General features: G+C 33.3%; 95 protein-coding genes, 2 tRNA genes, 3 rRNA genes, 1 other RNA gene, 1 pseudogene and 1 riboswitch (2 of these 103 running past the window's edge). Of the genes and pseudogenes, 53 read left to right on the forward strand and 49 right to left on the reverse strand.

Annotation, left to right across the window (positions count from 1 at the left end):
- The 3 genes from EB819_RS09485 to EB819_RS09495 all read right to left on the reverse strand — a co-directional run.
- On the reverse strand, positions 1–45 hold the 5' portion of the coding sequence (locus EB819_RS09485) for an SDR family oxidoreductase (RefSeq protein WP_069800641.1). It extends 837 nt beyond the left edge of the window; the window shows 45 of its 882 coding nt (coding positions 1–45); its start codon is at positions 43–45; the stop codon falls past the left edge of the window.
- A 137-nt stretch (positions 46–182) separates the two neighbouring features.
- Positions 183–3,110, reverse strand: coding sequence for a M16 family metallopeptidase (locus EB819_RS09490; protein WP_069800639.1), 2,928 nt, complete (start codon positions 3,108–3,110; stop codon positions 183–185).
- A gap of 82 nt (positions 3,111–3,192) precedes the next feature.
- Positions 3,193–4,527, reverse strand: coding sequence for a dihydroorotase (locus EB819_RS09495; protein WP_069800637.1), 1,335 nt, complete (start codon positions 4,525–4,527; stop codon positions 3,193–3,195).
- Positions 4,528–4,698: 171 nt separating this feature from the next.
- On the opposite strand from EB819_RS09495, the gene EB819_RS09500 reads away from it, so the two are divergent.
- The 9 genes from EB819_RS09500 (at position 4,699) to ribA (ending at position 12,007) form a co-directional block, all read left to right on the forward strand.
- Complete coding sequence (locus EB819_RS09500; RefSeq protein WP_069800636.1) at positions 4,699–6,150, forward strand: lipopolysaccharide biosynthesis protein; 1,452 nt, start codon at positions 4,699–4,701, stop codon at positions 6,148–6,150.
- Positions 6,147–6,587, forward strand: a complete 441-nt coding sequence (dut, locus tag EB819_RS09505; RefSeq protein WP_069800633.1) for a dUTP diphosphatase — start codon at positions 6,147–6,149, stop codon at positions 6,585–6,587. Before EB819_RS09500 ends, dut begins: the two co-directional genes overlap by 4 nt.
- Positions 6,588–6,625: 38 nt before the next feature.
- Complete coding sequence (locus tag EB819_RS09510; protein ID WP_069800631.1) at positions 6,626–7,651, forward strand: sugar phosphate nucleotidyltransferase; 1,026 nt, start codon at positions 6,626–6,628, stop codon at positions 7,649–7,651.
- Between the two features lie 104 nt (positions 7,652–7,755).
- Entirely contained in the window at positions 7,756–8,550 is a 795-nt protein-coding gene (locus tag EB819_RS09515; protein WP_069800629.1) for a lipoprotein insertase outer membrane protein LolB1, read from the forward strand.
- A complete protein-coding gene (locus EB819_RS09520) occupies positions 8,547–10,088 on the forward strand; it encodes a murein hydrolase activator EnvC family protein (protein WP_069800627.1) in 1,542 nt (513 codons plus the stop codon). Before EB819_RS09515 ends, EB819_RS09520 begins: the two co-directional genes overlap by 4 nt.
- A 31-nt stretch (positions 10,089–10,119) precedes the next feature.
- Complete coding sequence (locus EB819_RS09525; RefSeq protein ID WP_069800625.1) at positions 10,120–10,314, forward strand: twin-arginine translocase TatA/TatE family subunit; 195 nt, start codon at positions 10,120–10,122, stop codon at positions 10,312–10,314.
- 1 nt (position 10,315) lies between these two features.
- The gene (locus EB819_RS09530; protein WP_069800623.1) at positions 10,316–10,927 is read left to right on the forward strand and encodes a DUF4254 domain-containing protein; all 612 of its coding nucleotides are present in this window, start codon (positions 10,316–10,318) and stop codon (positions 10,925–10,927) included.
- A gap of 2 nt (positions 10,928–10,929) precedes the next feature.
- Entirely contained in the window at positions 10,930–11,382 is a 453-nt protein-coding gene (locus tag EB819_RS09535) for a hypothetical protein (RefSeq protein WP_069800621.1), read from the forward strand.
- 25 nt (positions 11,383–11,407) lie between these two features.
- Positions 11,408–12,007 (forward strand): GTP cyclohydrolase II, encoded by a 600-nt coding sequence (ribA, locus tag EB819_RS09540; protein WP_069800620.1) that lies wholly within the window; start codon positions 11,408–11,410, stop codon positions 12,005–12,007.
- 49 nt (positions 12,008–12,056) lie between these two features.
- Here the strand turns inward: ribA and deoD are convergent, their stop codons facing one another.
- Together deoD and EB819_RS09550 are read right to left on the reverse strand one after the other, a co-directional pair.
- Complete coding sequence (gene deoD / locus EB819_RS09545; protein ID WP_069800618.1) at positions 12,057–12,764, reverse strand: purine-nucleoside phosphorylase; 708 nt, start codon at positions 12,762–12,764, stop codon at positions 12,057–12,059.
- Positions 12,765–12,917: 153 nt separating this feature from the next.
- A complete protein-coding gene (locus EB819_RS09550; RefSeq protein ID WP_074650845.1) occupies positions 12,918–13,433 on the reverse strand; it encodes a hypothetical protein in 516 nt (171 codons plus the stop codon).
- A gap of 194 nt (positions 13,434–13,627) precedes the next feature.
- Between EB819_RS09550 and EB819_RS09555 the strand changes: the two genes are divergently transcribed.
- The 4 genes from EB819_RS09555 to EB819_RS09570 all read left to right on the forward strand — a co-directional run bounded on the left by EB819_RS09555 (position 13,628) and on the right by EB819_RS09570 (position 18,868).
- A complete protein-coding gene (locus EB819_RS09555; RefSeq protein WP_069800615.1) occupies positions 13,628–14,398 on the forward strand; it encodes a CE1 family esterase in 771 nt (256 codons plus the stop codon).
- A 127-nt stretch (positions 14,399–14,525) separates the two neighbouring features.
- Complete coding sequence (locus EB819_RS09560) at positions 14,526–16,211, forward strand: glycoside hydrolase family 3 protein (protein WP_069800613.1); 1,686 nt, start codon at positions 14,526–14,528, stop codon at positions 16,209–16,211.
- A gap of 191 nt (positions 16,212–16,402) precedes the next feature.
- Positions 16,403–17,542: an N-acetyl-alpha-D-glucosaminyl L-malate synthase BshA gene (gene bshA / locus EB819_RS09565; RefSeq protein ID WP_069800611.1), complete on the forward strand. Its 1,140-nt coding sequence runs from the start codon at positions 16,403–16,405 to the stop codon at positions 17,540–17,542.
- A 66-nt stretch (positions 17,543–17,608) separates the two neighbouring features.
- Entirely contained in the window at positions 17,609–18,868 is a 1,260-nt protein-coding gene (locus EB819_RS09570; RefSeq protein ID WP_069800609.1) for a DUF2851 family protein, read from the forward strand.
- A gap of 46 nt (positions 18,869–18,914) precedes the next feature.
- Here EB819_RS09570 and EB819_RS09575 read toward each other — a convergent pair whose 3' ends face one another.
- Positions 18,915–21,527 carry an MGH1-like glycoside hydrolase domain-containing protein gene (locus EB819_RS09575; protein WP_069800806.1) on the reverse strand — a complete coding sequence of 871 codons (2,613 nt, stop codon included), beginning with the start codon at positions 21,525–21,527 and terminating at the stop codon, positions 18,915–18,917.
- Positions 21,528–21,676: 149 nt separating this feature from the next.
- Positions 21,677–21,787, forward strand: a riboswitch (SAM riboswitch).
- Positions 21,788–21,847: 60 nt separating this feature from the next.
- On the opposite strand from EB819_RS09575, the gene EB819_RS09580 reads away from it, so the two are divergent.
- The 3 genes from EB819_RS09580 to metF all read left to right on the forward strand — a co-directional run bounded on the left by EB819_RS09580 (position 21,848) and on the right by metF (position 26,904).
- Complete coding sequence (locus EB819_RS09580; RefSeq protein ID WP_069800607.1) at positions 21,848–22,858, forward strand: homocysteine S-methyltransferase family protein; 1,011 nt, start codon at positions 21,848–21,850, stop codon at positions 22,856–22,858.
- A gap of 71 nt (positions 22,859–22,929) precedes the next feature.
- A complete protein-coding gene (gene metH, locus EB819_RS09585; RefSeq protein WP_069800605.1) occupies positions 22,930–25,584 on the forward strand; it encodes a methionine synthase in 2,655 nt (884 codons plus the stop codon).
- Between the two features lie 357 nt (positions 25,585–25,941).
- On the forward strand, positions 25,942–26,904 hold the full coding sequence (metF, locus tag EB819_RS09590) for a methylenetetrahydrofolate reductase [NAD(P)H] (RefSeq protein WP_069800602.1): 963 nt from the start codon (positions 25,942–25,944) through the stop codon (positions 26,902–26,904).
- On the opposite strand, the gene EB819_RS09595 is transcribed toward metF, so the two are convergent.
- The 3 genes from EB819_RS09595 to ssrA form a co-directional block, all read right to left on the reverse strand.
- The gene (locus tag EB819_RS09595) at positions 26,901–28,055 is read right to left on the reverse strand and encodes a hypothetical protein (RefSeq protein ID WP_069800600.1); all 1,155 of its coding nucleotides are present in this window, start codon (positions 28,053–28,055) and stop codon (positions 26,901–26,903) included. The genes metF and EB819_RS09595 overlap by 4 nt on opposite strands.
- Positions 28,056–28,113: 58 nt before the next feature.
- Positions 28,114–29,484, reverse strand: coding sequence for an alpha-amylase family glycosyl hydrolase (locus tag EB819_RS09600; protein WP_083250204.1), 1,371 nt, complete (start codon positions 29,482–29,484; stop codon positions 28,114–28,116).
- A 67-nt stretch (positions 29,485–29,551) separates the two neighbouring features.
- Positions 29,552–29,951: a transfer-messenger RNA gene (ssrA, locus tag EB819_RS09605) on the reverse strand.
- Between the two features lie 291 nt (positions 29,952–30,242).
- Between ssrA and EB819_RS09610 the strand changes: the two genes are divergently transcribed.
- Positions 30,243–30,971, forward strand: coding sequence for a hypothetical protein (locus tag EB819_RS09610; RefSeq protein WP_069800598.1), 729 nt, complete (start codon positions 30,243–30,245; stop codon positions 30,969–30,971).
- Positions 30,972–31,044: 73 nt separating this feature from the next.
- Complete coding sequence (locus tag EB819_RS09615) at positions 31,045–31,776, forward strand: SIMPL domain-containing protein (protein WP_069800596.1); 732 nt, start codon at positions 31,045–31,047, stop codon at positions 31,774–31,776.
- Between the two features lie 61 nt (positions 31,777–31,837).
- Here the strand turns inward: EB819_RS09615 and EB819_RS09620 are convergent, their stop codons facing one another.
- The 4 genes from EB819_RS09620 to EB819_RS09635 form a co-directional block, all read right to left on the reverse strand.
- On the reverse strand, positions 31,838–32,344 hold the full coding sequence (locus EB819_RS09620) for a GNAT family N-acetyltransferase (protein ID WP_069800594.1): 507 nt from the start codon (positions 32,342–32,344) through the stop codon (positions 31,838–31,840).
- A 52-nt stretch (positions 32,345–32,396) separates the two neighbouring features.
- A complete protein-coding gene (locus EB819_RS09625) occupies positions 32,397–32,633 on the reverse strand; it encodes a PspC family transcriptional regulator (RefSeq protein WP_069800592.1) in 237 nt (78 codons plus the stop codon).
- Positions 32,633–32,959, reverse strand: a complete 327-nt coding sequence (locus tag EB819_RS09630) for a nucleotide pyrophosphohydrolase (protein ID WP_069800590.1) — start codon at positions 32,957–32,959, stop codon at positions 32,633–32,635. Before EB819_RS09630 ends, EB819_RS09625 begins: the two co-directional genes overlap by 1 nt.
- A gap of 74 nt (positions 32,960–33,033) precedes the next feature.
- Positions 33,034–34,434 carry a hypothetical protein gene (locus EB819_RS09635; protein WP_069800588.1) on the reverse strand — a complete coding sequence of 467 codons (1,401 nt, stop codon included), beginning with the start codon at positions 34,432–34,434 and terminating at the stop codon, positions 33,034–33,036.
- Positions 34,435–34,643: 209 nt separating this feature from the next.
- On the opposite strand from EB819_RS09635, the gene EB819_RS09640 reads away from it, so the two are divergent.
- The 7 genes from EB819_RS09640 (at position 34,644) to EB819_RS09670 (ending at position 39,472) form a co-directional block, all read left to right on the forward strand.
- Positions 34,644–34,895, forward strand: a complete 252-nt coding sequence (locus EB819_RS09640; protein WP_069800586.1) for a type B 50S ribosomal protein L31 — start codon at positions 34,644–34,646, stop codon at positions 34,893–34,895.
- 197 nt (positions 34,896–35,092) lie between these two features.
- Positions 35,093–36,253, forward strand: coding sequence for a GlmU family protein (locus EB819_RS09645; protein ID WP_069800802.1), 1,161 nt, complete (start codon positions 35,093–35,095; stop codon positions 36,251–36,253).
- A gap of 67 nt (positions 36,254–36,320) precedes the next feature.
- Entirely contained in the window at positions 36,321–36,965 is a 645-nt protein-coding gene (locus EB819_RS09650) for a hypothetical protein (protein ID WP_069800584.1), read from the forward strand.
- Between the two features lie 178 nt (positions 36,966–37,143).
- Positions 37,144–37,653 carry a GFO_1088 family ECF-type sigma factor gene (locus EB819_RS09655; protein WP_069800582.1) on the forward strand — a complete coding sequence of 170 codons (510 nt, stop codon included), beginning with the start codon at positions 37,144–37,146 and terminating at the stop codon, positions 37,651–37,653.
- A gap of 11 nt (positions 37,654–37,664) precedes the next feature.
- Entirely contained in the window at positions 37,665–38,303 is a 639-nt protein-coding gene (locus EB819_RS09660) for a hypothetical protein (RefSeq protein WP_069800580.1), read from the forward strand.
- Between the two features lie 12 nt (positions 38,304–38,315).
- Entirely contained in the window at positions 38,316–38,882 is a 567-nt protein-coding gene (locus EB819_RS09665) for a DUF4252 domain-containing protein (protein WP_069800578.1), read from the forward strand.
- A gap of 77 nt (positions 38,883–38,959) precedes the next feature.
- Positions 38,960–39,472, forward strand: coding sequence for a DUF4252 domain-containing protein (locus EB819_RS09670; RefSeq protein WP_069800576.1), 513 nt, complete (start codon positions 38,960–38,962; stop codon positions 39,470–39,472).
- Between the two features lie 32 nt (positions 39,473–39,504).
- Here EB819_RS09670 and EB819_RS09675 read toward each other — a convergent pair whose 3' ends face one another.
- Positions 39,505–40,077: a histidine phosphatase family protein gene (locus tag EB819_RS09675; RefSeq protein ID WP_069800574.1), complete on the reverse strand. Its 573-nt coding sequence runs from the start codon at positions 40,075–40,077 to the stop codon at positions 39,505–39,507.
- Positions 40,078–40,238: 161 nt separating this feature from the next.
- On the opposite strand from EB819_RS09675, the gene recA reads away from it, so the two are divergent.
- The gene (gene recA, locus EB819_RS09680; RefSeq protein WP_069800572.1) at positions 40,239–41,240 is read left to right on the forward strand and encodes a recombinase RecA; all 1,002 of its coding nucleotides are present in this window, start codon (positions 40,239–40,241) and stop codon (positions 41,238–41,240) included.
- A gap of 131 nt (positions 41,241–41,371) precedes the next feature.
- Here recA and EB819_RS09685 read toward each other — a convergent pair whose 3' ends face one another.
- The 7 genes from EB819_RS09685 to EB819_RS09715 form a co-directional block, all read right to left on the reverse strand.
- Positions 41,372–41,686 (reverse strand): MGMT family protein, encoded by a 315-nt coding sequence (locus tag EB819_RS09685; protein WP_069800569.1) that lies wholly within the window; start codon positions 41,684–41,686, stop codon positions 41,372–41,374.
- Between the two features lie 594 nt (positions 41,687–42,280).
- Positions 42,281–43,258, reverse strand: a complete 978-nt coding sequence (locus EB819_RS09690; protein ID WP_069800568.1) for a deoxyhypusine synthase family protein — start codon at positions 43,256–43,258, stop codon at positions 42,281–42,283.
- 577 nt (positions 43,259–43,835) lie between these two features.
- Positions 43,836–44,228: an alternative ribosome rescue aminoacyl-tRNA hydrolase ArfB gene (arfB, locus tag EB819_RS09695; protein WP_069800566.1), complete on the reverse strand. Its 393-nt coding sequence runs from the start codon at positions 44,226–44,228 to the stop codon at positions 43,836–43,838.
- A 275-nt stretch (positions 44,229–44,503) separates the two neighbouring features.
- Complete coding sequence (locus EB819_RS09700; RefSeq protein WP_069800564.1) at positions 44,504–45,550, reverse strand: AMP-binding protein; 1,047 nt, start codon at positions 45,548–45,550, stop codon at positions 44,504–44,506.
- Between the two features lie 220 nt (positions 45,551–45,770).
- Positions 45,771–47,528 carry an arginine--tRNA ligase gene (gene argS, locus EB819_RS09705; RefSeq protein WP_069800562.1) on the reverse strand — a complete coding sequence of 586 codons (1,758 nt, stop codon included), beginning with the start codon at positions 47,526–47,528 and terminating at the stop codon, positions 45,771–45,773.
- Positions 47,529–47,612: 84 nt separating this feature from the next.
- Positions 47,613–49,160 carry a SusD/RagB family nutrient-binding outer membrane lipoprotein gene (locus EB819_RS09710; RefSeq protein ID WP_158005966.1) on the reverse strand — a complete coding sequence of 516 codons (1,548 nt, stop codon included), beginning with the start codon at positions 49,158–49,160 and terminating at the stop codon, positions 47,613–47,615.
- Between the two features lie 41 nt (positions 49,161–49,201).
- Positions 49,202–52,246, reverse strand: coding sequence for a SusC/RagA family TonB-linked outer membrane protein (locus EB819_RS09715; RefSeq protein WP_069800559.1), 3,045 nt, complete (start codon positions 52,244–52,246; stop codon positions 49,202–49,204).
- A gap of 134 nt (positions 52,247–52,380) precedes the next feature.
- On the opposite strand from EB819_RS09715, the gene EB819_RS09720 reads away from it, so the two are divergent.
- Positions 52,381–52,965: a ribonuclease HII gene (locus EB819_RS09720; protein ID WP_069800557.1), complete on the forward strand. Its 585-nt coding sequence runs from the start codon at positions 52,381–52,383 to the stop codon at positions 52,963–52,965.
- Positions 52,966–53,021: 56 nt separating this feature from the next.
- On the opposite strand, the gene yidC is transcribed toward EB819_RS09720, so the two are convergent.
- Positions 53,022–54,827: a membrane protein insertase YidC gene (yidC, locus tag EB819_RS09725; RefSeq protein ID WP_069800555.1), complete on the reverse strand. Its 1,806-nt coding sequence runs from the start codon at positions 54,825–54,827 to the stop codon at positions 53,022–53,024.
- A gap of 147 nt (positions 54,828–54,974) precedes the next feature.
- Entirely contained in the window at positions 54,975–56,582 is a 1,608-nt protein-coding gene (locus EB819_RS09730) for a CTP synthase (protein WP_069800552.1), read from the reverse strand.
- Between the two features lie 106 nt (positions 56,583–56,688).
- On the opposite strand from EB819_RS09730, the gene radA reads away from it, so the two are divergent.
- From radA to EB819_RS09745, 3 genes are read left to right on the forward strand one after another with little or no spacing between them, the layout of a single operon-like run.
- The gene (radA, locus tag EB819_RS09735) at positions 56,689–58,038 is read left to right on the forward strand and encodes a DNA repair protein RadA (protein WP_069800550.1); all 1,350 of its coding nucleotides are present in this window, start codon (positions 56,689–56,691) and stop codon (positions 58,036–58,038) included.
- 12 nt (positions 58,039–58,050) lie between these two features.
- Positions 58,051–58,365, forward strand: a complete 315-nt coding sequence (locus tag EB819_RS09740; protein ID WP_069800548.1) for a hypothetical protein — start codon at positions 58,051–58,053, stop codon at positions 58,363–58,365.
- A gap of 27 nt (positions 58,366–58,392) precedes the next feature.
- Positions 58,393–59,013, forward strand: a complete 621-nt coding sequence (locus EB819_RS09745) for an acyl carrier protein phosphodiesterase (RefSeq protein ID WP_069800546.1) — start codon at positions 58,393–58,395, stop codon at positions 59,011–59,013.
- Here the strand turns inward: EB819_RS09745 and EB819_RS09750 are convergent.
- Positions 58,970–59,470 (reverse strand): DUF6702 family protein, encoded by a 501-nt coding sequence (locus tag EB819_RS09750; protein ID WP_069800544.1) that lies wholly within the window; start codon positions 59,468–59,470, stop codon positions 58,970–58,972. The genes EB819_RS09745 and EB819_RS09750 overlap by 44 nt on opposite strands.
- Positions 59,471–59,534: 64 nt before the next feature.
- On the opposite strand from EB819_RS09750, the gene EB819_RS09755 reads away from it, so the two are divergent.
- The 12 genes from EB819_RS09755 to uvrC all read left to right on the forward strand — a co-directional run bounded on the left by EB819_RS09755 (position 59,535) and on the right by uvrC (position 74,178).
- Positions 59,535–60,110: a HupE/UreJ family protein gene (locus EB819_RS09755; RefSeq protein WP_069800543.1), complete on the forward strand. Its 576-nt coding sequence runs from the start codon at positions 59,535–59,537 to the stop codon at positions 60,108–60,110.
- A 112-nt stretch (positions 60,111–60,222) separates the two neighbouring features.
- A complete protein-coding gene (locus EB819_RS09760; RefSeq protein ID WP_069800541.1) occupies positions 60,223–62,607 on the forward strand; it encodes a M1 family metallopeptidase in 2,385 nt (794 codons plus the stop codon).
- 186 nt (positions 62,608–62,793) lie between these two features.
- Positions 62,794–63,072: a co-chaperone GroES gene (locus EB819_RS09765; RefSeq protein ID WP_069800539.1), complete on the forward strand. Its 279-nt coding sequence runs from the start codon at positions 62,794–62,796 to the stop codon at positions 63,070–63,072.
- 73 nt (positions 63,073–63,145) lie between these two features.
- Complete coding sequence (gene groL, locus EB819_RS09770) at positions 63,146–64,774, forward strand: chaperonin GroEL (protein WP_069800537.1); 1,629 nt, start codon at positions 63,146–63,148, stop codon at positions 64,772–64,774.
- A 151-nt stretch (positions 64,775–64,925) separates the two neighbouring features.
- Entirely contained in the window at positions 64,926–65,459 is a 534-nt protein-coding gene (locus EB819_RS09775) for a hypothetical protein (protein WP_069800535.1), read from the forward strand.
- Positions 65,460–66,296: an LpoB-related protein gene (locus EB819_RS09780; protein WP_069800533.1), complete on the forward strand. Its 837-nt coding sequence runs from the start codon at positions 65,460–65,462 to the stop codon at positions 66,294–66,296. It abuts the gene before it with no gap.
- A gap of 1 nt (position 66,297) precedes the next feature.
- Positions 66,298–66,696, forward strand: a complete 399-nt coding sequence (locus tag EB819_RS09785; RefSeq protein ID WP_124878748.1) for a hypothetical protein — start codon at positions 66,298–66,300, stop codon at positions 66,694–66,696.
- Positions 66,697–66,811: 115 nt separating this feature from the next.
- A complete protein-coding gene (locus EB819_RS09790; RefSeq protein WP_245993134.1) occupies positions 66,812–67,591 on the forward strand; it encodes a DUF6175 family protein in 780 nt (259 codons plus the stop codon).
- A 5-nt stretch (positions 67,592–67,596) separates the two neighbouring features.
- On the forward strand, positions 67,597–68,535 hold the full coding sequence (locus EB819_RS09795) for a hypothetical protein (RefSeq protein WP_069800527.1): 939 nt from the start codon (positions 67,597–67,599) through the stop codon (positions 68,533–68,535).
- A gap of 81 nt (positions 68,536–68,616) precedes the next feature.
- Positions 68,617–71,757 (forward strand): UvrD-helicase domain-containing protein, encoded by a 3,141-nt coding sequence (locus tag EB819_RS09800; RefSeq protein ID WP_069800800.1) that lies wholly within the window; start codon positions 68,617–68,619, stop codon positions 71,755–71,757.
- 20 nt (positions 71,758–71,777) lie between these two features.
- Positions 71,778–72,296, forward strand: a complete 519-nt coding sequence (locus EB819_RS09805) for a TonB-dependent receptor plug domain-containing protein (RefSeq protein WP_069800525.1) — start codon at positions 71,778–71,780, stop codon at positions 72,294–72,296.
- Positions 72,297–72,387: 91 nt separating this feature from the next.
- On the forward strand, positions 72,388–74,178 hold the full coding sequence (gene uvrC / locus EB819_RS09810; protein ID WP_069800523.1) for an excinuclease ABC subunit UvrC: 1,791 nt from the start codon (positions 72,388–72,390) through the stop codon (positions 74,176–74,178).
- Positions 74,179–74,180: 2 nt separating this feature from the next.
- On the opposite strand, the gene EB819_RS09815 is transcribed toward uvrC, so the two are convergent.
- The 4 genes from EB819_RS09815 to EB819_RS09830 all read right to left on the reverse strand — a co-directional run bounded on the left by EB819_RS09815 (position 74,181) and on the right by EB819_RS09830 (position 77,905).
- On the reverse strand, positions 74,181–74,867 hold the full coding sequence (locus EB819_RS09815; protein ID WP_074650842.1) for a hypothetical protein: 687 nt from the start codon (positions 74,865–74,867) through the stop codon (positions 74,181–74,183).
- Positions 74,868–74,892: 25 nt separating this feature from the next.
- Complete coding sequence (locus tag EB819_RS09820) at positions 74,893–75,672, reverse strand: hypothetical protein (protein ID WP_069800520.1); 780 nt, start codon at positions 75,670–75,672, stop codon at positions 74,893–74,895.
- Between the two features lie 238 nt (positions 75,673–75,910).
- Positions 75,911–76,990, reverse strand: coding sequence for a putative type IX sorting system protein PorV2 (locus tag EB819_RS09825; RefSeq protein WP_185097646.1), 1,080 nt, complete (start codon positions 76,988–76,990; stop codon positions 75,911–75,913).
- A 15-nt stretch (positions 76,991–77,005) separates the two neighbouring features.
- On the reverse strand, positions 77,006–77,905 hold the full coding sequence (locus EB819_RS09830) for a DMT family transporter (protein ID WP_069800517.1): 900 nt from the start codon (positions 77,903–77,905) through the stop codon (positions 77,006–77,008).
- A gap of 439 nt (positions 77,906–78,344) precedes the next feature.
- Here EB819_RS09830 and EB819_RS09835 point away from each other — a divergent pair, with 439 nt between their 5' ends.
- Entirely contained in the window at positions 78,345–79,973 is a 1,629-nt protein-coding gene (locus EB819_RS09835) for an acyl-CoA carboxylase subunit beta (protein ID WP_069800515.1), read from the forward strand.
- 259 nt (positions 79,974–80,232) lie between these two features.
- Here the strand turns inward: EB819_RS09835 and rrf are convergent.
- The 18 genes from rrf to EB819_RS09925 form a co-directional block, all read right to left on the reverse strand.
- Positions 80,233–80,340, reverse strand: a 5S ribosomal RNA gene (gene rrf, locus EB819_RS09840).
- Between the two features lie 140 nt (positions 80,341–80,480).
- Positions 80,481–83,261, reverse strand: a 23S ribosomal RNA gene (locus EB819_RS09845).
- A 170-nt stretch (positions 83,262–83,431) separates the two neighbouring features.
- A tRNA-Ala gene (locus EB819_RS09850) sits at positions 83,432–83,505 on the reverse strand.
- 13 nt (positions 83,506–83,518) lie between these two features.
- Positions 83,519–83,592, reverse strand: a tRNA-Ile gene (locus tag EB819_RS09855).
- 120 nt (positions 83,593–83,712) lie between these two features.
- Positions 83,713–85,229 (reverse strand): 16S ribosomal RNA (locus EB819_RS09860).
- Together the 16S, 23S and 5S rRNA genes with 2 tRNA genes alongside form the textbook arrangement of a ribosomal RNA operon.
- A gap of 625 nt (positions 85,230–85,854) precedes the next feature.
- Positions 85,855–86,526, reverse strand: a complete 672-nt coding sequence (locus tag EB819_RS09865; protein WP_069800194.1) for a hypothetical protein — start codon at positions 86,524–86,526, stop codon at positions 85,855–85,857.
- Between the two features lies 1 nt (position 86,527).
- Positions 86,528–87,388: a dTDP-4-dehydrorhamnose reductase gene (gene rfbD, locus EB819_RS09870; protein ID WP_069800196.1), complete on the reverse strand. Its 861-nt coding sequence runs from the start codon at positions 87,386–87,388 to the stop codon at positions 86,528–86,530.
- Positions 87,388–87,942 carry a dTDP-4-dehydrorhamnose 3,5-epimerase gene (gene rfbC / locus EB819_RS09875; protein ID WP_069800198.1) on the reverse strand — a complete coding sequence of 185 codons (555 nt, stop codon included), beginning with the start codon at positions 87,940–87,942 and terminating at the stop codon, positions 87,388–87,390. Before rfbC ends, rfbD begins: the two co-directional genes overlap by 1 nt.
- A gap of 1 nt (position 87,943) precedes the next feature.
- A complete protein-coding gene (locus EB819_RS09880; protein ID WP_124878798.1) occupies positions 87,944–88,423 on the reverse strand; it encodes an acyl-CoA thioesterase in 480 nt (159 codons plus the stop codon).
- Between the two features lie 111 nt (positions 88,424–88,534).
- Positions 88,535–89,035 (reverse strand): OmpH/Skp family outer membrane protein, encoded by a 501-nt coding sequence (locus EB819_RS09885; protein WP_069800202.1) that lies wholly within the window; start codon positions 89,033–89,035, stop codon positions 88,535–88,537.
- A 34-nt stretch (positions 89,036–89,069) separates the two neighbouring features.
- The gene (locus EB819_RS09890; protein ID WP_069800204.1) at positions 89,070–89,639 is read right to left on the reverse strand and encodes an OmpH/Skp family outer membrane protein; all 570 of its coding nucleotides are present in this window, start codon (positions 89,637–89,639) and stop codon (positions 89,070–89,072) included.
- Between the two features lie 18 nt (positions 89,640–89,657).
- Positions 89,658–92,177 (reverse strand): BamA/OMP85 family outer membrane protein, encoded by a 2,520-nt coding sequence (locus EB819_RS09895; RefSeq protein WP_069800206.1) that lies wholly within the window; start codon positions 92,175–92,177, stop codon positions 89,658–89,660.
- Positions 92,178–92,200: 23 nt separating this feature from the next.
- On the reverse strand, positions 92,201–92,947 hold the full coding sequence (locus tag EB819_RS09900; RefSeq protein WP_069800492.1) for an undecaprenyl pyrophosphate synthase: 747 nt from the start codon (positions 92,945–92,947) through the stop codon (positions 92,201–92,203).
- A 10-nt stretch (positions 92,948–92,957) separates the two neighbouring features.
- Positions 92,958–93,629 carry a type IX secretion system protein PorG gene (porG, locus tag EB819_RS09905; RefSeq protein WP_069800208.1) on the reverse strand — a complete coding sequence of 224 codons (672 nt, stop codon included), beginning with the start codon at positions 93,627–93,629 and terminating at the stop codon, positions 92,958–92,960.
- A 202-nt stretch (positions 93,630–93,831) separates the two neighbouring features.
- Positions 93,832–96,327: an exopolysaccharide transport family protein gene (locus tag EB819_RS09910; protein ID WP_069800209.1), complete on the reverse strand. Its 2,496-nt coding sequence runs from the start codon at positions 96,325–96,327 to the stop codon at positions 93,832–93,834.
- 3 nt (positions 96,328–96,330) lie between these two features.
- Entirely contained in the window at positions 96,331–97,167 is an 837-nt protein-coding gene (locus tag EB819_RS09915) for a polysaccharide biosynthesis/export family protein (protein ID WP_317126159.1), read from the reverse strand.
- A 28-nt stretch (positions 97,168–97,195) separates the two neighbouring features.
- The gene (locus tag EB819_RS09920) at positions 97,196–98,251 is read right to left on the reverse strand and encodes a glycosyltransferase family 4 protein (protein WP_394337959.1); all 1,056 of its coding nucleotides are present in this window, start codon (positions 98,249–98,251) and stop codon (positions 97,196–97,198) included.
- Positions 98,252–98,330: 79 nt separating this feature from the next.
- Entirely contained in the window at positions 98,331–99,371 is a 1,041-nt protein-coding gene (locus tag EB819_RS09925) for an EpsG family protein (RefSeq protein ID WP_158005964.1), read from the reverse strand.
- Positions 99,372–99,585: 214 nt separating this feature from the next.
- Between EB819_RS09925 and EB819_RS09930 the strand changes: the two genes are divergently transcribed.
- Entirely contained in the window at positions 99,586–100,584 is a 999-nt protein-coding gene (locus EB819_RS09930; protein ID WP_124878750.1) for a hypothetical protein, read from the forward strand.
- 81 nt (positions 100,585–100,665) lie between these two features.
- On the opposite strand, the gene EB819_RS09935 is transcribed toward EB819_RS09930, so the two are convergent.
- From EB819_RS09935 to topA, 3 genes are all read right to left on the reverse strand, one after another.
- Positions 100,666–101,652: a glycosyltransferase family 2 protein gene (locus EB819_RS09935; RefSeq protein ID WP_069800224.1), complete on the reverse strand. Its 987-nt coding sequence runs from the start codon at positions 101,650–101,652 to the stop codon at positions 100,666–100,668.
- A gap of 89 nt (positions 101,653–101,741) precedes the next feature.
- Positions 101,742–102,815: an arginase family protein gene (locus EB819_RS09940; RefSeq protein WP_069800226.1), complete on the reverse strand. Its 1,074-nt coding sequence runs from the start codon at positions 102,813–102,815 to the stop codon at positions 101,742–101,744.
- Positions 102,816–103,027: 212 nt separating this feature from the next.
- Complete coding sequence (gene topA / locus EB819_RS09945; protein ID WP_069800228.1) at positions 103,028–105,568, reverse strand: type I DNA topoisomerase; 2,541 nt, start codon at positions 105,566–105,568, stop codon at positions 103,028–103,030.
- Positions 105,569–105,963: 395 nt separating this feature from the next.
- Here topA and EB819_RS09950 point away from each other — a divergent pair, with 395 nt between their 5' ends.
- The 9 genes and pseudogenes from EB819_RS09950 to EB819_RS09990 form a co-directional block, all read left to right on the forward strand.
- Entirely contained in the window at positions 105,964–108,699 is a 2,736-nt protein-coding gene (locus EB819_RS09950) for a TonB-dependent receptor plug domain-containing protein (RefSeq protein WP_069800230.1), read from the forward strand.
- A 71-nt stretch (positions 108,700–108,770) separates the two neighbouring features.
- Positions 108,771–109,169: a DUF4395 domain-containing protein gene (locus EB819_RS09955; RefSeq protein WP_069800232.1), complete on the forward strand. Its 399-nt coding sequence runs from the start codon at positions 108,771–108,773 to the stop codon at positions 109,167–109,169.
- Positions 109,170–109,243: 74 nt separating this feature from the next.
- Positions 109,244–109,729: a DUF2062 domain-containing protein gene (locus EB819_RS09960; protein WP_069800234.1), complete on the forward strand. Its 486-nt coding sequence runs from the start codon at positions 109,244–109,246 to the stop codon at positions 109,727–109,729.
- Positions 109,730–109,829: 100 nt separating this feature from the next.
- On the forward strand, positions 109,830–113,237 hold the full coding sequence (gene ileS, locus EB819_RS09965) for an isoleucine--tRNA ligase (protein WP_069800236.1): 3,408 nt from the start codon (positions 109,830–109,832) through the stop codon (positions 113,235–113,237).
- Positions 113,238–113,242: 5 nt separating this feature from the next.
- Entirely contained in the window at positions 113,243–113,623 is a 381-nt protein-coding gene (locus tag EB819_RS09970; RefSeq protein WP_069800237.1) for a TraR/DksA family transcriptional regulator, read from the forward strand.
- A 96-nt stretch (positions 113,624–113,719) separates the two neighbouring features.
- The gene (locus EB819_RS09975) at positions 113,720–113,962 is read left to right on the forward strand and encodes a DUF6576 domain-containing protein (RefSeq protein WP_069800239.1); all 243 of its coding nucleotides are present in this window, start codon (positions 113,720–113,722) and stop codon (positions 113,960–113,962) included.
- 53 nt (positions 113,963–114,015) lie between these two features.
- Complete coding sequence (locus EB819_RS09980; RefSeq protein WP_069800241.1) at positions 114,016–114,216, forward strand: DUF2683 family protein; 201 nt, start codon at positions 114,016–114,018, stop codon at positions 114,214–114,216.
- Positions 114,216–114,839: a lipoprotein signal peptidase gene (locus EB819_RS09985; RefSeq protein ID WP_069800243.1), complete on the forward strand. Its 624-nt coding sequence runs from the start codon at positions 114,216–114,218 to the stop codon at positions 114,837–114,839. The genes EB819_RS09980 and EB819_RS09985 overlap by 1 nt, the downstream gene beginning before the upstream one ends.
- 3 nt (positions 114,840–114,842) lie before the next feature.
- A pseudogene (locus tag EB819_RS09990) lies at positions 114,843–115,343 on the forward strand (SanA/YdcF family protein) (it continues 142 nt past the right edge of the window).

Genomic DNA, 115,343 nt, shown 5'->3' on the forward strand with positions numbered 1-115,343 from the left:
TTTTAATGCATTCTCTTGAAGCATAGGTTGTGTATACATATTCATGACAAGTCTTGTTTAAAATTAATGCTTAAAAGTAAGCATTTATAAAATTCCGTGAAAAAAATCTGTTATGTAAAGAAGATAATTCACAAAAAAAGACCGCAAAATTGCGGTCTTTTCTGTAAATATTTTGAAAATTTCTAGTATCCGAAAATTTCTTCTAAAGAAAGTTTTTTCACTTCTCCTAGTTTTTTCATATCGTCCATAGAAACTCTTTTTTCTGAAGCTACAATAGCATACGTGTAAGGTTTTCCTGAGAAATAATTCTGGTGGAATTTCTTAACATCTGCCATCGTAATTTTATCTACTGTTTCGTACATTTTCTTTCTAATGTCATCATTTAAACCTAAATTTTTAGCGTTTAAATAGTTGTAAATGATACCATCTTGAGTAATTCTCTCTGTCTGAATATCTTTTTTCACTTGATTTTTAGCCAATTCTAAATTTTTAGGCAATTCTGGCATTTTGGTTAGCAATTCGTTCATGGCAACCGTAGCATCATTAAATTTATCTGCTTGAGAACCTACATAACCTAATAAATAGTAATCTTGGTCTTTTTTCTGTGGTTGCACATAATATCCGTAAGTACTGTAAGCCAAAGCTTTACTTTCTCTAATCGTTTGGAATACTAAACTTCCCATACCTCCACCGAAATAGTTATTGAACACATTAACCATCGTCGTTTTTTCTGGGTTGTAAGTTTCTGTATTTCTAATCCATCTGGTTTCTGCCTGAACCATATCATAATCTGCAAAAAGCACTTGATTTTTAGCAGGAACTTCTTGTTTGAAAGTTTTTGCTGGAGCTGCTACTGCAAAATTTGCAGGAACTTGGTGCAATGTTTTCAACTGAGAAACAACGTTATAAACAGGAGTTGGTCCGTAATAAATTACCGTTTGCTCATAATTATTTAGGTTTTTAATTCTGTCTACTAATTCTTGAGTAGTTACAGCATTCAGTTCTTCATTGGTCAAAACATTGTTGAATTTATTTTCTGAACCATAAAGCGCATAACTTGTTAAACCTTGTAAAATAGCACCTTTATTTGCTTTAGCATCTTTTCTAGCTTTATTTAGTCTTGCTTTAAGTGCAGCTAAAGCTTTGTCATCTGCTTTTACATTATTTACCACTTCTTCATACAATTTCACTGCATTTTCGAAGTTTTCTTGTAAACCTTCAATACTTACAGTAGTGTATTCTTCTCCTGTAGAAACATTAAAACCACATGCAATTTTATAGAATGCTTTAGAAATTTCTTCGGCAGTCATTTTATCAGTTCCTAAAAACTGAATGTATTGAGAAGCTAAACCTTGTTTTTTATCATTCAAAGAACCGATTTTGTAACGGTAGCTTAATCTGAAAATATCATTGTCTTTGTTCGGAACGTAAAGTACTTCTGCTTTTCCTAATTTAGATTTCTGAATATCTTTTTTGTAATCTAAGAAAACTGGTTTCGCAGCAGTTGCAGGCATTTCATTTATTGTTTTCACAAATGCCGATTGCTTATCTGGATTGGTTTCTACTGGTGTAATTGATGGTTTTTCAATTTTTACAGTCGCTGGAGATTCTCCTTTTCTTTTCAAAACAGCTACATAATTGTCACCAAAATATTTATTGGCAAAAGCTACGATGTCTTCTTTTTTAATTTTAGACAAATCATTTACATACGCAACTTGGTCTCTCCAATCTAGTTCTGAAGTGAAAGCATCCATCAAAACACTAGCTCTATCACCATATTTTTCGGTTTCGTAGATTTTGTTTTTCTTGATGTTATTGATGATAGAAGTGATAAGTTGGTCATCAAAATTTCCTTTTTTAAGGTTTTCGATTTCATTTAATACTAAAGCTTTTACATCTTCTAAACTTTGACCAGAGGTTGGCGCTGCCGAAAGATATAAAATTCCGTAATCAATCAATGAATAAGTGAAAGCTGAAGCTCTCAATAATTTTTGTTTTTTAACTAAGTTCAAGTCTAATAAACCTGCTCTTCCGTTGGTTAAAATTTGACCAACTAAATCTGCCAATAAAGCATCTTTATCTTTATTTCCTGGCAATCTGTAACCGATGGTTAAATTTTCTGCATCTGGACCTACAATTTCTTTTACAATTGGTGCTTTAATCGCATCTTCTGGTTGGAAAGTGTATTTATCAAATGGTTTTGGTTGCATGTAAGAAAACGCTTTGTCCACTTTTGCAATTACCTCATCTGGATTAAAGTCACCAGAAAGGATAATTCCCATATTATTAGGAACGTAATATTTATTAAAATACTTTCTGATTTCTATTAACGAAGGATTTTTAAGATGTTCTACTGTACCAATGGTGGTTTGTAAACCGTAGTTATGCTTTTGGAAAAGATTAGAGAATAAAGTTTCAGAAACTTTTCTTCCGTCATTATCTAGCGTTCTATTTTTTTCTTCGTAAACCGCTTCTAATTCAGTGTGGAAAATTCTCAAAACTGGATTTCTGAATCTTTCTGACTGTACTGCTAAATATTTATCTAAAGAAGCACTAGGAACGTCATCTGTATAAACCGTTTGTTCAAAACTTGTAAAAGCATTGGTTCCTTGAGCGCCCATTGCAGACATCATTTTGTCGTACTCGTTTGCAATAGCATATTTTGCAGCAACTCCAGAAACTGAGTCTATTTTTTTATAGATGGCTTTTCTTTGAACTTCGTCTTTAGTAGAGTTATACTGTTCGTATAATGCGTCAATTTTTTCTAATTCTACTTTTTCTTTAGACCAATCTAGTGAACCGTATTTATCAGTTCCTTTGAATAACATGTGCTCTAAATAATGCGCCAAACCAGTATTGGTTGCAGGGTCTGTTTTACTTCCTGCTTTGATGGCAACATACGCTTGGATTCTAGGATCCTTATTCGTAGGACTTAAAATAACTGTTAAACCATTCTTCAAAGTGTAAAAGCGCGCTTTCGCAGGGTCATTGGTTACATATTTATACGTGTAACCGCCACTCGAAGCTTCTTTCCACTGAAACTGGTTTTGGGCAAAAGCAACTACAGAAACTAATACTGCAGCAAATGCCAACGTAAGCTTTCTAATCATATTGAATTAATTTTTTTTCTATTAGACGCAAAAAATGTAAAAATGTTTCTTAAACATTCATATTTTTTGAAAAGGGGGGATTTTATCTTTCAAAAAGCAATCTTTCTCCGTGTTTTTCAGGAGAAACTTTACCATTTTCAAAAGCAAGAAAACCATTGACGAAAGTATGTGTAATTTCTGAATGAAAAGTCTCGTTTTCTAGTGGACTCCAACCACATTTTGATTGTATATTTTCTTTAGAAACTGTAATTTCTGCATTAGGATTAATGATTACCAAATCTGCTTTGTAACCTTCTTTTACATAACCCCTTTTTTCAATTTCGAATAAAATAGCAGGATTGTGACACATTTTTTCAACTACTTTTTCTAAAGAAATCTTGCCTTTTTTGAAATATTCAAACATTACTGGCAAAGAATATTGAACCAAAGGCGCACCAGAAGGACAGTTCAAATATTTGTTAGATTTTTCTTCCAAAGTATGCGGAGCGTGATCAGTTGCAATCACATCTATTCTATCATCTAAAAGTGCTTCCCAAAGTCCGTTTTTATCCGTTTCTGTTTTTACAGCAGGATTCCATTTGATAAGAGAACCTTTGGTTTCATAATCTTCGTTGGTGAAATGAAGGTGATGCACACAAACTTCAGCGGTGATTTTTTTGTCTTTTAACGGAATATCATTTCGGAAAAGCTCCATTTCTTTTGCGGTAGAAAGATGATAAATATGCAATCTCGCTCCAGTTTTTTTGGCGAGTTCTATTGCTTTTGAACTTGATAGATAACACGCTTCTTCGCTTCTGATTAAGTGATGAAATTTCACGGGAATATCTTCTCCGTATTGTTCTTTATAGATTTCTGTATTTTTTCTGATGGTTGTTTCGTCTTCACAATGCACACAAATCGGCATTTTTACTTGAGAGAAGATTTCTTCCAAAATTTCGGGATTATCTACCAACATATTCCCTGTAGAAGAACCTAAAAAAAGTTTGATGGCCGCTACATTTCTTGGATTGGTTTTCAGAACTTCTTCTAAATTATCATTGGTTCCACCCATTGAAAAGGAATAATTGGCGTAAGATTTCTCCGAAGCAATTTTGTATTTTTCTTCTAAAAGTTCTTGCGTTACCGCATTCGGAACGGTGTTCGGTTGTTCTATAAAACTGGTTACTCCGCCTGCAATTGCGGCTTTTGATTCGCTTTCTATATCGCCTTTGTGCGTTAATCCCGGTTCACGAAAATGCACTTGATCATCAATTACTCCAGGAATTAGGAATTTTCCTTCAGCGTTAATGATTGTATCTGCATTTTCTTCGGAAATAGTTGATGAAATTTTCGCAATCAAATCATTTTCAATCAATACATCAGATTTAAAAATCTTTCCTTCATTTACAATTTGTGCGTTTTTGATTAAGGTTTTCATTTTACTTTTAGATTTTTACAAATTTAATTTAACTTTTGAGGAAAGCCAAAGAAATTTAGGTTTTTGTGAAAGTGTAAAAGTTCAATTCTAAGGTTTATGAAAAATTCGTAAATCTAAAATCCTAAATCCCAAATCTTATAGTTATTTTTGCATTCTAAAAACGCTAAAAAATTGTATAAAAAACTATTCGGACAAACCGCCATTTATGGTTTAAGTTCAGTATTAGTAAGGATTTTTCCTTTTCTTATCGCTCCTATCGTTACACGAGCATTTGGGCCAGCTGCATCTTCACCATTTGTAGATTGGTACTCTATTGCTGGAGTTATTACGGTTTTTTTAACACACGGAATGGAAACTTCATTCTTTCGTTTTGCGCAAGAAGATGATATTGACAAAAAAACCTTAATCTCTACTACTGCGCTTAGTATTCTTTCTGTAGGATTTATTTATTTGATTTTAGGTTATGTTTTCAGGCAAGAATTAGCGAATGTTTTCGAAACGCCAGACCAAGTGAATTTTTTGGTCATTTTCTTATTTATTTTATCTTTTGATGCGTTTTCTACTATTCCTTCAGCAGTTTTAAGATTAGAAGGAAGACCTATTCAATATATGCTTTCTAAAGTAATCGGTTCATTGGTTTACTTTTTTTTAGTGGTATTTTTCATCAAATGGTTGCCTAAATTTCCAGAGGGAATTCTTGGGTTAAAATACAATCCAGAAATTGGGGTAGGTTACGTTTTTATTGCCAATTTGGTACAAAGTATTGTGACTTTAGCGATTGTAGGCAAAGAATTTGTGAATTTCAGCATCAAAAAATTTGATTTTCAACTTTGGAAAAGAATTATGAATTATTCTTGGCCAGTAATGATTGCAGGTTTGGCTGGAATTGTAAATCAAACGCTTGACAGACAATTCCTTAAATATTTACTTCCTGATAAAGAAGCACGCCATCAGATTGGAGTTTATGGCGCTGTTTACAAAATCGCCACTTTTATTACGGTTTTCAGACAAGCTTATCAATTAGGAATTGAACCATATTTTTTCAGCAGTTTCAAAGATAAAAACAATCACAAAACCTATGCAGTTTTAATGGACGTTTTTGTAATTTGTAATTGTTTAATTTACATTGGATTGATGGTAAATCTTCAATGGATTTCAGAAAAATATTTGAGAAATCCGCTTTATTATGAAGGAATAGAAATCATTCCGATGGTGATGTTAGGTGCTTTATTTTTAGGCATTTACCTTAACCTTTCTATTTGGTACAAACTTTCAGACCAAACCAGAGTCGGTTTATATATTTCTATCATCGGAGCAGCAATTACAGTGCTCATTAATTTTCTTTTTATTCCAGAATATGGATATTGGGCAAGTGCAACTGCTGCATTAGTAACGTTTACGAGTATGATGGTAATTTCTTACATTTGGGGAAGAATAAAATATCCTATTCCTTATAACACGGGAAAAGTAATCCTATATCTCGTCATTTCGGTTTCCCTTTCTATGATTTCGTTTTACTATTTTAGAACCAATTATTTTGTAGGAAACTTATTTTTAGCATTATTCATCGGTTTTGTAGCCTTTAAGGAACAAGCCATTTTCAAAAGAATTTTAAAAAGATGACCATAAAAGTAATCAACAAATCAAAACACGCTTTACCAAAATACCAAACTGCACTTTCTGCGGGGATGGATTTATATGCTAATATTTCTGAACCCATCACGCTGAAATCTTTAGAGAGAAGATTAATCAGCACAGGCTTATTAATTTCACTTCCAGAAGGTTACGAAGCTCAAGTAAGACCTAGAAGTGGTCTTGCTCTAAAAAACGGAATTACCGTTCTCAATACTCCAGGAACAATAGACGCTGATTATCGTGGAGAGATTGGAGTAATTTTAGTAAATTTATCGGCCGAAGATTTCACCATCAATGATGGCGATAGAATCGCTCAAATGGTTATTGCTAAATACGAAACCGCAACTTGGGAAGAAGTAAACACTTTAGAAGAAACAGAACGCGGAGAAGGTGGTTTTGGCAGTTCTGGAGTCGCTAAAAAATAACAATTAAAAACACAAATAAATTTAAACCAAATTAAACTATGAAAATAATAGTTCCAATGGCAGGACGTGGTTCTAGATTAAGACCACACACACTTACCGTTCCAAAACCATTAATTCCTATTGCAGGAAAACCAATTGTACAAAGATTAGTAGAAGATATCGCAAAAGTAGCTGGCGAAAATATAGATGAAATAGCATTTATCATAGGAGATTTCGGGCCAGAAGTAGAACAATCTTTGATAGAAATTGCAGAAAAACTAGGAGCAAAAGGAAGCGTTTATACGCAAGACGAACCTCTAGGAACAGCTCACGCTATAAAATGTGCAGAACAATCAATGCAAGGAGACGTAGTCGTAGCATTTGCAGACACACTTTTCCGTGCCGATTTTAAATTAGACACCAATTCTGATGGGGTAATTTGGGTGAAAAAAGTAGCTGATCCATCTGCTTTTGGTGTTGTAAAATTAGACGATTATGGCTTCATCACTGACTTTGTAGAAAAACCACAAACTTTCGTTTCTGATTTAGCGATTATTGGAATTTATTATTTCAAGTCTGCAGAAAAATTGATGGAAGAAATTAACTATATCATGAGTAATGATATAAAAGTAGGTAGTGAATATCAATTGACTACCGCTCTGGAAAATCTTCGTCAAAAAGGAGCTAAATTCTCTCTAGGAAAAGTAGATGATTGGATGGATTGCGGCAATAAAAATGCAACCGTAGAAACCAATGGTAAAATCCTTCAATACGAAAAAGAAGAATTTGCAAATTTCCCAGCATCAGCAGAAATAGAAAACAGCCTTATCATTCCGCCATGTTTTATCGGGGAAAATGTAAAAATTAAAAATTCTAAAATTGGGCCTTATGTTTCTTTAGGAAATGGAACTTGCATAGAAAACTCTAATATAGAAAATTCTTTGATTCAAGAGAAAACAGTCATCAATCATGGTAATTTAAGCAACTCTATGATTGGTAGTAACGCACAGTACTTTGGCGTTTCTAGAGAAATTTCATTAGGAGATTATTCGGTGCTAGATTTTTTATCAAAAGGAAATGATTAATCTGCTATAAATCAAATAAATAACCAAACCACACAAAACATATTGTGTGGTTTGGCGTTAAAATTGTAATGTTCTTCCACAAGTAACATTTACAATCATAGAATATGAAAAATTATATACTTATCCTTATTTCATCATTAGCTTTATTATCTTGTAAAGCTAGAAAAACCGTAGAACAAACTCCAGCTCCTGTAGAAAATGTAAGTTCTAATAAAGCTTTTTTCGAAAAAATTACTAAAAAAGATGCTTTTGAGAGTTTAAAAATCACTAGCAAAGTCAATGCGGAGACAGACAGATTTATCCCAACTATTGATGGAACATTTTATATAGAAAATAACCAAAAAATTTGGGCAAATTTTTCATTCCTTTTTATGTCTCAAGCAAGAGCCAATATTACACCTGCCGGAATCAAAGCCTACGAAAAGATAAATAAGACGTATATTGATTCTAATTTTGACTACATCAATAATCTTTTGAAAGTTAATTTCATAGATTACAGTGCTTTACAAAATTTACTTCTCGGTAAAACCTTCATTCCTGTTAATGAAAAAGATTATACTTTTTTGCAAAATGAAAACGGTTATTTGCTAAATTCTGCTAAAAACCAAATTATCACGGTAAATGGCAAAACCAGCGAATACAAAACTTCACTAGAATATTCTCATGAATTGGCTTTAAAAAAGGTATTTTTACAAGACATAAAGAACAACAATAGCCTAGAAGTGAGCTATAATGATTATGAAATTTTCGGTTCACAAAAACTCCCAAAAAGTGTTAAAATAATTATAAAAGCACAGAAAACAGACCAAATTTTAATAGAAAATACGAAATTTGAATTTTTGAAGATGGAAACTCCTTTTTCCATTCCTACTAATTATACAAAGACAGAAATTAAATGATGCATAAGAAACTGAGTTTATTATTAGGATTACTAGCCTTTAGCATTTTCTTTTCTCAACAAGGAAGAAAAGAACAACTGCAAAAACAAAATTCAGAGCTCAAAAAACAAATTGCTGCCATTAATGCTACTCTTGCAAAAGCCAGAGGAGAAGCAAAATTATCTCTTGCTTACCTTAATGATGTCAATAAAAAAATTGCGCTCCGAGAAAAAGTTTATAATAACACTCAGAAAGAGAAAAGATTCATAGAAGATGACATCTATCTCCGTCAGTTAGAAATCAATAAATTTAACCGTGAACTGAAAGTTCTTCGCAAAGAATATGCTGATATTCTAGTAAAAGCTTACAAGAACAAAGGCGTTCAGAACAAAGTTACTTTCATTCTTTCTTCTAGAGATTTAGGTGAAGCATTGAGAAGAGTTCAATACATCAAGCAATACGGAGAATATCAAGATAAAAAAGCTGCCGAGATTAATCAAAAAGCTACTCAAATCAAAAAATCAATCGGTTTAAAGCAAAAATCTGTAAAAGAAAAGGAAAACCTTCTTAATAAACAAAAACAAGAACTCGCTGTAATTCAAGTAGAAAGAAAACAAAAAGAAGTACTTTTAGAAGAATTTAAGAAAAACGAGACAAAACTGGTTGCAGAACTTAGAACCAAGCAAGCAGAAAATAAAAAGGTAGAAAATGCCATCAGAAATCTCATCAATGAAGAGATAAAAGCGGCCAAAGCTAAAGCTGAAGCAGATAAAAAAGCAGAAGCAGAAAGAATAAGACTAGCAAAAATTGCAGCTGAAAAAGAAAAAGCAAAAATAGACGCTGAGAATAAAGCGAAAGCTGATGCTCTTGCTCTTGTGAAGAAAAAAGCGGAAGAAGAGGAAAGAAAAGCTACAAAACTTGCCCGTGAAAAAGCGGAAGCAGAAAGAGTTGCCAAAGAAAAAAATGATGCCGAAAAAATAGCAAAAGCAGAAAAAGAGAAAAAAGAGTCTGAAGAAAAAGCAAATGCTGCTAAAGCAAAAGCTGATGAAGCGAGAAATGCATCAAAAGCATTAGCAGATAAAACAGATAAAGAAAAAGCAGCTGTAGAAGAGAAAAAAATGAAAGACTTCGGAGTGGGAGCAATTACCGCAGGAAGTAACTTCGCAGCGAATAAAGGAAAAATGTCTTTCCCTGTTCCTTCTGGTCAGGTTACCGAACGATTTGGCAGACAACCGCACCCAGTTTTCAAAGGAATTACTATTGAAAATAACGGAATAAAAGTGGTAGTTCCAAACGGAACGAGAGCAAGATGTGTATTCCCAGGTGTTGTGAGCAACATTTTGGTAAGTGGTGGCGCAAAAACTGTATTGGTTAAACATGGAGACTACTTCAGTATCTATGGAAACTTGGATAATGTAAACGTTGCCAAGAACCAACAAGTCTCTGCAGGAACGACAATTGGAAGCATCGGAACTGATTTTGACGGGAATTTCGCCCTTGATTTTCAAATTTGGAATGGAGCCAATCCAGTTAATCCATTAGATTGGGTTTCGTATTAAAAAATCCTTACCTTTGTAAAAATTTTCAAAAATGATTTCACCAATTATTATACTATCACTTTCTTGGCAGCATATCCTAATTGTTGCTATCGTACTTTTATTACTTTTCGGAGGTAAAAAAATTCCTGAATTAATGAGAGGAGTTGGTAGCGGAATTAAAGAATTTAAAGACGCTGTAAAAGAAGACGAAAAAAAACCAGAAGATAAATCTCAAAATCCTTCTTAACATGTCTTTTACCGAACACGCATGGAATATCTTCAACAAATCTGTTGAAGATTATCATTTACATGATAATGTAGACTTCCCAATCAATAATCCATTCGAAAATGGCAGTTTGGAACACCTTTTGTATACTAAGAATTGGATAGATACCGTACAATGGCATTTAGAAGATATCATTAGAGACGAAAATATTGATCCGGTAGAAGCACTACAATTGAAAAGAACAATTGATGCTTCTAACCAGAAAAGAACTGATTTGGTGGAATACATTGACAGTTATTTTTTCCAAAAATATCAAAATATCACGCCTAAATCAGACGCTAAAATCAATACAGAAACGGTAGCTTGGGCAATTGATAGATTTTCGATTCTTGTTTTGAAAGTTTATCACATGAACCAAGAAGCTACTAGAGAATCTGCCACAGAAGAACATAGAGCAAAATGTACAGAAAAACTCAATGTACTTCTAGAACAGAAAAAAGATTTAAGCCAAGCGATTGATCAATTACTTTTAGATATAGAAAACGGTGATGTTAAGATGAAGGTATACAAACAAATGAAAATGTATAATGACGAAAGTCTTAACCCTATCCTTTATCAAAAATCTAATTCATAAAAATGAGAAATACAATAAATTTACTTTTCGCCTTGCTTCTATTGACTTCGTGCTCGGTAGAAAAAGTAAATTTATCTCCTTTGTCTAATAGCTTTTCGAGTTATTCTACCCAAACTAGTTTTTCTGAACAGACATATAAATCTATGGAAAGAGTAAGTTATCTCTCAGAAATAACCAATACACTTACAGAATTTCCAGTTTTTAAAAATCAAAAACTCAATGCAGAAATTTATAAAATGAAACTGCATATTTCTGATTACATTTATTCTATCAAACAGAATAACAAGACGGAACAAACTAAGGCTTATAAAAATTACACCAATTCTTATAAAACGATTCAGACGCTGAAAACGAGTCTTCCAAAAGACGATTTAGAATTACTGAATAGATATTTGGCTAAAATCAAAACAAACATTAGTCTTATAGATTCTTTCGATAGTACAGAATCTAAGTAAATCTTATCTTTACATAAAAAATTAGATGATAACATTACAGGCAGAATCATTAGTTCCTACCGATTTTGGAAACTTTAGAGTAATGGCTTTTTCGGATAGTGAAAAAGACTGGATGCCTCATATCGCTTTGGTTGCAGAAAACACAGATTTTTCTAAACCTATTAATGTTCGTTTTCACTCAGAATGTATTACTGGAGAAGTTTTCCATTCTAAAAAATGTGAATGCGGACAGCAGTTAGATGCAGCCATGAAATTTATTCAAGAAAACGGAGGTATCATCGTTTATCTTCGTCAAGAAGGTAGAAATATTGGTATTATCAATAAGCTTAAAGCTTACGCATTACAAGAAAAAGGATTAGATACCGTTCAAGCGAATCTTCAATTAGGTCTTCCTGCAGATGATAGAGATTTTAATGTAGCGATTGAAATTTTAAAATTATTAGACGTAAAAGAAATCAATCTTTTAACGAATAATCCTGATAAAATAAAATTTGTAGAAAACAGTGAAATTCATCTCAACAAAAGAATTCCACTTCAGATGGAAGCCAATGAAAACAGCAAAGAATATCTGAAAACTAAAAAAGAATATTTCGGGCATCTTCTAGATGACGAAACAGAAAAATAAAAAACGCTTCGAGAATTTCGAAGCGTTTTTTAGTATCTATTTGAACTTTTTAAAGTTTAATTCCACTTTCTAGAGCTAGAGTCATCATGGTTCTAAGAGCAGTTTCTCTTTGATCTGCAGAAATTTCTTCACCTGTTGGAATAATATCTGAAACCGTCAAAATCGATGCTGCATTTTTCCCTAAATGTTTTGCATTAGCAAAAAGTGCGAAAGCTTCCATTTCTACTGCTGGACAATTATATTTCTCTGCAATGGCAGGAATTTCTGGTGTTTTTCTATAAAAAACATCACTGGTGTGAATATTAGCTGCTTTAGTTTCAAGAGCTAATTCTTTAGCCGTTTCATTAATTACATCAAAGGCTTTTCCTTGGTGATACATGATTTCTTCATCCATTTCCCAAGCAAATTTAGCATAAGTAGATTCACTTGCTGCTCCATCTACATTGATCAGGTCAAAAACATTAAGATCTGTAGTATAACCACCACAAGTCCCAATTCTGATAATGGTATCTACATCATATTCTGTAAATAATTCGTAAGAATAAATCCCAATACTTGGCACTCCCATTCCACTTGCACCAACAGAAATTTCTTTTCCTTTATACAAACCTGTAAAATAAAATATATTTCTGGTCTTGCTTACCAATTTTACATCTTCTAGAAAATTATCTGCGATGTATTTAGCTCTTAAAGGATCTCCTGGCTGTAATACCGTTTTTGCAATTTCGCCTTTTTTGGCACTGATGTGAACACTCATAATTTTAATTTTAAAAGGACAACAAAGGTAAGAACTTTTTATGGGAAAAAAATCTGATTTTTATTAACCAACAAAAAATCCCAGCAATTCATTTTGCTAGGATTTCTTTTTTGTAAAAAATTAATATATGGATGGTTTTGAATGATTTAGTGATTATTTTGGTTCTTTTAAGTTAAAATATTTCACTACTGCATTATAATCCTCGTAATTTACTTGTGAGGCATTTCTATTCGCTCTAGAAGCTGGAACCAGTACAATTCTAAACGTTTGATTGTTGAGATAAGTAGCTCTTTCTGTACTCGTCATGGTAGATTGGTCAAAATTAGCTTCTGTTCTTACTTGAACCCTTTTTGTATCAAAAATAAAATTGTAATCTAATTCTCTGTTATCGCTCAAGTAAAAAGTTTTAGGCAAAAGTTGCCAAATTGCACTTGCTGAGCTGTTAGAATTTATATTTCTATACACCAAAACTACATCAGAAGAAGGAATGTCAATCGCTTGATCTAAGGCATAATTATTAGTAGAACTAAAAGTTCCCGTTACATCCTTCATCATAGGATACGTATCATTATCTTGAATATCTCTATCTACTACTTCGTTCATTTCGCAGTTCATCATCAATAATCCTGCGAAAATCGCAAGAACCATTAAAGTAAAATATTTTTTCATATCAGTAATTATTTGTTGGTTGATGGTTTTTAGATTCCAAGTTGCGTGCCAAAATAAATTTTTAACTTTATTGTTTAATTTTCATCAAAGAATCAAAGCTTTTAAAATGAAACACCCTTGTTATTTTTTTGATAAACAAGAGCTTGAGTAAGGGTGTTCCATCTGACCAATAAAAAACAAATAATAATAAACATATGAAAAACACAATCTTCGCTTTCTTATTGATTTTCAGCCTAAAACTATTCGCCCAAACTGAAAAATTTTATCAAATTAATGGCGTAGAAAGAAAAGCACTTTTTTTTGAGCCCAAAATAAATTCAGAAAAAATTCCAGTGGTTTTTGTTTTTCACGGTCATGGTGGAAATGCGAAACACGCCAGTAGAAATCTTAATTTTCATCAAAATTTCCCCGAAGCGTTAGTCATTTATATGCAAGGAATTCCCGGAGTTACCAATTCTATTGTAGACAAAGAAGGAAAATATAACGGTTGGCAAATGAATCCAGACGAATTACAAAACCGAGATGTAAAGTTTTTTGATGAAGTTTTTTCTCAAATTTCTAAAAATTACAACCTTGATTTCGATAGAATTTACGCAGTTGGTCATTCTAATGGTTCTAGATTTGTAAATGTTTTATGGAAAATGCGACCAGAAAAATTTGCTGCTTTTGTTACTGTTGCTGGTCCCGGTGGAATTTGGCTAAAATATGCACCACAAAAATCCGTTTGGATCAGTTTTGGAAAAAACGATAAAATTGTACCTTATAAAATTCAAAAATTTTCTTCAAAACAATATTTAAAAGCATTTAAAGCTGACGAAAATTCTGCTCAAACAAATGGCGAAATTACTTATTATAAAACTTCTGAAAACAAAGAAATTATCATAGAAGACCGAAATGCAGGACACGAATTTCCACAAAATTCTATTCCCAAAATGGTAGAATTTTTGAAAAGAAATCACAGATGATTGGTTCAAAAAAAGGCTTAATTCTAAGCTAATTTTTAACTTTTAATGATTTAAAATTTTAGAAATACATTATTTCTATAGCAATCACAAAAATATGTTTGTATTTTTGTTGAATAACATTGCTTTTATGAAATTCATCAAAAATATATTCACTTATTTATTCATATTAATTTTCGCTAATCTTTCGGCTCAATATTTCCCCAAAAATGCTCCAAAAAATTTAGAGCAAAAAGCCAAAAAATATGCTGATTCTCTGTATCAACAATTGTCTTTAGACGAAAAAATAGGTCAATTATACATTGTAGCTTTGTACAATAATCGTGGAGAAGAAGAAATTCAAAAAATTAGAAATCTCGTAGAAAAAGAAAAAATCGGTGGATTGATTCTCATGCAAGACAACGCCGAAAAACACATCCAATTGCTGAATGAATTTCAAGGGAAATCTAAAGTAAAAATGATGATTGGCATTGATGGAGAATGGGGATTGTTCCAAAGATTTCCTGCCGCACATAAATTTCCTTGGGCTATGACTTTGGGCGCCATTCAAGACAATTCTTTGATTTACGAAATGACTTCTAAAATTGCTGAAGATTGTAAAAGAATGGGCATTTATTGGGATTTCGCGCCAGTTGTAGATGTGAATACCAACCCTGCAAACCCTATTATTGGCAACAGAAGTTTTGGGTCAGACATTAATAATGTGATTGCCAAAGGTTTGGCTTATGCACAAGGTTTGCAAGACAATGGCGTTCTCGCTTCTATGAAACATTTCCCTGGTCATGGCGATACAGATACCGATTCTCATTTAGATTTACCGGTAGTTTCACACAATTTAGAAAGATTAAATGCTGTAGAATTAGCTCCTTTCAAAGCTTTGCTTGATAAAAAAATTGGTGGAGTTATGGTTGCACATTTATATGTTCCTGCTCTAGAAAAACAATCGGGAATTCCCGCTTCGGTTTCTTATGAAGTCATTACCAATTTGCTCAAAAAATCTTATCAATACAATGGTTTAATTATTACTGATGCTTTGAATATGAATGCTGTAGCGAAAAAATTCCCTGCAGGTGAATTAGATTTGAGAGCTTTCAAAGCGGGAAATGACATTATGCTTTTTTCACAAGACGTTCCGAACGGAAAAGCATTGATAAAATCTGCTTTAGAAAAAGGTGAAATCTCCGAAAAACGCCTCGCTGAAAGTGTAAAGAAAATTTTGAGAACCAAATATTTATTAGGACTTCAAAATTTAAAATCCATAAATTCTGAAAATATTAATGAAGATTTAAACAACGCTTCTCACGCAGAACTTTCAGAAAAATTATATTCCAACGCAATAACTTTATTGAAAGACGAAAAAAATCTTTTGCCTTTAAGTTGTAGCAAAACCTATTATTATCTTCCTTTGGAAGAAGCGCCGTTTCAGACTTTTGTAGAAAATTTAAATTTAGGAACTACCGCAAAAGTGATTTCAAAAAATGAAATTGCTCAAATTCCAGAAAATTCTACGGTGATTGTTGGTTTTCACAAAGACAATTCTACGGCTTACAAATCGTATAAAATTTCACAGGAAAGCAAAGATATTTTAGCTGAATTAAGCAAAAAACAAAATATAATTTTAGATGTTTTTGGTTCGCCTTATGCATTGAAAGATGTTGATATTTCTAAAATTTCTACGGTTTTGGTAAGTTATGAAAACAATGATTTATCGATGAAAGCATCTGCAAAAGCACTTTTAGGAAAAACAAAAATTTCTGGAAAGTTACCAGTGATTGTCAATGAAAATTTGAAAGCAGGAAGCGGAATTGAGAAATAAAAAAAATTTAACCACAAAAGCATCAAAAGAAATGATTGAAAACAAGTATTACAAAAGTAAAAAAAGAAAAACCGATCCTTTTTTTACTTTTGATTAACTCAAAAATTTATATAGCTTTTGTTCCTTTTGTGGTTAAAAAAATATAATAAATTTAAAACATAAACGGAAAACTTCGTTTCACAAAAAATAAAATGAAAATAGGAATCCTTTGTTATCCAACATATGGTGGTAGCGGAATCGTAGCCACAGAACTCGGAATGTCTCTTGCCAAAAAAGGTTATGAAGTGCACTTTATTTCATCTGAATTACCTGCAAGATTAGACATGACAGACCCAAACATTTTCTTTCACAAAGTAAATGTACAAACCTATCCTTTGTTTAAACATCAACCGTTTGACATTGCGCTTTCTTCCACGATTTATCAAGTGGTGAAATTATATAAATTAGATATTTTACATGCGCATTACGCCATTCCTTATGCTTATGCTGCTTTTTTCGCCAAGCAAATGCTTAAAGAAGAAAACGCTGATATTCCGTTAGTTACCACACTTCACGGAACGGATATTACTTTGGTTGGTCAACACCCAAGTTACAAACATGCGGTAGAATTTTCCATCAACCAATCAGATAAAATCACTACGGTTTCTGAAAGTTTGAAAAGTGATACTTTGAAATTTTTTAAAATCACCAAAGAGATTGAAGTCATCACCAATTTCATCGACAATACAGAATTTGAAGATTTAAAAACTTGCCAAAGAAATCATTTTGCCAATGAAGATGAAAAAATTCTAATTCACGTTTCCAATCTTCGTCCAGTAAAGAGAATTAAAGATGTTTTAGACATTTTCAACAAAGTTGAGAAATCGGTAAAATCTAAATTATTGATTTTGGGAGACGGTCCAGATGTAGAAGTAATCAATGAATTTATCAATGAAAATCCGCACCTCATCAATAAAATTAAACTGCTCGGAAAAGTAGATAATTTATACCAAATTTTGAAGTTTGCAGATGTATTCTTATTGCCTTCTGAACAAGAAAGTTTCGGTTTGGCAGCATTAGAAGCAATGGCAGCAGAAACGCCAGTAATTTCGAGTAATGCAGGTGGAATACCAGAGGTAAACATCCAAGGAGAAACCGGATTTTTAGCAGAAGTAGGAAATGTAGAAGCCATGGCAAGTTATGCGATAAAATTGCTTTCAGACGATAAACTTCTCGCAGAAATTAAGACAAAAGCCAAAGCAAGAGCATTAGAATTTGACTTGGTCAATATTCTTCCGATTTATGAAAAAATGTATGAAGAAACACTAGCAGAATTTCATAAAATGGCTTAACAATCATTCTCGCAGATTCTACAAAAAGTAAATCTGCGGGAAATAAAACTAAAAAACTAAACCACCATGAACGAAAATTTACTCCAATATCTTTGGAAATATAAGATATTTTCCAAATTAGACTTCAAAGATACCGACGGAAACCCAATCGAAATTCTAGATTTTGGAACATTGAACACCAATTCTGGACCAGATTTTTCTTTGGCAAAAATTAAAACGAAAAACATCGTTTTAGCAGGAAACATAGAAATTCATGTGAAATCTTCGGATTGGTATTTTCACAATCACGACCTCCAAAAAGATTATCAATCGGTTATTCTGCATGTTGTTTATTTTAATGACACAGATGTTTCTGAACTCAAAGAAGCCGGAATTCCTACTTTAGAACTGAAAGCGTATATTAATGAGGAAATTCTTGCCAAATATCAAACTTTAGAAAACCAATATCAGTTCATTCCGTGTGAAAGCATCTTTGATGCTTCTAAAGTTCCATTTCTTTTTTCAGAAGAGACTTTACTCAAAAAACTAGACGAAAAATCTATAGAAATTGAGCAACTTTTAAATCAATCAAAGAACAATTACGAAGCCGTTTTATTTCAAAAACTAGCCTACAGTTTTGGATTAAAAGTAAATGCAGAAATTTATCAAAATATTGCAGAAAACATTGATTTTAAAATCATTCAAAAGATTTCACAAAATCAATTTCAGCTAGAAAGTTTACTTTTCGGAAAAGGAAATCTATTAGAAAAAGAAACCGAAACAAATCAAAAATGGAATAGAGAATTTGAATTTCTGAAAACTAAATTTAAAATTTCAGGACAAACTTTTCCAGTAAAATTTATGCGGTTAATGCCACCTTCTTTTCCTACGATTCGGCTTTCTCAGTTGACGATGCTGTATCATCTTCAGCCCAATTTATTTTCTAAAATTTTAAAAGCTAAAAATATTCAGGAATTAAAATCACTTTTCGAAAAAGTAAAAACTTCAGAATTTTGGGAAAACCATTACACGTTCGAAAAAACTTCCGAAGAAAAAATAGAGAAAAAATTGTCTGACGATTTTATAGAAATTCTTCTCATCAATGCAGTTTTACCTATTATTTATACGTATTTTAAAAATATAAATCCCGAAAAAACTGACCAAGTTATAGACTTTTACAAAAATTTGAACCCTGAAAAAAATTCCATCATCTCTTCATGGAAAAAACTGAACGTAAAATTTAGTTCAGCATTAGAAACCCAAGCGTTTTTGTATCATCATAAACATTTATGCTCATACAAAAACTGCTTGAATTGTAGTATTGGTTTGAAAATTTTAAAAGATTAATTTTTGACTTTTTTACTTCAATCTTATAGGAATAAAATCAAAAAATCTAATTTTTCAATCTCGGCTGTAATAATTTGGCAACGGTAGAAGTCCAACCAGTTTGGTGAGAAGCGCCTACTCCACGACCATTATCTCCATGAAAATATTCATAGAACATCACGTAATTTTTGAAATGTTCGTCATGGTTTAATTTATCAATGTTTCCATTAAAAGCACGATTTCCGTCTTTGTCTGGCAAGAAAATATTGCACAATCTTTGACTCAAATGATCTGCTACATAATTTAGATTTTGGAAATTTCCGCTTCCCGTAGGAAGCTCTACTTTCAAACTTTCGTCGTAATAAAAATAAAATCGCTGAAGGCTTTCTACAATTAAAAAATTAATCGGGAACCAAATCGGACCTCTCCAATTACTGTTTCCACCAAACATTCGACTATCACTTTCGGCAGGCGTATAATGCACAACGTGATTGATGCCATTAATTTCTAATTGAAACGGATTTTTTTCATATACTTTTGACATCGAACGAATTCCAAATTCACTTAAAAATTCTTTTTCGTCTAGCATTCTATTCAGAATTTTGGTCAATCTCGTCTTTCTCAAAATACTCATGAGATGTTTTCTGCCTTTTCCTTCTACATCCCAATGCGAAACCAATTTGGCAAGTTCAGGTTTATTTTTTAGAATCCAGTCCATTCTTTCGGTAAAATTAGGTAGTTTTTGAAGCATTTCGTGTTCTATTACTTCTACCGCAAACATCGGAATGAGACCTACAATACTTCTTAATTTTAGAGAAATTCCAGTTCCGTCGCTAAGTTGCAATACGTCATAGAAAAATCCGTCTTCTTCGTTCCAAAGTCCATTTTTTCCTTCGCCAAGATTTCCCATAGCTTCTGCAATGTAGAGATAATGCTCGAAAAATTTAATCGCCATATCTTCATAAACTGGATTATACAATGCCAATTCCATAGAAATTCTCATCATATTCAGGGCAAACATCGCCATCCAAGAAGTTCCATCAGCTTGTTCTAGATATTCCCCATTTTTGAACTGCATATTTCGGTCAAAAGCACCAATATTATCCAATCCAAGAAATCCTCCACCGAAAACATTCTTCCCATTTTTATCTTTTCGGTTTACCCACCACGTAAAATTGAGCAATAATTTCTGAAAAACACTTTCTAAGAAATGAGTATCTGGTTTTCCATTGATTTTTTCATCGATTTTAAAAACTCTAAAGGTACTCCATGCGTGAACTGGCGGATTAACATCTGAAAAATCCCATTCATACGCAGGAAGCTGACCGTTAGGATGCATGTACCATTCTTTGGTCAATAATTGCAATTGATTTTTGGCAAAATTGGGGTCTAAAATACTAAAACTCACACAGTGAAAGGCTAAATCCCATGTTGCAAACCACGGATATTCCCATTTATCTGGCATAGAAATAATGTCTTTGCAATTCATGTGTTTCCATTCTACATTTCTTACATGATGTTCCAAATTCCTTTCCACTGGGAAATTTGGGTCGCCATTTAACCATTTTCCAACTTTATAATGATAAAATTGTTTATTCCAAAGCAATCCTGCAAAAGCTTGTCGCTGAACATTTTTTTCATCTTCGCAGTTAAAATCTTTTTGAATTTCGTCATAAAATTCATCCGATTCTTTTTTTCTTACTTCAAAAACTTCATCAAAATCAAAAAAAGCATTCTCCATTTTATGAGGAGACATTCTGAAATCAAAAGTTTTGGTTTCGCCACCTTCTAATTCTGTATCTATTACAAAAGCAGCTTTAGTTCCAAATTTTTTAGGATTCACCGTGTTTTTATGATGAACGATATGATGGTTAATTCCATCTTTAAAGTATTTATTTTCAGATTTTTTTCCGAATAATTTTTCGGTATTGGTTTCATTTTCGCAGAAAAGAATTTTCACGGATTTATCACGAGAATAAAGCTTTTTCATTCCCAAACTCTCATGTTCTATTTCTATTTGACCACGATGGCGCGTTGTAAAATTAGGTTTATAAGAATTATAACCCCAACTCCAATTATTTCTGTACCAAAGTGTGGGCAAAATCACCAAAGGCGCTTTTTCTGAATTTCGGTTGGTGACGGTAACTCTGATTAAAATATCATCATGGTGAATTTTGGCATATTCTATAAAAATATCGAAATATTCATTTTGGTCAAAAATTCCCGTATCTATAATTTCATATTCTGTTTCCTTATTGCTTCGTTCTGCATTTGTCTTGATTAAATCTTCGTAAGGAAAAGCATTTTGCGGATATTTGTACACCATTTTCATGTAAGAATGAGTAGGCGTATTGTCTAAATAATAGAAAATTTCTTTAATGTCTTCGCCATGATTTCCTTGATGGTTGCTCAATCCAAAGAAACGTTCTTTGACCATTTTATCTTTCTTGTTCCAAAAAGAAAAAGCGAAGCACAAACGTTGCTTGTCATCAGAAATTCCCGCGATTCCTTCTTCTGCCCATCGGTAAGTTCTGCTTTCTGCATCATCATGACCAGTTGCTCCCCAAGTATTTCCATCAAAGGAATAATCTTCTCTTACGTTTCCCCACTGTCTATTGCTTACATAAGGTCCCCAAGTTCTGTAATTTATATCTTGTAATCGTTGTTTTTCAGCATTCATAACCATTATTTTTTAATATAACATGATGCGAAGGTAGAAAAAAATAAAAACTATGAAATTTCATTTATATTAATTTTTTCAATGACAATTTCTTATTGTGAAAAAAATGATATAGCTTTGCAAAAGATTTGTTCTTTCATATAATCGAAATGTTATCAAGAAAGGTGGAGAGATTAGACTCTGTGAAACCTTGGCAACCTCTCGCGTTTCTGAAACGAGAAAAGGTGCTACATTCTACTCATTTTTGGGATAGATAACACATAAAAACAGTTGATTCCCTCAACTTTTCTTATAGCATTTCATTTTTTAATCACATTGAAATGCAAAATAGCGACATACTTTATCAAAATTTACAGCAAAGAATCCTTGTTCTAGACGGAGCTATGGGAACTATGCTTCAGCGATATCAGTTTACTGAAGAAGATTATCGTGGCGAAAGATTTAAAAACTGGGAATCTCCATTGAAGGGAAATAATGATTTACTTTCTCTTACTCAGCCTAATGCTATAGAAGAAATACATAAAAAATATTTAGAAGCTGGTGCAGACATCATCGAAACCAATACTTTTTCTGCGACTACCATTGCAATGGCAGATTATCACATGGAAGATTTGGTGTATGAACTGAATTATGAATCTGCAAAAATTGCGAGAAAAGTTTGTGATGAATTCACGGCCTTAACTCCAGAAAAACCAAGATTTGTAGCAGGTTCTATTGGCCCAACTAATAAAACTGCATCTCTTTCCCCGGATGTAAATGACCCTGGTTATAGAGCCATTACTTTTGATGAGTTAAGAATTGCTTACAAACAACAAGCAGAAGCACTTTTAGATGGCGGTTCTGATATTCTTTTGGTAGAAACCATTTTTGATACTTTGAATGCAAAAGCTGCACTTTTTGCCATTGACCAAATTCAGGAAGAAAGAAAAATTCAGATTCCAATTATGGTTTCAGGCACTATTACAGACGCGTCTGGAAGAACGCTTAGCGGACAAACTGCTGAAGCATTTTTGGTTTCTATTTCTCATCTTAATTTATTGAGTGTTGGGTTTAACTGTGCTCTAGGAGCGAAACAACTGACGCCTTATTTAGAAACCATTTCTAATAATTCTGAATTTTACATTTCTGCTTATCCAAATGCTGGTTTACCGAATGCTTTTGGGCAATACGATGAATCTCCAGAATTTATGGCAGAACAAATCCGTGAATATGCAGAAAAAGGATTGGTAAATATCGTTGGTGGTTGTTGCGGAACAACTCCTGACCACATTGCTGCAATCGCAAAAATCGTGAAAAATTATCAACCAAGAAAAGTTGATGTGATGATTTGATGATGAGTTAATGTGATGCTTTTCACAAGCATTATCTTATTTTCAAATTAACTAATTATCTCATTTATAATATGAAATATTTAAAACTTTCGGGTCTAGAACCTTTAATTATAACTCCAGAATCCAATTTTATCAATATTGGAGAAAGAACCAATGTAGCAGGTTCTAAGAAATTTCTCAGATTGATTAAAGAAGAAAAATTTTCTGAAGCTTTAGATATTGCTCGTCATCAAGTGGAAGGTGGCGCACAGATTTTAGACATTTGTTTTGATGATGGACTTTTAGACGGAAAATATTGCATGGTTAAATTCTTAAATTTAATCGCCTCAGAACCTGATATTGCCAGAATTCCAATGATGATAGATTCATCTAAATGGGAAATTTTAGAAGCTGGTTTGCAAGTGGTTCAAGGGAAATGCGTAGTGAATTCCATAAGTTTAAAAGGTGGCGAAGAAGAGTTTATTCGTCAAGCCAAAGCCATCAAAAGATATGGTGCTGCGGTAGTTGTAATGGCTTTTGATGAAAATGGACAAGCCGATAATTACGAACGCAGAATAGAAATTTGTAAAAGAAGTTATAAACTGTTGACGGACACAGTCCGTTTTCCTGCAGAAGACATCATTTTCGACTTAAATATTTTCCCAGTTGCAACTGGAATGGAAGAACATCGCAGAAATGCTTTAGATTTCATTAATGCTACAAAATGGGTTCGTGAAAACTTACCTTACGTTTCGGTTTCTGGTGGTGTTTCTAACGTTTCGTTTTCGTTTAGGGGAAATGATACGGTAAGAGAAGCGATGCACTCGGTTTTTCTCTATCACGCCATCAAAGCGGGAATGAATATGGGAATTGTAAACCCTGCAATGTTAGAAATTTACGACGAAATTCCTAAAGATTTGTTGGAGCTGGTAGAAGATGTAATGCTCGACAGAAGAGATGATGCTACCGAAAGATTATTGGATTATTCTGAAAAACATAAATCTGTAAAAAAAGAAAAAGTAGAAGATTTAGCATGGAGAAATCAGCCTTTGCAAGACAGAATTACGCATTCTTTGGTAAAAGGAATCGACCGTTTTATTGAGGAAGATGTAGAAGAAGCCCGAAAAATTTCGGCAAAACCTTTGGATGTAATCGAAGGTAATCTAATGACGGGAATGTCTGTAGTGGGAGATTTATTCGGAAGCGGAAAAATGTTTCTTCCTCAAGTTGTAAAATCTGCGAGAGTGATGAAAAAAGCAGTGGCTTATCTTCAACCGTTTATTGAGGCTGAGAAAGATTCTGCTCAAAAAGCCAATGGTAAAGTATTAATGGCAACCGTAAAAGGCGATGTTCACGACATTGGTAAAAATATTGTGAGTGTGGTTTTGGGCTGTAACAATTACGAAATTGTAGATTTAGGAGTGATGGTTCCTGCCGAAAAAATTATTCAGGCTGCTATTGATAATCAAGTGGATGTCATTGGTTTAAGTGGACTGATTACGCCAAGTTTAGACGAAATGGTACATATTGCCAATGAACTGGAGCGTCAAAACCTCAATTTTCCATTGATGATTGGTGGTGCTACAACTTCTAAAGCGCATACTGCTGTAAAAATCGATCCGAAATATAAAAATGCTGTGGTTCATGTAAATGACGCTTCCAGAGCAGTTGGCGTAGTAAGTTCTTTATTGAGCAATAGAAATGCAGAATTTGTTTCGGAATTGAAAACCGATTATGCAGATTTCCGTGAGAAATTTTTAAACAGACAGGTTGACAAAGAATACATTTCGATAGAAGAAGCTAGAAATCAAAAATTCAAAATCGATTGGGAAAATGAGACCATCTCTGAACCTAAAAATTTAGGTATTCAATTGATTGAAAATCAAAACTTAGAAGAATTAATATCTTTTATTGATTGGAGTCCGTTTTTCAGAAGTTGGGATTTGTTTGGAAAGTATCCTCAGATTTTAGAAGACGAAATTGTAGGAGAACACGCAAAAGAACTTTTTGCAGATGCTCAAAAAATGTTGAAGAAAATCGTGGAGGAAAAATTATTAACCGCAAAAGCAATTTTCGGAATTTTCCCTGCCAATTCTAATGAAAAAGACGATATTGAATTGAAAAATGGTGAGGAAACATTCACATTCAGAACGCTTCGTCAACAACATAAAAAATCTGATGGCAAAGAATATTTGGCTTTGAGTGATTTTATCGCTCCAAAAACATCAGGGAAACAAGACTACATCGGTGCTTTTGCGGTGACTACTGGTTTTGGAACCGATGAATTGGCACAAAAATATGAAGCAGAGCATGATGATTACAATGCCATTATGGTAAAAGCATTGGCAGACCGATTGGCAGAAGCTTTTGCAGAATTTTTACACAAAAAAGTAAGAACTGAAATTTGGGGTTATTCTAGTGATGAACATCTAGAAAATGAAGATTTAATTTCTGAAAAATATGTAGGAATTCGTCCTGCTCCTGGTTATCCTGCTTGTCCAGACCATTTAGAAAAAACCATGATTTGGGAAGTATTGAAAGTGAAGGAAAACATTGGATTAGAATTGACAGAAAGTTTAGCAATGTTCCCTACAGCTTCTGTTTCTGGATATTATTTTGCCAATCCTAAAGCAAAATATTTCGGAGTAGGAAAAATTACAGAAGACCAACTGAAAGATTACGCCGAAAGAAAAAATGTGGAATTGGAGTTTGCTAAAAAATGGTTATCTCCTAATTTGGTGGATTAGTTTCTCACAGATTTGACTACGCCGAAACTTCGTTTTCGCAGATTTTCACAGATAAAAAATGTTCCGTAGGAACATAATATGTGTAAAAAAATATAGACAGTAAAGAGGCGCTCCGTAGGAGCGCTATGTTAAAAAAATAAAGATTGTTATGTGCGCATATTTGCGTGAGCGATTACAGTGAAAATCCTTTTTTTGCTAGGAAAAAGCTTTGGCAAAAAAAGATTGCAACGGAAAGCGCAGTCTTTTTAAAAAATTGCAGGGAATGCGCTTCGGATTTTTAAAAAGACACGCCCAAAATAGAAAAAATTAAAATATTTAAAAAATAGGAACAGCTTGCTTCGTTCCTCGGAAAGACAAATGAAAGTAACAGAACACATACAAAACGCCAACGGAAAAACACTTTTTTCTTTTGAGATTTTACCACCATTAAAAGGTCAAAATATACAGTCAATATTTGATGCGATTGATCCATTGATGGAATTTAATCCTGCATTTATAGATGTTACGTACCATCGTGAAGAATATGAATATGTAGAACGTGAAGATGGACTTCTGGAAAAACGAGTGGTAAAAAAAAGACCGGGAACTGTGGGAATTTGTGCTGCCATTCAGAATAAATATGGTGTAGATGCAGTTCCGCATATTTTGTGCGGTGGATTTTCTAAGGAAGACACCGAAAATTTCTTAATTGACATCGATTTTTTGGGAATTCATAATGTAGTGGCTTTAAGAGGAGATGCGGTGAAAACGGAAACCTATTTTAAACCCGAGAAAAACGGACATGCTTTTGCCAAAGATTTGGTAGAACAAATCGTGAAAATGAATCACGGAACTTACCTAGACGAAAGTTTAGAAAATTCTGCTTGTACAGATTTTAACATCGGTGTTGCAGGTTATCCTGAAAAACACATGGAAGCAGCAAGTCTGGAACAGGACATTTACCACCTCAAGAAAAAAGTAGAAGCAGGTGCAGATTATATCGTGACGCAAATGTTTTTCGACAATCAAAAATATTACGATTTTATAGAAAAATGCAGAACTTCTGGTATTAATGTTCCTATTATTCCTGGATTAAAACCAATTACTACCAAGTCTCAACTGAGTATGATTCCGCATCGTTTTAAGGTAGATTTGCCTAACGATTTGGTGATTGCAATTGCTAAAGCAAAAGACAACAAAGAAGTAAAAGAAATTGGCATCAACTGGTGTATTCAGCAGAGCAAAGATTTAATGAAAAACGGCGCCCCTGTTCTGCATTATTATTCCATGGGAAAAAGCGAAGTGGTAAAAAGAATTGCTTCTGAAGTGTTTAAAGACTAAAGCATTTTATGTCTTTCAAACGGAAGATTTCGGTCAAAAATATAACGATAAGTCGCGAGTTTTCTCGTGACTTTCGTTTCTAAATTTTCGGCAATTTTAATCATCCTTGGATTAAAATCTCCAATCCATTGCATTTCGTAATCGGTATAATTTCTGGTTTTTCTGAAATGTTTTGTGCCTTCCCAAATCATAAATCCATCGATGCCTTTTCTTTGCCATTCTGGAACAATCCCGAAAACTAAGCCAACCATTTTCTTATTTTTTATAAAAAATTTAGCCATTAAAAACTTCAATTTTTCAATCCAACCGAATTTTCCATTCAGGTATTTAAACCATTGATTCAAATCTGGAATGTTAATCCACATCGCAATGGGTTTTTCGTTTTCGTAAATGAACCAAGAGATATGTTCGTCTAGAATAGGTTCCATGGTTTGAAACATTTTCAGCACTTTTTTAGCTTCTATTTGCTTTCCTTCACCATGATTTGCCCAAGCTTTGTTGTAAATTTCTGCAAAATCATGCGCAAATTTTTCCAATTGATTTTTTTTCCAATGAACTGCTTTCAAATTTGGATTTTTAGCATTCATTCTATGTCCATTCATAAAAACTTGTGAAACCTCATCGTAGACTTTTCTTCCGTAACACAATTGATTAAAATAAATCTGAAAACCATAATTTTCAAACAATTTCTGATAATACGGCGCATGAAAATTCATCCCGTACAACGGTTCATGAAAACCTTCAATGAGCAAACCCCAAAACTTGTCTCGCTCCCCGAAATTTATCGGCCCGTCCATTGCTTCCATTCCGCGTTCCTGCAACCAATTTTTACAAAAATCAAAGATGAAATTTGCCGTTTCTTGGTCATCGATACAATCAAAAAAACCAATTCCACCAGTTTTTAACTTTTGTTCATATTTTGGATTGACAAAAACCGCAACTTTCCCTACTGTTTGATTTTCTGCATTTTTAAAAAGAAATCTTTCGCACGTTCCATTTCTGAAAAATTTATTTTTGTTGGGATTAAAAATTTCTTCAATATCTTTATCTAAAGGGCGAATGTAATTTTTCTCGTTTCTAAACAAACGAGCTGGAAATTCTAAAAATTCTTTTTGCGTTTCTGGCGAATTAACAAGAATAGATTTCAGCATACATTTAAAATCCGATTGAATGAATCGGATTTTAAATGTAGTAATTATTTTTTATTTGTTAATCTTTCACCAAAACTTTGTAATCCCAAGGTTTCAAAGAAACAGTGTAGCTTTCTTTTACTTGAATTTTTTCTTTACTAAAAAGTTCTGTATAATTTCCTTGGAAATATTTAGAATCTAACGTCACTAATAATTCTTCATTAGAGAAATTAAAAATTGGCAAAACAGCGTCATTATTCTTTTCACGATGGAAAGAGATTACTTTGTCCATTTTATTATTGGTAATTCTTACCATTTCGCCACCGTATTTTCCGTTCCAGAGCGCTTGATTTTTGTGTTTCAAGTGAAATAAAGTACTAAATAACGCTGCATGAGGATGGTCTTTCCATTCGATTGGGTCTTTGTCAAAAAATTTCAAACTTCTGTCAAGTCCAGCTTCTTGTCCGCTATACATAAGAGGCATTCCGTTTACCACACCACAAAAAACGATAGAAGTTTCTAATCCTTTCCCGAAATTTCTTTGCGGCGTTCCGTTCCATGAATTCATATCGTGATTGTCAGTAAAAACCATTCTGTAAGCATTTCTAGGAACCGAACCTACATCGTGAGCTAAATATTCTACCAATCCGCCAATTCCTTTATTTTGTGTAGTGGCATCTTTTAATTTTTCAAAAAGCGTCCATGAATAAGTCATGTCAAAAGATTTTTTGTACAAATCTCTACTTTCCCACTCCGCCAACATGAAAACAGGTTTTATTTGGTCTAACTCTTTTCTGGCATTTTCCCAAAAATCTACAGGAATAAAACCTGCTACATCTGCTCTATAACCATCAATATTAGCCTCTTTAACCCAAAATTTAAGAGATTCTGTCATGTATTGTCTAAATTCTGGATTTTCATAATCAAAATCAATCACATCATCCCAATCATACCAAGGTGTTGGTTGAAAATTTCCGTCTCTATTCTTAGTGTACCAATCTGGATGAGTAGTTGCCAAAGAATTATCCCAAGCAGAATGATTACCCACCCAATCGATGATGACGTACATTCCCATTTCATGGATTTTTTTGACCAGATTTTTAAAATCTTGCATATTTCCAAATTCTGGATTCACCCCACGAAAATCTTTTACAGAATAATAACTTCCTAAACCTCCTTTTTTGTTTTTTTCGCCAATGGGATGAATCGGCATGAGCCAAATAATATCTACACCCATACTTTTCAGTCTAGGCAAATGTTTTTCAAAGGCTTTGAAAGTTCCTTCTGGAGTATATTGACGAAGATTTACTTCATAAATCGTAGCATTTTTGCTCCATTCAGGATGGGTAATTTCTACATATTCTTTAGGAAAATATTTTTGGTCAATTTTTTGAGAAAAAAAGCTTTGAGAAAAAACAACAAGGAAAAAAACTAGAATTTTTGTTTTCATTTTCAGTAATTTCCTCAAAGTTAAGAAATAAAAAAACGCTACAAATGATTTTGTAGCGTTTTAATTTTTGTGGAGTTGGAGGGATTCGAACCCTCGTCCAAACAAGCAATACGCAAGCTTTCTACATGCTTATTTTGCTATTGGTTTTCGTCGTAAAGCAGACAGCAAACAGCCAACTTTACGCTTATCTTCTAAAATTTTCGTTCCCGAACCGAAGTTTTTCGGGACTTATTTCCGCATTTTCTATGCCTCGGAATCGAACGTCGCAGAACAGAACTTTCGGGAGACATCTTGTTTCCTTACTATACTTCGGGAAAAACGCCAATCCTACTAAGCTTCGGATTAAGCAGCAAGAGCAAACTCTTCGTTGCCAGTTAAATTCTGTAGCAAGGGATTAAAGAGATCGCGCTACGGTTCTCTGCATGCTTACTTACCCATTGGTCTTGCTGTCGAAACCAGTCAACCCCAATTTTTAAGTATGCAAATATAAGCAAAAAATGTACCTAAATTTTAATTCTGCATTTCTTTTATTGTGGCGCCAAATTTCCGCCTTCCGTTCCCGCTTTTTTTGAGCGGCGGCAAAGCCGCCGCACAAAAAAGAGCTCCACTAAAGTCGGGGCGCAATTCCGTCATCATTAGAACTTTTTAACCAAATTTTGAAAATTTCTCTCTTAAAAACTCATAAAAAAGTTAATCTCGGTTAAAGTTGTTTCAGCAATCAAATTTCAAAATAATTTTGAGGCTGCTAATCATAACCCATGAAGAAAACTCTACTCCTATTTTTATTCCTTATCTCCCATTCTTTTTATACTCAAGAATACATTTTCGGCAAAATTACCTCAGAACAAAACATAGAATTATCGGGTGTTTTAATTCTCAACACCAGAACCGACGAAAAAACCTATTCAGACAGCGATGGCAATTTTATGATTTCTGCAAAAAACAATGATGCACTGCGATTCGTAAAACAAAAATTTGATAGAATTACCTATTCTGTAAAACCAGAAGATTTTAAAAATTCTATAAAAATCACATTGATAAAATCCGTAGTAGAAATAGAAGAGGTAGAAATTAAAACCAAACTCACAGGCAATTTAAGAGAAGATGCAAGAAGAGTAGAATCTGTGAGAAAAGTAAAACTCAATAAAGAAATTGCTAAATATATTGCTGAAAAATCTGACCCAGAAATTATAAAACCAAGAGGTGGCGAATTTGTACAACCAGTTGGACAAGGTTTTTCTGTAGGAAAAGTTTCTAATCAAGCAGACCAAATAGATCTAGCCGAAGAATTTCTAGAAATTCTTGGCGAAGATTATTTTACAGATTTAGGACTTAAAAAAAGTGAAATTTCGAGCTTTATTTTTCATGTAATGAGTGGATTAGATTTAAAAAACGCTTATAAATATGGTTATCTAAAAGGAAACGATATTGCTCAGTTCAGAAAACAAGCAGAAATAAAAATCAATGATTTTAGAAAATTAAAGTAGTATGGAATTGAATTTGATGTATAATTTTTCGTAAATTTAAAGTTATCAAATCACCACCTAAAATCACAATTTTATGAACAAAAACATTATCGCCATTGCTGTTGCTTCATTAGGCTTCATCATTGGGCTTGGCTTATTAGGAAGCGCCATCAAAAACCGAAACAAATCAGAAAACACCATCTCTGTTACCGGTCTCGGAACCAAAAAATTCACTTCGGACCTCATCACTTGGAGCGGAAACTTCTCCAGAAATAGTTTTGAACTGAAACAAGCGTATGATGCACTTTCAAACGACCGAAAAATCATCGAAAACTATTTGATTTCTAAAGGAATTCCTAAAAACGAAATCGTTTTTTCGGCGGTAGATATTCAGAAGCAATATAATTATGTTTCAGACGCTAATGGAAGCAGTCATCAAACTTTTGCAGGTTACCAGTTAACTCAATCGGTTTCATTAGAAAGTAAAGATGTGGCAAAAATTGAAAACTTATCTAGAAATATCACCGAAATTATCAATCTTGGAATAGAATTTACTTCTTCCAGACCGAATTATTTTTACACCAAACTGGCAGAAGTAAAACAAGAAATGATTGCAAATGCGACTAAAGATGCTAAAGAACGTGCCGAAAAAATTGCAGAAAATGCAGGCTCTGATTTAGGAAATCTTAAAAAAGCAACAATGGGTGTTATTCAAATTACCGCGCCAAATTCAAACGAAGATTTTTCTTACGGCGGAACTTATAATACTCAATCAAAAGAAAAAGAAGCGAGCATTACCATTAAATTAGAATATGAAGTGAATTAGGTAAAGATTGAGGCAAAGGTTGAGAAAAGTGGTGTCAAAATCTTTGATTTTTAAAAGGGTGTTAATAAACCGTACTATAAATTTCTTGAACTAAAGTTTCTAAATTTTCAGGCTCGAAATTAGCCATTAAAAATAAATTAACAGCATATTTACCTTCGCCATAACTTGGTTGAAGGTAATTTTTTTCTATGACGCTAAAACCATTTCTTTCGTAAAAGCGCAACCTTCTTTCAGCAATTTCTGAAAGTGAATCGGGCTCAGTTTCTAAAATCAATTTTTCAAATTTTTCTTGTAAACTTTCTAGAATTTTTTCTCCAAATTTTTGATTTCGGAATTCTTCAAAAACTTCAAAATGTTCTAAAAAATAAAATTCTTGAAGCTCCCAAATTACACAATATCCTATATTTTCATCTTCGTGATTAATGGAATAAACAAAGGCGTCTGGATTTTCGGCCAAATCTAGAAATTGGTCTTTACTACGTCTTTCTTCTTCGGGAAAAGTCTTTTCGTAGCGGTAGAAAATTTTAGAAATTTTCTTGCGGTTTTGTAATTCTTCGAACCAAACCATTTTTATTTACAATTTACGATTTTTGATTTTTGATTTTAATGAAAACCATTATTTATAGGTCAAAAACATTAGGTCTTCTGGTGACGAAAATATCTTTTACCCAAAGTGTAAATGCCATCATGAGATAAACCAAGAAGAAAAAACCAGCAGTCGCAAAAGTGGAATAAATGAAAAACACACGCAATTTAGAAACAGGAATTCCTAATCTGCTCCCAAATCTGGTGAGCGTTCCGAACCATTCGTGTTCTACTTTGTGTCTTAAATCCGTAATAAATTTTGGCTCTCTCATTATTTCAGTTTTTCATTATTTTGATGACGGTCAAAATCTCTTTCAGTTTTTACTTTCATCTTTTTATCAAAAGCGGCTTGTAAATCTACACCAGTTTGATTAGCAAGACACAAAGTTACAAACAAAACGTCTGCTAATTCCTCGCCTAAATCTTTAGATTTATCAGATTCTTTTTCGCTTTGTTCACCATATCTTCTGGCAATAATTCTGGCTACTTCTCCTACTTCTTCGGTTAACATTGCCATATTCGTCAATTCATTAAAATAACGAACACCAATGGTTTTTATCCAATCATCAACTTGATTTTGTAGAATTTTTATTTCCATAATTTCTTTGTTACGAGGTACGTGTTGCGTGTTGCGAGATAATCTCGTATCTCGAAACCCACAACTCGAAACTTTTATTGATACGCTCCAATAGTTGGATTGCTAGTTCTGTTCACTTTTACAATATCTAGAGGAACCAAAGCTGCTGTAGAAACTTTTCCTTTGGTTTTTGCGGGAGAAGTTGCTTTCACTCTCAAATTCATTTTTTGGGTGAAATAATTCTCAAATTTTGGATCTTCATTTTTGATAGAATTCACAATTTTAGCATTTCCTTCCCAAGTAAAACCTGCATTTGCTGCGTCAAATTTCACCAAACAATTCTCGATGAAATAATTAAATGTTTGTCCAGAAGTTGGCTTGAACTGTATCGCATTATTTCTTTCGGTGTAAACAATAGAATTTTGAAGATTCAATGTTAAAGCACCTTGTTCTGTAGAAGTTCCGTTGTTATATTCGTTAGTTGCATAGATTCCAAAACTCGGCAAAGTGCTGTTTAAGTTCCAATAATTGGCAAAAGTAGCATGTAAAAATGTATAATTTCCGCCTTTAAAAATTCCTAAATTCGCTTGACCACAATTGTTGACCACCAAATTTTCTGCATTTACAATTGCATTAATTCCTAAAATTCCAAAATCTTGAAAAGTGTGAACAATCGTATTTTTAAGTGTAGCAGAAGCGTGATTGAGTTCTAAACCAGTGGTTCCACCAAAAATTTTAGCATATTTTAAATTGGCAATTGCACCTTGTTCAAGCTGAATTCCGCCCCAGTTAAGAGGAAGCGTGTCATATCTCGCATCATTTCTATCTCCGCGGAAAATTACTTCTTTGCCTAAATCTCCATTGGCAATCAATTGAGAATTTTTCCCGATTTTCAAATTGGCATTTTTATGAAAATACACTTTTGTTCCTTCAGAAATAGTCAGTGATTTTCCATCAGCTAATTTCAAATCGCCATAAATAATTTTAGCTTTCGTATTGTTCCAAGAAGTATTGTCTGTTAAAATTTTAGGATTGTTTTCGGTAGAAATATAAAATTCCACATCTTGAACTACTGAAAGCAAAGTAACATGTTGATTTGCAACTGGCGATTCTATCTGAATTCTTTCTTCGGCAATCGCTTCTGGAGCATTGGCAATAGGAGCAATTTCTACAAAAATATAAAGGCTGTCTTTTTTACGAAGGGGAACATTGGTAAATTCCGTTCCTGCTTTTCCGTCTACATTAATTCTGTAAAGTGAAGAATTTCCTGATTCCAGATAAATTTTCGGAATAGAAATATCTTTATTTTCGTCGTTATAAATTTTTACAGCATAAGTTTCGCTTCTCACCTGATTATAAACCGTGTCTAGAACCAAAGTGTCTACCGAAAATCTGAGTTTTTTGCTTGGTGCATCAAATTCTATATCATCTCTATTACAAGAAATAACAAAAAGAGCCAACCAAAACCCGAAAAAAAGAAAATATTTTGTCTTCATGGAAGTTTAAAAATAAGCGTAAAGTTAATGAAAAAAGCTGAACTGTTTCTAAAAACGCAAAAACTGTAAAATTTCTTTCACAAAAACTTAAAACGCTATTTGTCAATTCAAAAAATATTTTTATTTTTGCAGTCTAAAATTAAGAATAATAAAAGCAGTGCCATTACACGCAATTATTATCAACTAAAATTTAAAAAGACAATAAAGATATGAAATCAGGAATTCACCCAGAAAATTATAGATTAGTTGTATTCAAAGACATGAGTAATGACGAAGTGTTTCTTTGCAAATCTACAGCTGAAACTAAAGATACTATTGTTTACGAAGGTACAGAATATCCATTAATCAAAATGGAAATCTCTTCTACTTCTCACCCATTCTACACTGGTAAAGTAAAATTAGTAGATACTGCAGGTAGAGTAGACAAATTCATGAACAAATACAAAAAATTCGCTAAGTAATTTAGCCGATTTTTTCATAATAAATCAGTCCTTCAAAAATTTTGAAGGACTTTTTTTGTATTTTTGAGAATAATTTTTCGTTTGTCATTCTGAATGAAGCAAAGCAAAATGAAGAATCTTTCTATTCAATAGATTCTTCACTACATTTCATTACGCTCAGAATGACAGAAAGTTTTAATAATAAACATTCAATTATAATGCAACTTATATTTTCTGATGCTCAATTTTGGGGAGATTTTCTTCCGCTTACTTATACCAAACCAATCGCAGAACTTAGAACAGGAATTCTTACGTTTTCTGAACGTTGGCAAAAACTGTTAGATTCTTCTGAAGTTTCTTACATCACCGAAGATTATCTTCAAAAAAAATATAAATCTTACGAAAAGAAAGAAAGTTTACTGATTACTCCAAATTTTCTTCCTTCGGAAAGTGTTTTGGCTCAAATTAAAAATTTGCAACTGGGAGAAGCTTTGATATATGAAAACGAAGTTTTGGCGGCTAGATTAAACATGGAAAATTTTTCGCTTTCGCAGATTGAGAAAATGACAGACATCACCGAAGAACTGATTTTCTTTAAAAAAGCTACGGATTTATTTTCACTGAATGATAAAGCGATTGATTTTGATTTTGAACTAGTGACCAAAGGAAGAACTTCTGCTCCACTTTCTGAAACCAATGGATTTTTGGGCAATAAAGAAGATTTATTTATAGAAGAAGGTGCCGAAATAGAATTTGCAACGCTTAATTGCAAAACCGGGAAAATCTACATCGGCAAAAACGCAGAAATTATGGAAGGTTCTGTAGTAAGAGGCAGTTTAGCACTTTGCGAAGGTTCTAAAATTAATATGGGTTCTAAAATTTATGGCGCTACTACAATTGGCCCACATTCTAAAGTTGGCGGAGAAGTCAATAATATTGTCATCACTGGTTTTACCAATAAAGGTCACGAAGGTTTTGTAGGAAATTCTGTGATTGGAGAATGGTGCAACTTGGGAGCCGACACCAATTCTTCTAACCTCAAAAACAATTATGCAGAAGTAAAACTCTGGAGTTATCCATCTAAAAAATTTGTAAAAACTGGACTTCAATTTTGCGGATTAATTATGGGAGACCATTCTAAAACTGCGATTAACACTCAATTTAACACAGGAACTGTAGTGGGAGTTGGTGCTAATATTTTCAAAAGTGGATTTCCACCCAATTTGATTGAACATTTTTCTTGGGGCGGATTTAAAGGAGATGAAAAATTCAGATTAGAAACCGCTTACGAAGTTGCCGAAAAAGCTATGGCAAGAAGAAAAATAGCTTTAACAGAAGAAGATAAGGAGATTCTGAAATGGGTTTATGAGAATTGTTAGTCTTTTTAAACGCAAAGATTTAAAACATAAAGTTTGTCATTCCGCAGGAATCTAAATTGATTTTTTTATGAAAGTTAGACTAATTCATTTGTTATTACTTTTCATTTCTTGTAATTTTTCTGCTCAAGAAAAGTATTGCAACTGTGAAAAATTTGAAAGTTTAGTTGACTGCAAAAAGCATATTTTTTCAAATGCTGCAAGCATTCATTGGGAATATAATTGTGAAAAGGGTAAAATAATTTTTGAAAATAAAAAAGTAAAAAAGAAATTATTTGAAATAGAAACAGATTTCATGGATAGAATTGGCTATCAGTTCGCAAATGAATATGAAAATAAATTTCTTTTCACCTACAAATGGATTTCTGGCTGTTGTGAACCTTTTGGTTATTATTTACATGATAAAAACACAGGTAATTTGGTTCAAAAAATTGAGAAAGGAATTGCTTTTAGTGAGAGTAATAAAATTCCTTATTTGGTTTATTTAAGCTCGGATTACAACAAACTTATATTATTAAATATAGATACTTTCAAAACTATACGATTTACTTTACCAAAAAATAAAATAGTAAATACCATTAAAAATTCAGATGAACCCATTGCAGAATTTCTTTTTGAGGATAATCAATTTGAAATACACTATTTCAAAACAACTCTAAAGTATTTTGAAAATAACAAATGGCTTAAGAAGAAAATAATGATAAAATTGAATTGAGATTCCTACGGAAATCGAAGATTCGAAGAAGTTAATGACAAAATTAACTAAAAATACTAGCCGTTTTCAAAAAAATGAAAGCGGCTTTTTAATGACTAAAAATCAAGAAAATAAAAAATTTTTATTTCTGATGTAATATTTTTCCGACCTTCGTTGTCTTACCTATAGAAACTAACCTATGAATCAAGAAACATTTAAGAATACTGTATTTGTTTTGAAAGACGAGATGTATCGTTTTGCAAAGCGATTCTTGGTGAGTAGTGACGAAGCTGAAGATTTGGTGCAGGATTTAATGCTGAAATTTTGGCAAAAAAAGGATGAATTGGTACATCTCAATTTAAAATCTTATGTACTAAAATGTGTGAAAAACGAGTGTCTCAATAAACTGAAACACGAAACGGTGAAACAGAATTTTGCAGATTTTCAATTACACAGAAATGAACTCTACAAAATGGAAACCAATAATCTGAAGGAGAAAATTTTAGAATTTATCAATGCGCTCCCCGAAAAACAGAAATTGGTCATTCACCTGAAAGATGTAGAAGAATATGAAGTCTCGGAAATCTCGGAGATTTTAGAAATAGAAGAAAATGCAGTGAGAGTGAATCTGATGAGAGCCAGACAAAAAGTAAAAGAACAGATTAACAACCTGTTAGCGTTTGAAAACAGAAAAATTCAAAACATTTAAAACCCGAAACAATGAACCCAAATATAGATAAAGAATACCAAAACATCTTCCAAGAACTGAAGGAAGAAAAAATGGATTGGAATTTCGAAGATTTCTTGAAAAAAACCGAAGAAAAACCAGAGGAAACTAAAGTAATTCCTTTGCAAAAAAAATCTGGTGGCGGTAGTCAAAAATGGTATTGGATGGCAGCAAGTTTGGTTACGCTTTTTGGAATGATGATGTTCTTTAACCCAGACATTACAGAACCAACTTTGAAACCAATTGCTTCTAATGAAAGTAATCCTTCAGAAAAACCAGCACAAACCAACATTATAAAACCAACTAAAAATCAAGACATTAACAATAATTCAAACACTATAAAAGTTGCTGAAAACAACGTAAAACCCACTAAAAAAATAAATCACGAGTTAAGAAATGAACATCAAAATATTGCTTCTCAACCAAGTAAAGCTGTAGAAAAATCTACTGAAATTCTAGAAAATCCAGCAGAAGAATACAGCGCAGATTATGTAATCGTAAATGGTAAAAAAATTTATAACGAAGAAGAAGCCATCGATATTACGAAGGAAGCATTTCAACTTTTCGCGAGTAACGTTACCAAAACTATAAACCAGGCAGAGCCTATCAAAAATTTATCCATTAACTTTTAAAAAATTAATACAATGAAAAATATTATCACATTCCTATTCCTCATGTTTTTGCCAGTGTTTGCTTTGGCACAGACTGAAAAATTAGACGCTATTTTTGAAAAATATCAAGAAGCAGAAGGCGTAACTTCTATTAAGATTGCTAAACCAATGTTTAGATTGCTCAATAACATCAATATTGATGACTCAGATATGGACAAAATTAAACCGCTTATCAGTAAAATGAATGGTTTAAAAATCCTCATCATGGAAAAACCTGAAACAGCCGAAAATCCTACCGCTGCTCAATTAGCTGCCATCAATGAAGCTAGTAAAGTAAAAAATGAAATTCTAGCTGCCGTAAAAAATCTGAAATATGATGAACTCATGACGCTGAACAGCAAAGACAATAAAATTAAGTTTTTAGCAGCAGACACAAGTTCTAATTTACTGAATAACATGCTATTAACCATTTCTTCTGAAGATGAAAACATCTTGATGATGTTAGACGGACAAATCTCTATGGACGATGTTTCTAACTTGATTAATGACGTACAAAAAGAAGATAAAGCACCTAAAACACCAGAAAAACCTAAAAAATAAACACTGAAATCGCCATTTATACAAATTTTTAAAAATGGCGATTCTCTTTCAACCATTGTCAACTAAAATTAACACCTATGAAATCATTTCTAAAACTTATAGCAATTTTTACCATTTTGGTCTCTCTGCAATCTTGCATTGTAAGTGAAAAGTCTCTCTACAACGAAGAAACAAAAGGAAACGCAACCGTTACCAAAATAAATGTTCCGATGTTTATCGTAAAACCTTACATCAAAAAAGCATTAAGAGAAGACGGTGAATCAGAAGAAGTTATTCGCCTTATCAAAAAAATCAGAAAAGTAAAAGTTTACACCGTACAAAATGCTTCTGATAAAATGGTTGCTCAGTTTTCTAGACAATCTTTTGGCAGCAATTTACAAGAATTGATGAGTGTAAACAGCAAGGATTCTAAAATTAAAATTATGTCTGCAATTACAGATTCAGACACCATGATTAAGGATTTACTGATTACCGTGAGAGACGACAAAGAGCTGGTTTATGTAAAAGTTTTAGGAAAGTTTTCTTTGGATGACATTTCAAGAATCGCAGAATTATCTAAAAAGAATAAAGATACCGTTGCAAATAATTAAAATAAAAACTGCCTCAAAAAGGGCAGTTTTTTTTAGTATAATAAATGATAGACTTTCACTTTTTTATCATTTTCAAAAAAATTGACAATATAAATGTCATTAAATTTTTCGTCTGGAATATCTTTGAACAAAGGTTGCTGAATTAATTCATTGAGCAAAATTGGGTTGGTATTAGAATGTCCTGAAATAATATTGACTCCAGTGTTTTTAGATAAATCATTTTTCACAAATTCAGGAATTTCTCTTGGATTGTAAATCTTCAAATCTAACTTTTTCTCTAAAATCAAAGGTTCTAAAGTTTCTCGAGTTCTGAAAAAATCAGTACTAAAAGCATTCTGAATTTTTACTTTTTTGAACAGTTGAGCTAAACGTTTTGCCCTTTCTTTTCCTGCATCAGAAAGATGAGGATTTTTGCCATTATTTTCTTTCTCACCATGTCTTACGACAATATAAACCAAAGCTTTTTTATCAATACTTTGTCTTAGATTTTTAGATGTCGCTTTACCTACAAAAACAGTATCTACTTTTTGCTGTGAAAAAGTCAAATTAAAGCTGAAAAGGGACAGTAAAAGGAGAAATGAAGCTCTTTTAATTATTTTCATCATGTAAAATTATCTTACAAATCTAAAATAAAATTTTAAATCAGTTTACACGACATATTTTGTCGCACAACCGTATTATCTTTGTCGTAGAAAAGAAGAAAATAACGAAATTTTCTTTCTAGGTATAAACAAATTAATTGTATTTTTGATAAAATTTAAGAAAAATGAGCAGTATAGACGATAAGAAAAAAGCACTCGCATTAGTCCTCGAAAAAATGGATAAAACCTACGGAAAAGGTACCGTAATGAAAATGGGAGACAGTGCAGTAGAAGAAGTAGAAGTAATTCCGAGTGGTTCACTTGGTTTAGATATTGCTTTGGGAGTTGGCGGTTATCCAAAAGGAAGAGTTATCGAAATTTACGGGCCAGAATCTTCTGGTAAAACCACTCTTACAATGCACGCAATTGCAGAATCTCAAAAACAAGGCGGAATTGCGGCTTTCATAGATGCAGAACACGCTTTTGATGCAGTTTACGCTAAAAAATTGGGAATTGATGTAGAAAATTTAATCATTTCTCAACCTGACAATGGTGAACAAGCATTAGAAATTGCAGATAATTTAATCCGTTCTGGAGCGATTGACATCGTGGTAATCGACTCTGTTGCAGCTTTGACACCAAAAGCAGAAATTGAAGGAGAAATGGGCGATTCTAAAATGGGGCTGCACGCAAGATTAATGTCTCAAGCTTTGAGAAAATTAACGGCAACGATTTCTAGAACAAAATGTACAGTAATTTTCATCAACCAATTAAGAGAAAAAATCGGGGTAATGTTCGGAAATCCTGAAACAACTACTGGTGGAAATGCACTAAAATTCTATGCTTCGGTAAGAATTGATATCAGAAGAAGTGGTTCACCAATAAAAGTAGGCGAAGATGCTGTAGGAAACCGTGTGAAAGTAAAAATTGTAAAAAACAAAGTAGCTCCACCGTTTAAAAATACAGAATTCGATATTATGTACGGAGAAGGAATTTCTAAAGTTGGCGAAATTCTAGATCTGGGCGTTGAATTTGATATTGTTAAAAAATCTGGTTCTTGGTTCAGCTATGGTGACACGAAACTGGGACAAGGTAGAGACGCCGTGAAAGAATTACTAAAAGACAATCCTGAACTTTTAGAAGAATTAGCTGAGAAAATAAAAGTGGCTATTAAAGAAAAGAAATAATTTTTTTTCAGATACAGAACCGGCGCGAGCTTTGCTCGCGCCGGTTTTTTTTAAGAATACTGCCGCAGCGAAGCTGGCCGCAGTATTCTTATCAATATTAAATTGAAATTAACAAAGGAGAATTCCCACTTTTACAAATTAATCTCTTCTAAAGGATTCCAAAAAACTTGTTTAAAATTCTGGATTTTATTTTCTTTTACTTCTACTCCTTCTTTGGCTAACTTTTCGGTAAATTTTGGAATACAACTTTCCGCAGAAATAATTCCACAAGCACTACAAACTCTATGTGCAGGGAAATCTTCATCATAATTCCTCAAAGCATTTCCTACGTGACGAGAATAGTTTGGAAAACCAACTGCCTTTGCAATTGCTCCATAAGTGGTTACTCTACCTTTAGGAATCATTTTGATGATTTCAAAGACTTGTTTTTTGAAGGTTTCGTTCATTATTATTAGAATTTAGAGGTAAGATTTCAGACATCAGATTGTTTCAAAGATATTTTTTTTTATGAAATTGACGCTCGCTTCGCTCGCGCTCAATTATTTTCAAAATTTTAAAATTACAATATTTTTTTATCTAAAAAATGTTCCATAGGAACGCTATGTGTGTAAAAAATGATTTGTTTTGCTGTGCGTTCCGTAGGAACGCTATGTTTTTAGCGTAAATAATATATTGCGTTCCTACGGAACGCTAAATATTTTGTGGTAAATTTCTTTTTACACATATTTGGTTCCTTCGGAACCATTTTTGAAGATTTTATTTAAAAATTTTATACAAGTAAAATAAAAACTGAAAAGTAAAATTTAGCCCCGATTGCAGCGGCATCCTTTTTTGTGATATTGAGCGGAGTCGAAATATGAACAAAAAAAATATAGCGAAAAGCGGGACTGCGTTTTCTAAAAATCACAAATCTTGTTGCTCCTTACACTACCCCGACTTCACCTTGCGAAGCCACCCCTTCAAAGAAGGGGAATAAAAAAACGCCCAAAATAATTTGAGCGTTTGTATAACTTCCAGCTTCCGACTTCCGTCTTCTATCTTTAAGAATTTTCTAAAATATATTTAAAAATCAAAGGCGCACAAATCGTAGCATCACTCTCAACGATGAATTTCGGTGTGGTGATATCTAATTTTCCCCAAGTAATTTTTTCGTTCGGAACAGCTCCAGAATATGAACCATAAGAAGTGGTAGAATCTGAAATCTGACAGAAATAGCTCCAGAACGGAATGTCGTGCATTTCCATATCCTGATATAACATTGGTACTACACAAATTGGGAAATCACCTGCAATTCCTCCTCCAATTTGGAAGAAACCAACACCTTTTCCACCACTGTTTTTTGGATACCAATCTGCTAAGAACATCATATATTCAATTCCAGATTTCATAGTAGAAGCTTTTAAATCTCCTTTAATACAATAGCTTGCGAAGATATTTCCCATCGTAGAATCTTCCCAACCTGGTACTACAATTGGTAAATTTTTCTCTGCAGCTGCAATCATCCAAGAATCTTCTCTTGGGATTTCATAGTATTGTTCTAGAACTCCAGAAAGAATCATTTTGTACATATATTCGTGTGGAAAATATCTTTCTCCTTTAGAATCTGCATCTTTCCATATTTCATAAATATGCTTTTGCAATCTTCTGAACGCTTCTTCTTCTGGGATACAAGTATCGGTAACTCTATTTAAACCTCTTTCTAACAAATCCCACTCTTCTTGCGGTGTAAGATCTCTGTAATGAGGCACTCTTTCGTAGTGATAATGCGCTACCAAATTCATTAAATCTTCTTCTAAATTCGCTCCAGTACAAGAAATAATATCTACTTTGTCTTCACGAATCATATCTGCCAAAATTTTCCCCATTTCTGCGGTTGACATCGCTCCAGCCAAAGTAATCATCATTTTCCCACCATCTTTAAGGTGCGCTACATAACCTTTTGCAGCATCTACCAAAGCAGCAGAATTAAAATGCAAATAATATTTTTCTATAAATTCGGTAATCGGTTTATTGCTCATTTTTATAAGAATTTTTGCAAAGATAAGATTTTTGCAGGAAGTTAGAAGCTGGAAGCTGGAAGTTTTTAGGAGCAAGATATTTCTACTTATTTTTCAACTAATGTCCCGCTTTCACTACTCGCTTTTTTAGAAATTTTTGCCAAACCATTCCTCTAAGAAAATTTCTAAAAAGAGCTCAAACAAACCGTTCAATCGGGCTAGAAATCACTATTCGTTTTTCTTTCCACTATTCTACAATATACTTATATCAATCCTTCAAGGATTTAGAATCCTTGAAGGATTATTTATTTTGAAAAAAATCGACGCTCGCTTCGCTCGCGTCATTTCAAATTTTAATCCAAAGAATTGATTAAAACATAATATCTAAAAGCCAAAATTCCTTTTTGAAATTTTGTAAGTTTCGTTGGATCAAGATGACTGTATTTTGGGAGAAATTTTTTATTGAATCGGTTAACAATTCTAAAAACTGACTTTTTCATATTTTTTTATTTGTATCGCTCCAATGGAGCTTCCAGCTAAACGTTATTTATAATTTCTACAAACCTTTGATTCCTATGGAACCAAATTTTATCATTTCTTACAACCTAAATTTTCTATTTTCTTTCTTCTCAGAGAGTTTCTTTTTGCTTTCTAAACGCTTTTCTACTTTTGCCCGACTCGGTTTTGTAGCGATTCTTTTCTTAGGAACGATGAGCGATTTATTCACCAATTCCTGAATTTTATCGGTAGCAATTTTCTTATTTTGGAGTTGTGTTCTGCTTTCAGAAACTGTAGTTTGAAGAATTCCTTCTGCATTAATTCTGTTTTTAAGCTTCAACAAAATTCTTTCTTTTTCACTTTCTGTAAAAACCGCAGAATCTTCTACCTTCCATAGTACCGTAACAGAAGTTTCTACTTTGTTTACGTTTTGTCCGCCACTTCCACTGCTTCGGGAAGTTTTGTAAGAAAGTTCGTGCTCGAAATTTTTCATAATTTATCTCTCGCTGATAAAGCTGATTTAGCAGATGTTCCTCTGGTTAATTTAATCTCATTTTTTTTACCGCAAAAGAAGCAAAAAGAAAAACTTGAAAACAAATAATTCAAAAGTAAAAAAAGTAAAATTCCTATTTTTTACTTTTGGATAGCTTATGAATAAAGGAAATCTTTTGTTACTTTTGTGGTTAAAATTAAACTTTAAATTAAAATATCATAAAAAATCTAATTACAAAATAAAAGGCTAAACTAAAGAAAATCTGCATAATCTGCTCAATCTGTGAGAAATTTAAGTATTTCTTTCCTTAAAACCTTACCGTTTTCCGCTCTTGGGAATTTCTCTAAAAATAAGACTTCTTTAGGAATATGAAATTTATTCTCAAATTTGAGATTTAAGATTTCAGATTTGAAATGTTCTTCATTTTTTCCTTCGATAACTAAAATGAGTTTTTCGCCTAAAGTTTCATCTGGTTTTCCAAGGAAAACTAAATCTCTATCAATATGTTTTTTAACCAAACTTTCTAATTCTTCAGCAAAAATTTTTACTCCTCCAGAATTAATAACATTGTCAAATCTCCCTAAAAATTTGAATTGCTTTTCATCACATTGAGCGGAGTCGAAATGCATTAGTTCTACAATATCATTAGTTTGCAAAATTTCTGGATTGAGTTTTGGCGCGTAAATTTTCAAACAGTTTCTTTCATCTACAGAAATCTCAACATCATTTAAAACCGTAAAATATTCTTCCTGAACGGGCGCTATTTGTTTCAAAGCAATGTGAGAAAGCGTTTCGCTCATTCCGTAAGTCTCGTAAATTCTAGTGGGAGAATTGGAGAATTGGAGAGTGGTAGAAATTTCTTTTTTTAATTTCTCTGAAACAGTTGCTCCTCCAATAATTAAGTTTTTAATTAAATAAATCTTGTTTAAAGAATTTTGAACTTGCAATGGTGTCATCGCACAGAAGTCTGTATTTTGTGAAATTTCAGGAGTAGAGCTTGGTTCAGAAATAATGACTTTCAGTTTTCTTTCGATAGCTCTCACTAGCATCATTTTACCAGAAATATACTGAACTGGCAAACAAAGCAAAGCCGTATCTCCTTCTTTCAATCCTAAAAAATCACAAGTCATTTTTGCCGAATTGAGCATTCTCTTTTTTTCGATTTCAAAGACTTTCGGAATTCCCGTAGAACCCGATGTTTGGACAGAAACGGTTTCAGAATGAGAAAACCAATCTTGCAAAAAAGAAATCACCTTTTCCTCGAATTCATTCTCTGGAAAAAGTGATTTTATATTGATATTTTTAGAAAAATCTAGTTGCATTTTTAATTTCCCGCAGATTTCGCAGATTATAAGTTACTTTAATCTTATAAAATTAATCTGTATTAAAATGATTCAAAATTTTAATTTTTAACCACAAAAGAAACAAAAGAAAGGCTTGAAAACAAGTATTAAAAAAGTAAAAAAAGCAGAATGTTTTACTTTTTTACTTTTGTAGAGCTTAAAAGTAACCGAAAGCTTTTGTCTCTTTTGCGGTTTAATTCTACATTCTGTTTACCACATTAATTCCCAATAAATGTAAGGACTTTTTGATGGTTTTTGCAGTTAAATCTGAAATTTGGAGTTTGAATTGCTTAGCATTTTCGTCTTCCAAAGTCATCACAGGATTGTTTTGGTAAAAAGAATTATACGTTTTCACCAAATCGTAAACGTAATTCGCAACTTGAGCCGGACTTAAAGTTTCCGCAGCTTTTTCTACAACTTCCTTATAATTAGATAATTGCATAATTAATTCTTTCTCTGAAGCATTTGGTTGATAATTTCCAAAATCTCCTTCTGTAAAATTAGCTCTATTCAACAAAGATTGAATTCTGGCGTAAGTATATTGAATAAAAGGCCCTGTATTCCCGTTGAAATCAATACTTTCTGCAGGATTGAAAAGCATTTTCTTTTTAGGATCTACTTTCAGCATAAAATATTTCAAAGCACCTAAACCTACAATTTCGTAAGATTTTTCCTTTTCTTCGTCTGACAAACCTTCTAGTTTTCCTAATTCTTCAGATTTTTCTTTAGCGGTAAGATACATTTCTTGCATTAAATCATCTGCATCTACTACTGTTCCTTCACGAGATTTCATTTTACCTTCCGGCAATTCTACCATTCCGTAAGAAAGGTGATACAATTGATTTGCCCAATCGTAACCTAATTTTTTCAGAATTAAAAACAATACTTGGAAGTGATAATCTTGTTCATTACCAACCGTATAAATAAGTTTTTGAATGTCATTTTGTTTGAAACGCTCTACTGCAGTTCCCAAATCTTGAGTCATATAAACAGAAGTTCCATCACCACGCAAAACGAGTTTTTGATCAAGTCCATCTTCAGTTAAATCAATCCAAACAGAATTATCCTCTTTTTTGAAGAAAACACCTTTTGCAAGACCTTCCTCGATAATGTCTTTTCCTAAAAGGTAAGTATTGCTTTCGTATTGAACTTGGTCGAAATCTACGCCCAATCTTTTGTATGTCTCGTTGAAACCTGCATAAACCCAAGAATTCATCTTTTCCCAAAGTTCACGAACTTCTGGTTTATTTTGTTCCCAATCTAAAAGCATTTTTTGAGCTTCAAGAATAATTGGCGCTTGTTTTTTTGCAGTTTCTTCGTCTAAACCTTGCTCCTTAAGTTCAGAAATTTGGGCTTTATAATTTTTATCAAATTCTACGTAATAATTTCCAACAAGCTTATCCCCTTTTAGTCCCGTAGTTTCTGGAGTCTCCCCTTTACCAAATTTTTCCCAAGCGAGCATAGATTTACAAATATGAATACCTCTATCATTGATGATTTGAGTTTTTACCACATTGTATCCAGCTTCTTTAAGAATTTGAGCAACAGAAAAACCTAATAAATTATTTCTGATGTGCCCCAAGTGTAATGGTTTGTTAGTATTCGGAGAAGAATACTCTACCATTACGGTCTGATTTTTATTTTCCTTTACATCAAACTGAGCTTTTATTTCTTTGAAATTCTGAATAAAAGCTTCGTTATTGATTGATAAATTCAAGAAACCTTTTACTACATTAATGTTTTCGATAGTTCCTTGCTTTATCAATTCTTCTCCCAATTCATTCCCTAAAACATCTGGACTTTTCTTGGCTAATTTCACCAAAGGAAAAATAACCACTGTGAAATCTCCCTCAAAATCTGTTTTGTTTTGTTGAACTTCTAAAGTAAGATTTTCAATTTGATAATTGTTTTTTAGAATCTCAGAAATAGAGTTTTGTATATGCTGTTTAATATCCATGTTCTATATTTTATGCAAAGATAATAAATAAAAAAACCACCCGAAAAATCGGATGGTTTTTATTGTATTATTGAAAATCAAATTTTATTGATCCCACCAAATTTTGGACTTATTACTGTCAGTCCCTGGATTTAATCCTGATAAAGCAGTTTTATAATTTGCACTATTAAAATTTTGCTCTTCCAAAGGATAAATCATTCTTCTAGGTATTACACCACCATTTAGAGCATTGGTCGCTGGAACTAAATTTGGATATCCGGTTCTTCTCCATTCTGACCATGAATCTAAACCATTATTAAATAGAGCTACCCATTTTTCTTCTCCAATTACTCTTAAAGCTCCAAAAGCAGTAATGTCAGCAACTCTTGCAGCAGCATAAGCATCTGCATAAACTGTTGGTTGAAGAGTAGTACCAGAAATATTAGGACCTCCCCATACATTTGTATTTCTATCATAATTATCTGAATTCGTAATATAATGTTTGTCCAAGGTTTGATAATTTAAAACAATTCCTTTAGATAGCATTAATTCTACGTTTTCTGTTGTCCAACCTCTAGCTGCAGCTTCAGCTCTGTTTAAAAATGTATAACCTGCTGTCATCAAATTCATAGGAGAGTCTGCTCCTCTAAATTTCAAACTCTGAGAATTTGTTGCTGATGAAGGTGCAGAATAACCAGCTGCTGATAGACCTTGAGAACTATAACCATAAGGAAGACCTGTAATACTCATAGAAAATGCATTATTGTACATTTTTAATCTTGTGTCAGGTGTATGATTTGAAGTTCTGTTAAAAGAAGTAGTTGTTCCTTTTAATGATTCAACTAATTCTCTCGATAGTCTATAGTCAGCTGCTCTAAAAGCATTTAATGGATTAGGCAACAAATTTGATGATGAAAAAGTAAACCAAGCTTCATCTGCAATAGTTTCGATAACTCCAGAAGAATTTGATAAAGCTGCATTAAATTCTGTTGCAGCAATACCTGTTGCTGAAGGATATTTTTTTGACATCTGGAGAGCTACTTGTAATAAAACAGAATTTGCTAACTTCTTCCATTTAGTTACATTTCCTCCATATATAATGTCCCCTTGAGGAGCTGTAGTTGAAGAGCTAAGAGCATCTCTACCATCTTTCAGGTCTTTTATTATCTGAGTATATACGGCTTGTTGAGAATCATACTTTGGCGTCTTAATTCCATTTTGTATTTGCATTGCTTCAGAAAAAGGTGCATCGCCAAATGCATCAGTAACTCTTTTCATCACAATAGCTCTAAAAATCTTAGACACTCCAATCATATTTTGAGCACTTCCTTGAACTGCCATTGCTGGAGTAACAGTGCCTGAATAATCTTGAATGATTTTAGTTAATGAATTCATCTGATTAACATAGTATCTTGACCAAGCAGAAGCTGTTTCGCCATATAGTGATTCCGTGGTATAAACATATTGTGATTGATATTGAACATATAATTGAGGATTCATTAAATATGCATTACCACCATTTTGAGCAAAATTCATCATTGCTCCTGACATTAAAGATTTATAATCTGAAGAATAAATACCATTAACATCTTTATTATAGTTATCTCCAAAATTTTCGTCTGCACATGATAAAGCAAAAGAAAAAACAGTCAAAGATAACAGTATTGATTTTATTTTTTTCATAATAGTTTCTTTTAGAAATTAAGTTTTACATTAACACCAAATCCTCTAGTACTTGGTAATTGACCATCTTCCCCATAAGCTTGTGACATTTCAGATGGATCAAATTTGTGATGATTATCTTTTGCAACCCAAATTAACCAAGGATTTCTTGCAACAAGTCCCACTGATATGCCTTGGAATTTTGAACCTATTAATGATTTTGGTAAAGAATAACTTACAGCCATTTCTCTCAATTTAATATAACTTGCATCATGAACATATTCCTCTGCAAGTCTGTTTCCATGGAATTGAGTGAAATATGTATATGCATCTACATATGTATCAATAGCAGTACCTGTTTCGCTTACTCCTTTTACATGTACACCACCACCAGTACTCACATCATCTCTTACATTAAATCCTCTATCATTAATTGCTGCTGTCGCATCTAATAAACCACCGGAATTACCCCATTGTTCTGAAAGAGAGAAAAATTTACCTCCTTTTTGAAAGTCAATTGCAGCACTTAAAGTAATCCCTTTATAACTTAAAGTATTATAGAAACCTCCTGTAAATTTAGGTAATACAGAGCCAAAATATTTATTTTGTTCTACTGCATAAGTCCCATTTGCATTAAGTATCTTATTACCATTTGCATCTAATTTGAAACCATTTCCAACTAATTGTCCCCATTCCATACCTTCCTTTTGAATTACAGAAACATAACCAAAAGCAGGAGCAAATCCATAATTAATTGCATTTAAACCTTCTGCAACACGCTCAACCGTTGACTTATTTCTTGCAAAATTAAATGAAGTATTCCAGTTAACACCATTGGAGCTTTTTAACACATCACCAGAAAGTGATAATTCAACCCCTTTTCTGACTGCATCAGCAGAATTAATAAATGTATCTAGCATTCCACTTGAAGAAGGAACCGTTACAGGAATTGGCTCATCATTTCTTTTTTCATTATAATAGGTAGCAGAAAGCGAAACTCTATTTTTTAAGAATTTTAAGTCAGCTCCTAATTCAAAATTTTGATTAATTGCTGGTTTTAAGTTTGGATCCACATATCTTGTAGGCTGTAGAGCAATGATATATGATTTTGTACCTGATTTAAATGGTTGACTATTATATCTAAATTCTGGATTTAGAGCTGTAGCACTAATATCTGCAGCTATTTGGGCAATACCAGCTCTCACCTTAAAGAAAGTTAATAAGTCATTCTTCTCTATAAGATTATGTAAAAGCACACTGCCACCTAGTGAAAATGTAATAAATGAATTATTATTATTAAAATATGCAGAATTTATATCATTTCTTAATGAACCATCAACATATATAAAATCATTATAACCTAATGAAAATGTTCCAAATAATGATTTTGTTGTCTTTTTATAACTATAAGGATTAGATGTAGGTGCAATATCAGCATTTTTAAAGTCCCAAACATCTGGAATAATTAATTGTCCTAATTTACCAAATACATCCATTTGAGCAGAACTTCCTGACCAATTAAAATTAGTAATAATCCCTCCTACAAATGCATTTAAATCAAATTTCCCAAATTTATTCTGATAATTAGCTCTAATTTCATAATTATCTTCAACTCTTTTACTGTCACTATAACCAAATCCATTTAGGAAATCCATGTAACCTCCTTGTGTACCAGATGCACTTTTAGTAAGTGAGTATGGCATAAAATATTTAAAACTATTGCCATCATCTCTTCTTGAAAAAGTTCCTCTAATAGACAAATTATTATTTATCTTGTAATTTGGAGAAACAGAAAACATTAAATTATCTCTAAGAGAAAAATTTTCATATCTCTCCATATAAGTATAAGGGTTAAACCAGAAAGCAGGTTTTTCATAAATTCCACTTCCCCAATTATCAGGTCCCCACCAGTTCCACGAAGCATGATATCCATTAGGAGTTTCTAAATCTTTTAATTCTTTCATTTTTTTGATATCCAAATCTCTACCAAACCATTGATTAAATGATCCTGAAGTTTGGTTAGAATAGCCATCATCAAACTCTCCTCTAACTTTTCCGCTTAAATAATTAAATACAAAATCAACGTTGAAATTATCTGTAAATTTGTAATTAGAATTCATATTAAGATAATTTCTTTTCAAAAATGTATATGGAGTAATACCTTTTTGATCTAAATTTGTAAATGATAGTCTAGCTGTATAATTATCATTACCTCCAGATAATGAAATAGTATTTTTCAAACTAACTGCATTTTCGTAGAAATCTTTCACGTTATTTGGCTGAGCAACATATTTTGCTGTTTTACCATAATAAGGACTATCTTTCCACCAAGAATACCATGGCACATAATCTTGACCATCAAATTTTGCACCCCAAGATTCATCCGCTAAATTGTTATCTCCAGCTTTATATCTCATACCATCAAAAACAGACCATTCAGCAGGATGAAAAGAAGGATCGAATACAAATGTTTGCAATGAACTATCCCCATCATAACCTTGACCATATTGATTTTGATACTTCATTGTTCTAGCAACTTTATCAACTGTTATGGTAGAGTTCAACTCCACATTCAACCTATTCTTAACCCCCTTTTTCAAAGTCATTAAAACCACCCCATATTGAGCTCTCTGTCCATAAAGCGCAGTAGCATTTGGACCTTTAAGAACATTCACAGATTCAACATTATCCATGTCAATAGTATTAGGATCAACCACTACACCATCTAGAACATAGATTGGATCATCATCACTTAATAAACTCACCGCACCTCTTAATCTAAGCTTACCTGTATCACCAAGTTTAGACCCTGCTTGCGCATTCAATTGCACACCAGCAACTTTACCTGCAATAGCCCCTTTGACATCTACATTCTGTGTTAAGTTCAAATCTTTTGACTTAACTGTTTGATTTGCATAAGAAAGTGACTTTTCATCTCTTTTAATACCTAAGGCTGTAACTACTACCCCCTCGATATCCTTAGTTTTTACTGTATCTGTCTTTGCTTTTTGTGCATATGTAACACTAAATGAAGCAGAAAGAACTACAGCTAAAACGCTTTTTGTTAGTTTCTTCATATCAAATTAAATTTTTCATTGAGACAAAAATGCAAAACATTATTAACATATCCAAATTTTTTGTTAATAAAACCTTAAATAATTATTAACTTTGCAATGTTTTCAATAAGAAGGTTGGTTTTTCGTTAAAATTTATGGAATTGATAAAAAAATGGTCTGAAAATTATGTGGAGGCAGGGTGCGATGAAGTAGGAAGAGGGTGTTTATGTGGTCCTGTAGTCGCTGCCGCAGTGGTTTTAGACGATAATTTTGAGCAAAATTTAGTTAATGACTCTAAAAAACTAAATTTTAAAACACGTTTAGAGCTAGATGATTATATTAAAAATAATGTAAAAGATTATGCTATTGCAGAACTTTCTCCTGCGTTTATAGACCAGCATAATATTCTTAACGCAAGCATACATGCTATGCATAATGCTCTTGATAAGCTTACTATAAGACCCGAATTAATTTTAGTGGACGGAAATAAATTTCATCCTTATAATTATATACCTCATCAGTGTATTATAAAAGGAGATTCTAAAATATTATCTATTGCTGCGGCTTCTATTCTTGCAAAAAATTACAGAGACCAACTCATGATTCGGTTACATGAAGAGTTTCCCGAATACGGTTGGAATAAAAACATGGGATACGCCACTAAAGTTCACATAGAAGCTTTGAAGAAATTTGGCCCCACGAAATATCATCGACAATCTTTTAGATTAAACTATGATTAACACCAATAAAAAAGTCGGTTAATTTTTTAACCGACTTTTTCTATTTTTAAACTGAATTATTTCTTATTCATTTTTTTGCGTTGCTCTTCTTGCATTTTTTGTTGCTCTTGAGCTTTTTCCATCATTTCACGCATACGTTTCTGGAATTTCCCTTCTGGTTTTGGCGCTTTAGATTTATTTTGTTGAATCTGAGCATGAATTTTCTTTTCATCTAAAATCCAATATTTTATCGCAAGGATAATTAATATATTTAAAGCATTTGACACAAAATAATACCAAGAAAGTCCAGAAGAAGAAGTGTTCAAGAAGAAGAAGAATGTAATTGGGAAAATATACATTATAATTCTCATATCTGGCATTCCTTCTTGCTGTGGTTGTTGCATTTGTCCAGAAGTCATAATCGTATAAATTAAAACTACAATGGTACATGCTACCGCAAAAATACTGATATGCTCCCCGATTAATGGAATATGAAATGGCAATTTAATTAAATCATCATAAGCAGTAAGGTCATTAGCAAACCAAAATCCTTTTCCTCTCAAGTCAATCATATTCGGGAAGAAACGGAAAAGCGCATAGAAAATAGGAATCTGAACCAGCGCTGGTAAACAGCCCGCCATCTGATTAATTCCAGCTTTTCTGTAAATCTCCATGGTCGCTTGTTGACGCTTCATTGCGTTTTCTTGACCTTTAAACTTCTCTGTTACTTCTTCTATTTCTGGTTTTACCACTTTCATCATCGCACTCAATTTGTGCTGCTTAAACATTACTGGAGACAAGATAAGTTTAGTGGCAATAGTCATTAAGAAAATTACCCAACCTGCTGCAATTCCCCAATCAGATAACCAATTATATACTGGCACAAAGAAAATCCTGTTTAAAGTTCCTATGAAACTCCAACCTAAAGGTAAAATGCTATCAAATTCTTTTCCTTCAAAAGTTTTAAGCAATGGTAAATCAAGTGGTAAGAAATACCATTTGAAATTTTGATTCAATTCATTTCCTGCCAATTTTACTTGACCATCAAAATTGAACTTTTTCAAAAATTCTCCTTTTTCTATGGTTTCTTGAGTTCCTTTAGCATGAGTAAATCCATTAGTAGATTCTATAATAGAAGCAAAAAACTGCTGTTTAACAGCTAACCAATTTAGGGTTTCTTCTGGCTCTTCAAATCCATTGGTATCATAATCGGTAGATCCATAATTATCAAAAGCATAATTAAATTCTGAATGGGTTTGTTCTTGCGAACGACCTTTTTCCATTCCTCTTACTGTGTAATTCCAGTGAAAATCTGCTTTTTCATCTGTAACAGTTGAAGATAAACCTTGAGTTTTAACATTAAAATCTAAAGTATAATTATCTAAAAGTTGATACACGTACTGAATTGTTGCACCAGAAACTTGAGCAGTCATGGTAACAGTATTATCCTTTACGCTAGGCACAAAAACTAGATCTTTTGTATTAAAAGTTTTTCCTGTTTTGTCTTTAAACTGAAATCCGTAACTAGAATTATTTTTTTCTATTAAATAAAGTGGCAAATCATGCTTATCGGTTTTAGCATTATAAGCTTTGTATTGATTAATTTCTACAGACGAAAGCTGACCTCCTAAACTTGCAAATTCTAAAGTAAGTTCTTTATTTTTTACCGTAACATTTTTTATTGCAGCTGCATTTACTGTAGCATTAATATTGTTAGCAATAGTTTTAGAAGCTACTTTTTGCTCCGTTTTTGCTTTAGCATCTGCTACTTGTTTTTCGTCTGATTGTTTGTTTTGAAAATAAAACATGAAAGCCATCAAAATGGCAGAAAAAATCACAAAACTAATCAGTTGATTTTTATCTAATCCGTTATTCTTTTGCATTACTTTAATTTAAGATTTGAAATTTAAGATTTGAGATTTAATTTTCTCAAATAGCATTCCTTTTTAATTTGGGTGACAAAAATATGAATTTTTTGTCAGATTGTCATTTCTAAAAAATTAAACTCTCAAAAAATGAGAGTTTAAGATTTATTTTTCTGCAGCTGCTTTTACCAATGCTACAAACAGCGGATGCGGTGTAGCTACAGTACTTTTATATTCTGGATGATATTGAACTCCTATATAAAAAGGATGATCCTTCAATTCTAGCGTTTCTACTAATTTAGTATCTGGATTAATTCCCGAAGCGTACAAACCATTTTTCTCGAAATCTTCTAAATAATCTGAGTTAAATTCGTAGCGATGACGGTGTCTTTCGGTAATATTTTTGTTCCCGTAGATTTCTATAAGTTTAGTGTGAGGTTTTAATTGACATTTCCAAGCGCCCAACCTCATCGTACCACCTTTATCTACTACATTTTTTTGTTCTTCCATTAAAGAAATAACAGGATTTTTAGTCGTCAAATCAAATTCAGCAGAATTGGCATCTTTTAATCCCAGAACATTTCTCGCAAATTCGATGGTCATAATTTGCATTCCGAGACAAATTCCCAAAAGCGGAATTTTATTTTCTCTAGCAAATTTTGCCGCCAAAATTTTTCCTTCAATTCCTCTATCGCCAAAACCTGGAGCGATAAGCATTCCATCGATTCCTTTGAAGTTTTCTGTTAGATTTTCTTCGGTTAAGTCACCACTGTAAACCCATCTCAGTTTCACTTCAGTATCTTGTGAAGCTCCTGCATGAATAAATGCTTCGGCAATAGATTTGTAAGAATCTTGAAGCGAAACATATTTTCCAACTAAAGCGATTTCAACTTTTTTCTTAGGATTTTTATATTTTTTAAGGAAGTTTTTCCAATCTTTCAAATCAGATTCTTGATTGAATGGCAACGCCAATTCTTTAAGAACTACTTCATCAAATTTTTGTTTTTGTAATTCTAACGGAACTTGATAAATCGTTTCTACATCTATACTTTCGATTACATTTTCCGCAGGAACGTTACAGAATTGCGCCAGTTTAGCTTTAATTTCTTTGGTAATTTTATGCTCTGTTCTGCACACCAAAACATCTGCTTGAATTCCGCTTTCCATTAATTGTCTTACGGAATGCTGAGAAGGCTTGGTTTTCAATTCGCCACTTGCAGCAAGGTAAGGAAGCAAGGTAAGGTGAATGACCATAGAATTATTTTCGCCGAGCTCCCATCTTAATTGACGAACACTTTCTATATAAGGTAATGATTCTATATCGCCTACTGTTCCGCCAATTTCTGTAATGATGATGTCGTAATTTTCTTTAGCAAGAATTTTTATTCTGCGTTTTATTTCATTCGTAATATGCGGAATTACCTGAACGGTTTTACCTAGGAAATCTCCTTTTCTTTCTTTTTCTATTACAGTTTGATAGATTTTTCCTGTAGTAACGTTATTATTCTGAGAAGTTGCAGAATCTAGAAATCTTTCGTAGTGACCCAAATCTAGGTCAGTTTCTGCGCCATCTTCAGTTACATAACATTCTCCATGCTCATAAGGATTAAGTGTTCCTGGGTCTATATTAATGTAAGGATCAAGCTTTTGGATGGTTACATTAAATCCTCGGGATTTTAAAAGCAGGCCAAGTGAAGCCGAAACAATGCCTTTTCCCAAAGACGAAGTTACACCTCCTGTCACAAAGATGTATTTGGTATTCTTTTTACTCATTAGATTAGGTTTGTGCAAAGTTAATGGATTTTGACTAAAGTCCCAAAAACGATTAATTATTTCAAAAATTCTGTAAATTGCAACATCATTTATCAATTATAAATCTGTGGCAAAAATAAAAACAGCATACTATTGTCAAAAATGTGGAACGCAATATCCACAATGGCACGGACAATGCAAAAACTGTGGAGAGTGGAATACTCTAGTAGAAGAAATCGTAGAAAAAAAATCTTCTCACTATGATATTCTAGGAAGCGGGAAACAAAAAATCATCAACATTACCGAAGTAGAAACAGGAACAGAAATTCGACTGAAAACTGTTTCAGAAGAACTAAACCGTGTTTTAGGAGGCGGAATTGTTCTAGGCTCTGTTATTCTCATTGGTGGAGAACCTGGAATTGGTAAATCTACGCTTCTACTACAACTCGCCTTAAAGATGAAGAAGAAAATTCTGTATGTTTCTGGCGAAGAAAGTGCTTCGCAAATTAAAATGCGTGCCGACAGAATTACGGATGTTCAAAACCCAAATTGTTTCCTTTATACCGAAACTTCTATCGAAAAAATATTGATGGAAGCCAAAAATCTTCAGCCAGATTTGATGATTGTAGATTCTATTCAAACTTTACAATCTCAATTGCTAGAAAGTGCTGCAGGAACGGTTTCACAGATTAGAGAATGTTCTGGAGAATTGATAAAATTTGCCAAAGAAAAAAATATTCCCGTTATTTTAGTAGGTCACATTACAAAAGACGGACAAATTGCTGGGCCGAAAGTTCTAGAACACATGGTAGACGTAGTTCTTAATTTTGACGGAGACAGAAATCACCTTTTCAGATTGCTAAGAGCTCAGAAAAACCGTTTTGGTTCTACTCAAGAAATAGGAATTTATGAAATGGTGACTCAAGGTTTAAAAGAAATTAAAAATCCTTCGGAAATCTTAATCACCAAAAAATTTGAAGAACTTTCTGGGAATGCAGTTGCCGTTACTTTGGAAGGAAACAGGCCTATGCTTCTAGAAATTCAAGCTTTGGTTTCCACTGCTGTTTACGGAACTCCTCAACGTAGCTGTACTGGTTTTGATAGCAAAAGATTAAATATGCTTCTTGCTGTTTTAGAAAAACGCGCAGGTTTTATGTTGGGCGCAAAAGACGTTTTCCTGAACATTACCGGTGGAATAAAAACTGATGATCCTGCACTTGATTTGGCGGTAATTGCAGCTGTTTTAAGCAGCAACGAAGATTTAGCTATTTCGGAGAAATATTGTTTTGCAGGTGAAATAGGTTTGAGTGGAGAAATTAGACCGATTCCTCAAATTGAGCAAAGAATTTCGGAAGCTGAAAAATTGGGTTACGAAAAGATTTTTGTTTCCAACCTCAACAAAATTCCTAAAAGAAAATTCGGGATTAGAATAGAAGAAGTGAGTAAAATAGAAGAGTTCCACGAAAAACTTTTTTAAAGAATTCTAAAAATGAAAAAATATTTTCTTTATTGGCTTTTCATTCCAATTTTTACAATAATTTGTGGAGTATTAATTGGGTATCTAGATTTTTATATAATTTCTCCAAAATTACCATTTCCAGATGCTTGTACCTATCATTCTCCAGAAGCAGGAACTCCTCCATTTTGGATGAAATTTTTATATATGGATAACATTATGCATCATGTAGGCCCTGAACCAAATAGTAATCATTTAATTATTTTTATTATAGTCAGTATTATTCTCGGCATTATATTTTCGAGACTTGTAATTAATAATTTTTTTAAATTTGAAAATAATAATTAATAACTTTAATAGACAATTCTAGACTAAATGAATTTCCTTGCACATACTTACCTTTCTTTTACCGACGAGCAAATCGTGGGGAATTTGATTGGTGATTTCATCAAAAATAAAAGTCGAAATCACTTATCAGACGGAATTCAGCAAGGAATTACTTTGCATAGAGCTATTGATGCTTTTACGGATGTTCACCCAAAAGTTTTAGAAGCGAAAACCGTTTTTCAACCGATTGTGAGGTTGTATTCTGGTGCTTTTGTAGATGTGGTTTTTGATTATTTTTTAGCCAATGATAAAAATGTAAAATCTGCCAAAGAATGGCGGGATTTTACCGCTCATGTTTACCAAGTTCTCAATAAATATGAAGCCATTCTACCTGAAAATTTCAGAAAAGTACTTCCTAGAATGGAAAAAGACAATTGGCTCTATAATTATCGTTTTGATTGGGGAATGGAATACAGCATTAATAATGTCTTGAATAAAGCAAAATATCTGGACAATTCTATTCCTGTATATGGATTTTTCCAGCATCACAAAGAGTTTTTGCGCTCTTGCTACGAAGAATTTTTCCCAGATTTACATCAGTTCTGTATCTCTCTGAATGATAATTTTAAAAAATCTGATACAGATATCGATCCGGATAGTTTAGTTTAGAACTTTTTCGTTCGCCATTTACAATAATGTGCACTATGTTCATTTGATCATCAAAAAAACTATACAATAAACTCACTGCGGTTTCTACTTTCTTAGGAATTTCTGTCGCTTCAGATTCTAAATAAACATTTACAGATTCTTTATCCTCTTCAAAACCTAAATAATTGATTTTCAGGAATTTATTATTTGATTTCAATTTAAAATATTCTGCAAAATAATTTTCTAGAGCTTGGTCTAATCCTGCTTTACTTTTTTCCTCGCCAAAGTGTAACGTTTTATTATACTTAGCATTAAGACTATTTTCTAAATCGTCTAAGAAAAATTTGGCAGAAATCTCAAAAGTTTTGGTTTTAGCATTATAATTAATTTCCACCGAACCTACATGATAAGGATGAATAGGTTTCGCCGAAACTACAAAAGTCAACAAAAAAGTAAAAAGTAAGAAGAATTTTTTCATGCGTTCATTATTTCAAAATCCGTTCCGAAATTAATCATTATTTTCGTAACTCAAATTTTAAAACATGCAAGATTTTTTATTTTATTTACAATTAGGTTGGGAACACATCATCTCAAAAGACGCTTTAGATCATCAATTATTTATTTTGGCACTCATTGCTATTTTCAGTTTTAGAGATTGGAAAAAAGTTTTAATTCTAGTAACTGCTTTTACGATTGGGCATTCTTTGACCTTGGTTTTAAGCGCATTAGATGTATTCAGATTTCCTTCTGATTGGGTAGAATTTTTAATTCCTTGCACTATCGTCTTCACTGCTTTAGACAACATTATTTTTTCTAAAAACGAGAAAAAACTCATTCAACTGAATTATTATTTAGCTTTATTATTCGGTTTAATTCACGGAATGGGATTTGCCAATTCTGTAAGAATGATGCTCGCAAGTGAACAAGATATTACTTTACCGTTATTTGGATTTAACGTGGGACTTGAACTAGGGCAAATTATAGTAGTAGCTATCGCACTATTTATACATTACATTTTCTCGGAAGTTCTGAAACTTTCTAATAAAATTTGGATTTACATTATATCTGTTCCTATCTTCATTTTTGCACTAAAAATGGCTTTAGAAAGGATTCCTTAACCAATTTTATCTGCATAAAACTACGTTAACAGTTATTTTTTGTAAAAAAACACGCTCAGTTGTAACAAATTTTTATATTTGTTGACAAATCGATAAAAATTAAAAATTTACAATGAAAAAAGTTCTAAGTATTTTTGTTTTTCTTTACGCTTTCGTAAGTACTTCCGCCCAAAATCACCAGAATAATCCTGGGAGCAATCATGGGAATAAATTCGAGCAATTAGGAACCATTTTACCTACGCCAAACAGTTACAGAACTGCTTCTGGAGCACCTGGTCATGAATATTGGCAACAACGTGCTGATTATGAAATCAATGCATATCTAGACGAGGAAAAACTTAACTTAAAAGGCTCAGAAACAATTACTTATTACAACAACTCACCAGACGAATTAGAATATCTTTGGTTACAATTAGATGAGAATGACACCAGCAACACTAAAGATGCTGGTTATCAATCTTCTTCTACTCTAGCTAAACAAATTTCATCTGATAGATTAAAAGCTACTGAATTACCCGTAAAAGATAATGGTTTCGGGATTAATTTAGAAAAAGTAACAGATGCGAATGGTAATGCGCTTTCTTATGTGGTTAATAAAACCATGATGAGAATAGATTTACCTAAAAAATTAAAAAAAGGGGAAACTTTTAAATTTAAAATCGATTGGAATTATAACATTCCAGATAGAATGAAGCAAGGAGGAAGAGGCGGTTATGAATTCTTCCCAGAAGATGGCAACCACCTTTTTACCATGACACAATGGTATCCTAGACTTTGTGTATATTCGGACAATCAAGGTTGGCAAAATCACCAATTTACAGGTCGTGGAGAATTCACCCTTACTTTTGGAAATTTCAAAGTAAAAATGAATGTTCCTGCTGATCATATTGTAGCTTCTACAGGTTCTGGAAAAAATTTCTCAGAAGTTTTAACCGCTGAACAATTTGCAAGATGGCAAAAAGCGCAAAATACTAAAGAACCAATAGAAATCGTTACACTAGATGAAGCTAAAAAAGCAGAAAAATCTAAATCAAAAAACAGAAAAACTTGGACTTTCGAAGCAGAAAATGTAAGAGATTTCGCTTGGACTTCTTCTAGAAAATTTATTTGGGACGCAATGCCTCAATTGATTGAAGAAAATAATAATAAAGTAATGTGTATGAGTCTTTATCCTAAAGAAGCATACAATTTATACAGAAAATATTCTACTAAAGCAGTAGCTCATACGATTAAAACATATTCAGAATTCACGATTCCATATCCATATCCAGTAGCTCAATCTATAGAAGCATCAAACGGTATGGAATATCCTATGATTTGTTTCAACTACGGTAGAACAGAAAAAGACGGAACCTATTCAGAAGGAATTAAAAACGGAATGATTGGAGTAATCATCCACGAAGTAGGACATAATTTTTTCCCAATGATTATCAATTCAGACGAAAGACAATGGTCTTGGATGGATGAAGGTCTTAATACTTTTGTAGAATATCTTACCGAAGAACTTTGGGATAATAAATTCCCTTCAAGAAGAGGACCAGCTCACACCATTGTGAACTACATGAAATTGCCAAAAGACCAATTAGAGCCTATCATGACCAACTCTGAAAACATTATTCATTTCGGTCCGAATGCTTACGCAAAACCTGCAACTGGTCTTAATATTTTGAGAGAAACCATCATGGGAAGAGAACTTTTTGACAAAGCTTTCAAGACATATTCTAAAAGATGGGCGTTCAGACATCCAGAACCTGCAGATTTATTCAGAACGATGGAAGATGCGTCTGGAGAAGATTTAGATTGGTTCTGGAGAGGATGGTTCTACAGCACAGATGCAGTAGATATCGCCATAGACAAAGTTACTGTTGCAACTCCAGATTTTGATGGGAAACCTCAGGCTAGAGATTTTAAATACAAAGTAGACGAACCAGAAGTAAATGACTTCGAAGATATTTCTAAAATCAGAAATAAAGAAGATAAGAAAATTACTTTCAAAACTGATGAAGACCAATCTTTAAGAGATTTCTACTGGAGATACGCAAGAGGTTTAGAAAAAGTAGACACTCAAAAAGAATACACCATAAAAGGTGACGCTCCGAAAAATCTTGACACTAAAGAAAGAGAAAGTCTAAAAAATATCACAGGCTACCAAATTGACTTCTCTAACAAAGGAGGAATGGTAATGCCTCTTATTTTAGAATTCACTTTCGAAGATGGAACTAAATTAAATGACAAAATCCCAGCGCAAATCTGGAGATCAGACGAGAAAAAAGTTTCTAAAACATACTATTTTGACAAAAAATTAAAGTCAATTCAATTAGACCCAATGTTAGAAACTGCCGATATTGACACCACTAATAACCTATGGACCGCTGATAAAGTTACACCAGAAAGCACTTCTAAATTCCAAGTGTTCAAACAGAACCAAGAAAACAGAAGAAGAGGAGCTGCTGCTGGAATGGTAAACCCAATGCAAGCCGCAGGAAAGAAAAATTAAACCTTAAATAATTGATATAACCCTGAAGCCACTCACAAAATTGAGTGGCTTTTTTCTGCCAAAATTTCACTCCAATTTGAGAAAAATCTGCCAAATTATCTCTCAATTTTCAATTTATAATGCAGAATTGCCATTGGCACAAAATTGGAGAATTCCATCACAGAAAATTTAAAAATAATTATACATATGTCAGTAAATTTTAAACCATTAGCAGACAGAGTTTTAGTAGAACCTGTACAAGCAGAAACTAAAACAGCTTCAGGAATCATTATCCCTGATACCGCAAAAGAAAAACCACAAGAAGGAACTGTAGTTGCTGTTGGCAACGGAAAACCAGACGAACCAATGACTGTAAAAGTTGGCGATAGAGTTCTTTACGGTAAATATGCCGGTTCAGAATTAAAACTAGACGGTAAAGATTATTTAATTGTAAGAGAAAGTGATTTATTAGGAATCATTGGCTAATCCAAGAATCAAGAAATTTTAAAAAATTTAAAAATCTAGGCTCTTGTGTCTAGTAACTTAAAATCTAAAAATTATGGCAAAAGAAATTAAATTCGATATTGAATCAAGAGACGCTCTAAAAAGAGGTGTTGATGCATTAGCAAATGCAGTAAAAGTAACTTTAGGTCCTAAAGGAAGAAACGTAGTGATTGAAAAAGCTTTTGGTGCTCCTCACGTAACTAAAGATGGGGTTTCTGTAGCTAAAGAAATTGAGCTAGAAGATAAAGTAGAAAATATGGGTGCTCAAATGGTGAAAGAAGTAGCTTCTAAAACCAATGATATTGCTGGTGACGGAACTACTACTGCTACAGTTTTAGCTCAGGCTATCGTAAGAGAAGGTCTTAAAAACGTAGCTGCTGGTGCTAATCCTATGGATTTAAAAAGAGGAATCGACAAAGCAGTAACTGCTGTTGTAGAAAATCTTAAATCTCAATCTCAATCTGTAGGTGATTCTGCTGAAAAAATCAGACAAGTAGCTTCTATTTCTGCAAATAATGACGATACTATCGGTTCATTAATCGCTGAAGCGTTCTCAAAAGTAGGTAAAGAAGGTGTAATCACTGTAGAAGAAGCAAAAGGTACTGATACTACTGTAGATGTAGTAGAAGGTATGCAATTCGATAGAGGTTACCAATCTCCATATTTCGTAACTAATGCTGAGAAAATGGTGGCTGAATTAGACAATCCTTATATTCTTTTGGTTGAGAAAAAAATCTCTTCAATGAAAGAATTATTACCAGTTCTAGAACCAGTTGCTCAACAAGGAAAATCTCTTTTAATTATTTCTGAAGAAGTAGAAGGCGAAGCTTTAGCAACTTTGGTAGTAAACAAATTAAGAGGTTCTCTTAAAATTGCTGCCGTTAAAGCTCCAGGTTTCGGAGACAGAAGAAAAGCAATGTTAGAAGACATCGCTATCTTAACTGGCGGACAAGTTGTTTCTGAAGAAAGAGGTTTCAATATGGACAATGTTACGATTGAAATGTTAGGTAGAGCAGAAAAAGTAACTATCGATAAAGACAATACAACCATCGTAAACGGAGCTGGTAACGAAGAAGAAATCAAAGGTAGAGTAAACCAAATTAAAGCTCAAATGGAATCTACTACTTCTGATTATGATAAAGAAAAATTGCAAGAAAGATTGGCTAAATTAGCTGGAGGTGTTGCTGTATTGTATGTAGGTGCTGCTTCTGAAGTAGAAATGAAAGAGAAAAAAGACAGAGTTGATGATGCGCTTCACGCAACTAGAGCTGCAGTAGAAGAAGGAATTGTAGCTGGTGGTGGTGTTGCTTTAGTAAGAGCAATTTCTGCACTAGACAACCTTTCTGGAGCTAATCAAGATGAATCTACTGGTATCAAAATCGTGAAAAGAGCCATCGAAGAACCATTGAGACAAATCGTTGCAAATGCAGGTGGTGAAGGTTCTGTAATCGTTGCTAAAGTAGCAGAAGGAAGCGAAGATTTCGGTTATAATGCTAAAACTGATGAATATGTAAATATGCTAGAAGCAGGAATTATAGACCCAACTAAAGTAACCAGAGTTGCTTTAGAAAACGCTGCTTCTGTATCAGGAATGCTATTAACTACAGAATGTGTAATCACAGAAGTACCAAAACCTGAAGGTGCTATGCCACCAATGGGAGGAGGAATGCCAGGAATGATGTAACAGCGTGTCGCTAAAACAATAAATTTTAAAATCCGTTCAAAAAAATTGAACGGATTTTTTTATATAAAATACTATTTATTTTTTATCAAAAATACGGAAAACCGTAATGTGCTTTTTTTTTCCATCTTTATTTTTACAAAAATATTTTACTATGAAAAAATTTATTACATTTTTGAGTATTGTACTTATTGGAGCTAACTTTTTAAATGGACAAACAAAAGAAGAAATAGCACAATCAATAGAAAGAATTGAAAAAATTTCAAAACTTGAATCTCCTAAATCTACTTCTGTAGCATCATTAGATAATTTAACAGTAAATATAGGGGAAGTGGCTTTAGAATCAACTAATATTACTCCTCTTCTGCAAAATTTATATTATAGATCAATTGGTGAGACAAAAGATGGAGTAGCAGATGTAACAATAAAAAAACCTAGTTTAGAAGAATGCAAAGAACTAGCTACAAGAATACTTAAACAAACACAAAAAATACAAGAAATAAGTGCTCTTGTTCCCAATGTTACTAGCGAAACCTCAAGCATTAAAAACCCATTGAAATTACCCAAGATTCTGTCATCTCTAAACTATGCTAAAACGGCAATATCTCTATTAGGAGAAGAGTCTCTTTTCCAAGCTAAAGCTATTAAAAATATAATAGGTACAATATCCTCAGGAAATAATCTATAAATGAAAAAATATTTTATTTTAACTTTTTTACTATTATTAGTACAGTCATTTTTTTCACAACAAGACGAAAGACCTGTTGTAGGTGTTGCTGCATTTACTTGTGATGAAAACCCACGTTTTGTCAAATTAGTTACTGAAAAAGTTGTTGAAATGCTCACTAACACAAAAAGATTCAGGGTCGTTGATAGGACTAGTTCCGATAAAGTAAAAGAGGAATTAGAACTTCAAAAATCAGAAGCTTTTTTAGACAGTAAAAACGTTGTAGAACAAGGCGCAAGTTTAGCTGCAGAAAAAATAATAACTGGTCACATCACGAAAATCCCTGTGTATGCAATAAAAAATTCAGTTGGCGAGATTACTGGATATAAAGCAAGTGTAGCCTTTCAAATGAAAATAGTAGACGTTGCAACTGGCTTGAGTACTGACGCTACAAGTTTTGAAGGAAAAGCAAGTGAATTAATGCTATCAGCAGAAAGTGCTGTACAATACGCAATGAATTCTATTCAGGAAGAAATCAATCAATACTTTAAAATGAATTTCCCTATAAAGGGAAAAATCATAAAAATACTTAACTCTGAAGACACTAAATATATAAAAGTACTTTTGAATATTGGAAAAAATGTTGGACTAAAAATAGGAGACACATTAACTGTAGAATCTATAGAATTAATTGACGGACAAAACTACCCAACAAAAATTGGAACTATTGAAATTGAAAATTTAGCAGGCGAAAGTTTTAGTGAAGCAACTGTTACCAACAAAAAATATTCTCCGATAATTTTATCTAATTTTTCTGAACAAAAGAAGCTAGAATGTACACTAACTATAAAAAAATAAAATGAAATATTATAAACTATTCCTTTTTTGTATTTTCAGTTTTGTGATAAATTGTAAGTCAGCAAACACTATTTCAAACACGCAAATTATTGAATCTACAGAAAATGCTGTCATTATTGATGTAAATGCAAAAAATCCAGAATATATTGCTATTCATCAGTTACTTTTCAGAGGATTTCCAAATAGCAGTCAAACAATCCCATTAATTAATACTTCAGAAACTGAAACTCAAAAAAAATTTCCTGAATATTTCAAAGATTTTTTCCAAGAAAACAGATATAAATCTTTCATTACTTCATCTACTAAAAATTCTAATGGCTCGTATAGAATTATAATTAATTTGAAAGCTATAAGATTAGATTTAGAACAAAACTCAATCATCAGAAAATTCGGTTATTAAAATGACAAATACTAATATTTTTAAGTTTTCATTTATTATATTGTTATTCGCTTTTTTCACTAAAATTGAAGCGCAAACAAATTCTCCTCAAGTGCAAACTGTGCAACCAAAAATTATGGTTATCCCTTATGTAAAAGAAGGTGAAGATTTAAGAACAATTCTTGAAAACGATGTAAACAAAAGAATTGCTTTAACCAAAATAAAAGAAGCTTTTGACTCTCGCGGATTTACAACAGTTGATTTTGTTGCAAAACTAAAATCTGCAAAAGATAATAACATTTTCACTTCAGACAATCAAACAGATGTAAAAGACCAAATAATTCAAATGTCTGGCGCTGATGTTTATGTACAAGCTGAAGTAAACGAAAATCGTTCTGCATCTGGCAATTCTATAAATCTTGTCCTTACAGCTTACGAAGCATCCACAGGAAATTCACTCTCTAATAAAGTAGGTGAAAGTGGAAAATTCTATACTGATGATTTTGCTAAACTCACTACCAAAGCTGCAGAAAGTATTTCGCAAGATTTTTTAAACGTAATGCAAACCAAATTTACAGATATTGTAAACAACGGTAAATCTGTAAATGTTGATATCAGTTTTTCGCAAGCTTCTGCTACAAAAATGTCTTCTGAAATTGCACCAGAAAACCTGCCACTATCTGACCAAATAGAGCTTTGGATGGAAAAAAATGCTTACAAAAACAACTATCACATTCAAGGAACCACAGATTTAAGAATGATTTTTGATGATGTGAAAATTCCACTAAAAGATAGCACTGGCAAAAATTATAACCCAAATAAATTTGCATTAGAAATTTTTAAATTTTTCAGAAGCTTAAATCTACAAGTTGAAAAAGATATTAAAGGCAATACAATTTACATAACTATTAAATAAAGATTATGAAAAAAACAATATCACTTGTTTTCCTATTTGTATCATTTATTTTCTTTGCTCAAAACAAATCAGATATAGGAAAATTGTATTTGGGAATATCTTTTAATGAAGATCAGTTCAATACTTTTGATCAAAGTATTCTAAAAAAAGTTGAAGGAAAACTCATTCAAATTCTAGCAGAAAACGGAATAGCAGCTTCTGGTTATAACAATGGTCTAATAATAGAGCCTAATATTATAATTAATAATAATGAAATTGTAGAAGGTGGCATGCAAAATATTAATGTTACCAAAATCACACTTCAAATTTTAATAAAACAAGACCAGACTCAGAAAATTTTCGCTTCTCTTTCTAAAGATTTAAAAGGAACAGGAAAAACTACAGATATAGCGATTAATAATGCTATTAATTCTTTGTCTTCTAATGATTCTTCAATTTCAAACTTCATTGAAAAAAGTAAATCAAAAATTAATCAATACTATGAACAAAACTGTAGTTCTATTATTAATAGAGCAAGCTCATTAGAAAAAACTGGACAATATGAAGAAGCTTTAGCGCTAATAATGTCGGTTCCAGAAAGTGCCTCTTGCTATAATAATGCTCAAAATAAAGCATTAGAAACATATAAAAATTATCAAAAGAAAAACTGTAATTCTTTTATAAAACAAGCTCAAGCATCAATTGCTGAAAAAAATTATTCTCTTGCTTTAGAAAATCTCACACAAATTGATAGCACATCACCATGCAACACACAAAGCAATGCGTTAATAAAATCAGTTGAAAATAAAATTTCCGCAGAAGAAAAAAAAGATTTAGACATACTTATGAAATTACACAACGATGCAGTTTCATTAGAAAAAACAAGAATAAATGCAATAAAAGATATCGCTGCTGCTTATTATAAGAGTAAAACTTTACCTAGTCACACTATTATTGTGAAATAGAATTGTGTAAATGCACTTAAAATCCGTTCAAAAAAATTGAACGGATTTTTTATTTCCAAAAAATTTCAAGAAATTAGTAAAATGAAACCATACATCGCCATCAATGCTTCTGCCGGTTCTGGCAAAACCTACACTTTGGTACAAAGAGTGTTGATGATTTGCCTTGAAAATTCTTACCAAAAAGACGCTATTCGTCATATTTTGGCATTGACGTTTACCAATAAAGCAGCCAACGAAATGAAGGAAAGAATTCTTTCTTGGCTCAAAGAATTTACCCAAGAAAACTACGCCGAAAACGATAAATTGCTCGGAATTCAACAAAAATTTGAAGAACAAGGCAAGAAAATTACATTAGACGATTTACACCAGCGTTCGCAAAAAGTGTTGGATTATATTTTGCACAACTATTCTACTTTAAACATCGGCACGATTGATAAATTCAATGCAAAATTGGTGAGAAGTTTTTCTTACGAATTGGGTTTGGCGCAGAATTTCAACCTCGAAATTCAGCCAGAACCTTTCTTGATTGAAGCGGTGGATCAAATGCTCAATAAAATTGGCGAAGACGAACAAATTTCCGAAGCTTTTTTGGATTATGTAAATTACAGTCTCGACCAAAACGAGCGTGTAAACATTAATAAAACTTTGTTAGATTCTGCTAAAGAATTTGTAAACGACAAGCATTATCATTGGCTCGAAGAAAATAAAGATTTCGATTGGAAAGCCTACGAAAACACCAAAAATAACATCAGAAAAGAAATTAAAGAACTTAAAGAAATTTCTAAAAAAATTGCCCAAGATTCTTTAGATTTAATTAAAAACAATGGTTTAGAAATCGATGATTTTGCACAGGGAGCGAATGGAATTGGAGGTTTTTTCAAAAAAATAATTGAATTTGCTTCGGGGAAAAGAGATTTTCCTTTTCCTGTAAACGAAGAAAAATTCTTAAATAATGCTGCTAAAGGTGCTTCTGGAAAAGGCAAAAACAAAGAATCTGAAATTTTTGGAATTTTAGAAACTTTAATTGAAAGTCGCAGAAAAATTATTCAAAATTATATTCTCGGAGAGAAAAAAGAGAAAATTTTACGAGCATTATTGCCTTTGAAAGTCAATAAAGAAATTCAAGACCAATTACAACAAATTGAAGATGAAAACGATTTGGTTTTGCTTTCAAAATTCAATGTTTTGATTAATGAAAACCTTCGAAACGAACCTTCTGCATTCATTTATGAAAAAGTGGGAACACAGTTTCAGCATTATTTTTTTGATGAATTTCAAGATACTTCCGCGTTGCAATGGATGAATTTTCTTCCGCTTCGCGACCACAATATCGCTACCGAAAATTCTAGTTTTACGTTAGTTGGCGATCCTAAACAAAGTATTTATAGATTCAGAGGTGGAAATGCAGAAATAATGCTCGACATTATCAATAAAAAAGATTTTTCGCCAATTGAAGTGGAAATTGAGACGCTTCAACAAAACTTTAGAAGTGCCAAAACTATTGTGAAATTCAACAATGAATTGTACCATTTCTACGGAAATTACCTGAATGAAGAACACGCAAAATTATTCGGGAAAGATGCTGAACAAAGCGCTTTTTCTGAAAAAGAAGGCAGAGTGAAAGTACATTTTTTAGAAAACGATTTGAAGGAAATTTATTACCAAGATTGCACCGAAAAAATGCAACAAGACTTGCAAGAGTGCATTAATAATGGTTTTGAGTTTTCAGACATCACCATTCTTTGCCGTGGAAATAATGATATTTTCAATTTTTCTAAATTATTGGGAAACCTAAAAGTGAACTATAAAGGCGAAGAAACGTATATTAAAACCATTTCAGAGAAAGGTTTAACACTTGAACTTTCGGGAACGATTCGAGCTTTGATTCAGTTTTTGTATTGGGAAACTTTCCCTAAAAACAGAAGATTTTTAGTGAAAATGATGTACGAATTAGAAAAATCTGGAAGAATAACAATGCAAGATTTTTCGGTAGAAATGAAAGAAATTTTAGACATTGAAAACAAAAAAGATATTGAAACTTTCATCAAAGAAAAATATGGAGTTGCGCTGAAACAGGAAGATTTTCCGCATCTTAATTTGTACAATTTTATAGAATATTACATCCACGAATTTTCGGTGAAAAATAAAGAAACCGATTTTTTGCTCAATTTTTTAGAATTGCTCTACAATTACACCCAAAATGCTGGTGCAACTTTGAAAGATTTTCTTAATTTTTGGGAGGAAGAAGGCAAAAATACGAGCATTCAAGCTTCGGAAAACATTGATGCCATTCAATTAATGACCATTCACAAAGCGAAAGGTCTGGAATTCCCTATCGTTTTTCTGCCGATGGAAAATGCACATAAAGACTCTAAAATTCAAGATTGGTTTTCTTTGGAAGAAAATACCGCTTTGAAATCGGTAAATATTGGTGGTTTTGACAAAAAATTACAAACCTACGATGACCAAATTTCTGAATTTAACGAAGAAAATGCTTACAAAAATTTCATCGACAGATTGTGTTTGCAATATGTAGCCACAACCAGACCTGTAGAACAGCTTTTTCTTTACGTTCAAAAACCTGGAACAGACAGTAAAACAGGCGTAGAAAAACCATCAAACATTGAAATTTATGATTTCTTGAAATCTAAAAACACAGAAAATTTAGACAGTTTTGATGTCTTTAAAATTGATGAAAATGCTTTGAAAAAACAAAGTAAGAAAGAAGAAAAACAACACGTTTCTCAACAGATTTCTTCTCTCACTCAAAAGCACGAAAAATCTGCCAACATTACGATTGCAACACCTTCTAAAAATTATCAGGAAAGAAACGAAAAAGTAAGAAACGGAATTTTCACGCATGAAATTTTAGCGAAAATCAACGCCAAAAATGATGTAGAAAAAGTTTTGAAATCTTATCTTTTAGAAGGATTAATTACTGAAACTGAAAAATCTGAAATCGCTGAAAGAATTTTTGAAATTATCGAAAAACATCCGAAATATTTTGCTGAAAACCAAGAAATTTTAAGCGAAAGAGAATTGATGATTGAAGGAAAAACTTACAGACCAGATAGAATGGTGAAAATAGATGACGCTTGGTTTATAATTGATTTTAAAACCGGAAATCCGTCAGAAAAACACCAAAAACAAATTGATTTATACCAATCTGCAATGGAAAATCTCGGCAGAAAAATCGGTGGAGCCGAATTGATTTATTTGTAACTTTATAAAAAATTAATACCATGAAAAAATTATTATTTTTCCTTGCTTTGTCTTTTGCTCAAATGAGTTTTGCTCAAGAAAATAACCTTGAAAAAATTATTTCTAACAACTCTCAGAATGTAAAAATACGGGATAACAATAACTTCCAAAATGTACTTTATGTAATTGACGGAATGCCAACTTTTTCTGATTGCTCTGCTATTAATGTTCAAAACATTGAAAGTATTAATGTTATAAAAGGAGAAAGAGCAACGGGATTATATGGTTATAGAGCAAAAAATGGAGTTTTAATCTTTACAACTAAACCAAATACTCAATTTCTAAATTTTAGAAATATTGTTAAAGAATTTAAAATTTCAAAAGCAGACCAATTCTTGCCAATTGTGCTCAACAAACATTTTGTAGATGAAAAAGATTATCTCCTTTTGGATAAATCTGCCATCATTTCTGTGAAAATTTTAGAAGAACAACCATTTGTAGAACCTGTTCTTTTGCCAAGAGGAAAAGCGATTTATATTGAAGCAATGGAAACAAAATAGTAGAGAAAAAATAATTAAGATGGTTGTATGAAACGTTAAAATCTCGAAACTCGTATCGCCAACCTCAAATCTTTTTCACTATTTTTGTTCAATGAATTCTAACCTCGAACTTCAACTCAAAACACTTCCTTCAGAACCCGGAGTTTACCGTTATTACGATAAAAACGGACAACTTTTGTATGTAGGGAAAGCCAAAAATTTGAAGAAAAGAGTGCTTTCTTATTTCAATAAAAATCAAAACGGTTACAGAACCAGAATTATGGTTTCTAAAATCGTACGATTAGAAACGACCGTTGTAAACTCTGAATATGACGCGCTTTTATTAGAAAATAATCTGATAAAAGAACATCAGCCATTTTACAATGTCATGTTGAAAGACGACAAAACCTACCCGTGGATTTGTATTAAAAACGAAAATTTCCCACGTGTTTTTTTGACCAGAACCATCATTAAAGATGGAAGTGAATATTACGGACCTTACGCCAAAGTTCGTCCTGCTAAAATCTTATTGGAAACGATTAAAAATTTGTATAAAATTCGTTCTTGCAGTCTTGATTTGGCTCCCCAAAAAATTGAAGATGGAAAATATAAAGTTTGCTTAGAATATCACATCAAAAATTGCAAAGGTCCTTGTGAAGGCTTAGAAAGTCTGGAAAGTTATGATGAAAAAATAGACGCCATCCGTGGAATTATCAAAGGAGATTTCCGAAAAGCAAGGAAATATTTAGAAGACGAAATGTTTCGTTTTGCTGCCAATTTAGAGTTTGAAGCAGCACAAAATGTAAAAGAAAGATTAGATATTTTAGAAGATTACCAGGCGAGAAATACGGTTGTAAATCCAAATATAGATGATGTAGATGTTTTCGGAATGACGAGTGATGAAACCGCAGCTTATGTGAATTTCTTTAAAATCAGAAACGGAAATATTGTGCAAAGTTTCACTACAGAAATCAAAAAAATGCTGGAGGAAACCGATGAAGAAATTTTGGAAGAAGCACTCATAGAAATCCGACAAAAATTTGCTTCGGAATCCAAAGAAATTTTGCTTCCTTTTCATTTGAATATAGAAATTCCGAATATAAAACTCATCGTTCCAAAAGTGGGTGATAAGAAACGAATTGTAGAACTTTCTGAAAAAAACGCCAAAGAATACAGACTCGAAAAACTGAAACAAGTTCAAATTGTAGATCCAGAAAGACACACCAACAGAATTATGGCAGAAATGCAAAAACTGCTCAGAATGCCAGTAGAACCTAGACATATTGAAGGATTTGACAATTCTAATATTCAAGGAAGTAATCCTGTTTCGGCTTGTGTCGTTTTCAAAGATGGAAAACCTAGTAAATCTGATTACAGAATTTTCCACGTAAAAACAGTGGAAGGTCCAAATGATTTTGCCACGATGGAAGAAGTGATTTACAGACGTTACAAGAGAATGCTCGATGAAGGTGAAAATCTCCCACAATTGATTTTGATTGACGGTGGAAAAGGTCAACTTTCTTCTGCGGTGAAAAGCTTGAAATTACTGGGATTGTACGGAAAAATTACGATTGTGGGAATTGCAAAACGTTTGGAGGAAATTTTCTTTCCAGAAGATCCAATTCCGTTGTATTTGGATAAAAAATCTGAAACTTTGAAAATTCTGCAAAGAGTAAGAGACGAGGCGCACCGTTTTGGTGTTAAACATCACAGAACTCGCAGAACCAACAATACCATAAAATCTGAGTTGGAAGAAATCCCTGGAGTGGGCGAAAAAACCATAGAATTGCTTCTGAAAAAACTAAAATCTGTAAAACGGGTAAAAGAAGCCAACCTAGAAACTTTGGAAGAAATTCTTGGGAAACAGAAAGGGAAAGTAGTTTGGGAGTTTTTTAATTCTTAAACTTACTTTTTAATTTCTCTAAACACTTCATTAAAACTAGCATCAATTCTATAAAAAAAATCTTTTAAAAAGTCTTTTTTTGCCTTTTCTGGATTTAATAGTTTTTTTGTTTTTGTGTCAAAAACGAATTCGTCATACTTTTTAAAATTTTGTGTAATTGAAAGAGATTCATCTCTTTTTAAAATTGGATAGTTTAACCTGTTAGATTTGACCGTGTAATATAATATCTTTAAATTATTAAAAAAATAAAGTTGTTTTTTTATGCCTCCACTTGTGATTATTCCAAAATCAAAATTTTGTTTATATAATGTTCGATTAGGCTGAATGGAATATTTTGGATCATTAACTGAAAATAAAAGAATGAGTCCATCGATTCCGTTATCTAAACAAAATTTTTTAAGTTTTTCCTCAATCTCTTTATTCCAATTTAAGTGAACCCCATTATAACCATTTATTATTGAAAAATCAAAATTTTCTATTTTTTCAAATTGAATATTTTTATTCATAAAAATTGAATCAATATGAGGCTTAATGTCATAATTCAAATCTTCTACAACTTTTGTGTTTTCACCAATAACTAAAGAAGCATGTGCGTGTTGTAAATTAGACTTAAACTTTTCAACAATACCTATTTTTTGTGCGTTTAATGATATATTAAAAAGTAATAGGATAATAATATATTTTTTCATAAAAATATTAATCGATATTAATTTGTTATCTCGTTGTAAAAACTTCTTTCTTATAATTCCCATCACTGGTTGGGATTTCTATGATTAGATTTCCGTTTTCTGAGTAACCAATGGTAGAAATTCCATTTTCTAAAGTAACTCTGTAAACATCTGATTTTGTAGTATTTTTAAAAGTGGCAAAAGGAACAGAACTGCTAGAACTTACCAAAATGAATTGATCTTTAGAAATCTGAATTTTTTGGAAACTCATTGCTCCATTTCTGTAACTTTCTGCTTTTTTAGAAACTTCTGGAATTGCAGAATTTGGAGAAGCTACTACAGACTGAACTGGCTTTTCTACAACAGTTTCTATTACGGTTTTTTCTTTTGGTTTTGCTAAAACTTCTATTTCTTTAGGTTGAGAATTTTGTAATTTTTTGAGTGAAATAGCCATCGCATCTTGATATCCTAATTCGAAATCCTTAATCATAGAAGTGCCTTTGGTTTCAAAAACTACGTTTTTCTCACAATTCGAAAACTGTAATTTCAGTCGGTTTCTGAACATGTTAGAATCATTAAGCAAATCTGCATTTAAAACTTTGCAAGGATTTTGTCTTAATTCTAAAGGCCAATTTACAATGTCATCTTGAATTACTTTATATTTCTTTGCTTCTAAAGATTTTTTCAAAAGGGTATTGAGATTATATTCATTTGCTTCAAAATCTTTGAACTTTTTAGGAACATAAATGTATTCGTAATCGGTAATATTTTGAGCGGAAAATATAAGAGTGAAAAACAAGAAAGCAAGTGCAAATGATTTTTTCATTGTGAGAAATTTTAGTGAAGTAAATGTAAAAAATAAATAAGTTCTAATGAAATTAATTTTCTGAAAAAACGTGCTTACGAAGAAATGAAAGTGAAAAATAGCCCTGATTGAGCCTTTGTTTGAGCTCTTTTTGTTTTTTTTTTGTCATTCTGAGAGAATTCGAAGAATCTAAAAAAAACAAAAAAGCGAGTGGCGAAAGCAGGTGAAAACGTGATTAAAAACTGAAAACGGGTTGCTTCTAATATCTAAAATCCCTCATATCCAATTTCAGAGAAAAGAAATTCGAGAAATAATTGCTGCCGCCAATTCCAGTATTGGTGATGGCGTAATCTAGCGTAAGTCCCTTGTATTTGATACCAATTCCAGCGCTTGGTTGCATAGAAACTTTGCGTTTTAGGTCTTCTATATCGGTCACGGTTTGAAATCTATTGAGACCAGCTCTTACAAAAATCATTTTCTGGAAACTGAGTTCCGCACCCAAATAAGGCGAAATACTTGCAAAATCGGTAGAAATGACTGCGGCGGTTTTGGCAAAATCTACATTAAGACCAGCTTCTGGCAATAATTCTAAATCTCTGTTGATTTCAAAATTTTTAGAAACGCCTAGATTCAGTTTAGGCATGGTAATTTCCATTTTATCTTTCGGAGCGGGATTGAATTCTTCTCCGTTTACTACTGCTGACAATTCTTTTTGGTTGATGCTCCAAAAATTAACCGTAGTAGTGGCATCTCTCAGCATAGCTCCAAATTGGTAACCAGAATCTGCACGATAAATCGTTCCTACATCAAACCCAAAACCAAAACCATTGGCAAATTTCCCAATATTTCGATAAACGATTTTGGCATTAATTCCCACGCTTAATTTTTGGTTTCCACCAGGACGAAAAGCATAAGAAATAATTCCCGCGTAATCTGAAGTGGAAAATTTAGAAATTTTATCATAATCAATATTTCCTTCAGAGTCTATCATCTGAGTAGTGTTCAAAATATTATCCACACCCAATCTCACAATAGAAATTCCCAAAACGCCATCTTTAGAATCGAGCGCTTTGGTAAAAGAAATATAATCGTATTTCGCAATAGATTCGAAATATTCTGCGTGCATTGCTGCGCCTTGCCAATCACTTTCTACTTCGGTTAAACCAGCTGGATTCCACATCGGAGCATAGACATCATTCTGATTAGAAATCACAGCGCCTCCCATTGCTAAACCTCTGGCGCCAGCTCCAATATTGAGAAATTCGTTAGAATATTTTCTTACGATTTGTGCGTTGCCAATAACTGACAAAAAGGTTAAAAGAAGTAAATATTTTTTCATCAAATTTGTATAATATCACTCTTGAGTGTTTTCTATTGCTATTTCTTTGGATTTTTTTCTGGCTTTAATGACTCCGTTAATAACAATTGCCAAAATCATGACCAAAGAAGCTCCATAAAAAACAGCACTCATTTTTTCTGATTCTCCAAAGATAAAAAAAGCCAATATAATTCCATAAATAGGCTCTAAATTTACTGTAAGAATCAAGGTAAACGGTGAAATATACTTCATCAGATTCACTGACTCAAACATAGGATATGCTGTAAAAACACTCGCCAATAAAGTTAATAACGCTAAATCACGGTAACTTATTTCGCCAATTTGTGAAATTTGACCAGAAAAAACGTAATACAAACTAATCACCAGAAAACCTCCGAAAATTTCATAGAAAATAATATTCCCAGATGATGTTTTGCCATATAATTTTCCGTTAAAAACTGAAAAAATCGTTCCAAGTAAAGCGCAAATTAAACCGTAAATAATCCCTAGTTTATATTGAAATTCTACTTTGAAAATTAAGGAAATACAAATCACAATTACTATTCCCATCACAATCTCCGATACGTCTATTTTTCTTTTAAAAATAAGAGGTTCTAGTAGTGCGGCAAACAAGGTAGATGTTCCCAGACAACTCAGCGCAATAGATACATTAGAAACCTTAATAGAACTGAAGAAAAACAACCAGTGAAATGCCATTAAACTTCCTATTCCTACTAATTTTAAGAGCAATTTCTTAGAAACTTTTATGCTGTCTTTTTTGATAATCCTAATGAATAAATAGAGAAAAAACGATGCAAAAAGCATTCTGTAAAAAACCAAAACTTCTGCATTCGCATGAATCAGTTTTCCCAAAATAGCAGTAAATCCCCATAAAAAAACAATCAAATGAAGCCTAAAAGTAGAAGTTTTATACATATCTCAAATTTTCTGTACAAAAATATCATTAATTTTCTATTTATCATTGCGTTTCCTTAATTCATTCCTATAAACACGCCCCGAATTTTCTTCGAAAATTCGGGGCGTTGCTCAAATAATAAACTATAAAAACTAATTAGGAAAAATAAATCATTAAATTCTTTTTATCAATAACGGAAAAACAAGATTCAATATTTCTTAAAAATTAGTTAAATTTTTATTTTTTTTGGCGCCAATTTCGTGCTGTCGCCAGTCGCTTCCCGAAAAGCCAAATTCATTCCCATTTCATTTCGGGAGAGCTCCAACAATGGCTCCATCACGGGCGCAGTTCGGTCATAAAAACACTTTCAGAGTTAAATTTAAATTTATGGTACATCTCATTCAGAATTCATTTCTTATTTTTTATAAAATGTGTATTTTTAGAGACACAAAATAAATTATGGACTTACAATTCAATAAAAACGAAGACACTAATAAACTCAGGCTTTCAGAAATTAATCAACTCTACGCCAAAATCAAAAAAGGTGGCGGAGAAAAAGCTTTACAAAAACAGCACGAACAAGGTAAACTCACCGCTAGAGAACGTATCGCTTATCTGCTTGATAATGATGATGAAGCGATAGAAATAGCGGCTTTTGCAGGCCACGAAATGTATGAAGAACATGGTGGTTGTCCAAGTGCTGGAGTAGTTGTAAAAATTGGTAAAATTTCAGGTAAACAATGCATCGTTGTAGCCAATGATGCTACCGTAAAAGCAGGAGCTTGGTTCCCAATTACAGGAAAGAAAAACCTTAGAGCGCAAGAAATCGCCATGGAAAACAGACTGCCAATCATCTATTTGGTAGATTCTGCTGGTGTTTATCTTCCTATGCAAGACGAAATTTTTCCAGACAAGGAACATTTTGGTAGAATTTTTAGAAATAATGCAAAAATGTCTGCTATGGGAATCATCCAAATTTCTGCTATTATGGGAAGTTGTGTTGCAGGTGGTGCTTACCTTCCAATTATGAGTGACGAAGCCATGATTGTAGATAAAACAGGTTCTATTTTCTTAGCTGGAAGTTACTTGGTAAAAGCTGCAATTGGTGAAAATATTGACAATGAAACTTTAGGCGGAGCAACTACACATTGTGAAATTTCTGGAGTTACAGATTACAAAGCCAAAGATGATAAAGACGCTTTAGACAGAATTAAAAACATTATGAAATCCATTGGTGATTTCGAAAAAGCGGGATTTGATAGGATACAAAGTTTTCCTCCAAAAGAAAATCCCGAAGAAATTTTTGGTATTATCCCCGCTTCTAGGGCAGAACAATATGACACTTATGAAATTATTAAAAGACTTGTAGATCAATCAGAATTCGAAGAATACAAACCAGATTATGGCAAAACCATCATTTGTGCTACAGCAAGAATTGATGGTTGGTCCGTAGGAATTGTAGCCAATCAAAGAAAAATGGTGAAATCAGGGAAAGGTGAAATGCAATTTGGAGGTGTTATTTATTCAGATTCTGCAGATAAAGCTACTAGATTTATAGCCAATTGTAATCAAAGAAAAATTCCTTTGGTTTTCTTACAAGACGTCACTGGATTTATGGTAGGTTCTAAATCAGAACATGGAGGAATCATCAAAGACGGTGCAAAATTGGTAAATGCAGTTGCCAACTCCATAGTTCCAAAATTTACAATTATTACAGGAAATTCCTTCGGAGCTGGGAACTATGCCATGTGCGGAAAAGCTTATGACCCAAGATTAATTGTTTCTTGGCCTTGGGCAGAATTAGCCGTTATGGGAGGTTCCCAAGCAGCAAAAGTTTTGGTTCAAATTCAAGAATCTACGCTCAAAAAACAAGGAAAGGAAATTACAACAGAAGAGCATAATAAACTTGTAGAGAAAATCACTCAGAACTACACCAAACAAACTAAAGTAGAATATTCGGCAGCTAGGATATGGGTTGATGCTATTATCAATCCTTTAGACACCAGAAAATGGATTTCTACAGGAATAGAAGCTGCAAATCACTCTCCAATTACAGACAAGTTTAATTTGGGAGTAATTCAAGTATAATATATTTAATCATAAACAAAATTGTAAAGTAAAAAGCCTCTGTCCTTTATTAGAACAGAGGCTTTTTAATGCTTTTCTTTCTTCAAATATAAATTGATGTTTATAATTTATAATTATATAAGCAAGTCAATTTTCATGAGTGTTTTCTCATTTAAAGTATTAAGCTTTCAAAATGATAGCTTGATGAGATTGGATTAGATAGAATAGGTATAAAAACAAAAAATCCTCATCATTTACATGATGAGGATTTCAAAATAAAAACTGGCGGCGACCTACTCTCCCGCGTTAGCAGTACCATCGGCGCTAGAGGGCTTAACTTCTGTGTTCGGAATGGGAACAGGTGAGCCCCTCTGCTAAAACCACCCTAAAGGCTTTATATGAGGGATTAGTTGTTAGGTTTTAAGACTTAAGTTTAATCTAAATCCTTAGCCTTTTCAAAACTAATTCCTTTTTTATCGATAAAAACGTTCACAAAGAGCTAACCTTTTCTCTTTCGAGTGCCTATTAGGCTATAAATCTACGGGTAATTAGTACTACTCGGCTATGACATTACTGCCTTTACACCTGTAGCCTATCAACGTCGTCATCTCCAACGACCCTTAAAAGAAGTCTCATCTCGCGGCGAGTTTCGCACTTATATGCTTTCAGTGCTTATCTCTTCCAAACATAGCTACTCAGCGGTGCACCTGGCGGTACAACTGATACACCAGAGGTTTGTTCAACACGGTCCTCTCGTACTAGAGTCAACTCCGCTCAAACTTCTAACGCCCGCAATAGATAGAGACCGAACTGTCTCACGACGTTCTGAACCCAGCTCGCGTGCCACTTTAATGGGCGAACAGCCCAACCCTTGGGACCTTCTCCAGCCCCAGGATGTGACGAGCCGACATCGAGGTGCCGAACCTCCCCGTCGATGTGAGCTCTTGGGGGAGACTAGCCTGTTATCCCCGGAGTACCTTTTATCCTATGAGCGATGGCCCTTCCATACGGAACCACCGGATCACTATGTCCTGCTTTCGCACCTGATCGACTTGTAGGTCTCACAGTCAAGCACCCTTATGCCATTACACTCTACGCACGGTTACCAAGCGTGCTGAGGGTACCTTTGAAAGCCTCCGTTACTCTTTTGGAGGCGACCACCCCAGTCAAACTACCCACCACGCAATGTCCTTCTTTCGAAGTTAGGCTCCAAGTAAACAAAGGGTGGTATTTCAACGTTGGCTCCACAAACACTAGCGTGCCTGCTTCAAAGCCTCCCACCTATCCTACACATTATTTACTCAGAGTCAATACGAAGTTATAGTAAAGGTTCACAGGGTCTTTTCGTCCCATTGCGGGTAATCGGCATCTTCACCGATACTACAATTTCACCGAGCTCGTGGCTGAGACAGTGCCCAGATCGTTACACCATTCGTGCAGGTCGGAACTTACCCGACAAGGAATTTCGCTACCTTAGGACCGTTATAGTTACGGCCGCCGTTTACTGGGGCTTCAGTCAATGCCTTCGAATTACTTCTAAGCACCTTCCTTAACCTTCCAGCACCGGGCAGGTGTCAGACCCTATACAGCATCTTTCGATTTAGCAGAGTCCTGTGTTTTTGATAAACAGTCGCCTGGGCCTCTTCACTGCGGCCCCGATTGCTCGGGGCGTCTCTTCTTCCGAAGTTACGAGACTATTTTGCCTAGTTCCTTAGCCACGACTCACTCGAGCACCTTAGGATTCTCTCCTCGACTACCTGTGTCGGTTTTGGTACGGGCTGTATAAATCGCTTTTCTTGGAAGCGGGTCCTTAGGATTATCAGCGCATCCGAAGACTTGCTGTACTATCGTAACCTCGCAGTTACTTCAACGTACTATTCCGTCAGTACGCACCTAATTCCCAACTCCGTCACTTTATTATTATACAGGTACGGGAATATTAACCCGTTGTCCATCCACTACCCCTTTCGGGTTCGCGTTAGGCCCCGACTAACCCTCAGCTGATTAGCATGGCTGAGGAAACCTTAGTCTTTCGGTGAGGGGGTTTCTCGCCCCCTTTATCGTTACTTATGCCTACATTTTCTTTTCTATCCGCTCCACAATACCTCGCGATACTGCTTCGGCGCAAATAGAATGCTCCCCTACCAGATGTACTATTGTACAAATCCATAGCTTCGGTAATATGCTTATGCCCGATTATTATCCATGCCGGACCGCTCGACTAGTGAGCTGTTACGCACTCTTTAAATGAATGGCTGCTTCCAAGCCAACATCCTAGCTGTCAATGCAGTCCAACCGCGTTGTTTCAACTTAGCATATATTTGGGGACCTTAGCTGTTGGTCTGGGTTCTTTCCCTCTCGGACATGGACCTTAGCACCCATGCCCTCACTGCTGCGAAACATTTATTAGCATTCGGAGTTTGTCAGGAATTGGTAGGCGATGAAACCCCCGCATCCAATCAGTAGCTCTACCTCTAATAAACTTGTCGCAACGCTGCACCTAAATGCATTTCGGGGAGTACGAGCTATCTCCCAGTTTGATTGGCCTTTCACCCCTACCCACAGGTCATCCGAAGACTTTTCAACGTCAACCGGTTCGGTCCTCCACTCTGTGTTACCAGAGCTTCAACCTGCCCATGGGTAGATCACAAGGTTTCGCGTCTAATCCTACTAACTATGCGCCCTATTCAGACTCGCTTTCGCTCCGGCTCCGGACCTGAAGTCCTTAACCTCGCTAGTAAAATTAACTCGTAGGCTCATTATGCAAAAGGCACGCCGTCACACCATATAGGTGCTCCGACCGCTTGTAGGCGTACGGTTTCAGGTTCTATTTCACCCTTCTATTCGAAGTGCTTTTCACCTTTCCTTCACAGTACTTGTTCACTATCGGTCTTTCAGGAGTATTTAGCCTTGGAGGATGGTCCCCCCATATTCAGACAGGATTTCACGTGTCCCGCCCTACTCATTTATCATCTATGTATGCCTTTCGATTACGGGGCTATCACCCTCTATGGCTGTTCTTTCCAGAACATTCTTCTAAACATATAAAGACTTTTGGGCTAATCCGCTTTCGCTCGCCACTACTTACGGAATCTCTTCGATTTCTTTTCCTCCGGGTACTTAGATGTTTCAGTTCTCCGGGTTTGCTCCCATTGCTGGGTGACATGTCTTCAACATGCCGGGTTGCCCCATTCGGACATCTGCGGATCAATTCGTGTGTGCCAATCCCCGCAGCTTTTCGCAGCTTACCACGTCCTTCGTCGCCTCTGAAAGCCTAGGCATCCGCCATACGCCCTTAACGATTTCTTTCCTAATATTATATTAGTATATTTTTATACTCGGCACTCGAAAGTGCTCGGTTATCTCTTTGTGATGTCTTTATCGTTAATGTCAATGATCTATTTTGCTTCTTAAATGTCTAATAAACAAATATTGTTTTTGGCTCTATTCGTCACTTTTAAATTAGACCTCTAAAACTGTGGAGAATAAGGGAGTCGAACCCTTGACCTCCTGCGTGCAAGGCAGGCGCTCTAGCCAGCTGAGCTAATTCCCCTCTAATTCTTTAGTAGTCTCGGGCAGGCTCGAACTGCCGACCTCTACATTATCAGTGTAGCGCTCTAACCAGCTGAGCTACGAGACTTTAAATCTCTTCCCTCTTACTAATGATTAGGGGTGTATTTTTACATATCAACCAGTAAAAAACCAAAGCGAACTGAGTAAGTTCTTATTTTAATTTTGTTTTACGTCTAATGACGCTCTAAAATGAGATGTTCCAGCCGCACCTTCCGGTACGGCTACCTTGTTACGACTTAGCCCTAGTTACTAGTTTTACCCTAGGCAGCTCCTTTTACGGTCACCGACTTCAGGTACCCCCAGCTTCCATGGCTTGACGGGCGGTGTGTACAAGGCCCGGGAACGTATTCACCGCGCCATGGCTGATGCGCGATTACTAGCGATTCCAGCTTCATAGAGTCGAGTTGCAGACTCCAATCCGAACTGAGACCGGCTTTCGAGATTTGCATCACATCGCTGTGTAGCTGCCCTCTGTACCGGCCATTGTATTACGTGTGTGGCCCAAGACGTAAGGGCCGTGATGATTTGACGTCATCCCCACCTTCCTCTCTACTTGCGTAGGCAGTCTCACTAGAGTCCCCAACTGAATGATGGCAACTAGTGACAGGGGTTGCGCTCGTTGCAGGACTTAACCTAACACCTCACGGCACGAGCTGACGACAACCATGCAGCACCTTGAAAATTGTCCGAAGAAAGTTCTATTTCTAAAACTGTCAATTCCCATTTAAGTCTTGGTAAGGTTCCTCGCGTATCATCGAATTAAACCACATAATCCACCGCTTGTGCGGGCCCCCGTCAATTCCTTTGAGTTTCACTCTTGCGAGCGTACTCCCCAGGTGGCTAACTTATCACTTTCGCTTGGTCTCTGAACCCTAAAGCCCAAAAACGAGTTAGCATCGTTTACGGCGTGGACTACCAGGGTATCTAATCCTGTTCGCTCCCCACGCTTTCGTCCCTCAGCGTCAGTTATATCTTGGTAACCTGCCTTCGCAATTGGTGTTCTAAGTAATATCTATGCATTTCACCGCTACACTACTTATTCCAGCTACCTCAAATATACTCAAGACTTACAGTATCAATGGCAGTTCTATCGTTAAGCGACAGGCTTTCACCACTGACTTATAAGTCCGCCTACGGACCCTTTAAACCCAATAAATCCGGATAACGCTTGCACCCTCCGTATTACCGCGGCTGCTGGCACGGAGTTAGCCGGTGCTTATTCGTATAGTACCTTCAGCTACCCTCACGAGGGTAGGTTTATCCCTATACAAAAGAAGTTTACAACCCATAGGGCAGTCGTCCTTCACGCGGGATGGCTGGTTCAGGCTTGCACCCATTGACCAATATTCCTCACTGCTGCCTCCCGTAGGAGTCTGGTCCGTGTCTCAGTACCAGTGTGGGGGATCACCCTCTCAGGCCCCCTAAAGATCATCGCCTTGGTGAGCCGTTACCTCACCAACTAGCTAATCTTGCGCGTGCCCATCTCTATCCGCCGGAGCTTTCAATATTAATTGATGCCAATCAATATGTTATGGAGTATTAATCTTCCTTTCGAAAGGCTATCCCCCAGATAAAGGCAGGTTGCACACGTGTTCCGCACCCGTACGCCGCTCTCTCATTTCCGAAGAAACAATACCGCTCGGCTTGCATGTGTTAGGCCTCCCGCTAGCGTTCATCCTGAGCCAGGATCAAACTCTCCATTGTATGTTTGTCTGACTCACTCAAAGTTGACTTCGCTTTGGTTTATTTTTTTTACTTGGTTGTTATATTGTATTTCAAAGATCTCTTTTTCTTTCGCGCCTCAGAAAACTTTTCTGTCATCTTACGTTTCTGATTTGCGAGTGCAAAAGTATTAATTATTTTCTAATCAACAAAACTTTTTTTGATATTTTTTTTCAAGACCGTCAGTCGCACTATTTATTATGTTAGCTTAACTTAATGTATCTCTCTCAAAAAAAAACTTTACTCTTCTGCGCTCCCTCATTTAAGGGACTGCAAAGGTAACTCTTTTTTCTAAACTTCCAAATATTTTTTAAATATTTTTATGTTTTCGTCTCGTCTTTATTTTCTTAATTAGCTCCTGCGCTTTCCCGTTGTTTGGGATTGCAAAAGTACGAAGTTTTACACAATCCCCAAATTTATTTACAACTTTTTTATGACATTAGTCACAACTTACTGAATACTAATAGGAAAAATTTACTTCTACCTTATGTTTAATTCGGAATATCAATTTGCAATCTCCATTTAGCCCCGATTGAAACGGAAATCCTTTTTTGGCGAGAGGCTTTGACGAGCCAAAAAGATTGCAGTGGAAAGCGGGAAACAGCTCCTAAAATTTCTGATATATAGTTAAAAGAAACTCTGCAAAGGATTTCTCGAGGGCCATAATGTCTCCTGTTTTATAATTTATCCCTGGAGAAGCTGGTGAATTGGTCGAGATTTTCTTCCCTGAAATCTGAAAATATTGTTCAGGCTGGTTATTTTTTGCCTGAAGTTTTATTCTAGATCCTAAAAATTTACCCACTGAAATATCTGTAATCTCTTGTTGAGATAAATCTAACTGAAGAAAACTTCTCTGTGGCAACTTTATTTTTTTATTATTAATCCTTACTTCTATTTCTTTTTCTGGATTAATAAGGTAGACTGTATTTTCTTTTTGAGGAATAGTTTGCTTTTCCTTATAATATATATATAGTGTATAGTGATGTGGATTAAAGGTAGAATTGCCTTCTATATTTTCGGCAGGCTTCATAAAATAGGAATTGCCACCGATAGATTTTGCTTTTTTATAAATTTCTGAAAAAACAGCAGCATCTTCGTTAGAAAATCCTGAAACTTCTATTTTTCCTAAATATTGAGCATCTGTTTTGGGTTCTTCGGTGAGTGCATACAAAAATTTATCATTATTAGCATGAATTTCTTTGGCTTCTGTAAGGAATATATTCTGTGAGAAACAAAAACTACTATATAATACTATATATATGTGTAAGATTTTTTTCATTTTAATTATTTTGTAATATTTGAACGCAGCCTTCTAGACTTTCTTCCCAAGGTTTTAATTGGATACCATAGGTTTTAGAAATTTTGTCTAAATCTAGAACGCTATTTTTCGGTCTTTTTGCTGGTGTAGGATATTGCGACGTCTCGATTGCGTTTAATTTAATCTTAGCTTCTGAAAGTTCTGCAATTTTTTCCGCAAAGTCAAACCACGAAATTCTGCCCAAATTAGAAAAATTAAAAATCCCAGGTGTGATTTTTTCTGATTTTATAATTTTCATAATCGCTTCGGCTAAATCATTGGCATTGGTTGGTTGACCAAATTGGTCTGCTACAATATTTAATTCATCTTTGGTTGCGAAAAGATTCAACATGGTTTTAACAAAATTTTTGCCAAATTCTGAATACACCCACGAAGTTCTGAGAATAACCGAACAAGGATTTACTTCTAAAGCCAACTCATCTCCTGCTAATTTAGACGCACCATAAACTCCCAAAGGATTGGTAAAGTCTTCTTCGGTATATGCTAAATTATTTTCGCCATCAAAAACATAGTCTGTAGAAACGTGAATAAACTGCGCATTATTTTCTGCACATGCTTCTGCCAAGTTTTCTGTACCATCTGCATTTACCAAAAAAGCTTTTTCTATATCTGTCTCTGCTAAATCTACCGCAGTGTAAGCCGCAGCATTAATACAAAAATCAGGAGCATTTTGCCAAAAGAAATCATTTACTTCTTCTTTATTGGTAATATCTAATGTTTCTGAATCTGTAAAAATAAATTCGAATTCTTCAAATTGAGAAGAAATTTTCTGAAGACATTGTCCTAATTGTCCGTTTGCTCCAGTAACTAAAATTTTTTTCATTATAAAATAATTTCAGGAAGTTCTAAAAAAGAAATAGCGTTTAAATCTTTTTCGGAGATTAATTGTTGCTCTGCTGGAATTCTCCAGTCAATATTTACGGTTTTATCTAATGGGTGAATGCCGCATTCTGAATCTTTATTATAAAAATCATCACACTTGTATCCAACTAATGCTGTTTCTGAAAGTACAGAATACCCATGCAAAAAACCTTTTGGCACAAATAATTGCCATCTGTTTTCTTCGGTGAGTTCCACAGCAAAAGATTGACCAAAAGTGGGAGAATCTTTTCTTACATCTACTGCAACATCTAAAATTCTCCCTTGTACACAATAAACTAATTTAGCTTGTGCATAAGGTGGTAGCTGCATGTGCAAACCTCTGATTGCTCCGTAATGTGATAACGCAAGGTTATCTTGAACAAAATCTACTTCTTTGCCAGAAAGTTTTTGGAAAATATTTTTATTATAATTTTCGAAAAAATAACCGCGGTTATCGTTCCAGATTTTCGGTTTTAAAATAAAACAATCTAAAAGAGGTGTTTTTTCTATCTCCATCTTATCCTTTATTTAAAATTCTGAAATATTGAACTCTGTCTTTGAACTCTTGATGAGGAATTTCTACCAAATATTGAGAAAAAAGTTCTTTAGTTTCTGGAGGTAATGCTTCAGATCTTCTTGTTTTCATATTGAAATAAATAACCGTTATCCAAAGTACTGCAAAAACTTCTTTTTCGTTTTCATCTTTCATCAGAATTTCCACTTTAGAAATTCTGTCAGACATTTCGATGGTTTTACTGCTGATTACAACTTTGGTATTTGCTTTTACTTCTTTTAAATAGGCAATTTCATTCTGCACCGCTACCCAAGTACAACCTGTTCTTCTGAAATAATCTTCGTAAGTGAAGCCGTAAAATTCTTCTACATGATCTTCTCTAGCGTTGAGCATGTACTCCAAATATTTTACATTATTAAGATGACCAATTGGGTCGCAATCGCTGAATCTAATTTTTACAACACTCGAAACTTCTTTTTCCATTTTCATAATTTAAGATTAATGTTCTTTATGTTCTTATAAAGAATGATGGTACAAAAATAAATAAAAAAACCACCTTATGGTAAGGTGGTTTTATAATATTTAGGATATAGATTAGATTCCTAATTCTTTTTTTACAGCAGCTGTAGCATCTGGACCAGCTTTGTAGATTAATCCATTAGTTGCAGAATCAAAGATAAAATCCCAACCGTTTGCTTTAGCAGCTCTGGTAATAGCATCGTTTAATCTTTTTTCGATTGGTGCGTAAGCAGCATCTTGTCTGTCTAACAAATCTTTTTGAGCAGTCTGAGACATTTGCTGAAGATTTTGTTGAGTTTTACCCAATTCAGCTTCTTTAGCTTCTCTTTGTTGAGCAGTTAGTTTAGCTCCTTCTTGTTGATATTTCTGAACATCTGCTTGGAAGGCAGTCGCTAGTTTTTCTAATTCTGCTTGTTTAGCAGTAGAGAAAGCTTTTAATTGTTCGTCAGCCTTTATTTTTTCTGGCATCATGTTAAGAATAGCTGCCACATCTACTGTAGCTATCTTCTGAGCCTTTGCAACTCCGAACGACATAAACATCATCACTGCTGCAAATAATACGCTTAATTTTTTCATGTTTTTCTAAAAATTTAAATTGTTTATTATTTTACTATTTTTTATTTTTTGCTTTAGCGTCTTTACTTTTTGTATCTTCTTTAGAAGGACCTTTAAGTAATTGGTCTAAAACTTTGTCGGTGTAATCATATCTTTTGTCAAGAAAAATAACACTCATATTACTACTTTTATCAAGAACTATGCCCAAACTATTTTTTTCTGTAACTGTTTTGATGGCATTCCAAATTTGGTCTTGAAAAGGTTTTGCTAAATTGGCTCTAAATTTATTAATTTCTCCTTCTCCGCTGAATTTTTCAGCAATAAATTTTTTAATTTTTTTATCGAGATTTTTTACTTCTGCCTCTCTTTGTTTTAATTGCTCTCCTACTAAAAGTACTTTTTCATTTTCAAAAGCGGCTTTTTTCGCATCATATTCTGCTTGTAGGGTTTGCAATTCTGTTTCCCAAGCTTTGATTTGTTCTTCTAATCTAGCTTGTGCTTCTGTATACTGTGGCATTTTACTCAATATATAATTGGTATCTACCACTCCTATTTTTTGTGCAAATGTAACAGAATTAGCAGTTAAAAATATTAAAAATATTAAAAAAACTTTTAAATTTTTCATATTAATGATGATTGTGTGTTATAATGACTGGTTCATCAAGAAGTGAGTCTGCCATCCTGAAGGTTCTGAGCCACCAATAGTTTTATCAAATCCATAAGCGAAATCAAATCCTATTAAACCAAATGCACCCATGTAAACTCTAATCCCCACTCCTACAGATCTTTTTAACTGAAACGGATTAAATGAAGAATAATTGTTCCAAGTGTTTCCTGCTTCGGCAAAAGTTAATGCAAAAATCTTTGCAGTTTGGTTCATAGAAATAGGATATCTCAGTTCTGCTGCATATCTGCTATAGATTGTTCCACCACCAATTGGTGTAATATCTGTAGCCGAGCCTCCTTCTGTAGAAGCGTTTTCGTAACCTCTTAGCGGAACCAATTCTCTACCATCAAATCTACCACCAAATAAACCTGTCCCTCCTACATAGAATCTTTCGAAAGGCGGAGCTCCTAAATCTTTATTATATCCGTCTAAGAATCCCATTTCTGCGGTACTTCTTAGAACTAACTTGCCAATTACTTCGTTATAAGCATCTGCTTTAAACTTAATTTTATAGAATTCCATCCATCTGTATTTCTCTTGTGGAGTCATAGATGTATAGTCTTTATTTTGGAATAAAGAGTAAGGCGGCGTAAACTTAATAGTAGCTTCAATATTAGAACCTGTAGTTGGGAAAATTGGGTCATACCCTGCAGAATTTCTACTTAATCCAACATTGAAACTGAAGTTGTTTGCATTACCATTACTCACAGTAGTAGAACCAAACTGGAATGGATAATTCTTGAAATTATAACTCTGGAATGAAATCCCTGTATATAGAGAAAAATAGTTATCTGGCCAATTTAAAAGTCTATTCAAACCTGCACTTGCAGAGAAGATATTTAATTTTTGGCTAGCTCCAGTATAATCTTTATAATTAACCATAGATTGATTAAGACTTACTGATAGCGCTGTAGGTCTGTGCCCAAATAACCAAGGTTCTGTAAATGATAAACTGTAGTTTTTGAAATACTGACCAGCTTGCGCTTGTACAGAAAGCATCTGTCCATCTCCTTGTGGAACTGGTTTGAAATCTTTAAGTTTCAAGAAATTTCTTAGTGAAAAGTTATTGAAAGTTAACCCTAAAGTTCCGATAAATGAATTACCACCGTAACCAGCTTGTAACTGAACCTGTGATGAACCTTTTTCTACTAAAGTCCAATGAACATCTACCGTATTATCTTGTTGATTTGGTTGGATATCTTGACCAATTTGTTGTGGGTCAAAGAATTGCATTCCAGCTAAATCAAAATAAGTTCTTTTGATATCTAATTTAGAGAATAAATTCCCTGGTTTAGTTCTTAGTGAACGAAGAATTACGTGGTCATGAGTAGTCGTGTTACCAGACCAAGTTACTCTATTCCAAGTTGCTTTTTCTCCTTCTTTAATTCTAATTTCTATATCGATAGAATCTCCTCTTACAGCTTTTTCTACAGGAACAACAGTAGAGAATAAATATCCGTTATTCAAGTAAAGTGATTTGATATCTGTATCATCTTCTTTGCCGCCATCTTCACCTACTTTTTTGTTAAAACCTACTGCATCATAGATTTCTCCTTTTCTGTAGCCTAATAATTTTTGCAAAACTTCTGTAGAATAAGAAGTATTCCCAATGAAATTGACATCACCGATGTAATATTTCTTTCCTTCGTTTAGTTTTACATTGATATTAAATCCTTTATCATTTCTCCAAACTGAGTCAGAAACAATTCTAGCATCTCTGAATCCTAAAGAGTTATAATAACTGATAAGATTTATTTTGTCTTCTTCGTATTTATCTTTGATGAATTTTGAAGGTTTTAGAATTCCTTTGATACCAAATCTTTTCTGTTTCGTTTCTTTGAAACCTTTTTTTCTAAGTTTCGCATCAGAAACTTGGTCATTTCCTTCGAATTCTATTTTTGCAATTTTAACTTTTTTACCTTTTGCTACTTCTATCGTCCAATCTACAAGGTTTGGGTCATTTGCATTAATTTTATCTTGAATGGTGATTTTCGCATCTGCGAAACCTTTCTTCACATATTCTTGAGGAATTTTATTTTTAAGTGACGAAATTAAGTCATTGGTAATTTTAGTTCCAGGTTTTAGGTTGTTATCTTTAATGAGTTTTTCATTTTTAGATTTTCCTACACCTTTTCCTACGAATTTCACTTCGCCTAATTCCATAAGGTCTTGTAAGTAGAATTTAAGAACTACGCTCTGTCCTTCTACATCTTCTACATATACTTCTACTTCTGAGAATGATTCTGTTTCCCAAAGTTTTTTAACAGCGCTGCTGATTTTTTGCCCAGGAATATCTACTACTTCTCCTTTGCTAAGTCCTGTAAATCTCAAAATTTGAGCAGGAGTGTATTTTTTTACACCATCTACTACAATGTCTTTTAAGATATAAGAAGAAGACTGATTTTGAGTAGCGGCAGTTTCTTGGTTAGGTGTTACCTGCGCCGAAAGTTCTACAGACGCAAAAAATAATAAAATTGGGATTAAAATATATCTCATTGTTTATAATATTCTATAAAAAATTAATTAGTGATTTGTTCACTGGTTTTACCAAACCTTCTTTCTTTGTTTTGGTAGTTTATGATACATTGGTAAAGATGATCTTCTTGAAAATCTGGCCAAAATATATCTAAAAATTGTAATTCTGCATATGCAATTTGCCACAGTAAGAAATTACTAATTCTAACTTCTCCGCTGGTTCTGATTAATAAATCTACTGGAGGTAGATTTTTAGTATAAAGATGATTTTCGAATAGTGTTTCGTCTATATCTTCTGGAGAAATTTTTCCCTCTTTTACTTCTTGGGCAATTTCTTTTACTGCGTTTAGAATTTCTCTTTGCGAACCATAACTTAATGCAAGAACGAGATTACCTTTTGAATTTTCTTTAGTAAGCTCTACTACATTTAGAAGTTGCTCTCTTACTAGAGTGGGAAGTTTTTCAACTTCGCCGATGACATGCAATCTAACTCCTTTAGAAAAAAGTTCTGCAGCTTCTTTTAATAATGTTTCAGAAAGTAAACTCATTAATGTGTCTACCTCATCATTAGGACGATTCCAGTTTTCTGTAGAAAAAGTATAAAGGGTAAGATATTCTACTCCTACTTTATCACAAGCGGAAATAGCGTTTCTTACTGCTGAAATGGCATTCTTATGTCCAAAAGTTCTTTCTTCTCCTCTGGATTTTGCCCATCTTCCGTTTCCATCCATGATGATGGCTACATGTTTTGGAAGATTATTTTTATCAATTTTTTCTAAAATTTCCTGCATCATTATTTACTTATTGACAATAACATGGTGGTCTTCCGAATGAATAAGAAAGACCAAGAGACATAGAATTCATCCAATCTTTAGAATTTAAATTTCCTAGATTGTATTCATCACTATAATCTAGTGTGTCACTATTGGTAGCGCGGAACATAAATTCTCCGAACAAAGCCCAGTTATAGTTAAATTTATATTTAAGACCTGCTCCAAAAGGAATGGCAAAACCAAATTTATTTCCTTCTAAAGTCGTGTTAAACATTAAGCCAGAAATTCCTCCAAAAATATATGGACTGAGCATACTTTTTTGTTCTTCGTTTACTGGTAAAAAGTTATAATCAAAAATAGCAGAAGCTTCGTAAACAGAATTGGTTCCGTACAAACCTCTACTTGCTCTGTATAATTCCTGAGCATATTTATCATTAAACTGTATATGGTTGTAAGCAAGTCTAAATCTTACCGATTGATACGGATTAAAATTCATTCTGTACATGATTGCACCATAAAAAGGTATCCCTTCATTAGATAAATTATTTATACTATTAGGAAAAGGATTGATGTATTTAGTCTTACCAATATCACCGGTAAGATTACTTGTTCCCAATTGTATACCTATTTCGTGTCTTTGAGCATGGGCAAAAAGATTGATGAAAAATAAGGCGATGATTACTAATGTTTTTCTCTTCATGTTTGCTGTGGGTTACTTACAACTTCAGCGGCTTAATAATCTGCAAATATAAAACATTTTTACATTAAGACTTATCTTAATGTTTAGTTAAATATTACCACTTAAAGTATAAATTTTATTTAAATATTTTTATTTAAAACCCAAATGTGTTTTAAATATTGTTTTATGTTAAAAAAACTCCCTCAAAAAAGAGGGAGAGATATTATTTAATCTTCAGTATTTTCTTTAATTTATTTCTAAATTTTATCAAGGTAGGCTCTTCATAATTAGCATCTTCATCAAAATAGCCGTAACCATATCCATATCCGTATCCATAGCCGTATCCGTAACCATACCCGTAACCTTTATCCATCTCGAAATCATTATAAATTAATCCTAGATGTTTAATTTCATTGTTATGATACTTTTCGGTTACCATTTTAAGCATGTATTTTTCGGTATACTCATGTCTTACTACATAAACATTAGCATCACTATACTTCATCAGTTCAAAAGAATCTGCTACTAAACCAACTGGTGGAGAATCTATAATCACAAAATCATAAATTTTCTTCAATTCTTCTATAAATTGGTGATTTCTCTCACTCATCAATAATTCTGAAGGATTTGGTGGAATAGGTCCAGAAGTGATTACATCTAAATCTGGAATTCTGGTCTTGTTGATGATTTGCTCCATTTTTACTTCGCCAGTAAGATAATTAGAAATTCCTATCTTATTATCTACTTTGAAATCTCCAAAAATCTTCGGTTTTCTAAGGTCCATTCCTAATAAAATGGTTTTTTTACCACTTAATCCTAAAACAGAAGCAATGTTGATAGAAACATAAGTTTTTCCCTCACCACCAACGGAAGAAGTCACCAACAGAACTTTACTCTTACCGTCTTCGTTATATAAAAACCTAAGATTGGCTCTCACTCCTCTAAATGCTTCAGAAACTGAAGATTTTGGTTTTTCTAAAACACTTAAATTATTCTCGTGATTATTTTTACCAATAACTCCTAAAAGTGGAATTTTAGTTGCATTTACGATTTCTTTAATCACTCTTACTTTATTGTCTAATAACTCAGAAATGAGCAGAATCAATAAAGGAATTAATAAAAATCCTAACAAAAGAATATTCCTAATGAACGCAATATTAGGAGAAATAGGTGCTTGTCCTAGATTTTTAGCTTTGTCAATAACTGTAATATCAGAGGTATTGGTTTTCAGTCTCAGTTCTGCTTCAGAAAGTTTTTCTAGAAGTGTACTATAAGTTGTTTCATTTACGGTGAAACCTCTTTGTGCATCTACAAATTTTTGTTGTTTATATGGAAGAGAACCCAATTCCATTTCATATTTTGTAATCTGATTATTAAGCGTAGCCAATTCCGCATCATAAACTCCATAATATCTGTTGAGATGTTTATAAGAATTTCCTCTCGCCTCATTAATTAATCGATTAATTTCTTTTATAGGTTCTGATTGCGGTGTGTAAATGGTAGAAAGTTCTGCTCTTTTTGCGTAAAGTGTTTTAAGCTCTGCAACAGAAGCGTTAAAAGTACCATCTTCTACACCGGCTGCATTTAAATTGATAATATTATCAAGATTTTTCCCGACAGAGTTTCTTACAGCATTTAGCGCATTAACTTTAGTAAGAATTTCCGCTCTTTTTTGTTCTAAAGTATTGATATTTTGCAAAATACCAGAAACATCTCCTTTTTCATCGGTTAGTTTTTCTTGAACTTTTATTGTATTCAATCTGGCAGAACTAGAATCTAGTTTTATTTTGGCTTTATCTAAATTTTCCTTGATAAATTCTACGGTATTTTTTTCTACAATGCTTTTATCTCTTTTCCTTTTTTCGATGAGTTCTTCTACACTTCTATTGAGAAAATTTACGGTACTGTTAAGATTATATCCTTTTTTAGAAATAATCATCATGGTACTCAGTTCTTCGTCAAATTCAATGGAAAGCGTAGATTTAATTTCATTTACCGTTTGGTCGATGGTTCTGAGATTAATTACAATATTCTGTAAATCTATTTCAAGAGGTTGATTATTTTTTACCAATTTGAATTTAAGGAATGGCGTTTCATACCATTCATTTATACCAATAATTTTATTAGGAACTCTTTTAAAATTTAAAGTTCTTCTAAATTCCTCCGCATTATAATCATAAAGATGATTCACAGAGAATTCTTCTGGTAAAACCACTTCATATTTTCCTGAAGATTTAGGAATAAGTGTTATTTCTTGATTTACAACCTGTGGATGATTTTTATCTATCACTAAAAAAACTGGCGAATCGTCTTTGTCTACATAAGTACTTTTAAGTCTTCCTTTGGTACTGTAATTTACAAATAAATCTAGTTTTTGGGCTAAATATTCATTGTGAGATCTAGAAGTAAGAAGCTTTTTAAGAAATAAGCCTTCTTGATTAGAACTATTTCCCCAAATAAAGTTAATAGACTGATTAGGAGTGAAATAGCTAGAAGAATTATTGGAAATACTTACGGTAGTACTAGAAGCATAAACTCTCTGCGCATAATATTTATTGTAAATATATGCGGTAACGTATCCTAAAAATCCTAAAATTAAAAACCAATACCAGTTTTTAATTATTCTGCTAAGAAAGTGCTCAAAATTAAAGAAATCAAAAGTTCCTACTTTTTCTTTTTCCGGATTATTACTTTCATTTATGTTTTTTTCAGGAATCATCAATTATATTTTAGTTATCAATAAATAAATCGAAAGAGCTGTAGTAAGTATAGAAACTCCAGTAGTAAGCGTTTGTAGAGGCTCTTTACCAAAGCCATAAAAACTCTTCGCTCTAGTATTAAAGACTACCAAATCTCCATTTTGCAACCAAAAGTAAGGTGAGTTTTGTAAATCTTCTCTGGTTAAATCAATTTGAGCTTTTTTTATACCTTCAGGAAATTTTCTATAAATGATTACATTTTTTCTGTCTACACTTCTGTCTAAACCTCCATTTTCTGCTATAGCTTCTAAAATATTAACAGATACATCTGTTGCAGTTTTTTGGAGCGACCTTCCCTGCATATCGTAAAGAAATGTATATTTAATGCCTTCTAAAAAAAGTCTTGCTTCTGATTTTTCTGGCAAAAAGTTTTCGTTTACTTTATTTTGAATATCATTTGCAATTTCATCTAAAGTTCTACCTTCTGCTTTTATTTTGCCAATTCCTAGAATATAAACTTCGCCTTGATCATCTAATCTCAATCCATTAAAATAAAAACTAGAACCATTACCGCCTCCTGAAGAATTATTAGAACCACTACCAGAAGTTGCTCCACCTTGCTGAGCATGCAGACTAGAGTAAAATTGTGCAGCATCTCCTTTTGAAGTAGTAATGATGTTCAGTTTCAGAATATCATGTCTTGTCACTCTGTATTTGGGCATATTATCATAAGAAATAAGTCCTTCAGAATTAAGAACAAGATTTTCATTGGGCTGTAAGTACCTTACATCTTGTACATTGATACAAGAAGTAACGATAAGAAACATGAATAAAATGAGCAGGTTAAATTTCTTCATCATTAATTTTTATTTTTAACAAAAGTAACACTTAATTCTTAATTTTTTTCCTCATGAAGATATCAGGCAAATAAGCTCCTAAAAAACCTAAACCAATGATAAGAACTAAAAGAGAATTATTTTCCATATGTCTCAAAAAATAAGCTACTAAAACAATGAAAAGATAGTAAGAAATAATATAAAAAGTAGCTCTTTTATGAGATAATCCCATTCTCAGTAATTTATGATGTATGTGATTTTTGTCTGCTTCGAAAGGTGAACGCTTTTCCGCTAATCTTATAATGATAACGTTTAAAGTATCAATTATTGGCAAAATTAAAATCGCAACAGCAATCACCGGCGCTGAATTTAAATGATAATAAACTACACCTGGACCTCTTTTTGCGATAAAAATATCAATAAAACAAATCGCCGTAAAAGTTAGCAGAAACCCTAAAACCATAGAACCGGTATCTCCCATAAAAATTTTCTTGGTCCGGTCTGATAAATTATAAGATAAAAATCCAATTATACTTCCCATGATTGTAGTAGACAAAATCACCAACGGATAATTATATTCTCCTAATCGGTAGTAACTAATCCCAAAAAGTCCAAAACAAATCAATCCATAACTGCCGGCTAAACCATCTATTCCATCAATCAAATTAAATGCATTCACCAAAATAATAAACGTAATAATACTAAAGACCACACTCAAAAAATAATTGAGTTCATAAACGCCAAAAACTCCAAAAAGATTCCTTATTCTTACATCTGAACCTATAACCAACATAGCAGAAACCACTAATTGTGCTACTAATTTTTTATAAGCCCTCATCACTACTATATCATCCATCACCCCGATGTATAACAAAATAACCAATGAAGCAAACAAAAATTTATACAAATCAAACAATTGATATGCATAAATAGAAGCGCTTACAGAAATGGCAAAAAATAGAGCTATCCCTCCTAAATTAGGAATTTTTCTTTCGTGGGAACTTCTTTGCCCTGGTTCATCCATCAAGTTTTTTCTTCTAGAAATTTTTATAATGGTAGGAATAGAATAATACGTAATCAGAAGCGAAGTGATAAAAGAGAGTATCACCTTTAAATAAAAACCTGGAAAATTTATTGTCTGAAAAAAAGCATCTATTTTATCCATAACTTTTCTCTTTGTTCAAATTTTATTTCCAAAGTATATTCTGATATTTACTTGGTGTGAAATTCCCTGCTTCTCCATTAGATTTAGCAAAATTGAAATACATTAAAGAAAGGTATAACAAATATCCTGATATCAAAACTTTTTTCACTCTATCTTCTACTGCGTAAATTAAACTAGGTATCACAAACATAGTCAAGAAGAACATGTAAACTCCCGGTAATCTAATTGCAAAAATTCTAGTCCCTCTAAAAAGATAGTACATACATAAACCAAAAACAGCTAAATTCCTCATATATTCAAAATAAGCTATCTTTTTAGAACCTTCTTTCTCAAAAATCAGTAAAGTAATGATAAAGAAAATTTTTACAATATCTGTAATCCCATATTCTAAATCTCCACCAAACTGACTATCATTCACATACGCATCATAACCTCCTGAAACATCTTGAGGTAGAAGCGAAGTGAACATATCTCCAAAAAGTTTATACGGTTCTAGTGGTGAAAGCAATAAACAAATCACCAATGCCCACAATATCCTCTGACTATTCATAGGAATTTTCACAAGCCAAAACGCAGGTAAAAAAACGATAGAAGTCTTATGAAATCCTAATGCTAAATAAATGCAAAGCAAAAACATCATTAAGTTTCGCTCTACAATATACCGAAAAGAGTAAACGCAGATGGCAATTCCTACCCCTTGTCTCATCTGTCCAGAATCCTCGAAAAAAAATACTGGCATAAAATAAAACAACGTAGACAAAGCAGGAAGCGGAGAGAATTTATAAATGGTAGAAAGTTTAAGACTTATAGTAATAAGCGCCATCACAAAAGTCACGATGTAAAAGGGCATTCCTAAATCAAAAATGATTTTATTAATCAATACAAAAATCCATTCTATCTCTTCTGCCGATTTTTTAAAGATTGCTTTATTAAAGACATCTGAATAGTCTGTGTAAATAGAAAAACCTACGAATAAATTTTTGTAAGCGGGATAATCTGCTCCTACATAATATCTAAATCCTGCTAAAATAATAAGCACCACTCCCGCAATTATAGTAAACACGGGAGTCTTTTTCTTATATTGGAAAAGTTCTAATAAAGAAGCAAAAAAAAGAAAAATAAATAATAAAGTAAATGCAGGGTGTAAAAAAACCATTTCCTGTAGCTATCTCAACAATATACAAATATATAATTTTTTTAATCGTTAGGTAAACTATTGCTTTATTAATTCCATTATTCAGCGAAAAAAATTAAATTTGTTATCAAATAATTTGCTGATGCAGAAAATCTCTGATAAACTCCTGATAAATTTATTGCTACCAATAGTCCTTTTGACGATGGTGTTCTATGGCTTTAATTCTGCTTATTTTCCTTATTCAACATTAGAAAAACTGCCAGATTATTACTACAGCAATGTTTACAATTTTAGATTTATCTCCAGAGATGCTTTGGTTTGGTTTTTTGAACAATTTAATGCCGTTTTTACTAACCTAAATCCTCCTATAAAAGAATATGCACTACAGTACGGAACTCTCTTTTATCATAGTTTTTTCCTTTTCAATGCTTTTTTTCTTGTGCTTACTTCATGGTGTTTGAGCAAAATTTTCGCACTGAAAACATTTGCTAATACTTCAGAAGTAGTCAAAATTATAATTCACACCTTTATTTTATTGTTGATTAGTGTTACCAGCTACGTTTTAACACCTTATGACAGTCCAGCTCTATTTTTATTTGCAATTACCGTATTTTTCACACTGAAATATTTCGAAGAAAGAAAACCGCAACAACTCATTATCATTTCAGCACTCATTTTTATTTCTACCTTAAATAGAGAAACTTCTAGCTTGAATATCGCTTTTTTAGGCGCTTTATTTCTAAACAAAGAAATATTGAAAAAAGAAAAATTACAGAAATTCACCAGAATCATTGCATTACCCGTTTTTGCTTTTTTGTTGGCTTATATTTCGGTGAGAATTTTCATGAAAACAGACGAAGCAACCGTAAGTGAAGGTATTTATTTGGTGCAAAATCTTACCAAACCCAATAATATTTTAGGCATCCTATTCTTCATTATTTTCATCAGATGGACTCAAAAAATAAGCAGTTCACAACAAAACATTAGCAAAATTTCAGCCTTCTTGCTTCTTTGTTCGCCTTATTTATTAATGATTTTAATGGTTGGGATTCTTTGGGAAATCAGACTTTTCATTCCTATCATTATCGGAATAATTCTGCTCTCTCAAATGAATTTTGAGGAAGAAACAAAAATGGATTAATTTTTATTTTAACGAAGTTAAAATCTTTGCGACCTAAAAATGTAAAATTTCAAAAACTCATTTTGCGACTTTGCATGTTTTTCAAATCATTTTTCTAATTAATTTTTCAAAACCGAAGAAATACAGAAAGTAATACACCTGTTTTTTCAGAGGAAGCGAAAGCAAATAGTTTTTTCCAAATCTTTGATATTTCAAAATTTCAAAAGTTGAAATTTTCCTTTCTTTAATGAACTTTTTCAATTCCGAAGACATTTTTTGGTACACCTCATCCTCTTTTACGAAAGCGAGATACGCCAAAAAAGTATAAACACCTTCTAAAATTTGAAAGTTTTTCAGTTCTGTTTTCTTGTGTGAATATTTTGAATTTTCAAATGCAATTTCTACATTTTTCACAGCTTTTATAATATCCAAACCTCTTTCCGTGTGAGATTTCGAGATAGAATTGCTTCTTTCTAAATATTGATAATGAAACGCATCTGTTTTTGCCAAAGTTTTACATTGAAGCAGAATTTGCGGAATCAATTCGATATCCTCGAAATGCATTCCTTTTTGAAATCTTTTCCCTTCAAAAAGTTCTCGTTTGAAAACTTTATTACAAGCAAAATAAGAAATATCCGAAAACACTGAAAAATGCTTTTCTAAGTCAACTTTTTCAGGCAAATTCGGGATTTGCGTGAGTTTTTGAGTCACGATTCCGTTTTCGTCAACTTTTTGGAGATTACAAATTACAATTTCGGCTTCGTTTTTTTTTGCTAAACCATACATTTCTTCCATCATTGTTACCGAAACATAATCATCTGAATCTACAAAAGCAAGAAATTCACCAGTTGCTCTGTCTATTCCATAATTTCGCGCATCGCTTAAACCTCCGTTTTCCTTTGCAAAAGTTTTTATTTTTTGAGGAAATTTATTTTGAAAATCCTCTATAATTTTTTGAGAATCATCCGTACTTCCGTCATTGATGACTAAAATTTCTATTTCCTGCAAAGTCTGATTCACTAGAGAATTGAGACATTTCTCTAGGTAATTTTCAACATTATAAATCGGAACGATTACGGATATTTTCATTTTTTTATTTTTTCTCGCTGATTTTACAGGTATAGCAGATAAATATTTTTTAAAAAATCAGCCAAATCAGCTCAATCTGCGAGAGATTCTTAAACTCTTAAAAGTCTCTCACTCAAAACTCCATTCTTTGCCAAATCATACTCATACTGTGAACAAGGAACACATTTTTGAATATTCTCATCACTTCCAAAATACCACAATCCCGTAAAACTGTCTCTTTTGAAAGCAAATTCCTGATCATCTATCAACACCCAAAAAGTATCGTAATGACGTTCTTTTGGATGCGTTTTTTGAATATCAATTCCTTCCAATAAATACCAAAGCATTTGTGCCAACAATTGATGATTCAATATATTTTCCGCATCTGCATTGAAATTAAAAATTCCCGCCAATTTCAGATTTTCACCTAAGCCAATTTCTTTCATCACGGCACAAATTTCCCTTCTGTTCAAACCATTAATTTGAGGATTTACCGAAAAAGGTTCTGCAAAACTTTCCACCGCATCACAATTCAGCGTTACCAAATCTGCTCTACGGAAAAACGGTTCTATTCTATCGGTATTTCCCATCATTTCGGCTAGTCTAATGACATCAAACTCTACACTTTTCATCAATTTCACCGCATCGATTTCGTTCAAATGCTTCTGATAACCGAGATGATGATAATCTTTAAGGCTCAACAATTTAGAGTTGAAAATTTTCTGCAAAAAGTTCTTTTCTGAAATCTCATCGCCTTCATTGGAAAGGTCAATTTTATTATTAATTTGAGTATATCTAATGTTTTTTTGATGAAAATTAAGCGCATAAATCATTGCAATAGACAAATCATTTCCTCCACCTACAACAATCGGAACTGTATTTTTATACAAACAAGATGATAGAACTTCCTGCAAAATATAGTGCGTATCTTGAAGAGATTTCCCAGAAATGAGATCTCCCAAATCACAAATAGGAATTTCAAAATCAAATTTCGAAAGTTTGTAAAATTCGTCTCTTACTGTATCAAAATTTTTGGCAACTGCATTTCCTTTTCCGCCTCTGTAATCGCTACAAAAAACCAACAAAATTCCGTTTTCTGGAATTTCATTCGTAATCAAACTTCCTAATTGCCAAGGTCGAGTTTCTATTTTTTTTGGTGAAATGATAATGTCTTCTATGTTCATTTTTTGAATTTACTGTTTTCTGATTAGGTTCTTTTAAAAACCTTTACTACAAACTTACAAAATAAGTTCTGCAACTAAAAATTTTAATTTCTGCTAAAGCCAAATAGTTTCTCCACAAAAAAAGCGGACTAAAGTCCGCTCCTATTGATAATATTTTATAAAAATCTTTGCGCTCATTGCGTAAAACCTTTACGACATTGCGTGAAACAAAATTATTTTTTCTTCGTTGCTGGTTTTTTAGCTGCTGTTTTCTTTGCAGCAGGTTTTTTCTTTTCAGCAAAAGCTGTTTTATCTTGGTCGGTAATCCATTTTTTTACTTCATCCAAAGAGACGGTTTGCAATTCTTCTGCTTCATACTTGATTCCGTCTTCTTTTTTAGGAATTTTCAACATTCCTTTTCCGAATTTGATGAAAGGTCCCCATCTTCCGTTTTCAATAGAAATTTTTTCTTTTTCCCATTGCTGAATATAACGATTCGCTTCTTTCTCTAATTTTGCAGAAATAAGTTCTTCAATATCTCCTTGAGTAAGATTGTCAAAATCATATTTCTTAGGAACATTTACATATAAATCTTTGTATTTTACAAATGGCCCAAATCTTCCCGTTCCTTTCGTTACTGGTTCACCTTTATAAGTGGCAATTGGCGCATCTGCTTCTATTTTTTCTTTGATGAAATTTTCTGCAACTTCTTGAGTTACCGAAAAAGGATCTGTTCCTCTTCCAATAGAAATAAAAGCATCTCCCCATTTTACATAAGGTCCGAATCTTCCTACGCCAACAGAAACTGGTTTTCCTTGGAATTCATTTAAATCAAAAGGAATTTTAAATAATTCTAAAGCTTCTTCAAAACTGATGGTATTGATATTTTGCGTTGGCAAAAGTGAAGCGTAAGTTGGTTTCTCTTCATCATCATTTTCCCCAATTTGAATCATCGCACCATATCTTCCCATTCTAGCGTAAACATTTTTGCCAGATTTAGGATCTACACCTAATAATCTCTCACCAGTAGCTCTATCTGCATGTTCTTCTACATCTTCTATTTTTGGATGGAAATTATCATAGAAATGTTTCAGTGTTTCTTTCCATTTTTCTGAACCATTGGCAATATCATCAAAATCTTGCTCTACTTTTGCAGTAAAACCATAATCTAAAATTTCATTGAAATTATTGATTAAGAATTCATTCACCACTTCGCCAATATCTGTAGGAACGAATTTATTTTTATCTCCACCGAATTTCTCCGTCAAAACTTCTTTTTTCAGTCCAGATTTTCCTAGAGAAAGTTTTACAATTTCCCTTTCTTGTGGAAGAATTTCTCTTTTATCTACATATCCTCTATTCTGAATCGTCTGAATCGTTGGTGCATAAGTAGAAGGTCTACCAATTCCCAATTCTTCTAATTTTCTTACCAAAGCAGCTTCCGTATATCTTGCTGCTGGTTTAGTGAATTTTTCGGTAGCTGTAATTTTTTTATAGCTTAAAACTTCGCCAACATTTACTTTTGGCAATAGTTTTTCGTTGTTTTCCTCATCATCTTCTTCAGTTTTTGAAATTCCATAGACTTTTAGGAAACCATCGAAAACAACTACTTCACCTTGCGCTTCGAAATGACTTGGCAAAGCAGAATTCCCAATTTCAATGACGGTTTTTTCAATTTTTGCATTCGCCATTTGAGACGCCAAAGTTCTCTTATATATTAATTGATATAATTTATTCAATTGAACATCATCAATCGATTTTACAGAAAAATCAGTCGGACGAATCGCTTCGTGCGCTTCTTGTGCTGATGAAGATTTCGTGGTATAATTTCTTGGCGAAGAATAAGCTCCACCGAATTCTTTTTCAATGAAATCTTTAGCAGAATTAATCGCTTCTTGAGACAAATTCACAGAATCGGTTCTCATATAAGTAATGTACCCTTCTTCGTAAAGACGTTGCGCAATTCTCATCGTAGAAGTTACGTTGTAACCCAATCTATTACTCGCTTCTTGTTGCAAAGTAGAAGTGGTAAAAGGTGCAGAAGCAGAACGAGAACCTGGTTTAGTTTCTACATTTAAGACTTTAAATTCTACATTTTGAGATTTTTCTAAAAATGCTTCCGCTTCGTTTTCTTTAGTGAAATCTTTTTTCAGTTTTGCAGAAATATCTTGTTTTTCAGCATTTGTAAAAACTCCTTCTACTTTATATGATGAAGTTGGTTTAAAATTTCTAATTTCTTGCTCTCTTTCTACCACCAATCTCACTGCAACAGATTGAACTCTACCAGCTGAAAGTCCGGTTTTTACTTTTTTCCAAAGAACTGGCGACATTTCAAAACCTACAATTCTATCCAGAACCCTTCTTGCTTGTTGCGCATTTACGAGATTTTGATCAATTTTTCTAGGATTTTCAATGGCTTTTAGAATCGCATTTTTGGTAATTTCGTGGAAAACAATTCGTTTTGTGTTGTCGTCTTTTAGTTTCAGTTCATCAGCAAGATGCCACGCAATTGCTTCACCTTCACGATCTTCATCGGAAGCCAACCAAACCATTTCTGCTTTTTTCACTGCCGCTTTCAGTTCTGTTACGAGTTTCTTTTTATCAGCAGAAACTTCGTAATCTGGCGTGAATGTTTTTAAGTCTATTCCCATTCCTTTTTTAGGCAAATCTCTAATGTGTCCGAAACTGGATTTCACCTCGAAATCTTTACCTAAATACTTTTGAATGGTCTTCGCTTTTGCTGGTGACTCTACGATTACTAGATTTTTTGACATACACAAAATTTTTGCAAAAGTAGAAACTTTTTTTTAAACGAGATTTTTTAATATTATTTTTCCTTGTTTTATGACATATTTTACCTAATTTTTCGGATATATTCATTTTATCTATCACAACAAAAAAGATATTTTTTCATCAAAAATTTGGAAAACCAATAAACTTGATATAGTTTTGCCAAAGATTTATGACAACAAACGAAATCATATCAAACTATTCTTATATCAACATTATAACAATGATGTGCTGTTGTTCTCCTATTATGCAAAATAAGAGGGCAATAAATTGCGTCATTATGATTGATTAAGTAGAAATTCTATTAACAATATATATTAATGAGCCCTCAGTTTTCTGAGGGCTTTTTTTGTTCAAAAAAAAAATTAAACTTTAAAATATGAAAAGAAAACAACAATTGTTAGGATTATTGGTAATTACAGGATTAGGAATTCCTACATTATCAAATGCACAAAAGAAAGATTCTGTACAAGAAAAAAACATCGAAGAGACCGTTTTGTTAGGTTCTAGAGGAGGTGTAAGGTCAAAAACAGACAGCCCCGTTCCTGTAGATGTATTCAACTTAAAGAAAGAAAGTATCATACTTCCTCAATCAAATATTAATCAAATTCTTAATATCATTGCACCGTCTTTTACTTCTACAGTGCAGACAGCAGCAGATGGAACAGACCATTTAGATCCCGCTCAATTAAGAGGTCTTGGACCAGACCAAGTTCTGGTTTTAGTAAACGGAAAAAGAAGACACTCTTCTGCTCTAATTAATGTAAACGGAACACCAGGAAGAGGAACTGTAGGAAAAGACCTTAATGCTATCCCGTCTTTTGCAATAGACAGATTAGAAGTTTTGAGAGACGGAGCTTCTGCGCAATATGGTTCTGATGCAATTGCTGGAGTTATCAATTTAGGCTTAAAAAGAGACACAGGAAAACTTAGTGGACAGTTTACTTACGGTGGAAATCTAACTCCAACAGCTAATGACCATACTGGAAATTTTGACGGACAAAACATTCAGGTAGATTTAAATTACGGAAATAAAATAGGCGAAAAAGGTGGTTTCTATAACATTACTTGGTCTTCTCAGTTTAGAGATGCTACTTCTAGAGCAGGAACAGAAAGCGGAAATTTATTTAATGCTTACAATGCAATAGAACAACGTGCCTTAGAAAATGGAGTAAATCTTTCATCTCTTTTCAGCAATATTAATAACACGCCAAATTCTCAGCAGATTATTAATTACATTCATCAATACGCACAAAATGTAAATTATTTTTCTAGTGCTTACCAAAGTCAAATTCAAAATGCAAGCACAATCTCGGCACTTCAAGGAATACTAACTACCAATTTCACAGACCAAGAATTAGCTTATAGAGGTCTTACTAGAAAAGATTTCAACATGCAAATTGGTCAATCTAAACTAAACAACCATCAGCTTTTTGCAAACATTGAAGTTCCTGTTAGCGACCATTGGAAAGTTTATACTTTTGGAGGATATAGCTACAGAAACGGTGTTTCGGGAGGTTTTTACAGAAGACCAAACCAATCAAGAACATTTACAGGATTGTATCCAAATGGCTACCTTCCTCAAATTGGAACTCAAATTCAAGACATTTCTTTTTCTACAGGAATTAAAGGCGATTGGAAAGGTTGGAATATCGACTTGAGCAACACTTTCGGACAAAATTCTTTCGATTACACCATCAAAAACACAGGAAATACTTCTCTTAGATTTGCTTCTCCTAACGAATTTGACGCTGGAGGTTTAAGATTTACTCAAAACACCATCAATTTAGATTTCAATAAAGATTACGACATTCTTTCTGGATTAAATGTTGCATTCGGAGGAGAACACAGATACGAAAATTTCAAAATTTCTGCGGGAGAAGAAGCTTCATATACCGCTTATGACATTTTCGGAAATCCACAAACAACTACTACAGCAGCTAACCAAAAACCTACAGACTTTTTTGGAAACACACTTCCTGGAGGTTCACAAGTTTTCGGAGGTTTCAGACCAGACAATGCCGTAAGCAAAAACAGACAATCTGTAGCTGGATATGTAGATTTTGCGCTTAATATTACAGATTGGTTCTTGGCAGATGCAGCTGCTCGTTATGAAAATTATTCAGATTTTGGCTCTACATTTAACTATAAATTAGCTTCAAGAATTAAAGTTGCAGACAATTTCAATTTTAGATTTGCAGGTTCTACAGGCTTCAGAGCGCCTTCTATTCATCAAATTTATTACAATGTAACTTCTACTTTGTTCACCAGCGGACAACTTTTGGAAGTAGGAACATTCAGCAACGATTCAAAAATTGCAAATCTTCTTGGCATCCCAAAACTTAAACAAGAAACTTCAAAATCAGCAAGTGTAGGTTTTACTTATAAAATTCCTTCGGCAAACCTTACCATTACAGCAGATGGTTATTTCACAAGAATTGATGACAGAATTCTTTTAACTGGACAATTTTCAAGAGCTGCTGTTTCTGCCGTTGCAAAAGCTGCTTACGATGAAGCTCAGGTAAATGCAACTCAATTTTTTGTAAATGCAATTGATACTGAAACCAAAGGTTTAGACTTTGTAATTACTCAAAACAGTAAAATCTCTAATGTGAAAATTGATAACAATTTTGCGATAAACCTCAACAAAACTAAAAAAGTTGGAGCAACGCACACTTCCGGTTTATTACAATCTCCAGATTTAGAAAAAGTATATTTCGCCGAAAACGTTAGGGTTTATTTAGAAGAAGCTACTCCAAGAGTGAAAGCTACATTATCTCACAATATCTCTTGGAAAGACTTTTCTTTCTACCTAAGAAATACCTATTACGGAAAAGTAACATCTCCAGATTTAATAGACGTAAACGGTGACGGAACAATTGGCGCACAAGAACACCAATCTATTGCAGATAAAGTAATTACAGACGTGTCTGCGGCTTATCAATTTACAAAAAATGTAGGTTTATCTCTTGGCGTAAACAATGTTTTTGACATTTATCCAACCAAAAACCTTACCGCTTCTACCAATAACGACCAGTTTATCTACTCTCGTTCCACCTCACAATTTGGACTAAACGGAAGATACGTTTTTGCTAGAATTAATTTTAATTTCTAATAATTTTTATACCAATAAACCGGCAGTAGCACAAATTTTGCTGTCGGTTTATAAAAAAACAAAACAAATTTATGCCCACAGAAAACAAAATCAGAATAACCGCATTTTTAGTATTTATCTTAACCATTTTATACATCACCACTCATTCCATTTGGATTCCTCTTTTTCTATTGATAGATTTCGCTTTCAGAGGTTCTGGATACGGAAAATGGAGCATTTTAGGATTAATTGCCGAAAGATTAGTAAACATTCTTAAATTAGAACAAAAACCAATCTATTTCCCACCGAAACAATTTGCAGCACAAGTAGGTTTTATTTTTTCATTGACCTTGTTGGTTTTTAATCTTCTCGAAATCAACAGTCTTATTGTAAGCGGAATTTTGCTGATTTGCGCAGGTCTGGAAGCGTTTTTCAATTTCTGTGTAGGATGTTATGTGTACAATGCTTATTATCACATCAAAAATAAATAGCATTTATTTAACATTTCCAAAAGGTGCAACTGCACTAAATTCTATTATTTTTGTAGAATACAAATCTTATTTTATTGAAAAACTTCATTCAAAATTCCATTAAAAGTCAGAAAGTATTCTATCGATATTTTCGCAGGAAAGGTATTAAAAGACTTTTCAAAGAAAATATCTTAGAAAGTGATGGAAACAACAAAAGTAAAGCGCTTTCTATCGCCTTAGGAATTTTTATTGGAGTTTCTCCTTTTTGGGGATTTCATACTGTTTTAGCACTTTCATTGGCAACAGTTTTTAAGCTGAATAAGTTTCTTACATTTGTATTTTCTCAAATCAGTTTAGCGCCTTTCATTCCCTTTATTATAGGGATTTCTATGTTTTTCGGTTCGTTTTTCGTGGAAGGGAAAACCAATTTTTCTCATCAAGAATTGAATTTAGAAATGGTAAAACACAACTTGTTACAATACTTAGTGGGAAGTTTTATTTTCGCCACTTTGTTAGCGATTAGTTTTGGTTTTACATTTTTCTATCTATTAAATCTTTTCCGAAAAGAAAGCACGTCTTAACTCACTTAAAACCAATATTTTTAACCAAAAATTAATAAAAAATTCACGAAAATTCATTATATTCGCACACTTAAATTTTAACAGTAGAAACCGAGATATAATGAAGAAGTTCACAGAATACAAGCAACTTAACCTAAATGCTGTAGCAGATAACGTTGCCAATTTTTGGAAAGCCAATCAAACTTTTAAAAAATCCGTAGAAACACGCGAGGGAAAACCTGAATACGTTTTTTACGAAGGACCGCCTTCTGCAAACGGAATGCCGGGAATTCACCACGTAATGGCAAGAGCGTTGAAAGATATTTTTTGCCGTTACCAAACGCAAAACGGAAAACAAGTTTTCCGTAAAGCTGGTTGGGACACGCATGGTTTACCTGTAGAATTAGGCGTAGAAAAAGAACTCGGGATTACCAAAGAAGACATCGGTAAAAAAATTACCGTAGAAGAATACAACCAAGCGTGTAGAAATGCTGTAATGCGTTATACAGACGTTTGGAATGACCTTACGGAAAAAATTGGATATTGGGTAGATTTAGACAATCCTTACATCACCTACGAACCAAAATACATGGAAACAGTTTGGTGGTTGCTCAAACAATTGTACAACAAAGATTTATTGTACAAAGGTTACACCATTCAGCCGTATTCTCCAAAAGCAGGAACTGGACTTTCTTCTCACGAACTGAACCAACCAGGAACGTACAGAGATGTTTCTGACACTACGGTTGTCGCGCAGTTTTCAGTAAAACAACTTTCAGAAAAAGCATCAGAAAAAATCTCAAATCTCGAATCTCAAATCTCAAATCTAAGTATTTTGGCTTGGACGACTACTCCTTGGACATTGCCTTCTAACACCGCTCTTGCAGTTGGTAGAGATATAGAATATGTTTTGGTAAAAACCTTCAATCAATATACTTTTGAGCCGATTAATATTATTTTGGCTCGACCGTTATTGGAAAAACAATTCGGAAAAAAATTTGTTGAAGGAACAGATGAAGATTTTGCCAATTACACCGCTGAAAGTAAAACCATTCCTTACCAAGTTTTAGCAGAATTTACAGGGGAAGATTTGGCTGGAACCACTTACGAACAATTAATTCCTTGGTTTTTACCCGCAGAAAATCCTGAAAAAGCATTTAGAGTAATCATCGGAGATTTTGTAACTACGGAAGACGGAACGGGAATTGTTCACATTGCGCCAACTTTCGGGGCTGATGATAATAGAGTTGCTCAGGAAAACGGAATTCCGCCAATGTTGGTAAAAGATGAAAATGATAATTTGGTTCCATTGGTTGACTTAACCGGAAGATTTTTGAAAGGCGAAAACGTTCCTGAACTTTTCAGTGGAAAATATATTAAAAACGAATATTACGATGAAGGAACCGCTCCTGAAAAATCTTGGGATGTAGAACTCGCGATTTTGTTAAAAACCGAAAACAAAGCCTTCAAAGTTGAAAAATATGTTCACAGTTATCCGCATTGTTGGAGAACTGATAAGCCAGTATTGTATTATCCTTTGGATTCTTGGTTTGTAAAAATGACTTCCGTGAGAAATCGTTTGGTAGAACTCAATGAAACCATCAATTGGAAACCAAAATCTACAGGTGAAGGAAGATTTGCCAACTGGTTAGAAAATGTAAACGATTGGAATCTTTCTCGTTCAAGATATTGGGGAATTCCTTTGCCAATCTGGAGAAGCGAAGATTTGAAAGAGCAAAAAGTTATTGGTTCTGTAGAAGAATTGGTGAATGAAATTCAAAAATCAATTGAAGCAGGTTTTATGACGGAAAATCCTTTCAAAGATTTTGAAGTAGGAAATATGTCTGCTGAAAATTATGCAAAAATAGATTTACACAAAAATATTGTTGATGCCATCACTTTAGTTTCAGACAGCGGAAAACCAATGAAACGTGAATCTGATTTGATTGATGTTTGGTTTGACTCTGGTTCTATGCCTTATGCACAATTGCATTATCCTTTTGAAAATAAAGAATTAATCGACAGCGGAAAAGCTTTTCCGGCAGATTTTATTGCAGAAGGAGTTGACCAAACTAGAGGTTGGTTCTATACACTTCACGCCATTGGAACTACGGTTTTTGATTCTATTGCTTATAAAAATGTAATGTCTAACGGTTTAGTTCTTGACAAAAACGGACAAAAAATGTCTAAACGTCTCGGAAATGCAATTGATCCTTTTGAAACTTTACAAAAATACGGTCCCGATGCAACGCGTTGGTATATGATTTCTAACGCCAATCCTTGGGAAAATTTAAAATTTGACTTAGAAGGAATAGATGAAGTTCGTAGAAAATTCTTTGGAACGCTTTATAACACGTATTCTTTCTTTAGTTTGTACGCGAATGTTGATGGTTTCAATTATTCTGAAGAAGAAGTTGAAAACAGACCAGAAATTGACAGATGGATTCTTTCTGAACTCAATTTATTGGTGAAAGATGTTACCGAATTCTATGAAGACTACGAACCAACGAAAGTAGCAAGAGCGATTAACAATTTCGTAAATGATAATTTAAGCAACTGGTATGTAAGATTGTGTAGAAGACGTTTCTGGAAAGGTGATTACAGCGAAGACAAAATTTCGGCTTACCAAACTTTATACACTTGTTTAGAAACTGTCGCGAAAATTTCAGCTCCAATTGCTCCGTTCTTTATGGATCAATTGTACCAAGATTTGAACGCTGTTACAGGAAAAGATGCAGCAGAATCTGTTCACTTAACCGATTTCCCGAAAGTTGATGAAAGCTTAATCGACCAAAATTTAGTAGAAAAAACGCATTTGGCTCAAACCATCACTTCTATGGTATTCTCTTTGAGAAAGAAAGAAAACGTGAAAGTTCGTCAACCACTTCAAAAAGTGATGATTCCTATTCTAGACAAGAAAACCGAAGAGCAAATTTTAGCGGTTTCGGAACTCATCAAACAAGAAGTAAACGTAAAAGAATTGCAATTAATTAATGCAGAAGAAGCAAGTCATTTAATTGTAAAACAAATTAAGCCGAATTTCAAATCTTTAGGTCAAAGACTAGGAAAAGATATGAAAACGGTTGCTGGTGAAATTACTAATATGACTTCAGAGCAAATTTCCACCATTGAAAAAGAAGGAAAAATGACCATCGCAGGTTACGAAATCGGTTTAGAAGATGTAGAAATTTCTACAAAAGATATCCCAGGTTGGACGGTTGCTAGCGAAGGAAAAACAACGGTAGCGCTTGATTTAACCATTACAGATGAATTAAAATCTGAAGGAATTGCGAGAGAATTCATCAATAGAGTTCAGAATTTAAGAAAAGACAAGGATTTCGACCTAACAGACAGAATTTCAATCAGTTTAGAAGAAAACTGTCCGTTTAGAAAAGAACTTACTAACAATGAACAATATATTTGTACAGAAGTATTGTCAGATAAAATAGAATTTGTAATTTCACTCGCAAATTTTGAAGAAATCGAAATTGACGAAGTTAAATTTAATGTTAATATTGAAAAAATATAACAAAGATGGCAGAAGAAAGAGTAAGATATAGTGACGCTGAGTTACAAGAATTTAAGAAAATCATACAAGACAAAATAGCAAAGGCTGAAAAAGATTTAGCCCTTATTAACGAAAGTTTCATCAATGACCAAAATAATGGCACAGATGACACTTCTCCTACCTTCAAAGCTTTCGAAGAAGGAGCAGAAACGCTAAGCAAAGAGCAAAATTCTATTTTGGCTGGAAGACAAGAAAAATTCATTCGTGACCTAAAACACGCTTTAATAAGAATTGAAAACAAAACTTACGGCGTTTGTAGAGTGACTGGTAAATTAATCCCAAAAGAAAGATTAATGGCGGTTCCTCATGCTACATTAAGCATTGAAGCGAAAAATATGCAAAGATAAATTTGTACTTTGTACAACTTATAATGTGCAATGTATAATGTATTTTGAAAAAGATTCATTGTACTTTGTGCATTTTATATTTTTATACCATCAACTATGGAACTTTTATTTCTAGTGCTTGCCATTGCAGTCATTTTTATTTTTTTCTTCAGAAAAGACATCAAAGAAAAAATAAATCCTGACCAAACTAAAAACTACACCATAGATGATAAATATAATGCTGCCAAACGCGAAAGAGAAAAAGAAATAGACCAACTCTTAAGCAAAATGGGCAAAAACGGAATTGCAGATTTAAGCGAAAAAGACCGAAAAAGATTAGAAGAATTATCTAAAAAATAAATGAATAAGCGTTATCAATTTGTAAAATCATAACGCTTTTAAATAAACCTAAAATGGAATCACTTATCGTTCACCTAAAAAACCAAATGGAACTCAATGCACTGAAAAGTGTAATGAAAGAAATGGGGATTAAATATGAAAAATTTCACACCAGAAATAATAAAACAAACCCTTTTGTAGAAAAAAAAATTTCAGCCAAAAAAGCGGTAAAAACCACTAAAAACTTTAAAGAAAAACCAAAATCAGGATTATAATGAAAAAAATCGTACTTGTTACTTTTATCGTTTTATTAATCGACCAATTGTCTAAAATTTACGTAAAAACTCATTTTAATCTCAATGAAAGCATAGAAGTTTTCGGGCAAGATTGGTGGAGATTCACTTTCGTAGAAAACCCTGGAATGGCTTATGGTTTACAATTCGGCGGCTTACTTGGTAAATATGCACTTGTCATCATCAGAATTTTCTTAATTGGAGGAATGATTTATCTTTTTAGAAAATGGCTCAAAGAAGGCGCTTCTAATTATTTATTGATTCCGATGTCTATGATTTTTGCAGGAGCCATCGGAAACTTGATTGACGGAATGTTCTATGGATTAATTTTCGATTCTGGAATGGTTTATGACTCAACGATTGATAGATGGATTGGTTATGACGGGATTTCTCAATTTACAGAATTCGGGAAAGGCTATTCACATTTCATGAAAGGTTGTGTAGTAGACATGTTTCATTTTCCGATGTTCTCATTTAATCTTTTTGGAAAGCATTTTGAATTTTTCAGTTACATTTTTAATGTAGCCGATTCTGCCATCACCATTGGTGCTATTTTCTTACTTATTTTCAAAAGGAAAGCTTTTCCTAATGGATTTGAACTGTAAAGATTGAAAACATTAAAAAAAATAATATATTTTGGTCTGATTTTCTTCGGAATCTCAGTCCTTTTTATCTTTTGGGCAAATTATAAAAATAGAATCTGAAACCAAGGATTTAGTTACTTATGATATTCAAAAACTACCCAACGAAAAAGTGGGCTTACTGCTCGGAACTGGCAAATTTTTAAAAAATGGATGTAAAAATCTCTATTTTTTCAACAGAATAGATGCCACCGAACAACTCTATAAATCGGGAAAAATACAATATATTTTGATTAGCGGAGATAATTCTACAAAAAATTACAGCGAACCAGAAGATATGCAAGCTGAATTGATAAAAAGAGGAATCCCAGCTGATAAAATCGTGCTGGATTTCGCAGGTTTTAGAACTTTGGATTCTGTAGTGAGAGCTAAAGAAATTTTCGGACAAAATTCTTTCATCATCATTTCACAGAAATTCCACAACGAAAGAGCAATCTTTCTTGCTAGAAAATACGGAATTGAAGCCTA

This window comes from Cloacibacterium normanense (assembly GCF_003860565.1).
In the GTDB taxonomy this organism is placed as follows: Bacteria; Bacteroidota; Bacteroidia; order Flavobacteriales; family Weeksellaceae; genus Cloacibacterium; species Cloacibacterium normanense.

What these genes read in the sequence shown, in the direction of transcription:
- EB819_RS09625 (WP_069800592.1), bottom strand. Translation starts at nt 32,633, where the DNA reads ATGAGAGAGCCAAAATTTATTACGGATTTAAGACACAAAGTAGAACAC.
- EB819_RS09800 (WP_069800800.1), top strand. Translation starts at nt 68,617, where the DNA reads ATGAAACCATACATCGCCATCAATGCTTCTGCCGGTTCTGGCAAAACC.
- EB819_RS09720 (WP_069800557.1), top strand. Translation starts at nt 52,381, where the DNA reads ATGGAATTGATAAAAAAATGGTCTGAAAATTATGTGGAGGCAGGGTGC.
- EB819_RS09830 (WP_069800517.1), bottom strand. Translation starts at nt 77,905, where the DNA reads ATGTATAAAACTTCTACTTTTAGGCTTCATTTGATTGTTTTTTTATGG.
- EB819_RS09490 (WP_069800639.1), bottom strand. Translation starts at nt 3,110, where the DNA reads ATGATTAGAAAGCTTACGTTGGCATTTGCTGCAGTATTAGTTTCTGTA.
- EB819_RS09765 (WP_069800539.1), top strand. Translation starts at nt 62,794, where the DNA reads ATGTCAGTAAATTTTAAACCATTAGCAGACAGAGTTTTAGTAGAACCT.
- EB819_RS09780 (WP_069800533.1), top strand. Translation starts at nt 65,460, where the DNA reads ATGAAAAAATATTTTATTTTAACTTTTTTACTATTATTAGTACAGTCA.
- EB819_RS09835 (WP_069800515.1), top strand. Translation starts at nt 78,345, where the DNA reads ATGGACTTACAATTCAATAAAAACGAAGACACTAATAAACTCAGGCTT.
- EB819_RS09555 (WP_069800615.1), top strand. Translation starts at nt 13,628, where the DNA reads ATGAAAAACACAATCTTCGCTTTCTTATTGATTTTCAGCCTAAAACTA.
- EB819_RS09530 (WP_069800623.1), top strand. Translation starts at nt 10,316, where the DNA reads ATGTCTTTTACCGAACACGCATGGAATATCTTCAACAAATCTGTTGAA.
- EB819_RS09880 (WP_124878798.1), bottom strand. Translation starts at nt 88,423, where the DNA reads ATGGAAAAAGAAGTTTCGAGTGTTGTAAAAATTAGATTCAGCGATTGC.
- EB819_RS09650 (WP_069800584.1), top strand. Translation starts at nt 36,321, where the DNA reads ATGAAAGTTAGACTAATTCATTTGTTATTACTTTTCATTTCTTGTAAT.
- EB819_RS09970 (WP_069800237.1), top strand. Translation starts at nt 113,243, where the DNA reads ATGGCAGAAGAAAGAGTAAGATATAGTGACGCTGAGTTACAAGAATTT.
- EB819_RS09910 (WP_069800209.1), bottom strand. Translation starts at nt 96,327, where the DNA reads ATGATTCCTGAAAAAAACATAAATGAAAGTAATAATCCGGAAAAAGAA.
- EB819_RS09665 (WP_069800578.1), top strand. Translation starts at nt 38,316, where the DNA reads ATGAAAAATATTATCACATTCCTATTCCTCATGTTTTTGCCAGTGTTT.
- EB819_RS09740 (WP_069800548.1), top strand. Translation starts at nt 58,051, where the DNA reads ATGAAAAAATATTTTCTTTATTGGCTTTTCATTCCAATTTTTACAATA.
- rfbD (WP_069800196.1), bottom strand. Translation starts at nt 87,388, where the DNA reads ATGAAAAAAATTTTAGTTACTGGAGCAAACGGACAATTAGGACAATGT.
- EB819_RS09645 (WP_069800802.1), top strand. Translation starts at nt 35,093, where the DNA reads ATGCAACTTATATTTTCTGATGCTCAATTTTGGGGAGATTTTCTTCCG.
- EB819_RS09660 (WP_069800580.1), top strand. Translation starts at nt 37,665, where the DNA reads ATGAACCCAAATATAGATAAAGAATACCAAAACATCTTCCAAGAACTG.
- metH (WP_069800605.1), top strand. Translation starts at nt 22,930, where the DNA reads ATGAAATATTTAAAACTTTCGGGTCTAGAACCTTTAATTATAACTCCA.
- yidC (WP_069800555.1), bottom strand. Translation starts at nt 54,827, where the DNA reads ATGCAAAAGAATAACGGATTAGATAAAAATCAACTGATTAGTTTTGTG.
- EB819_RS09975 (WP_069800239.1), top strand. Translation starts at nt 113,720, where the DNA reads ATGGAACTTTTATTTCTAGTGCTTGCCATTGCAGTCATTTTTATTTTT.
- rfbC (WP_069800198.1), bottom strand. Translation starts at nt 87,942, where the DNA reads ATGGAGATAGAAAAAACACCTCTTTTAGATTGTTTTATTTTAAAACCG.
- EB819_RS09790 (WP_245993134.1), top strand. Translation starts at nt 66,812, where the DNA reads ATGGTTATCCCTTATGTAAAAGAAGGTGAAGATTTAAGAACAATTCTT.
- EB819_RS09535 (WP_069800621.1), top strand. Translation starts at nt 10,930, where the DNA reads ATGAGAAATACAATAAATTTACTTTTCGCCTTGCTTCTATTGACTTCG.
- EB819_RS09675 (WP_069800574.1), bottom strand. Translation starts at nt 40,077, where the DNA reads ATGATGAAAATAATTAAAAGAGCTTCATTTCTCCTTTTACTGTCCCTT.
- EB819_RS09745 (WP_069800546.1), top strand. Translation starts at nt 58,393, where the DNA reads ATGAATTTCCTTGCACATACTTACCTTTCTTTTACCGACGAGCAAATC.
- ribA (WP_069800620.1), top strand. Translation starts at nt 11,408, where the DNA reads ATGATAACATTACAGGCAGAATCATTAGTTCCTACCGATTTTGGAAAC.
- EB819_RS09495 (WP_069800637.1), bottom strand. Translation starts at nt 4,527, where the DNA reads ATGAAAACCTTAATCAAAAACGCACAAATTGTAAATGAAGGAAAGATT.
- EB819_RS09890 (WP_069800204.1), bottom strand. Translation starts at nt 89,639, where the DNA reads ATGAAAAATTTAAAAGTTTTTTTAATATTTTTAATATTTTTAACTGCT.
- EB819_RS09750 (WP_069800544.1), bottom strand. Translation starts at nt 59,470, where the DNA reads ATGAAAAAATTCTTCTTACTTTTTACTTTTTTGTTGACTTTTGTAGTT.
- EB819_RS09930 (WP_124878750.1), top strand. Translation starts at nt 99,586, where the DNA reads ATGCAGAAAATCTCTGATAAACTCCTGATAAATTTATTGCTACCAATA.
- EB819_RS09610 (WP_069800598.1), top strand. Translation starts at nt 30,243, where the DNA reads ATGAAGAAAACTCTACTCCTATTTTTATTCCTTATCTCCCATTCTTTT.
- EB819_RS09885 (WP_069800202.1), bottom strand. Translation starts at nt 89,035, where the DNA reads ATGAAAAAATTAAGCGTATTATTTGCAGCAGTGATGATGTTTATGTCG.
- porG (WP_069800208.1), bottom strand. Translation starts at nt 93,629, where the DNA reads ATGAAGAGAAAAACATTAGTAATCATCGCCTTATTTTTCATCAATCTT.
- deoD (WP_069800618.1), bottom strand. Translation starts at nt 12,764, where the DNA reads ATGAGTGTTCACATCAGTGCCAAAAAAGGCGAAATTGCAAAAACGGTA.
- EB819_RS09640 (WP_069800586.1), top strand. Translation starts at nt 34,644, where the DNA reads ATGAAATCAGGAATTCACCCAGAAAATTATAGATTAGTTGTATTCAAA.
- recA (WP_069800572.1), top strand. Translation starts at nt 40,239, where the DNA reads ATGAGCAGTATAGACGATAAGAAAAAAGCACTCGCATTAGTCCTCGAA.
- EB819_RS09785 (WP_124878748.1), top strand. Translation starts at nt 66,298, where the DNA reads ATGAAATATTATAAACTATTCCTTTTTTGTATTTTCAGTTTTGTGATA.
- EB819_RS09690 (WP_069800568.1), bottom strand. Translation starts at nt 43,258, where the DNA reads ATGAGCAATAAACCGATTACCGAATTTATAGAAAAATATTATTTGCAT.
- EB819_RS09600 (WP_083250204.1), bottom strand. Translation starts at nt 29,484, where the DNA reads ATGAAAACAAAAATTCTAGTTTTTTTCCTTGTTGTTTTTTCTCAAAGC.
- EB819_RS09955 (WP_069800232.1), top strand. Translation starts at nt 108,771, where the DNA reads ATGCCCACAGAAAACAAAATCAGAATAACCGCATTTTTAGTATTTATC.
- EB819_RS09865 (WP_069800194.1), bottom strand. Translation starts at nt 86,526, where the DNA reads ATGAAAAAAATCTTACACATATATATAGTATTATATAGTAGTTTTTGT.
- EB819_RS09730 (WP_069800552.1), bottom strand. Translation starts at nt 56,582, where the DNA reads ATGAGTAAAAAGAATACCAAATACATCTTTGTGACAGGAGGTGTAACT.
- EB819_RS09575 (WP_069800806.1), bottom strand. Translation starts at nt 21,527, where the DNA reads ATGAATGCTGAAAAACAACGATTACAAGATATAAATTACAGAACTTGG.
- EB819_RS09760 (WP_069800541.1), top strand. Translation starts at nt 60,223, where the DNA reads ATGAAAAAAGTTCTAAGTATTTTTGTTTTTCTTTACGCTTTCGTAAGT.
- topA (WP_069800228.1), bottom strand. Translation starts at nt 105,568, where the DNA reads ATGTCAAAAAATCTAGTAATCGTAGAGTCACCAGCAAAAGCGAAGACC.
- EB819_RS09615 (WP_069800596.1), top strand. Translation starts at nt 31,045, where the DNA reads ATGAACAAAAACATTATCGCCATTGCTGTTGCTTCATTAGGCTTCATC.
- metF (WP_069800602.1), top strand. Translation starts at nt 25,942, where the DNA reads ATGAAAGTAACAGAACACATACAAAACGCCAACGGAAAAACACTTTTT.
- EB819_RS09805 (WP_069800525.1), top strand. Translation starts at nt 71,778, where the DNA reads ATGAAAAAATTATTATTTTTCCTTGCTTTGTCTTTTGCTCAAATGAGT.
- EB819_RS09520 (WP_069800627.1), top strand. Translation starts at nt 8,547, where the DNA reads ATGATGCATAAGAAACTGAGTTTATTATTAGGATTACTAGCCTTTAGC.
- EB819_RS09715 (WP_069800559.1), bottom strand. Translation starts at nt 52,246, where the DNA reads ATGAAGAAACTAACAAAAAGCGTTTTAGCTGTAGTTCTTTCTGCTTCA.
- uvrC (WP_069800523.1), top strand. Translation starts at nt 72,388, where the DNA reads ATGAATTCTAACCTCGAACTTCAACTCAAAACACTTCCTTCAGAACCC.
- EB819_RS09950 (WP_069800230.1), top strand. Translation starts at nt 105,964, where the DNA reads ATGAAAAGAAAACAACAATTGTTAGGATTATTGGTAATTACAGGATTA.
- ileS (WP_069800236.1), top strand. Translation starts at nt 109,830, where the DNA reads ATGAAGAAGTTCACAGAATACAAGCAACTTAACCTAAATGCTGTAGCA.
- EB819_RS09655 (WP_069800582.1), top strand. Translation starts at nt 37,144, where the DNA reads ATGAATCAAGAAACATTTAAGAATACTGTATTTGTTTTGAAAGACGAG.
- EB819_RS09510 (WP_069800631.1), top strand. Translation starts at nt 6,626, where the DNA reads ATGAAAATAATAGTTCCAATGGCAGGACGTGGTTCTAGATTAAGACCA.
- EB819_RS09560 (WP_069800613.1), top strand. Translation starts at nt 14,526, where the DNA reads ATGAAATTCATCAAAAATATATTCACTTATTTATTCATATTAATTTTC.
- EB819_RS09630 (WP_069800590.1), bottom strand. Translation starts at nt 32,959, where the DNA reads ATGGAAATAAAAATTCTACAAAATCAAGTTGATGATTGGATAAAAACC.
- EB819_RS09700 (WP_069800564.1), bottom strand. Translation starts at nt 45,550, where the DNA reads ATGCAACTAGATTTTTCTAAAAATATCAATATAAAATCACTTTTTCCA.
- EB819_RS09915 (WP_317126159.1), bottom strand. Translation starts at nt 97,167, where the DNA reads ATGATGAAGAAATTTAACCTGCTCATTTTATTCATGTTTCTTATCGTT.
- EB819_RS09935 (WP_069800224.1), bottom strand. Translation starts at nt 101,652, where the DNA reads ATGAAAATATCCGTAATCGTTCCGATTTATAATGTTGAAAATTACCTA.
- EB819_RS09820 (WP_069800520.1), bottom strand. Translation starts at nt 75,672, where the DNA reads ATGAAAAAATCATTTGCACTTGCTTTCTTGTTTTTCACTCTTATATTT.
- EB819_RS09795 (WP_069800527.1), top strand. Translation starts at nt 67,597, where the DNA reads ATGAAAAAAACAATATCACTTGTTTTCCTATTTGTATCATTTATTTTC.
- groL (WP_069800537.1), top strand. Translation starts at nt 63,146, where the DNA reads ATGGCAAAAGAAATTAAATTCGATATTGAATCAAGAGACGCTCTAAAA.
- EB819_RS09825 (WP_185097646.1), bottom strand. Translation starts at nt 76,990, where the DNA reads ATGAAAAAATATTTACTTCTTTTAACCTTTTTGTCAGTTATTGGCAAC.
- EB819_RS09595 (WP_069800600.1), bottom strand. Translation starts at nt 28,055, where the DNA reads ATGCTGAAATCTATTCTTGTTAATTCGCCAGAAACGCAAAAAGAATTT.
- argS (WP_069800562.1), bottom strand. Translation starts at nt 47,528, where the DNA reads ATGGATATTAAACAGCATATACAAAACTCTATTTCTGAGATTCTAAAA.
- EB819_RS09900 (WP_069800492.1), bottom strand. Translation starts at nt 92,947, where the DNA reads ATGCAGGAAATTTTAGAAAAAATTGATAAAAATAATCTTCCAAAACAT.
- EB819_RS09620 (WP_069800594.1), bottom strand. Translation starts at nt 32,344, where the DNA reads ATGGTTTGGTTCGAAGAATTACAAAACCGCAAGAAAATTTCTAAAATT.
- dut (WP_069800633.1), top strand. Translation starts at nt 6,147, where the DNA reads ATGACCATAAAAGTAATCAACAAATCAAAACACGCTTTACCAAAATAC.
- EB819_RS09980 (WP_069800241.1), top strand. Translation starts at nt 114,016, where the DNA reads ATGGAATCACTTATCGTTCACCTAAAAAACCAAATGGAACTCAATGCA.
- EB819_RS09940 (WP_069800226.1), bottom strand. Translation starts at nt 102,815, where the DNA reads ATGAACATAGAAGACATTATCATTTCACCAAAAAAAATAGAAACTCGA.
- EB819_RS09635 (WP_069800588.1), bottom strand. Translation starts at nt 34,434, where the DNA reads ATGAAGACAAAATATTTTCTTTTTTTCGGGTTTTGGTTGGCTCTTTTT.
- EB819_RS09985 (WP_069800243.1), top strand. Translation starts at nt 114,216, where the DNA reads ATGAAAAAAATCGTACTTGTTACTTTTATCGTTTTATTAATCGACCAA.
- arfB (WP_069800566.1), bottom strand. Translation starts at nt 44,228, where the DNA reads ATGAAAAATTTCGAGCACGAACTTTCTTACAAAACTTCCCGAAGCAGT.
- EB819_RS09775 (WP_069800535.1), top strand. Translation starts at nt 64,926, where the DNA reads ATGAAAAAATTTATTACATTTTTGAGTATTGTACTTATTGGAGCTAAC.
- EB819_RS09525 (WP_069800625.1), top strand. Translation starts at nt 10,120, where the DNA reads ATGATTTCACCAATTATTATACTATCACTTTCTTGGCAGCATATCCTA.
- EB819_RS09815 (WP_074650842.1), bottom strand. Translation starts at nt 74,867, where the DNA reads ATGAAAAAATATATTATTATCCTATTACTTTTTAATATATCATTAAAC.
- EB819_RS09570 (WP_069800609.1), top strand. Translation starts at nt 17,609, where the DNA reads ATGAACGAAAATTTACTCCAATATCTTTGGAAATATAAGATATTTTCC.
- EB819_RS09685 (WP_069800569.1), bottom strand. Translation starts at nt 41,686, where the DNA reads ATGAACGAAACCTTCAAAAAACAAGTCTTTGAAATCATCAAAATGATT.
- EB819_RS09755 (WP_069800543.1), top strand. Translation starts at nt 59,535, where the DNA reads ATGCAAGATTTTTTATTTTATTTACAATTAGGTTGGGAACACATCATC.
- EB819_RS09550 (WP_074650845.1), bottom strand. Translation starts at nt 13,433, where the DNA reads ATGAAAAAATATTTTACTTTAATGGTTCTTGCGATTTTCGCAGGATTA.
- EB819_RS09670 (WP_069800576.1), top strand. Translation starts at nt 38,960, where the DNA reads ATGAAATCATTTCTAAAACTTATAGCAATTTTTACCATTTTGGTCTCT.
- bshA (WP_069800611.1), top strand. Translation starts at nt 16,403, where the DNA reads ATGAAAATAGGAATCCTTTGTTATCCAACATATGGTGGTAGCGGAATC.
- EB819_RS09895 (WP_069800206.1), bottom strand. Translation starts at nt 92,177, where the DNA reads ATGAGATATATTTTAATCCCAATTTTATTATTTTTTGCGTCTGTAGAA.
- EB819_RS09515 (WP_069800629.1), top strand. Translation starts at nt 7,756, where the DNA reads ATGAAAAATTATATACTTATCCTTATTTCATCATTAGCTTTATTATCT.
- EB819_RS09580 (WP_069800607.1), top strand. Translation starts at nt 21,848, where the DNA reads ATGCAAAATAGCGACATACTTTATCAAAATTTACAGCAAAGAATCCTT.